The organism is Erythrobacter insulae, assembly GCF_007004095.1.
GTDB lineage: Bacteria > Pseudomonadota > Alphaproteobacteria > Sphingomonadales > Sphingomonadaceae > Erythrobacter > Erythrobacter insulae.
Genome location: NZ_VHJK01000001.1, coordinates 562501 through 675650, shown reverse-complemented (window position 1 = coordinate 675650; position 113150 = coordinate 562501). Strand labels below are relative to the sequence as shown.

Below are 113150 nucleotides of genomic sequence, written 5' to 3'. Positions count from 1 at the left end.
AGTTCCCCTGATGGCTCCCTATCCGGGGTGCCGCGCGGTGCCGGCAAGGTCAGGGTGAAGGACGAGCCTACCCCCGGCTTGCTTTCCAGTTCGATAAAACCTCCGAGCAGTTCGGTCAGTTGCCGACTGATCGTAAGCCCCAGGCCCGTGCCGCCGAACCGCCGTGCCGTGTCGCTCTCGCCTTGGGTGAAAGGCAGGAAAACCGAATCTATGCGCGATTCGCTGATCCCGATCCCGGTGTCCATCACGCGGATACTGATCTGATCCTGATCGACCCGGTAACTGACATGGATCAGGCCAGTCTCGGTGAATTTGACTGCATTTCCGACCAGATTTAGAACAATCTGGCGGAGCCGGAGCCCGTCGGTGATAACCCAGTTGCTATCAGGATCACTCGCTTCGTTGTCATGCAATTCACGCTCAAAGCGCAGTTTCAGGCCTTTCTTTTCGGCATTGGGCCGTTGCAGTGCCACACAATCAGACAAAGTCGCATGCAGATCAATCGAGCCGCGGTCGATTGAGATTTGCCCTGCTTCAACTTTGGACAGGTCAAGAATATCATTGAGCAACAACATCATGGAACGGCCCGATTGCACGATCATTTCGGTTTGCCGCCGCTGGTCTTCGTCCAGATCACCCTGCAGCATCAGCTCTGCAAAGCCGAGAACGCCGTTCATCGGGGTCCTGATTTCATGGCTCATATTGGCGAGAAATTCGGACTTCGCATTCGCCGCGTTTTCTGCTGCCCGCCGGGCCCGGGTTAATAGCATTTCCAGCTCAACCCGCTCCGTCACATCTCGTGCGGAGACTACAATTCCTTCGTGCTCTCCAGTGGCCGGATTTCTGGCAAGGGCGCAATCGGCTTCGATGAATACGGCGGTACCATCGGCAGCATCCAGGAACCGTCGATAGGTAAAGCGTTCTTTATCGGATTGGCCGGATGTCAGCCGGTTCTGGGCAAGGCTGATTGTTTCACGTGCGTCGTCATGCATGCGATCGGTGGGGAACCGTCCGATGAATGTTTCAGGTTCTTCATCCAGGACATCGCGTACCGAAGGTGAGGCGTAGGTGCAGCGGCCATCTGTGTCGAACCGCAAGACCGCATCGGTTATGTTGTCAGCCAGAAGGTCGATCTGCCGTTTGCCGGTTTCCAGATCTATCATAATCCGTTGCTGCCCCGCGAGAATCGCAGCGACGGGCAATCCCGTCAGGAAATTTGCGGCAATGAACGATTGCAGCATATGCACCTGCGATGCGAGGGAAAGCCCTGCTGCGTAGATCGGACCAGTACCTGCCCAGGTCATGAAACTGGCCACGAATGCGAGCCCCACCACACACAAGCCTGTACCCAAAGAACCCAATCGAAACGCATGGAGCAACGTGATCGGGGGAATCAGGAACAGCAGCGGATAGGCATCTTGTTTGAAGACGAGAAACACGCAGGCGACACCACCGGCCAACAGGCTCAATCTTTCAAGCCAGTTGCCCGCCGGGCGCGCATTGCGTTCTTGCCACGCATCAAACGCCAGCAAGGCTGTGGGTACGATTAAAACCATGCCCATCGCATCGGTAATCAACCACGCTATCGCACCGAGGCCGCCGGCCTGATCATCAACCAACATCGCAGTTGACGAAATAAGCGCGGATGTCGCCGGTCCGATCAACCCACCCACCCAGATAAACCTGCCAAGGTCAGGCAAGTGCGACATATCAGGCCGCAGCCCAGACCCCCGGCGCGTGAGAAATACCACAATCGCAATATCAGCAATGTTTGCGACTGAATAAATCGCCGCAGTTGCCAACGGTGTGCCTGAAAGGAAATTTGCCAATATTCCCGCGAAAAAGACAAAGGTGTAAAATGGGATTTCATTCGAAGGCCGGGCCCGCAGCAGGCACGCGACTGCCGCGGCATTCGGCACCCAGACGCTCGCGAGCATAGAATCGAATCTGAACAGCGAAAGGCTGGTCATCGCCAAGACAAAAAAGACAATGGCCCCCGCCGCGCCCCACAGAATGCAGGCGCGATTGATATCTGGCGAAGATCGTCTGATCACCGAGAGATCGTCTTTAACAGTTTTTACTCGCTCGATTATGCGCTCCATCGCAATTCACCTTTGGAATGGTATAAAGATAACCGTGCGGTTTTCGGTGCAATTGCCACCGATCTGGATCAAAAAGGCGAGTATCAAGTTCACGATGGCCCAAGGAAAAACACGGTATTCAAGCCCTTTTCGGCGACCGCGCTGGTCTTTGATATTGGCTATCGTCGTGCTGCACCTGATTGCGCTTTATGCGCTCGGCCGCGCGTTCGCCCCCGAGTTCACCGGGTCGGTCGAGCGGAGTGTTGTCTCAGCATTTACGGTTACGATTACGGCACCGCCGGACCCACCGCCGCCAGAAAACCAGCCCGAGCCTGATGAGGGTGCTCAGGGTGATCCAGGTCAGGACGCAGTGCCTGAGCCTGTAACTGCGCCAAAAGCCAAGATCGAAACGAAACCAACCCCGAAACCGCAAGCATCCTCGACAGGATCAGCAACCCGTTCTGGAGCTCGAGAAACAGGCGACGGCACGGGCGCCGCCGGCAAGGGAACAGGCACAGGCAGCGGCAATGCGGGCGGCGGCAAGGGCGGCATCGCGGTCACCAAACCGGTTCACATCTCAGGAACGATCAGCAACGCACGCGATTATCCGGTTCCACCCGGAGGGCGATCTGCGCGCAGCGGTACCGAGGTGATTGTCCGCGTAATTGTGGGCACCGATGGGCGCGCCCGGCAATGTTCGGTCTACCGGCCAAGCCCGGACCCCGAAGCCGATCGGATAACGTGCCAGCTTGTCGAAAACAGATTGGGCTTTAAGCCTGCTGTGGACACCAACGGCAACCCGGTCGCCGCCCCGTTTTACTGGCGCCAACGATGGTTTAGCGCGCAATAGCGCAAAGGCGGGACAGGCTGAAATATAGGGCTTTTATCGTTCTGCCCTGATGATATAGCCCCTGTAACCAGCACCCGCCCTTGGGTGCAACACCGCGGAGCACCATCGACGATGACCATGATCCATCCAGTAATTTTGTGCGGTGGAAGCGGAACCCGGCTTTGGCCGATCAGCCGCAAAGTCAAACCGAAACCGTTCTTGCCGTTGATCGGGGAGCAAACCCTCTTCGAACAGGCAGCAGAGCGCGTGGCCGGGGATAACAGGTTTGGTTCGCCTGTCGTCGTGGCCGGGCCGCAGCATATCGATCTGATCGAAGCACAGATTGGCGGGGCGCACCGTCTTATCGTCGAGCCGTCCGCGCGCAATACGGCTCCTGCGATTGCCCTCGCAGCGGCAATGCTTCCCTCTGAAGATATTATGTTGGTCTGTCCAAGCGATCACCATATTGCGGATTCATCCGCGTTTCGGGCTGCGGCATTGGCAGCCGCTCAGCTTGCGCAGGACGACTGGCTCGTCTCCTTCGGGATTGCGCCGACCCATGCCGAAACAGGTTACGGTTATCTCCATCGCGGTGAACCGCTGACTGGAGGGTTTGAGATCGCGCGTTTCGTCGAGAAACCTGATCGTGAACGGGCCGAGGGTTATCTGGCGAGCGGAGAATACAGCTGGAATGGCGGCATATTTGCGTTCCGCGCGGGTCATCTGCTGGATGAACTGTCGCGGCATCGACCAATTATGGCGCAGCTCGTCAAACAGGCCGTAGCCGAGGGCCGCGAAGAGGGAGCGCGGTTTTATCCCGCAGCAGAGCCATTCGCCGCAATCGAAGGCGATTCAATTGACTATGCGGTAATGGAAAATACCCGGCGGGCTGCGATGGTTCCGGCCGATATGGGATGGTCTGACATCGGTAATTGGGCGGCTTTGCAAGATGCCTTGTTGGACGAAAGTGCCGGTCAAGATAGGGCCTGCGTGACAAAAGGCGATGTTGATCTTGATGGCTGTGATAGCGTTCTGGCAATCACCGATGGTCCGCGCATTTCGGCGGTCGGCGTGAAGGACCTGTGCATCGTAGTGTCAGGGGGAGACGTGCTTGTGACCACGCGCGACGGCGCTCAGCGTGTTGGCAAATTGCCCGGAGCTAAAAACCAATGAGTGCACACGTTCCGGCCCGAAAACTTCCGACCAAAATGGTATCAAAGGTTTGGGGGCGGGATTCGCTGCCATCGCCATTTGCCGCGCCAGCAGGTGAACGGATCGGCGAAATCTGGTTCGAACCTCCTCAGGAACTGCCACAAATTCTCGTCAAATACCTTTTCACCAGTGAGAAATTGTCGGTGCAGGTGCATCCCGGCGATCACAATGCGATCGACGATGAGGCGGGCAAGGAAGAATGCTGGCTGGTTCTGAATGCTGAGCCGGGAGCGACACTGGCGATCGGTTTTGACAAAGAAATTACGCCGGATCAGATGGCAGCTGCGGCGCGCGATGGTACGATTGAAAATCTGCTTACGTGGCATGAAGTAAAGGCAGGCGATATCTATTATCTGCCAGCGGGAACGGTCCATGCGATCGGGCCCGGTCTTGCTCTGGTTGAAGTGCAGCAAAGCAGCGACACGACGTTTCGTTTGTTTGATTATGGCCGGCCCCGTGAGCTTCATCTTGATCGTGCGATCGCGGTTGCAGACGGCGTGCCGTATCCCGCGCAGCATCAAGGGACAATGGCGGAACGGGGAACCACGCTGATTGACGGACCACATTTTCGGATAGACCGCATCGCTGGCATACCCGATGCAGAGACGATTGCCGTTTATCAGAATGGTTTGTTGGTTCTGCCATTGGAGGGTGAAGTCGCACCACAGCAACGCAGCGGCGACGAGGCCGATGGAGCGGTGCGCGCAGGGGAATGCCTCTACGCGGCCTCGATCGATATGCTCGATTTCAGCGACGCCGGCGTTACCATCCTGATCCGGCCTGCGCTTTAATTCAGGCTCTGCGCGCCCAGCAGGCTCTCTATTTCGCTGCGGCCATACGGCTTGCTCAATAGCGCCTCGGCACCCAATTTCTCGATTTGGTCGGCCATTTCGGCATAGCCTGTGGCCAGCACAAAACGGATGCCGCGCTGTTTGAGTTCTATGGCAACCGGCTCGCTGGATTCGATGCCAAGATTGAAATCGACGATCGCGAAATCGGGCCTGCGCTTTTTGATGGAGGCCAATGCCCCTGAAACGCTGCTTTCGATCTGCACCGATTTCACGCCAAGCCGTTTCAGGTTCTCTTCTGTATCCAGAGCGATGATCATACTGTCTTCAACGACCAGCACATGCTCCGGCAGCTTGAGCGCCTCCAGCTCGACAGTGACAGATGCACCGGTATTAATGGCGTTCGATCGCGAGTTGTTGTCGATAGTTTCGATGTATCGTTGCGGGATAGTGAAGTCGGCCTCTAACCCTGTCAGCTTGAACCGAAGATCGGCATCGCCTTTCAATTCGTAAGGAATTGACCGCTCGATGATTGTGGATCCAAATCCGCGCCGCGATGGCGGCTTAACCGGAGGCCCGCCGCTTTCGCGCCAACGTATCTCGAGATCGCCGAAAGTGTTGAAGGACAAATTCACCGCCAACGTGCCAGAGCTGTCGCAGAGACAGCCATATTTGGCGGAGTTCGTTACGAGTTCGTGCACAACCAAAGCGAGCACGGTGTAGGCTTCAGGCTTGATCAGAACATCTGATCCGCCGAGCTCGAACCGGTTTTTCTTGTCGTTAAGATACGCGCCAAGCTCAGTTTCGAACAGAGCCGAGAGCGGGGCGGGAGCCCAATTTTCCCGCGTGATATTGTCATGCGCAGACGCCAGCGCAGTAATGCGCCCGCCAATGATGGATGCAAACCCGGCGACGGTCATCGCTTCGCTTTGCGATTGTGAAACAAGGCTGCGGATCAGGTTCAGGATGTTGCGAACGCGGTGATTAAGCTCCGCGATCAACAGCTCTTGTTGTTCCTGCGCGCGTTTGCGTTCGATCGCGACTTCATCGGTCATTCGCAAAATCACTTCGAGCAAGGTGATCCGCAAGCCTTCGGCAATGCGCAGGTCGTCCTCGCTCCATTCGGCACTTTTTGCTTTGACCGTCTGGACCCACGCGGCAAAGCTGCCGCGGGGCTGCAATCGTTCTCGAGGCTCTGCGATGGCTTTGTTCGGGTCACCCGCCCAGGTAACTTTTTGCGCTTGAGGCCTGCGCCACAGGATCAGGTAATCGCGCGGGCTTCGTGAAATCGGCAATATCAATGCGCCGGCTATCAGATCGCCGAATTCGGCGGCTGCCGGGACATGAACCGATAGTTCTGATGTAGCCAAAATGCCGGTGTTGGGTATTTGGCCCAGCGGCCCCATCAATTCGGCAAATTGTTCCTGAGTTGGTGCCGCACCGCGAGTGCGATATCCGCCCGCTGCCCATACAGAAATGCCATCATGCGCGATTAGGTTGTCCAGTGTTTCCTCAATCAGAGGCAGGCTGTCCGTCAGCGATGTGCCCCCGGCCAATCGCATCATCAATTGATCGTGCAATGCGCGTCCTCGCGCGCGCAATTTTTGCGAATTATCAATCAGCAACCGGTCCAGCATCATGGAGAACATCTGGCTGAATGTTTCAGCTACCGTCCTGAGGGAATAGGCGGGCAGTCGTGGTTCATAATGGTGACAAGAAATCATGCCCCAGAGGCGGTTTTCGCGAACAATCGCGATCGCGAGGGAGGCCTTTACTCCCATATTCTGCATATATTGAACATGCATTGCCGAATGCGACCGCAGGACGCTCATCGAAAGGTCCAGCGGCTCTCCAGTGATAGATGGTGCAGGCTCGATCGGGACAGGTTCGGCATCCATATCGGCGATGATGCGCAGTTTGTTACGCCGGAACAGATCCCGCGCCTGTTGCGGAATATCGGCCTGCGGATATCGCAGGCCCAGATAAGGTTCCAGATCATCACGGCGCTCTTCGGCGATCACTTCGCCGCTTTCATCAGGGTGAAAGCGGTAGACCATCACCCTGTCATATCCGAGCATCTGTTGGACCACTTTGGCGGCGGTCTCGCATAGGCTATCGAGGTTTTTAAGCGGCTCCAGACGCGAGAGCGCTGGCCCGATCAACCCCAGATGGTCTGCGTAATCAGCATCGGCATGGCGTTCGAATTCGATGACAATGTACCCGCGGCTGACATGAACCGCGCAATCAAACAGCTTCCCGCCCCGGACCATCCGCAGCCCGAACAAGCGTTCGACCATGTCACCGGTGCCAAGGCGGCTGACCGCTGCCTGTAGTGTTTCGATCGCATTCGGCGTGAAATGATCGGCGAGGCGTGTGCCGATCTCGGGCAAGGCGGACAATTCCAGTGTTTCGGCGCAATTGGCCGATTGCTGCGCGATGACCCAATCGCTGTTTATTGCAATCAAAGCGCCAAAGTCCTGGACCGCGCTGATGTGGTGAATTGGTTCGCGGTCACATTCGGTCAGGGTGACAGGCTTGGGATGGAAATTCATACGAGAGCCGCAGGACAAGTTTGAGCCAGATCGCCAGACTCAGATGTGTTTGCGATAAAGTGATCGAATACGGCGATTGCCGCCCCTGTTGCAGAAGCAAGTGTTTTCAGACTGGCGGGCATTTCAATGTGCGGGCGCAGCTGTTTCCAAAAGGCCAGCATTCCAGGGTCACCCAAGAAAGCCGAAGGCCAATGCCTCCTGCCATTGCGCTCCAGATCTTTAAGGATCGCCCGATTGCCAAGCGATGATCCGGCCAAAACCCATGCAGCCCCCAAAGCAGACGCGTTGTCATTCGGCAGAACGTCCAGCGTGAAGGGCGAACTTACAGACGGACGCGGCATATTCAACGTGGCAAGATCGCGGGCGATCAATTGCGATTGTTCCGGCGGTCTCAGGTCGCTCGGGGCGTTTTCGCGCAGCCATGTCTCCACCGGGATACGCGCTGCATATTGCAGGGCAAGAAACCGGCCATATGCCGCAGTGGAAGTCCATCCGCTGGCCGAGCGCATGGCGCTGTCGAGTTGTTCATGCGAATCGGCGGTGGCGAATCTAAGGTTGGCCCGCAGCGACGGACCCAATTCTTCTGTTTTAGCGGTCAGGCCGATCGTCTTTATCCTTGCCGTAAATTCGGGGCATTTGAGTGTCAGATTTCGCTGTCAGCCCAAATGTCAATCATAGATGACACTCGAGCTATTCAAATGCAAGTATTTCGGCATGAATATAGGCCGCAGCGAAAGAGGCGCTATACGGTTAAACGCTTGGTAAAGCGTGATTTTGCAGAGAAATTGCCGCCGATGGCGCCACAGGCCAGATCTATTCGAGCAGCTTGCCGCCTTGCGTGCGTACCGCATGTTCAAGCGTGCCACGCAGAAATCCAAGCATTGCTGGCAGGTTCATCTCGATCACGACGTTATCGTCTTCGACTTCGACTGATCCCTTTATCCGCTGGCCTGCGGCAGTGACCGTCAAAGCCATGGTGTCCTCGCTTGGCCATGTTGTCTCGACTGTCGCCATGCCTGCCGGGAAATAGCCTGCAATCTCATGAGATCGGGCGCGCATCCGTTTGCGCACTTCTTCTTTGCCGAGGTCATGGGGAAGGTTCACACGCATTGAAATTCCTCAGCCGGTCTTGCCGGTCATGTCCTCGATCAGATCATCGCCGCCATATCGGTATTCGAGATAGCGGTCTTTGATTGCCAGATCATCCAGCGCGCCTTCGGCCATGCGCCGGGTAACCCGGTCAACCTCGCTAGATAGTTTGCCGAGGCTGTCGGTAAGGCGCTGATCGGCGGTTTTACCGGCGTGGGATTCCCCGCGAAGATGCTCGGGCACCTTGCGGTAATTGTCGATGGTTTCGGGAATATACTCCCCCACCAGCTCGCGCACTTCGCGCACGGAGGGGTGATTGGCATCGACGGTTTCCAATTGCAGCCCGAGTGAATCGAGCTGCACGCCAAGGTCTTCGACAATCTTGGCTGCCGGGGCGGGCAAGGCGGGCCGCTGCGCCTCCAGCCAAAGCTCGGTACGGGCAACCATCTGTTTGGGATCACCTTTGGTAAGCTCTTCGCGCTTCGGAATTTTGACTTTGGGAAATTGCGAGAAAAACACGGCTGCGCACATGATTGCCATGGCAACAGCCATAATACCGACAAAGCCAATGCCGTTGATGATCGTGCCGATGACAGACGCCGCAATCATGATTGCGAACACTGCGAGGCCGAAATAGCCCCCTCGTTTGATCCATGTTTTCAGCTTGACGTTGGCAGAACCCTTGCCAATCGAAGCAGCGCGCCGATGCCGCCCGCCTTCGCGGTTATCCGCCAACAAACGCTTGCCATCCGATAGCGCACGTTCTGTTTCGAGATCGAGCTGACCCATTAGCTATCGAGCGCCAGCAAAGATGGCTCGGAAGCCACTTTGGCCTGAGCTTTGGCCTGGCCCTCTGCACGGGCGATATACCCTTTCGACTTTTCAACCTCATTGGACAGCACATTCACAGTCTGTTTCATGCTGCTGAGCGCGCGAACTTTGAAGTCGTCCACTTCATCCATCGTATCGTAGATGTTCTGGAATGCGCGTTGCAGCGTTTCCAAAGGAATAGTGCTGGCGGCCGCCTGTTCATGGATCTGGCCGGTCTGTTCACGCAGCAATGTGCTGGTCGAATCAATGATATTGCTGGTCGTTTCGTTCAGCGAGGTGATTTGTTGCAGGACCAAACGCTGATTGGTCATGGCCTGCGCAACGGTGACCGCGGTGCGCAGGGCGCCAACGGTCGTGGTGCTGGCGCGGTCTACACCTTTGACCAGCTCGACATTGTTTTTCTTCACAAGGTCGAGCGCAAGATAGCCCTGAACGCTTACGGCCATCTGGGTCAGCAAATCCTGAGTCCGCTGGCGGACATAGAACAGCGCGCTTTCGCGCAGGGCTTTAGCCTTCGCCGGATCGCTCGAATCCAGCTCCAGAGCTTTCGTCTCGAGCCGTTCATCCAGAGTCTTGGCGATGTGGATCATCTGCTCCAGCTCGCCCATCGCCTCCCACAGCTTTTGACGCTCTGTGTCGATGGCGGCATTATCCAGATGGAGTTCTTTCTTGCCGCCTTCCAGCCGCTCCAGAATGGCCTGAATATGGCCCTGAGAGCTGGTGTAGCTGTCAAAATAGTTCTTCAACTTGTTGCCGAACGGGATGATGCCAAACAGCTTGCGCGGGGCCAGAAGTTTGCTTTTGCGGCCGGGATCAAGATCTTCGACCGTCCGGCGCAATTCCGCCAGATCGGTGCCGACGCTGCTGTCTGCGTCCATCGCGCGGACGGGGCGATCCAAAAACCGATTGGAATGCGCAGCCGCAGCGCGAATCTGTTCCTGACCCATACGCGTGATCTGATCGACTTTCTCGCCGAATTCCGGTGAATTGGCATCAACCGAAATCAGATCGGTTACGAAGGCATCGACCTTTGTATCCAGCTTTGATTTTTCTTCGCTTGAAACAGGAACGAGACCAGCGGCTTTTTCCGGCGCAATCTCTGGCACGGGATCGGGCGGGGTAAGCTCGAAATCGGTGGCGGTTTTGGTCGCAGTGGCGACCTTGTTCTCCGGTGCGGCTTCGGTGCTCATTCTTACGCGTTTCCTCCGTTGGCCTAGCGGCCATGTACCTCTGCAACTGTATTAGTGATCTAAAACACACCTTTCAAGGTAGCTGTTTTAGGCGCGGTGTTCCAACGAATTGCGCGGGAGCGATCTGAACGCTTTGCGTTGCGCGCGAATGTCCGTAATTAAGGGCCAAATATAAAGGGCCGAAATACGTGTCGACTGACATTCCAAATCCAAACGAGACTTTGTCCCAAGAGGAAAAAGAGGCAACCGCCGTAAGGCCGGCGCGCTCGTCTTTCGGCTCTGTAAAGTTCAGCCTGCTGCGCTGGTGGATGCGCGATGTTGTTGGCACCGTCAATCAATCCCGCGTGATCGAAAAGCGGCGCGAAGACTGTCTGCTATCCGAACGGTATTTGTTCATGACCGCGATGAGCGCGGGGATCGCTGTGCTTGGCCTCTTGCTGTCGTCACCAGCGGTTGTGATCGGCGCGATGCTTTTGTCCCCGTTGATGGGGCCGATCATGGGGCTGGGCTTTGCCTTGGCGATTGGTGATTACCTATGGCTGAAACAATCCGCGCGCAGCCTTGCCTGGGGCAGTGTGATGGGTATCGGACTAACCGCAGGGCTAGTCTACATGTCGCCGATCCAGACGATTACCCCGGAAATCGCCGCACGGACCCAGCCTAACCTGTTCGATCTGTTTGTGGCGCTTTTCTCCGCGCTTGCCGGTGCCTACGCGATGATCCGCGGGCGTGAAGGCACAATTGTGGGCGTCGCCATCGCAACTGCATTGATGCCGCCGCTAGCGGTCGTCGGGTTTGGCCTCGCGACATGGAACTGGACCGTATTTTCGGGTGCACTGCTGCTTTATGTGACCAACCTGATCACTATCGCGCTGACCGCGTGGGGCATGGCGCGCCTATACGGGTTCAAAACCACGCTTAGCGCGCGCAACACCCTGTTTCAGAATATCGCCGTCGCGGTGGTGTTTGTCGGGCTCGCTGTGCCGCTGGCCTATTCGCTGCAACAGATCGCATGGCAAACCAATGCCCAGCGGATTGTGCGCAGCGAAATTCAGGAAAGTTTCGATAAAAATTCGATTATTGATAGCCTCAATATCGAATTTGCAACCGATCCGATTGCGGTCACGGCGGCCATGCTTACCCCCAGAATCGAGACTGATGCCGAGGTTGAGATTGAACGCGCGCTCGAAGATCGGCTTTCGCGGCCTATTGAATTGACCCTTACGCAATATCAGGTTGCAACCGGCGCTACAGCTGCGGAGCAGGCGCAGCTATCGGCGGCCCGCGCCAGTGAAGAAGCGGTCGCGGTCGAACGCGCAGATGACCTTGCAAAGCGATTGGCGCTGGTTGCGGGCGTCGATATCGAAGATGTCACGGTCGACAGGAGCCGCAGGCGGGCAACAGTGCGCTCAGAACGTCTCGATGGCGCATCGCTTGCCGCTTATCGCACGCTCGAAATGCGGATTGCCGCGACTGAGCCGGAATGGACGATTGAGCTGTTGCCGCCAGCTGTCGCGCTCGATCTGGAGATCCCGTTTGGCGATGATGGACCCACAGTCGAAGGCACCCGTGCGCTGAGTGTGGTCCAATGGGCATCATCGCGTGTCGATTTGCCGATCCAACTGGTCGGTAATGCCGCCGATGCAGCCGCAGCGGCCGAGATCCTTGGCACCCGGGGGGTTGATGTGTCGGTAGTGCGCAATGGCAGCGGCCGGGTGCGCGCAGAATGGGCCCAGCCCCGCGATTAAGCAGCGTCGGCCAGCAGGCGCGCCTATCCGTGTTGACGGAATAAAGGCGCGTTAAGCGGCCAGCTCCAGAGGGACGATTTCGCCCGATAGATACAGCTTTTTCGCTTTGGCTCGGCTGAGCTTGCCGGAACTTGTGCGGGGCAGAGTGCGCGGCGGTACCAGTTCGACCACGCAGCTCATACCGGTCACAGAGCGGACTTTGTCAGCGATCTGCTCACGCAGTTTGACGCGTTCTTCAGGATCGGAAACGCGGCAATGGACAAGCACTGCGGGGGCTTCCTCGCCGCCTTCGGTTTCAACCGAAAATGCCGCGATATCGCCGTGGTTAAAGCCGGGCAATTGCTCCACAGCCCACTCAATATCCTGCGGCCAATGGTTTTTGCCATTGATGATGATCATATCTTTGGCGCGCCCGACAATGAACAGATATCCATCGGCAAGATAACCCATGTCGCCTGTGTCCAGCCATGCCCCATGTCCGTCTTTGTCAGGGACAAGACATTCGTTGGTCGCTTCCTCGTTGCGGAAATAGGAATGCATCACGCTTGGTCCGTGGCACCAGACTTTGCCGATCTGATGGTCACCGCGTACGTCGCCGTTTTCGCCGCGAATCTCGACCTTCATATCAGGCAGCGCTTTTCCGCAATTCACAATCGCGCGGTAACGTGCGGGGCGGGTGAGATCACGCGGAGTGCCCGAAAGGCGCTCTTCTTCGACAAGTTCGACGCGGATGCCTTCGCCCGGCGGCATCACAGTCACGCCCAGCACTGCTTCTGCAAGACCATAGGAAGGTGTGAACGATGCGGCTTTAAAACCGGCTTCGGAAAATGCGTTCACAAAATTCTGCATGACATCGGGGCGGATCATATCCGCGCCATTGCCCGCAATCCGCCAGCGCGACAGATCGAACCGTTCCGCCACATTGGACTGGCTGGAAATGCGCCGCGCGCAGATGTCATAACCAAAGGTTGGCGAATAAGAGAGCGTGTTGCCGGCATTGCGGCTGATCATATCGAGCCATGCCAGCGGCCGGCGCGCAAAGGCATCGGGCTTTAGCAGGTCGACCGACACCTGATTGGCGATCAGCGACAGGAAACACCCAACCAGGCCCATGTCGTGATACCACGGCAGCCAGCTGACCGCGCGGTCATTCTCGCCCACATGCATGCTTGTCGAATGGCCGTACAGATTGTGCAGCAACGCCTTGTGCGTCACAGCAACACCGGTTGGGAAACGGGTCGAGCCGGAAGAATATTGCAGGTAGCAAATCTCTTCAGGTGATGAATCGTGCAGATCGCATTCGGGCGCCTCGCGCTGGGCAAACGTATCCCAGTCTTCCCCCGCGCAGCCCTGACGATCAGCGGCGGCCGCCGCCATTTCGCCGATTTCCGGCGGGTAAAGCAGGATTACCGGATCGGAGCTTTGCAGCTGGATCGCCAATTGATCGATATAATTGTCTTTACCGCCAAAGGTTGTGGGCAAAGGCAGCGGAACTGGCCAGGCTCCGGTGTAAATGCAGGCACAAAAAAGAGCGGCAAATTCGGCGGACGTTTCCGCAATCAGTGCAACACGATCTTGCGGCTTGATCCCGGCTGCGATCAGACGGCGGGCCATGACCCGCGCATCGCCGCGCATTTCGGAATACGGATACACCCGCTCCAATTGTCCACGCATATCGTGAAAATTGAGGCCTTTTTTACTCCGGGCGGCGTAATCGATTGCTTCATTGAATGTCGCGAATTGCGCCCGTAACCGGGGCAATTCGCAATCATTCGGCGTCGGCTTCAATGCGGCGTCGGTCATTTTTATAGCGATACCCGTTATTTGCAGCGCAGCGAAGTGCGCCCTATCATGTACCTCACGTTTCAGGCTCCCATCCCAAAACGGTCCCTCTCTCTTCCATTTGATAAGGACTGTGGCACGAATAAGGCGAAAAAGTCGCATTGAATAGGTTTTCGTCATCAAACAGTAGCAAAAAAGCGGCGTCCGAGCGCGGATCGCCGGTCCAGCGTGATGGCGAACGCAAGCGTGCGAAGCGCAAACCTCTTGATGAAACCGGGCTGCGCGATCTTGCCCTGTCCTATGCTGCGCGGTTCGCGACAACTGGCGCGAAAGTAGAGGCCTATCTGGCACGGAAAATCCGCGAACGCGGCATTGCCGAAGATGCCGATGGGCGGACTTTGGATGTCGACATACCCTCGCTGGTCTCGCGCCTGATCGAGCTGGGATATGTTAACGATGATGCCTATGCGCGGATGAAATCGCGCGATCTGACCGCGCGCGGATATGGTGCAAGGCGGGTCGAACAGGCTTTATGGGCGGCAGGCGTTGATGAGGCGGTGCGGCGAGACCATTCTCCGACGGAAGCCGCCGCACGAGAAGCAGTCGCTTCGCTGGCTAAAAAACGACGCTTTGGCCCGTACTCTAAGGCGCTGCAAACCGATGATGATGAATCGTCAACTCTCGTAAACTACCAAAAGCAGCAAGAGAAACAGGTTGCCGCAATGCTGCGCGCGGGCCACAATATGCAGCATATTCGCTTCATTATGGATATATCGAACATTGCCGACATAGAGCAATGGATAGAAGAGGCGATTGAGGAACAGAGACATGATGACGTTTGATCCAATGCCATTCCATGCCGGCCTATGCCTGCGTCTTGCGCCACTCGCACTGCTTATGGCCGGATGCACACCTGTTGGCGCGGCTGAAGATCCTCCCGCTGTTTCTGATGGCCAAGAATCAAATGAACGCCACCCGATTTCCGGCCTCGAAATTATCGATGTGACTGTGGTCAGCGGCGAGACGCGCCATACATTCAAGACGGAATTGGCCGATACCGGCGAAGCGCAGACGCGCGGATTGATGTTCCGGACAGAGCTTGCCGATGACGAGGCGATGATTTTTCCGTCTTACGTCCCGCAAACCCGCAGTTTCTGGATGCGGAACACGCCGATCTCGCTGGATATCATCTTTATTGGCACGGATGATCGCATCACCAACATAGCCGAACGGACAGAACCGTATTCGCTTGATTCGCTACCGTCCGATGGCCTTGCCTCTGCCGTGTTCGAAATTCGGGGCGGCCTGTCGGAGGAACTGGGCATTGAGCCCGGTGATGCGGTTGAGTACACCTTGCCGGAAAATCCCGCTGAATAATCTTGGCGCTGGGCCTCATTTCCGCTAATCGGCGCGTCATGGGAATCTTTGGAAAAATCTTCACTTGGTGGGACGGTGCCACGCTGGGCACAACGTGGTGGGCGATGCGCGCTGGCGGTGAGCACGTCGGAACCGATGCCGAGGGCAATAAATATTACCGCAAAGCTGCCAAAGCTAGCGGCCCATCGACCGGGTCATACACGCAGAATGAAAAACGCTGGGTGATTTACAACGGCCCCAATGATGCGAGCCGTGTGCCTTCGGAATGGCATGGCTGGCTCCATGGTGCGTTTGATGATGTGCCGGAAAGCCATCTTCCGCCAGCCAAAATCTGGGAAGTCGATTACACGCCCAATGCCACTGGCACGGCGCAGGCTTATCGTCCGCAAGGCGCGCTGGAACGCGGCGGGAAACGGGCTGCGGCCGTCGGCGATTACGAGGCATGGTCGCCCGAGGGGTGACCGAAGCGGTGATGCGGCCTTTTGCTTCAGTTGCGCTTGCCGCTTTGATGGTCGCTGCGTGCAGCGGAGAGGCTGATGCTCCTGAGACCGTTGAAGTTCCGATTGGTGAAGCGGCGCCAGCCGAAAGCGCCGGGGCAGAGGACATACCCGTTGCCACTGATGGAGCGACGCCCAACGAAGAACGCGTCGCCACGCTCGGCCTGCTGAACAAACGCAACAATCTGAGCGAAGATATTGAGATCAAACCGGGCGAAACGCGCGAAATCGGGCCGGTGAGAATCACCTTGGCCAGCTGTGAGCGCACCGCCGCGTGGGAAATGCCGCAGGAAACCGGCGCGTTCGTTCAGGTCGATATTATCGATCGCGGACAAAGCGAACATGCCCGCGTTTTTTCCGGCTGGTTATTCAAGGAATCGCCCAGCCTGAATGTGGTCGAGCACCCGATCTACGATGTCTGGGTCAAAGACTGCGCGATGAGCTGGCCGGGCGAATAATCGCCGGTCGCGGCCTGCGCCAGCACACGGGCATGAGCCTGCGGCAAGGTCAGAGCAGTTTTCCCGTTCGCTTTGGCGACCAGTTTTAGATATTCGCTCTGCGGCAGCTCCTCTGCGCCCATCGAGGCCAGGTGATCGGTCATAAACTGACAATCGAGCAGCTTGAAACCGGCGATGCGCATCAGGGCCACGAGCCAGCACAGTGCGACTTTGCTGGCATTATCGGCGCGGCTGAACATGCTTTCGCCGCAAAACACCGAATCGAACGAAACACCATACAGCCCGCCGACAAGCTTTGGCGTTTCGCTGATATTATCGGCCTGCCAGCATTCCAGTGAATGCGCATGTCCGGCACGGTGCAGCTCGGTATAGGAGCGCACGATACGGTCGCTGATCCAGCTTTCCGGATGGCCGGGGCGCGGCGCAGCGCAGGCATGGACGACCTCTTCGAACGCCTGATTAATTGTGATCGTAAAACGCTCTGAACGCAGCACTTTACGGAGCGATTTCGACACACGCAGACCGTCTAGCGGGATGATTGCGCGGTCGCGCGGTTCAACCCAGAAAACATCCTGATCCTCACGCGTGTCCGCCATCGGGAAAATCCCGCTGCGATAGGCCAGCAAAAGCGTCTCTATGGGTATCAGGTTGCGAACGGGCGAATGCATGATTGTCCGCCTTTAGCAGCCAGATCGCCCCGCGCGCCAGAGTGCACGCGACGGGACGTTTTCCGTATCAGGCAGCGATCATGTATTGCCTATGGCGCGTACCCCCGCTATTGCGCGCGGCTCCTGCAGGGGCGTAGCTCAGTTGGTAGAGCGTCGGTCTCCAAAACCGAAGGTCCAGAGTTCGAGTCTCTGTGCCCCTGCCATTTTCTTCAGATCCAACAAAAAAGCCGACTTGCATGAAGCAAGCCGGCCATTTTGCGTGTGCTGATCGAACCGATCAATATTCGTTCGGCTCTTCGGGTGTGTCTGCGATGTGGGTCGGCCCTGCATCTTTCTGGCCCTGCGCCAGTTTGAACACCACGCCCGACAGCAGCAGCAATGCGAGCAGGTTTGGCAGTGCCATGGCGGCATTGGCGATATCGCCCATGCGCCACACCAATGTCAGATCCAGCGTCGAGCCGAGATAGATCACCACGCACCAAAGAACGCGCCAGATCATGTGGAGGATTTTTTCACCGCCGCGTGTCGAGCCCGGCACGCGGTCGTAAATGAACGTGATCGCCCGCTCGCCATAATAGCTCCACGTCAGCAGAGTGGTGAACACGAACAGGATCAATGCGATCGAGGCGATCAGCGTGCCGACCGGCACACCGATAACTTCGAATGGGAACGCTGCAGCAAATGCGCCGCTGGTCATTGCGAAGCCTTCAAGGTCGGAATTCCACGCATGTTCAACGGCCTGCCCGCCTGCCGTGAAATCGCCCTGTACCGTGAGCATAACCAGCGCCGTCATGGTGCAGATCACGATCGTATCGATGAAGGTGCCGAGCATCGCCATGCGGCCCTGTGCCTGCGGGTCACTGGTCTGAGCTACAGCGTGGGCGATCGGGGTGGAGCCTTGACCTGCCTCGTTTGAGAACAGCCCGCGTGCCACACCGGCGCGGATCGCTAACATAATCGCCGCACCGGCAAAGCCGCCTGTGGCTGCTTGCGGATTGAATGCGCCATCGAAAATCAGCACAAATGTCGCCGGCAGATCGCCAAAGTTCAAAGCGAGCGCGAGGATCGCCATGACAATGTAGGCGCCTGCCATGAACGGAATGATCTTCTCCGCCACGCTACCGATCGACTTGATGCCGCCAATAATCACGATGAAGACAAGAACCGCTGTGATAGCGCCGCCGATCCATTCCTCGATGCCGAACAGTTCATTCATGCCGTCTGCAATAGCGTTGGCCTGAATCGAGTTACCGGTGACAAGCGCGGAGAACAGCGTACCGATACAAAAAACAATAGCGAGCCATGTCCATTTCTTGCCAAGGCCCATCATGATGTAAGTCATCGGACCGCCGCGATAGACACCGTCAGAGGTTTTTTCACGGTAACGAATGGCCAATGAGCCCTCGGCAAAAGCCAGCGCCATGCCAACCAGTGCGGTGATCCACATCCAGAAAATCGCGCCGGGTCCGCCGAGCGCAATCGCGGTCGCAACCCCTGCTAGATTACCCGTGCCGACCTGCCCAGAAAGCGCGGTGGAGAGCGCTGCGAACGGAGAAATCTCACCGTCGCCTTCGCCTTTACGGCTGGAGAACAATCCCTTGAACGCGCTGCCCAGCTTGACGATGGGATAGAACCGCAGGCCGAACATGATGTACATGCCGATGCCCAGCAGGATCAGCGTCATTGGCGGGATTGGTTGTTCGCCGATGGATAACCACGGAAGGGCTTCGCCATTCCATGTACCGCCCCAGATAAAGTCCGAAACATTCGTAATCGGCGCGATCCATGCTTCCGCGCCCGATGGTGCTGCAGCCATTGCGGCTTTCCCCTTTTGCGTCCCCGAATTTCAGGTGGCCCGGATGGACCGTTCGTAAGCGGCGCACGCTAGTAGGGCGGCACAAGCATGGCTAGTATTTTATCGAAGCGTTTCCCCGGTCGCGCAGAGGCCGCAAGGGCGACTGCCCCTCCGCAGCGACGCGATCTTTGATCGCATGAGCGAGGAGATCGCGCGCCGAATGGCGTGCGCAAAACAAAAACTCAGCGAACATTGCAGCGCTTGCTTTTGACGGACCTCGCGCCTATTGGCTTTTGTGTCTTTCCGACATCGCGAAATCATTGAGCCCCTCCCGGACCTTGTCCGGGGCGGCCCAGAGACCTACCTAAAAGCGTGTCGCCGGATGACAGAACGTAATTTTGAAGGACAAGGCTCCAACCATGGCCGAAGATAAAAAGCGCAAGACATCGCCTGCCGAATTTGTGAATCAGGTTCGCACGGAAACAAGCAAGGTGGTCTGGCCTACCCGCGAAGAGACGATCCGTACGTCGATTTTCGTGTTCATCTTCATGGTGATTCTGTCGCTGTTTTTCTTCGGCATTGACAGTCTGTTCAATGCTATCGTCAAATTCCTGCTGACCCTCGCCTGATCGAGCGCCAAGCACTTTCACGCATTTCGACTTTCAAGGATAATCCATGGCCCGCTGGTACATCATCCACGCTTATTCCGGTTTTGAAAACAAGGTGAAAGAGGCGATTCTGTCCGAGGCAGATCGACTTGGCCTGTCCGAAGGTGTGGAGGAAGTGGAAGTTCCAACCGAAACCATCACCGAGATTAAGCGCGGCAAGAAAGTTCAGGTCGAACGGAAGTTTATGCCGGGCTATGTGCTCGCCAAACTGAACATGACCGATGATGTGTATCACCTGGTCAAAAACACACCGAAGGTCACCGGCTTCCTTGGTTCGGGCAACAAACCCCAACCGATCAGCGAAAAAGAAGCCGCGCGCTATTTCGGCGGTGTCGAAGAAGCCAAGGCCGCACCGAAGAAAGACATCACCGTCGATTACGAAATCGGCGATCAGGTGAAAGTGCTCGACGGGCCATTCGCCAGCTTCAACGGTGTCGTCGAGGAACTCGATTTCGACAAAGCCAAGGTCAAGGTTTCGGTTTCGATCTTTGGCCGCGCCACACCGGTTGAGCTTGATTTCGAACAGGTTGAACTGGTCAAGTGATGCGGTTGGGGCGCTCGTGAAAACGCGCCCCGGCATCTGCAATCGCAAAAAACGGTTTGAAACGCGCGAAGCGGCAGAAGACGTCGCCGCCCGCGCGCCATTTACGCTTCGCGCTTACAAATGCGAGCTCTGCCGCAAATATCATCTCACAAGTCGGACCAAGGGCATGAAGACGCCGCGTTCCATGCTTTTGTGATGCAGCGCCGATGTGTCGATCAAGGGTCAGATTGGCAGTTTCAGTCGCGCGAGGATCTGCTTCACATCTTTGCTTTCAAGCCCATCGTCTCGAAAGCACGATAGCGCTGCGGCGTCCCTCACAGCGTCTGAAACGCCGATGTGCCTTAGCCTTTGGGTATACAGCGCCAGATGAGCCCGGTGCACCGTCGAATTGAGAGACACGAGCCGCGGCTCGAAGCACTTTTTGAATTCACCCACAGACATAGTGCCAATCTCAAAATAGAAGGTGTCGTGCCGGCTCATATGATGGGAGCCCCGCCAGATCATGACCCCCATTTGGCCGCTCCCACCCATCATCGCGGCGTCAGCTTGGTCGTATACCCGCTCGCTTTCGTAATTGTCCCTGATCCCGCGTCCGTAATCTTCTGTTCCTCTTTTGAAGGCAAACTCGATCTTCTCCATCTTTAGCCAACGCAGGTTAGCCCCCATGGCTTCGTCCTCTGCAGAGGGGCCTCCAGAGACGAAGTTATCGATGACATTCTGGGCGGAGAGCTTTGAACCTTGCTTTTCGTGGTCATCCAAATACCTTTCCAGGTCCTCAAATGTCGCGCCTCTCTGACGAAAAACGGCCTCTAGTTCCGCAAATCTATTCTCGAACCATTCAGGCCTGTTGGCTGGCGACAACATTTTCTGCCAAACCCGGCCTTCGGCCGTTCCCCAGTTCTTTGCGCTGCTTATCGTCGACGCGCGCGGTCCGGTCGTAGGTCGCCCAAAAGGTGGCTTCTGCAGGTGTTCTCAGCTTTCTACCAATCGCGCATTCGCGCATTTGCGCATTCGGGTCCAAAGCCGAAAGGCGGATTGCTCCCGAATCGCTTGCTTTCAGCGGGCAAATCGCTATGTGCGCTGCTTCTCGTCACATCGTCGGGAACCCGCGCGGGAGGTTGGCTATTTGGTCAACCGCTTGACCGCTCAACATGACCCCGCTTCGAAAGAGGAGGGGAACAGTGCGAAAGGAGGCCATTCATGGCCAAGAAAATCGAAGGCTATATCAAGCTGCAAGTGCCCGCGGGCACTGCCAACCCGTCGCCGCCAATCGGCCCGGCGCTGGGCCAGCGCGGCGTCAACATCATGGAATTCTGTAAGGCGTTCAACGCCGCAACACAGGACCTTGAAAAGAACGCCCCTATCCCGACCACGATCACCGTTTACGCGGACCGTTCGTTCACTTTCACCACCAAAACGCCGCCTGCGAGCTTCCTGATCAAGAAAGCTGCCAAGCTGAAATCAGGTTCTGGCGAGCCGGGCAAAGTCGTCGCTGGCTCTGTCACACAGGCGCAAGTGAAGGAAATCGCTGAGGCCAAAATGAAGGACCTCAACGCAAACGACATCGATCAGGCCATGAAGATCATCGAAGGCTCCGTGCGTTCGATGGGCCTCGAAGTGAAGGGCTGAACCAATGGCGAAACAAACCAAAAAGCAAAAAGTCGTCGCCGAGCTGGACAGTGAAAAACTGTACACGATCGACGAAGCAATCTCGACCCTGCGCACCCACAAAGCGAAATTTGACGAAACCGTCGAAGTCGCGATGAACCTGGGTGTTGATCCGCGTCACGCAGATCAGATGGTCCGCGGTATGGTCTCGCTGCCTTCGGGTACCGGCAAAGACGTCAAAGTCGCCGTGTTCGCCAAAGGCGACAACGCTGACAAGGCGATTGCTGCGGGCGCTGATAAAGTCGGCGCCGAAGACCTGATGGAAGACATGCAGGCAGGCAACCTCGACTATGACCGCGTGATCGCCACGCCGGACATGATGGGTGTGGTCGGTCGTCTCGGTAAAGTACTCGGCCCGAAAGGCCTGATGCCAAACCCGAAACTGGGTACCGTTACTCCGAACGTGGAACAGGCCGTTAAGGACGCCAAGGGCGGTCAGGTTGAATTCCGCGTTGAGAAGATGGGCATCATCCATTCCGGGATCGGCAAACTGTCATTCTCCGACGATGCTCTCAAGGCGAACTTCGAAGCGATCACGCAAGCGATTGTCAAAGCGAAGCCATCGGGTTCCAAGGGCAAATATGTGCGGAAGGTCTCCGTGACCTCGACCATGGGTCCAGGCCTCAAGATCGACATCGCAGATATCGAAGGCGCATAACGCTTTTTTACTGCAATCAGATTCGTAAAAAAGGGGCTGGAGGCTAACGCTTTCAGCCCCTTTTTCTTGCCCAATGGAACATCTGTCCAGTGATCAGGCCAAGGCTAACAATATGGGTCAGGGCCGCGTACGCCGATATCACCGGCTGACGCGCGGCATCGCAAGCTTCCCATAAAGCGCGGTTAGTCCAATCGGGCGGGGCAGGCCGCCTCAAATGCCGCCGGGCGTAAAGTCCCAGCCATTCTCGCCAAGGCCTTCGCACAAAGTATCGAAGCAGCTTTGCAGCGCCTCCCGGTCGGTTGACCGGATTACGAAATTCGAACCGACTTTGCCTTCGCGAAAGAAGGGATAGGAGCCGATTTGGCAATTTTCGTGGGCTTGCTCGACTTCGCGCAACAGATGGGCGACTTCGCTTTCGGGGATGAACCCGCCCACAGTCTCTGAAATCAGCGGCGCTCCGCCTTCCAGTTCGCCTGTTAACGCATCCAGCATCCCAGCGGTGATGTGCGGAACACCCGCCATCAGGAATACATTGCCGCGCCTGATGCCGGGCGCACCGGATTTGCGGTTGGGAATTAGGTCAGACCCTTCCGGCGCTCTCGCCATGCGAAGCCGTCCTTCATTCACGCCGCCTTTATCGGCGTAATACCGTTCAAGCAGCGCGCGCGCTTCGGGGTGGATAATAACAGGCACTCCCAACGCTTTTGCCACCGCGTCCACGGTGATGTCATCATGCGTCGGACCGATCCCGCCGGTCGTAAAAAGATAATCGTTCGCCGCGCGCAGCGCATTGACGGCTTCAACGATGCGATCTTCGATATCGGCGACCACGCGTACTTCTGTCAGGCGGATGCCTTGCACCTGAAGCCAACTGGCGATTTGCGCGATGTTTTTGTCATGGGTGCGGCCGGACAGGATCTCGTCACCAATGATGACGAGGCCTGCGGTCCAGATTTTATCGGAAGAGGTCATGAAACGGGGTCTAATCTAAGCCCGCGCCGATGACTACACCTACTACACCTGAAAGCGGCGAATTACTCCGCTGCTTCCAATTGCTCCCCTGTATCTTTCGTTCCTGTTGCGCGCGCATCAGCGCGCGAGAATGTGAGCCAGCCATCAAGCAGCGGGTCATCCGCCATCCGTTTGCGATCAATCACGTATTCCTGATTAAGCCGCCACGGATATTCGATGGAATTGCGCGGCATAATGTTTTTGCCGCGCTGGATATAGCCACTGGAGAAGTCGAAGATATCGTCTTCTTCAATCGCGGCTTCATCTGTTGGCGTCAGTACAGGGGTTGCGAGGTCCGTCCCGGTTGCGCGCATGTGATTGAGCACCCGGCAGACGTAATCGGAATTGATATCAGCCCGCAAAGTCCAGCTGGCGTTAAGATACCCGAACACAACGGCAAGGTTGGGCAAGTTGGAGAACATGCAGCCTTTGTAATAGAACCGGTCAGAAAATTTCACCGCTTCGCCGTTATGGCTGATCGCGATCTTGCCAGCGACGGCCAGTTTTAATCCAGTCGCTGTGATGACAATGTCGGCTTCCAGAAAATCGCCTGATTTCAGGCGCACGCCGCCTTTTTCAAACTTTTCGATATGGCCGGTAACGATGTCGGCTTTGCCGGCTTTCATCGCTTTGAACAGATCATCGTCAGGCACCAGGCATACGCGCTGATCCCACGGGTCATAAGGCGGGGTGAAAGTCTCGCGGTCGAAATCGGGCCCCAATGCTTTTTCGATATTCTTATGCAGAGTGTCTTTCATTTTCTGCGGCTTGTTTCGCGCGAGTTTGAAACTGAAATCCTGCATCTTGATATTCTTCCACCGGGTCAGCCGGTAGGCGAGTTTTTCAGGCAGCACTTTGCGCAAGGTGTTGGCGACCCAATCTTTCGCCGGGCGGGCAAACATCCATGTCGGTGTTCGTTGCAGCATCGTAACTTTGGCGGCCTTTTTCGCCATGGATGGGACGATGGTAACCGCAGTTGCGCCCGATCCGATCACAACGACTTTCTTGCCAGCATAATCCAGGTCTTCCGGCCAGAATTGTGGGTGAACGACTTGGCCATCGAACTCGCCGAAATCAAAACCGGGATCATAGGCCTCGTCGTAATCGTAATAGCCCGATCCGAGATACAGGAAATTCGCGGTCAAACGGGTTGTCGATCCGTCGTTTAGCTCCATCTCCACATGCCAGCGCGCTTCATCGTCGCGGAAATCGGCGGAAACAACCTTGTGGCCATATCGAATGTGCTGACGAATTCCGCGTTCATCGACAATCTGGTTGAGGTAATCCATAATCGCAGGCGCATCAGCAATCGTCTTTTCGTGCCGCCACGGTTCAAAATCGAATCCCAGCGTGTGCATGTCGCTGTCTGACCGGATGCCGGGATATTTGAACAAATCCCAAGTCCCGCCAAGATTATCGCGCCGCTCAACAATCGCATAGGAATGGTTCGGCGATTTCATTTCCATATGCGCCGCCATGCCGATGCCGGATATTCCGGCTCCAACGATCAGAACATCGAAATCAGGGGCGGTTGCAAGCATCAGGTTTCTCTCTTCCCATTTGAGCCGCAATGTAATCACACAAACCGATGAAAAGCGAGTCTTGATGGCAATTTGCAACTGACTTTGCAGCGCTGGTCGGTTAAGCGCCGCGGCATGACCTATACCCGCCGTTTCTCCGCCTCAGTTTTTGCTCTGTCGCTTTCTGTGCCGCTTGCCGCGCAAGACGAAACAGCCGCTGAAACCCCAGAAGACGAAATTGTCGTCACAGGTGAAGGGCTGCGTCAAGCGCCCTCGATCGGCGCCTATTCCGTGACGGAAATTGACCGTGAAGCGATTGTTTCCAGCGGTTCAGGCCGTCTTGAAGATGTACTGGAAAACGTCGCAGGTTTTCAGCAATTCCGGCGTTCGGACAGCCGCTCAGCCAATCCCAGCGCGCAAGGGGCCACTCTGCGCGCCTGGGGCGGCAATGCGACGAGCAGAGCGCTTGTCTTGCTCGATGGCGTTCCGATCAGCGATCCGTTCTTCGGCTATATCCCCTTCAATTCCGTCGCACCTGAAACGCTTGGAAATATCCGGGTTACGCGCGGCGGTGGGGCCGGCCCGTTCGGCGCCGGCGCATTGGCCGGGACGATTGAACTGGAAAGCGCCGACGCACGAACGCTAGGCCCTATATCGGCCAGCTTGCTCGCCAACGACCGCGAAGAGACAGAGGCCAGCGCCGCATTGGCAAGTAAACTGGGCGCTGGATTTGCCGTCGTCAGCGGGCGCTGGGACAGGGGGCAAGGGTTCTTCACCACTCCTGAAAGCGAGCGCGTACCGGCCACAGCCCGCGCCGCTTTTGAGAACTGGCAAGTCGGCCTGCGCGCCGCCGCGCCGCTTACCAGTGACATTGAATTGCAGGCGCGCGGCAATGTGTTTGAAGACACCCGAACGCTTCGGTTCGAAGGGGCGGATTCAAAGATCGAGGGTCAGGATGCTAGCCTGCGTCTGGTGAGACGCGGCGATTGGGAATTCGATGCGCTGGCCTATGTGCAGGCGCGAAATTTCTCGAACGTGATCATCAGTTCCACACGCTTTGTCAAAGTCCTCGATCAACGAAACACGCCCTCTACCGGGCTGGGCGGCAAGATCGAGGTGCGTCCACCTATCAGCGAGGCGCATACTTTGCGCATCGGGGTCGATTATCGTCAATCCGATGGCGAATTGCAGGAAGAAGCATTCAGCGCCTTTACCGGCAATCTCCGCGAACGCCGGCGTGCGGGCGGCACGAACAGCAATCTGGGTCTATTTGTCGAGGATGACTGGCAGATCGGACCGCTTTTGCTAACCGGCGGTTTGCGTGCCAATTACACCAGCATCGACAATGGTTTCTTTCGCGCGCTGGACGCGAATAACGTGCTTGTCAGCGAAACGATCGCACCTGATCGCAGCGATTGGGCGATGAGCTGGCGCGCGGGCGCTTTATTCTACGCCACGCGCAGGCTGGATATCAGAGCGGCCGCTTATACCGGGCTGCGTCTGCCGACCCTTAACGAACTTTACCGTCCATTTGTGGTCTTTCCCATTGTGACCCAAGCCAACGCCGCGCTGGAGAATGAGCGGCTCGAAGGGTTCGAGATCGGCATGACATGGCAACCGGTGGATCCGATTGTGCTATCGGTCACTGCATTCGATAACCGCGTGGAGAACGCGATAGCCAATGTCACATTGACGCCAACACTTCGCCAACGTCAAAACCTGCCGGCGATTGACGCGCAGGGCGTGGAGGCATCGCTGGCGATGAAATTTGGCGAGGTCAGCTTTGACGGATCACTGGCCTATACCGATGCCACGATTGATGGCGACGGCGGCTCCATCGCGCTTGATGGTAATCGCCCGCCGCAAACTCCAGACTTCGCCGCATCCGCCACATTGGCATGGCAGCCTTCGCCCGGTTGGCGGCTGGCCGGAACAGTGCGGCATGTCAGCGGTCAGTTCGAAGACGATCAGGAAACGGCTATCTTGCCTGCTGTAACTACCGTGGATCTGTTTGCTGAGGCGCCTTTGGTGGACCAATTTAGTCTGATCGTTCGTGGGGAGAACCTTTTCGATGAAGACATTGTTACGCGCAATTCGGGTGGGGCGATCGATTTGGGCGCGCCGCGCACGGTGTGGTTCGGGCTTCGCTACGGCTTTTAAAAAGCGCGGTGCAGCCGCCGCCGCCTCCCGATCGGTCAGCAATATAGTTGCCGAAAAATTGCACCATTTGACGCAATGCTGCGCTGCAGCATAATATGTGGCATTTTTGCTACGGTTATGAATATAGCGCGGTAGACTCTTGGCAGGACCAAACTCGCTGATATTCTACCTCCCGGAACCAATAAGGCCAAAAGGCCGTGGGGATTTGGAGAGGAAATTTTATGACACGTAAGCTTGCAGCCTACGCTGCTGGTCTGATGGCCTGCAGTTCGTTTACCGCCCCTGCGTTCGCGCAGGACGGCGGCGCAGAAGCCGCGCCGGAGCAGGATGACAATGTAATCGTCGTGACGGCAACCCGCCGCGCTGAAAATATTCAGGATGTTCCGATCGCTGTTACAGCGGTAACTGGCGGACAGCTTGATAAACAGGGCGTCGTGAACGTCCAGAACATCACTCAGGTCTCACCAAGTTTTTCAACTTCGAGCGCGCAGATCGCGTCCGGCTCGGTCGTGCTGCGTATTCGCGGCGTGGGTACCACATCGAACAACATCGGCTTTGAAAGCGCAGTCGGCATCTTCGTCGATGGCGCCTATCAGTCGCGTCCCGGCATTGCGCTTTCGGAATTTGTCGACATCGAGCGAGTCGAAGTTCTGCGCGGTCCGCAGGGTACGCTGTTCGGCCGCAACACATCGGCAGGTGCACTCAACATCACCACCAAGGCTCCCGATCTTTCTGATTTCGGCGGCTTCGTGAATGCGACCTATGGCAATTACAATTTGATGAACGTTCAGGGCGCCGTCAACGCTCCGCTGATCGAAGACACCCTCGCGCTGCGCGTGACCGGTGCCTATCGCAATCGTGACGGTTACATCGATATCCTCAATCCGGCCGGCACCAAGATCGGCGAATCCAACACGATCGACCAGTTCCTCGTAAGGAGCCAGCTTGGGTTCGAGAGCGAAGGCGGTGTCAAAGTCCGCTTGATCGGTGATTATTCCGAAAGCTCGAACGGTTGCTGCTCGCCAATCGAATTGCTGGCGGCCCGGACAGAAACCAACGGCGTGTTCGATTTGATCAGCGGTGATCCGCGTGGCGGCAATGCGCATGTCCAGCCGGCGACCAACCCGTTTGACCAGACCGCTGCGGAAGCGGCCATGGACCGCCTCACCGCGACGGCAAACCGTCCGCCGCTGGCTGATGTGAACCAATGGGGTGTCACCGGCGAAATCACGATCCCGTTCGGCGACAATGCCGATCTGATCTACATCGGTTCGTATCGCGATTTTGAATCGAGTGAGAATTACGACACCGATTTCAGCGGTCTCGATTTCTTCGATGTCGATAATCTCGACACCAACATCACCACAATGACCCACGAATTGCGCTTGCAGGGCGAGGCCTTTGGCAGCGCACTGCAATGGCTCATCGGCGGTTACTATTCGGACGAAGAGATTGAATCGGTCACCGATTTCTCCCTCGGTGCGGATACGGACCTGCTCTACGGTGCCTTTGTCGGCGGGATATTGGGTCCGGCGCCGATCCAGCTTCTGACTGGCGTGAATCCGGCTGGCACGACAGCGACCAACCGCTATTCGCAGGAAGCCGAAAGCTGGTCGATCTTCACGCACAATGTGCTTGAGGTGGCCGATGGCCTGAAATTCACCGTTGGCCTGCGCTATTCGGATGAAACCAAGACCGGCGGTTACAACCAGCTCGCCAACAACAACCCAGCCTGTCTGAGTGGCCTTGCGCGTTTGAACGCAGGGGCGCCCATCCCGGCAGCGGTTGTCATCGGGCTTGGCTGTTTCGGCTTCACCGCACCTGCAATCGGCACGGCAACCCTGCCTCTGCCGCAGCAATACAACGCGACCTTCAGCGATGAAGAGCTGATCTACACCGGCAAGGTTTCGTATGAATTCGAAGCTCCGGTTACAGCCTATGCGAGCTTCACCCACGGCTATAAAGCAGGCGGCATCAACCTTGATGTCACCGCGGCAGTTGCGGGCGCTGATCCGACCTTCCTTTCGGAAACCGTGGATGCCTACGAAGTCGGCATAAAAGCGCAATTGATCGATGATGCGGTTACGCTGAACATCGCTGGTTTCCATCAGGAATTCGCCAACCTGCAGATCCTCGAATTCACTGGTGCCGCGTTCCAGACCTTCAACGTTCCCGAGGCGATCAGCTCGGGCGTCGAGATCGAGTCGGTTATCCGTCCGGACAACAACCTGACGTTCAATCTCGGCCTCACCTACACGAATGCGCGCTATCCCGAGGATTGCGCTGGTTCGGTTACTTTCGCGCAGGTCACCGAGCTGTGCGGAAACACGCTGACCAACGCGCCTGACATCGTTGCGATTGCCGGCGTGAACTACGAACGTGAAATCGGCAGCAGCCTGCTCGGTTTCTTCAACGGTCAGGTCCGAACCGAAAGCGATCGCCGGACCTCAACCCAGGCCAGCGACCCGGGCAGCGGCGGTACAATCCTGCTTCCGTTCGATGTTCAGGACAGCAACACCAAGATCAACCTTCGCGCCGGTATCGGCTCGATTGACGAGACTTGGACGTTTGAAGTCTGGGGCGTGAACATCACGGACGAAATCACGCGCGGCGTGACCTTCAACACCACCCTGCGCGGCAACCCGGGCTATTCGGCCCGCTCTGCCTTCGTGCAGGAACCGGCGACTTACGGCGCGACGGTTCGCTTCCAGTTCTGATCCGAAAGGATTAGGCAGAAAAAGGGCGGCTCGGGAAAACCGGGCCGCCCTTTTTGTTTGCTTATTTGTGGTGTGATCACCCATCCGGGCGTTCGTCCTCGCTAGACGCGGGGTACGCCGCGCCCGCAGGTACGTGAGCGAAGCGAATAATAGCACCGAGGACGAAGGCGCGGATACGCCTTCGAAATCACATACCCCGCGCGATCACCATTTTCATGACTTCGTTTGACCCGCCAAAAATCCGCGTGATGCGGCTGTCGCGGTACATGCGCGCAATCGGGTAATCATTGATGAAGCCTGCGCCGCCGTGAAATTGCAGACATTTGTCCACCACTTCGCCCTGGAGTTCAGTTACCCAATATTTGGCCATGCACGCCGTTGGCACATCCAATTCGCCTTTGAGGTGTTTGGCAATGCAATCGTTGACGAAAATACGGGCGGCTGTGCCGCGCGCGGCCAGATCGGCCATGACAAATTGGGTGTTCTGGAAATCCCAGATCGTCTGGCCGAACGCCTTGCGATTTTTGACAAACTCCATGGTTGTCTCAAGCGCCTTTTCGATCCCGGTCATCGCGCCCATGGCGATAATCAGGCGCTCCTGCGGAAGCTCACCCATCAATTGATAGAAGCCTTTGCCTTCGACACCGCCGAGAACATTTTCAGCGGGTACAAAAACATCGTCAAAAAACAGCTCGGAAGTGTCGGCCGCATCCAGCCCGATTTTGTCGAGTTTCTTGCCGCGCTGAAAACCTTCCGCGCCTTCGGTTTCCAACAGCATCAGGGAGATACCCTTGGCGCGTTCCTTCGGATCGGTTTTGGCCACCACAATGATGAAGTCCGCGGTTTGACCATTGGAGATGTATGTTTTTGCACCGTTGATCTTGTAACCGTTGCCATCTTTCAGGGCGGTGGTTGTGATGCTCTGCAGGTCCGATCCAACGCCCGGCTCGGTCATGGCAATCGCGCTGACGAGTTCACCGGTCACGAGCTTTGGTAGATATTTCTTCTTCTGCTCTTCGGTGCCGTGGCGAACCAGATAGGGCAGGATCACGGTATTATGCAGGCTGGCAGCGAAGCCTTCGACATTGTGTTTCGATTGCTGGTCAATCACGACCATATCGTGCCGGAAATCGCCGCCATGGCCGCCATATTCCTCTGGCACGGACACGCCGAGCAAGCCTGCGCCGCCTGCTTCATTCCAGAATTCCCGTTCTACCTGGCCGTCTTCACGCCATTTGAGAACGCGTTTTTCAGGGGCGTGTTGCTGGTAGAATTTGCCCACGGCGTCGGCGAAGATCGAAATCTCCTCGTCATCCATGAATTCCGGCTGCGCTACATTAATAGCTGGCATCTTATTTACCCTTCCAATTCGGTGCACGTTTTTCGGCAAAGGCGGCTGCGCCTTCGCGGGCGTCTTCGGATACGAAGACCGGTGCGATCAGCTTGGCCTGGTTCGTGTAACGATCATCCATCGCCCAACCGCGCGATTCCTTCACGATCTGTTTGGAAACCTTCACTGCAAGCGGGCCGTTTGCCGCGATTTTCGCAGCGAGCGCCTTTGCCGCATCCAGCGCGGACCCCTCGGTCACGCTGTTGATCATCCCAAGTTCGTATGCGCGAGGCGCACCGATGAAATCACCTGTCAGGGCAAGCTCCATGGCAATCCGTTCTGGTATTTGATCTGGCAGCATCATCACGCCGCCTGCCGCAGCGACAAGCCCGCGTTTCACTTCGGGAATCCCGAATTTTGCGCTGTCTTTCGCGACGACGAGATCGCAGGCGATCATCAGTTCAAGCCCGCCGGCAAGGGCATAGCCCTCGACAGCAGCGATCAGAGGTTTGGCAGGCGGGGCCTGAACCACACCGCCGAAACCGCGACCTTCCACTGATGGTGTCTCGCCCCGCAGGAAGCCTTTTAAATCCATACCCGAGCAGAACGTACCGCCTGCGCCGGTCAGGATGCCAACGCGAAGATCATCTTCGCTGTCGAGACGGTCCATCGCCGCTGCAATACCTTCAGCCGCGGCTTTGGTCATTGCGTTCTTTGCCTCTGGCCGGTTGATGGTGACGATCAGAACGCCGTTATCAACTTCCGTCAGGACTTCTTGCGTTGATGTATCTGACACAGTGCTCTCCCTAGCTAAATTGTCATTTCGATTTGCAACTGAATTCTTGTGCAAGTGGTGCAGGCGGTTTACGGATACGTCAACTGCAAATCTGAAAGTGAGAGAGGATACCCATGGGCGAGGCATATATTATCGACGCGGTGCGCACCCCGCGCGGCATTGGCAAACAAGGCAAAGGCGCGCTGGCGGCCGAGCATCCGCAGCATTTGGCGGCAACTGTCCTGAAAGCCATCGCGGCGCGCAACGGACTTGATACCTCGACAGTGGATGACGTGATCTGGTCTGTGTCCACACAGGACGGCATGCAGGCCGGCGATCTTGGCCGGATGGCCGCCCTCGATGCGGGCTATGATGTTACCTCATCGGGCACGACCCTTGATCGGTTTTGTGGCGGCGGCATAACCTCGGTCAATCTGGCTGCGGCTCAGATTATGAGCGGCATGGAAGATTGCATCGTTGCCGGCGGTACAGAAATGATGAGCCTGACAGCGGCAATGTCGAAAGAGAAGATGCAGGCCGGGATCAAGCCGCCGATGATGGGCAGTTATAACGGGCGTCTACAGACGGTTCACCCGCAATCGCATCAGGGGATTTGTGGTGATGCCATTGCCACCATGGAAGGCTTTACCCGCGAAGATCTGGATACAGTAGGCTATCGGTCGCAGCAACGCGCCGCAGAGGCGATGAGCGAAGGCCGTTTCGATAAATCTGTGATTCCGGTGACAGATGATGCGGGCAATGTCCTGCTCGACAAGGATGAATATCCGCGCCCCCAGACGACACTCGAAGGGCTGGGCGAGCTGGAGCCTGCGTTTACCAAGATCGCTGATGTTCCGCTGGATGCGAATGGCACGACGTTCCGCAAGCTGATCAATCAGAAATATCCGGATCTCGACATTCAGCATTTCCACCATGCGGGTAATTCTTCCGGCGTGGTTGATGGTGCAGCAGCGGTATTGGTTGTCAGCAAGGAATATGCGCAGAAACACGGTCTGAAACCGCGCGCGCGCATCGTCCAGACAGCCAATATGGGCGATGATCCCACGCTGATGCTGAATGCCCCTGTTCCGGCCGCCAAAAAGGTTTTGGAGCGCGCTGGCATGAGCGTTGACGATATCGACCTGTTCGAAATCAACGAAGCCTTTGCTGTGGTTGCCGCCAAATTCGTGCGCGATCTTGGTCTTCATTGGGACAAGGTCAATGTAAACGGCGGCTCCATCGCTTTAGGCCATCCGATTGGTGCGACAGGATCGATCCTGATCGGAACTGTGCTTGATGAATTGGAACGCCGCGATCTTAAAACCGGTCTTGTGACCATGTGCGCCGCAGGCGGAATGGCCCCGGCCATCATCATAGAGCGTGTAGACGGCTTCGTCGATTAAGCGAGGCCGGGCAATGATCGCTGATAATACGCCCGTCATCATCGGGGTCGGGCAATATTCGGAGCGGGTGGGAGAGCCCGGTTACGAGGCATTGTCGTATATGGACCTTGCCGGAAGGGCTCTTACCGCAGCGATAACGGATAGCAATGCGAGCGCGCCGGTCTCGCCAGAGATCGACACGCTGGCTGCTATCCGTGCTTTTGAAATGTCGCGGCCGGATCGTAAACCGCCATTCGGCGCAGCCAGCAATGTGCCGCGCGCGATCGCGGGCAGGGTCGGGGCAAACCCGGCCCGCGCGATTCTCACGACGACCGGAGGGCAGACCAACCAGCAATTGGTGGGCGAATTTGCACGCAATATCGCCGCTGGTGAAAGTCAATGCGCGGTTATCATCGGTTCAGAGGCGATCTCGACCGTCCTAGCTCTTTCGGCCAAGGGAGAGGCGCCAGATTGGTCCGAAGAGGTCGAAGGTGATTTTGAGGATCAAGGGTTTGGCGTTGATGGCCTAATGGAACCTGCGCTGTTTGCACATGGTGCGACAGGGGCAATCCCGCTTTATGCGCTGGCAGAAAATGCGCGGCGGGCCAAATCGGGCAAAAATCTCGACGAATACCGCCGTGATATCGGCGCTTTGTTTGCCCCTTTTACCAAAGTCGCAGCCGCTAATCCCCATTCCGCCGCGCCGCTAGAGCGCAGCGCGCTAGAGCTTGCTACGGTGACAGAGCGGAACCGGATTGTCGCAGAACCCTACCCGCGAATGACAGTCGCCCGCGATCAGGTGAATCAGGCGGCAGCCATCATTATCGCCAATGCTGCCACAGCGCGCAGGCTCGGAATTCCAGAGGAAAAATGGGTGCACATTCACGCCGTTTCAGCGGCAACCGAATTGAAACTGTCCCAGCGCCCTGATCTTTCCACCAACCCCGCATCGATCGCCAGCGTTGAAGCAGCGCTTGTGCGGGCTGGCAAAACAATGGACGAAATCGCGTATCTTGATTTCTATTCGTGCTTTGCGATCCCGGTTTTCAACCAGATCGATCATTTCGGTCTGAGCGCCGATGACCCTCGGGGGCTGACGCTGACGGGCGGTTTGCCGTTTTTCGGCGGAGCGGGAAACAATTATTCCGCTCATGCTATCTGCGAGGCGGTGCAAAAAGTCAGAGCGAACCGCGGGGCCTATGCCCTGGTCGGAGCCAATGGCGGCTGGATGAGCAAATATGCGACCGGCATCTACTCGGTTGATCCAGCTGACTGGGCCGGCAATGACCGATTTGAAAAATTGCCAATGGCCAAAGACGCGGTACCGGCGGGAACGGGACCGTTTCACAGCGCTACGGTTGAGACTTATACGATCAACCACACAAAGGCCGGCAGCGCCGCGGTGTTTCTGGGCCGTAACGAAGCGGGTGAGCGCGTTTGCGGCAATGCCGATCTTGATCACGCGGCAACCCGCGCCGCATTCGAAAGCGGTGAGCCTTTCGGACTGAAATTATCTGTCACGCAAGATGATCGCGGCCGTAATATCGGGCGTCTTGCCTAACCCTTGTCGCCTAATCCTTGCGGTTTTCGCCGCCTAGAAAATCGAGTGCGGAAAAGCCCGGCGGCGCTGCGACTTCGGTGATTGGATCATCGCGGTCATCAAATTCCGTGCGAAGCGCCCGGCTCATCACGGCATGCATCAGATACATGCAGGTTGTGTAGGTCAGCTCCATAATTTCCTCGTCGGAAAACGCGGCTTTTAGCTCGTCGAAAAGGCTGTCCGGCACACGGCCCAGATGGGTCACCAAACGATCCGCATAGGCGAGCACGAGCCGTTCCTTGGGATCATAGCATGTCGCAGTTTGCCATGCCGTGATGGCGGTGATTTTTGCTTCGCTGACACCAAGCCCGCGCAGGCTTTTGCAATGCTGCGAGAACACAAACTGGCTGCCTGTGGCCCATCCGGCCCATGTCTGGCCAAGCTCCCGAAGAACGGGATCGAGTTTGCGATTTGCGCTGCGGTAATACGCGAAACCTTGCGCCGCGTGTTTGAGCGTGTCGGGTGAATTGGCAAACACAGTCCACCAATCGCCCGGTGTCCCAGTTGCTGTTCCGGGTTCGGCAACCGGATCGCGTTCTCCGAACAGCATGTGGTAAAGCGGAAGGACGGTGTCTTTGTTGGCTTCTGCTTTGGGAACTTGTCTCAGACGCGGCATTGATCAGGCCTCCGTTCGCATATCGGCGGTTGCCGGTTCGTGGGCGATATCATCTGGCCCGAATTCTTTGGTGGTCGCGGCAAATTCCAACATGATCCCATTAGGATCGGTGAAATAGACGGAGCGAACAAACACGCCATCATGCATTTCCTGCGTCATGCCGGCAGGGCTGTCATCATGGTTCACGATTGCATGGGTATGCTCGACGCCGGCATTCTGCAGGCGCTCCAATGTCGCTTCCAGTTCGTCTTCCGGCATGTCGAATGCGAGATGGTTCATGGAGCCGACTGCTGTTTTGGCATCAAAGGGGAATTTCTTCACCGATGCTATTCCGGGGGCTGCCGGGGGGCCATCGGCCCACCAGAAAAATGCGACGCTGTTTCCGCCGCCACAATCAAAAAAGAAATGCTGGCCGCCGCCAGGCAACTCGACCGTTTTGAACAGCGGCATGTTCAAGACTTCGGTGTAGAATTGAACTGTCTCTTTCATGTCGCGGCATACCAGCGCCACGTGATTGATGCCCGTCGTTTTGATCATTGTTGCTCTCCTTCACGAAGCCTGCCTGCATCCCTGCGGGTTTGCAATCGCAACTCGATACCCTGTGTTTTGACAAGCGCAGCGATTCAGCGTATTTAGTTTCAAACGTAACTACTTTAACAATTTTGAGGCTTTCCATGACCATCCACCCCGGAGATCTGTTCGAAAATCCAGCCGGCCTCGACGGCTTTGAATTTGTGGAATTCTGCGCGCCGGAAAAAGGCGTGCTTGAACCCGTATTTCAAGCGATGGGTTTCACTCGGGTTGCCAAACACCGGTCAAAAGATGTGGATCTCTGGCGTCAGGGCGGGATCAACCTCATCATCAATTACGAACCGCGCAGCGCGGCGTGGTATTTTGCCCGCGAACATGGTCCATCGGCCTGCGGCATGGCCTTCCGCGTGCGCAACGCAGCCGAGGCTTATGACCATTTGATCGCGCAAGGCGCAGAGCCCGTTGCGAATGAGCCGGGCCCGATGGAGCTTCGCATCCCTGCCATTCGCGGCATAGGCGGCGCCATTCTGTATCTCGTCGACCGGTATGCTGGCGCTGAAAACAAAAGTCTCAGCATTTATGACATTGATTTCGATTATCTGCCCGGCGTTGACCCTCATCCCGAAGGCGCGGGCTTTCACACGATCGATCACCTGACGCACAATGTCTACACAGGCCGGATGAAGTATTGGGCCGAGTATTACGAGACGCTGTTTAATTTCCGAGAGATCCGCTTTTTCGATATCAAGGGTGAATATACCGGTCTGACATCAAAGGCGCTTACCGCGCCAGACGGCAAGATTCGGATCCCGCTGAACGAAGAAGGTGAAGGCGGCAAGGGCCAGATCGAAGAGTTCCTGCGAGAATTCAACGGCGAGGGCATTCAGCACATCGCTCTGATCTGCGAAGATCTCGTTGCGTGTTGGGATCGTCTGAAAGAATACGGCGTCCCGTTTATGACCGCGCCGCCTGAAACCTATTACGAGATGCTTGATGAGCGCCTGCCCGGACATGGCGAGGATATCGCTGCGCTCAAAACGCGTGGAATCCTGCTTGATGGCACCACAGAAGGCGGGCAGCCACGCTTGTTGCTTCAGATTTTTGCCGAAGCCCAGGTCGGACCGGTATTCTTTGAATTCATCCAACGCAAAGGCGACGATGGCTTTGGCGAAGGCAATTTCAAAGCGCTGTTTGAAAGCATCGAGCGCGATCAGGTCGCGCGCGGCGTGCTTGATGCCAAAACATCGGAGCCTGCCGAATGAGCGCAGTGAAGCCATCAGGAATTCATCACGCGGCCTATCGCTGCAAAGATGCTAAAGAAACGGTCGAATGGTATGGCCGCATCCTCGGTATGGAATACACCACCGCCTTTGCCGAGGATCACGTGCCGTCCACCGGGGATTATGATCCCTACATGCATGTCTTTCTGGACGCAGGAAACGGCAATATCCTGGCATTTTTCGAATTGCCGAATCAACCCGATATGGGCCGCGACGAAAACACCCCAGCCTGGGTACAGCATCTCGCCTTCAAGGTCGCATCAGAAGCAGAGTTGCTCGAAGCCAAGAAGCATATCGAGGCCGAAGGTATCGATGTCCTTGGTCCGACCCATCACGGTATTTTCAAATCGATCTATTTCTTTGATCCAAACGGTCACCGCGTCGAACTTGCGGCGGATATTGGCACTGATGATCAATACGCCGAATTGAAGCGCGTGGCACCAATGATGCTGGATGAATGGTCTCAAACAAAAACCGCTCCGCGTCACGCCGATTGGCTGCACGAAATAGCACGGGCTGAACACGCCAATAGCTAAGCCTTGGCCGAATGGCCGGTCGCTTTGAGGATGATTGCCACTGGGCGCCAAAAGGCGCAGCACTTGGTGATCTATTCGAAAAACCACCAATAAGATTTCACCGCTCCGCCAGTGCAGCTGAGCGGCTAATGATAGGTTTCTGTATTGAAAAGGTGGCGGAGGCGGAGTCCGACCTATATCTGAAATAACGATTTGATATCAGATCGATATGGAGATTTCAGAGTTCACCAGACCCACACTCAGACCCACACTTTTGAGTGGATGCAAGCGGACATCCTGAGATCGTGGGGGCTGGCTATCAGCCGCGTCACATGTGGCTTGATGTTGGTTACCAGCCATAGCGCGAAGGGTAAAAGCCCTTATCATCGTCTGGTCCAAACACGTGTTGAGCCTCGAACAACACCTCGAATCCTTCGACACTTGAAGCGCGCTCGGCTCGCTCGACAATTGCATTGAGCCAGTCAAGAAACTCGGTGGAACGCGGCGAGGACGTGGCTTTGAGTTCCTCAGTTAGTTGTGTGGCTAGGCGGCGCAGGCGGTCGCGTTTCTCGACCCGCTCGAACACGAGATCGAGCACCTTGAGGCGCCGGTCTTCGATATAGGCTAGCCGTCTAGCCTCGTTGCGCCGACGCGCTTCTTCTTCCGCACGGATGCGGTCTTCCTCGGCTCGCCTGTCATCCTCGCGCTTCGCAGAAGCCAGTACGGCAAGACCCACTGCGATATCGTTCGCCATGTTTTCCAGGCGCTGGATCTTGGCATCCTTGAAGGAGCGGCGGAGAGATGACGAGTATCGGAGATAGAGGTCGAACTCGAACGATACCTTGCCGGTCGGTGCATAATCCCATTCTGGCCAATGGCTAAATGAGGAAAAGCTCGGGACGTAATCCCAATCGTCCCGTGCCCAGCGCCGCTCTCGCCGTTTTCGTTCCTTCTCTTCCTTCGCCAATTCCTCGGGCGTGGGCTCGTGCTGCGATCGCTTAACTGCTTCCTTTAGACTGAAGGGGACAATCACGTTTCCGTCCGTGAACGCGGCGCGTTCAGCCTTGCCGCTGAGTTCAAAGCCTTGGACCTGTGCTGCCGTGACTATTCGGTTGAGCGATAGTTCGATCCGATCAATTGAATCCGGCGCTAATTCCGCGTCGATCAAGGCGGACTGAGCGAGCCTCACCAATCCCCGTTCGTCAGGCTTTGCCTTGCGCAACTTGGCCATCGATCGCGTTACGATGGAATGTTCCTGATCGACCTTTTTGGGATCGAACGCCGAGGCCCGAACGCGGGCCTCTTCGCGGATTTGCGCGACGGAATCGGGTTCGTTGCGGAGCTCTCCGCCAGCGATGTTGATCGTGTCGGAAATGCCCGACTTCAGCCTGGGTAGCGGTGTTCGTTTGACCCTTTGGCCCGCTGCATGTTTTGCCCACCATCCAAGCGGAGGGTTGGGTACATCGTGCTTGCGGCAAATCTTGTGCAAGGCGACGTCAGAAAGACCGAATTCCTTTGCCAAGTGCGTCATTGGCTTGGACCAGACGAGCTCATAGAACTCGGAGCGGGTGAACTGACGTGCCATGAGCTAACTTCGCCTGATTGCGTCCAACTGCAAGTCAGACGTCATCTTGGGCAACGAACTCCGCCCTTGCGGGATCGTATACGTGCTGCGTGACAGTACCGTCACTGATCCGCGCCACCAATTCGTTGATGATCGAAAGCGGGACAAGGAACCACTCGCGCGGCTGGACAGTTTTGCCAAATCGATCGCCTGCAGAAAGATCAAGGCGGGCAGGCCCGAGCGCACGATGGATCAGCCGTTCGAGCTTGGTTCGATTGATGTTGAAGAGCTTGTACTCGGCCACGACTTCGACATCCGCGAGCAGGAAAGTCGGATCGTTACGCGCGTTGGCAATCCGGCTGAGGACCGGCTGCCCTGTAACGCCGATCTTATGGATCAGCTCGCGATGCTCGTCGACATAGGGATGCGACGATTTGCTACGGAGTACATAGATCGTGCCGCTCTCCAGATCGTCGGGCTCAGCGGTGTCTCCAAAAAGCGGTCCTGCGTTTTGCTCGCTCACGCGCCTAGCGGACTCGTCCCGATAGAGCGACTTCTGGAATGAGCGTGAAAGGACCGTCGCCTCGGTTGCGTTGTCGTATATGACTCGGACACGGCGATCAGCCCGCTCATACTGAGTCGTGAAGGCGTCGGTCGAGGCGGCGATGTATGCGAGTTGCCCGCCGACGATGAAGAAATTCCCTGGCTGGATTTCGGCCAGCGTGACCTCAGAATTGCCGAGCGCCTTGGCCTGTCTGCTACCGGCCTTCAGATCGACCTGCACCGCCTCGAACAGCGGCTTGAACTCTTCGAAATCCTCGCACCTCTCACGGTTGGCGATTTCTTCAGCGGCTCTCTTCTCGGCCCGAGAACTCACATGCCGCAGCTTTGTAATATCATCTTCCGACCCCGGTTGGATGCCAAGTTCTGCCAGAAGTGCAGTGTCGTCTAGTTCGTCCGATGGTTTCCCTAACGGCTCGGCTGCATCCAGAATGCCGTCCGGGTCCATGCTCGCCAAGAGTTCTTGCGCTTCGGGAAGAGCGCGAAGCCTCTCAAGACGGACAGCATAGAGTCGCTCAAAAATGTCATGATCCTCCCCATGCCTGGGGAGGCGTCCATGCTCTTTGACGAAACGCTGTATGTCCTCGAATCCCGCTATAATGCGTTCTTGAAGGGGGGTCAGCTTTCGAACCGGCTCGGGTGCTGTTTCGACACCAAGCTCGGCCAGCAGTTCGAGGTCACTCAATTCAGCCATTGCTGGCCTCTTTGGTGGCGTGGCGTTGGAGGAAAGCGATGCCCTCGGCCATCTTGCGTTCCCACGCATCTTGAGAAGTCAGCGATGGCAGCCGTCCGCGCTCCCGCTTGAATTCCAGCGCTCGCTCGGCAAGTGCGCGCGCATCTTCGTAGGTCAGCTTGTCCTTCTTTGCGTTGATGACCGCCTGAACCTGCAACAGGGTCTTTGCATCCATGGACTTGGCCAAGACCGCAATCGTTGCCTCGAACGGATTGACCCGGTCGATGAGATCGATGTCGAGCTCCGTTACGCTGAGCGCGAACCTGCGCACACCTTCGATGAAGGCGGTATTTGCCTTGATTTCGCCATCACCATCGCTTGTCAGCACAGCCTTGGCTTGCTGGGTCAAAGTCATCGCAGCAACCGCCTGTTGGCGGACCGCTTCCTGATCGTGTTCGCTCAATTCGGGGTACTTTTCCCGAATGATCTTGCCCATCTTGAGCTGGGTTAGCTCTTCTGGAACAACGTCGGGATCGAATACGCCGCGTTCGACGACTGCCTTGTCCTGCACAAAGGTCGCAATGACCTCGTTGAGATCCTCACGGCAGATACGCGTCGCCTCGACGCTCTTTGGCAGTTTGAGACCCTTGATCTCGAAATGCATCTGGCCGTGATCGTTCACGCCAAAATTCGTCTCACCTTCCTTGTATCCACCCGGCCCGTAGTCGAAGTCCGGTTTCGGCCCTGCGTCCTTTGGCGTGAAGTCGAAGCGGGGCGCGAGCACTTGCTCCATGAGCAAGCTCGCCGCAATCGCCTTGAGGTAATCGTTGATCGCGTCGACTACGAGCGGGCTGTCCGCCGCTGGTTCGGCGATCAGATTGGTAAAGCGAGCGCGGGTCTTACCCGGCGCATCTCGGGTTGCCCGGCCAATGATCTGGATGATTTCAGTTAGGCTGGAGCGATAGCCGACCGTCAACGCGTGTTCGCACCAGATCCAGTCGAAGCCTTCCTTCGCCATCCCCAGCGCGATGATGATGTCGACAAAGTCGCGATCCGATCGCGCATCGGGTGATTTCAGGGCTGCGGCGACGCGGTCGCGCTTGGCGGAATCGTCGTCGACGAGGTCGGCCACCTTGATAACGTTTCCGGCAGCCGTCTTGATAAGGTGGAACCCTGTCTCGGGATCAATGCCCTGCCAGTCGCCGAGGTGGTTCATGATGTCCTCGGCCTCGCGATGCTTGTCCTTCAGGCTCTCGCGCGAATTGACCGATGGGATGTGGACGATGGTCTTCACCGTCGGATCGAGCAGCGCCGAAATCTTCTCGGTGTAAGGCCCGGTGTAGAAGCTGTAGCCGATATCGAGCGTCTTCAGATACTCGTATCCATTGAGCTGCTGGTAGTAGGTGTAGGTAACCGTCTCGAACTTGGCTTCGTCTTCCGGCGCAAGCACAGGAATGGCATCGCCACGGAAATAGCTACCCGTCATCGCCACAACATGCGCCTTGTCGCGCCCGATCAACTGCGCGAGCTGCGCGCCGAGACGGTTGCCGGCATCGGCGGAGACGTGGTGGAATTCGTCGATTGCGACCAGACGGTTATCGAACGCTTCCGGTCCGAGCTCGTCGAAGGCGAAGCGAAACGTTGCATGAGTGCAGACGAGCACCTTTTCATCGCTCGCAAGGAACTCGCCGACCGCTTTCACTTTGGACTTCGCGACCTTGGGATCATCGGCACCCGGCGTGTTGCACAGGTTCCATTGCGGGGCGACGTTCCAGTCGGTGAAAAAACCGTACTTGCTCAGTGGTTCGGTGTTAAAGCTTGCGCCGATCGAGCGTTCGGGCACGCAGATGATGGCTTGCCGGACATTTTGGTTCGCCAGCTTGTCGAGCGCGATGAACATGAGCGCACGCGATTTGCCTGAGGCGGGCGGGGACTTGATCAGCAGATATTGCTCGCCGCGCTTCTCATAAGCTTGCGCCTGCATCGGGCGCATGCCCAGTTCGTCCGACTTGGCCGACGCGCCGGTCTGGGCAGTCGTGAACGATACGGCGGGAATGATCTGATCCTTGGCGCTCATTTGAAAAGCTCACTGTGTGTTCCGGCGCGGGTGAAGAAAATGCCGCCGCCGGGTGCCGGAATGTCTTCTACGCGGTAGATCAGCAGGAAATCGCCACCGACATGACATTCCCGGTGCCCCTGCCATTCGCCCTTGAGTGCGTGGTCTTTCCATTCGGGGCCGAGCGGCGCGTCATTGGCGATGAGCAGTAGCATCACCTGTTTGAGCTTTTTCATATCGTATCGGCCCGAACGCGACAGCCGCTCGAAGTCTTTCAGGAACGACTTCGCATAGCCAATCGTCCGGGGCAGCGCGGTGCGCTTGCTCGCAGCCGCTTTTTTCAAGACTTCTGTTTTCCGGCCTCGCGCAAGGCTTTGCTCTCTTCCTCGAGCTCGGCGAACATATCGTCAGCATTGTCGAAGCGGGGCGCGGCGCCATTCTTGAAGAATTCATCCGCCTCTTCCATCGCCGCGCGGGTTTCCGCATTGGGAACCTTGAGCTCTAGCGGGAAGGCCTGGTCGGTGGCGATGCGGTGGAACAGCAGGCGCACGGCATCGGCGGTCGACAGACCCATCGCCGCCAGCGCCTCGGTCGCGCGGTCTTTCAGATCATTGTCCATCCGGACATGAATCATTGAGCTATGGGCGTTCATACCATCTCCTGTATCTCAAATGAGATATAGGGACCATTGGACCTAAAAGTCAATCATATGATGGGGCGGATCACTGCGAACCTAGCTGGATAGGTCAGCCCACCGTTTTGCGTCGCGCATCCCAACCGCCCACGCTTCATCGACCAAATCACCGCTTGCGCGGAAGAATTCACCACCAAGCCATTTGCCATTCTTGGTCAGAAGCTTTTTCATTCCGTTTTCGCCTTCAATGGCGATCCGTGAATTCGGGAAATGTGGCTCGCCTGCAGTCTCATTCGACCTGAGCAAGCGCCATCTGAAGGCTCCATTCGGCAAGGCGCGATTGTGGTCTTCGCAGCGCGTCGGTGGACTGCCAGACATCCCGACCTTAACGACTATGTCATCGCCAGCATCTTCGCCAAGAAAGGCGCTCATATCGCCATCAAGCTTCAGCTGATAAAGGCTCTTAGGCCCCTCAGCTTCACGTACCATATGCGGGTTTTGCGATACCGGCCCTGCCTTGTTGACGCCGAACAAGTCCGAACCCTTTGCCAAGCGGGCATCGTCGACAGGAATTTCGCCAAAGACGGAGACCTCCTGAAGATCAAGGTCGAGCAACTTTCGCGCCTCTTCGCTGGTTAGAGGCATGCCCTGCGATCCGATCGTTTGTGCCCTGCCAGCGGAATAGGTTTCGTTTGCAAAATCTGCGATCAAAGGGCGGGCGTCGGCTGCGACGCGCCAAGCTCGAATGGCCTTCACACCAAGATCCCAGCGATCCTCGCGATCCGGATCGTTCTTTTTCGCCTCCCACGCCATCGGTGACATGAAGGCTTGTGCGTGGTTCACGCGGTGGGAACATTGCAGCACACCCACAACCCGGCCAAGCATGTCCGATGGCGCATTGCCCACCGCGTAGATTACGACCAATGCACCCGGCTCACTACGACGGATGAAACTGCGTCTCTGGCTGTCGGTGCTGAAGCCTAGAAAACCCCAATTGCCGGGATCGAAGCCATAGAAGCTCGTGAGCCAGACGTTCGGCGGCTCGCGCATTATCGCGTCGATGGGAGCCATAATCTGGCTCATGTGACAATCCTGCGCATAATCCTACGCCGCCTTTGTGCTGGTCATTTTGGTGTAGAGTTCGAACAGTTTTTCGAGGCGTTCGGTGTCGTTTTTGAAGCGGCGGCCGATGTAGATGCGTTCCAGCACCTCGTCGTTGCGATCGTGCGCGTGGCGGAGGTTTTCGGGCATCTTCTCCGGATCGTAGAGCTCGGCGATGGTCTTGGGGAAATGTGCCTCGCGGGCGAGGAGGATGTCCTCGGCGCAGCGAGTCAGGTCGGCTTTGTGTTGTTCGGTCAGTTTGGGGACGGGGAAAGTGTTCCAGCCGAGGGTGTTGGAATATCGATAGTCCGACCGGATACGTCCACAAACTGTTGCTATCCAAATGGTATGAAGTCTCGAGGCATAAACTGAAAGCATCTCTGGAGAGGCATTCGGGCTGAAAAATGCCGCATCTGAAACTACGACACGGAAGCTGAAAACGTCGAAAGGAAGATATTCTCGGTTTTCGGATGAATGCCTTGCGAACACAGCCAGACGACTTCGACCAGTCGCTTGGTCTCTAAAACGGAATGGTTGTTTCGCTAGCTTTAGTGCAGCGACGTCCTTTGTCTTGGAAGAACGAACCTCGGCAATTCGCTCAAACCGATCGACCAGAAACTCTTCCTTGTATGCATCCTTCGCCTGATCATCTGAAATCCAGAAGCAAAAACGCGGCCTACCATTGGTGAGTTCGGTCGTGCCAAATAACGGAAGAAGGAACCGACTGGCAGGATTGCCCTCAAGCGTTGCAGCCTCGCCTCTTTCAACAATAAGCTCGCCAGCATAATAGGGATGGTCGCCAAAGCTCATTGGTCCCAATTTGTGCAACGGACGGGTGGATTTCGAAACTGCCATAGGTGGCATATCGATCAGATAGGGACCGATCTGGGACACCTCGCGACGCTCATCACCTTCGTAAAGGTAGCAATTTGTTGATCGGCTGGTAGTCACGCCCACAATTATGCACGTAACGCCAGCATTTCGACTTGCCAAATTGGCCCATTGGAATGGACGGTGGGCGAAATAGATTCGACCTTCGCGCTTAAAAAATGGCAGCCAAAACTGAGCAGCTTGTTCGCCTTGGCAAATTGATTTCGTAGCTACAAAAGCGGCTCCCCCACTTCCGTGCTTCAAGAGATCGAGAGACTTCCAAATCCAAGCTGCAACCATATCGAGAGTTTTGTATTTCTTCAGAACGCCCGCAAAGACATGCGATAGGTCCTCTTTCTCTCTTTGCTCGGATTTCTTGCTTCCCGTATATGGCGGATTACCACATATGTAGGTTTCACCACCTTCATTCTCGAAGTCTATCTCGACTTGGTCCAAAGGTGTATTGAACAAGTCATCTCCACGAACCTTGACGCCATTACCGGTTGGTTGACAAATCCCCAGCCAATCCGTTTGCAGCGCATTCCCGCAAGTGATCCAATTCTGGCTATCGAGCGGCAGGAAGTCTGCGAGCGCTTCCTTCTGGCCACGATAGAGCACGTCGCACTGGAACTCAGCGATGATCAGCGCGAGACGCGCGATCTCTGCCGGGAAGTCGCGCAGTTCGATCCCGCGAAAGTTGGTGAGCGGGATGTCGCTGTCGCGCTCGCTCTCTCCGCGCCGCTTGTTTATCTCGGCCTCAATTTCGCGCATCTGCTTGTAAGCGATGACGAGGAAATTGCCCGATCCGCAGGCCGGATCGAACACCCTGATCTTCTCCATCCGGGTCCGCAGATTTAGCAGTTTGCGGGCGTTGTCTCCCGCCTCTTCCAACTGGTGGCGGAGATCGTCCAGAAACAGCGGGTTCAGCACCTTCAGGATGTTCGGCACGCTGGTGTAGTGCATGCCGAGCGCACCGCGCTCCTCGTCATCGGCGACCGCCTGGATCATGCTGCCGAAGATATCGGGGTTGATCTGTTTCCAGTTCAGCCCGCCGATATGCAGCAGATAGCTGCGCGCCATACGGCTGAAGCACGGCACCTCGACACTGCCTGAAAACAGCGCGCCGTTGACATAGGGGAAGGCGTCCGCGTGGGGAGGGATGTTCGCCGCCTTGCGATAGCGATCGTCCAGCCTGCCTTCGTGCCGCGTGGAGGTGTCCATCGCGCGGAAGATGTTTGAGATGATCTCGTGCGTGTTGGAGCTTTCCCGGTCGCTGAACCGCTCCACCGTGGAGGTAAACAGGCCCTCTCCGTTGAAGATATCGGTATCCTCCGCAAAGAAGCAGAAGATCAGCCGCGCCATGAAGTGGTTCATGTCGGGCCGGCGCTCCGCCGTGGCCCAGTCGGGGTTCTCTTTCAGCAGCTCGACATAGAGCTTGTTGAGCTTACTGGTGGCGCGGATGTCGAAGCTGTTCTCGCGGATTTGCTTGACGGTGGTGATGCCAGCGAGCGGCAGGAACGCGCCGAAGTGGTTCGGGAAATCGCTGTAAGTGCAGGCGACGGATTCGCCGTTGACCAGATCCTCCGCCTGCAAGTCGGTGCCGTCCGTGGCGAGGATGAACTTGGCTTTTGCTGCGCCCGTTTTGGGGCTTTCACGCAGGGCCTTGAGCGTCTCGTCGACCGTGCCCGGATCGCAAGTGGCGATATGGATATTGTTGCGCTGGAGGACACCGCCGGGAAGGTCCGAGGCATTGGTTGTCCCGGCCCGCAATTGCTTCAGCGTGTTCGCCTTGCGCCCGAACGCTTCGAGAAACGCGAATGGAAACTCGGCCCTGTCAAATGGCTGGGCGGCCAGTTCTGAAATTGCTTCTTCGATTTCGACTGCATTCATGGCGCGATACTTGGCCGACAAGCGGCAGATTCACAAGACAGGACAGGGATTTGCCGGAGGGAAACAGGTAGTGGAGGCGCTGCCTCGTGTTCGGCTTCCAGAGTTCTTCCGTATTGCAAGAACCATTCCCTTTTCATGACCTGAGCACGCCCCTGACCGAACCCGGGCAGGCGCTGCAACCCGCGCCTATTCGGACCGTGTTGCCACGCTTCGCGCGGCTGCCCGCACCACTCCGTTGGGCGAGGTTTCCCTCACATACGCTCGGTGCAGTCCTGCCCGCGCCCGGCCTCAATGGGGCTCAGTCAAAGGGATTGTCCCTTGGACGGATCGAATGCCTCGAAAGGACACGAACAATGAAGAACACCGTCATCCTGGTCGGCTTTGTCGGCAACACTCCTGAAGTCCGCGAAACTTCCGGTAGCGCCACGATAACCAGCCTATCGCTCGCCACCACGCGGAGCTTCAAGGACAGCGAAGGCAACCGCCAGACTGAGACCGAATGGCACCGGGTCACCTGTTTCAACGGCATCGGGAAAAGCGTCGCCGAGAACGTCACGAAGGGCGCCATGATCATGGTGACGGGCCGCATCCACTATAGCCGCTGGACCGACGCCGATGGGCAAACTCGCTACGGATGCGAGATCATCGCAGAAAAGGTCGATTTCCTTGCGAGGGCGAAGGAAGGAGGGGTGGCAGAGGCCGCCTGATCGCAACCGTAATCTGACACTCCTAAAGGCCTCGCTGGCACGATCCAGCGCGGCCTTTTGCCGTGCTTGGGCTTGGCCTCACTTCCGTTCGCTACTTTGCCGCGCGGGCGCGGAAATCCTTTTGGAATTGGCTGGAAAAGCCCTTCAGAACAAACCGTCGAAATGTCTGGTCACGTGGGGGAGTACGGGAAATTGGAGGGCACACCGTACCCGGAACTCCGGTGTCTGGGATGCGAGGATTTCTGCGGGTTTCGCTGAGATTTCGGCAGCTGTTGCCAAGTAGTGTCATCTGATGTCACTTCTCGATCCGCAACTCACATGTGAGTTGCTCGGCTCTAAGCTATTAATTTAAAATTGAAAATTAGCGTTTTCCTACAGGGCGGCCGCTGCCGTAGACTGATGTCAGTCCGGAGGGGTCATTGGGCCGAGGGGGGCGGCCAAACGTCAGGTGACGCCGTGCGATTTGCCCTTCAATGCTATGTCGACGAAGACCTCCATGCGCTTGTTAAAGCCGCTGCTGATGCAGCGCATATGAGCGTCAGCCAGTGGCTGAAACTCACTGTCATCGACGCGCTAGACGAACCACAGGACGAGGCGTTCCGCGATCAGGTTCTGGCCGATCTGCTGTTCACCAAGATCGCCCTCGACGGCTGGCTTCGCACCCACAAGGACAAGGAATTGCGGGACCGTGTGGTGGTCGCTTACCAACGACGCATCCGCGAATATCGCGAGCGCAAAGCCGCGAAGCGCGAGGGGCGCTGAGCGATGCTTTCGGTTGCCAATGTGCGCTCGGCTGGCGGTGCGGCCAACTACTTCGCCAACGACAATTATTACACCAAGGCGGACGCTGATCGGTCCGGCATCTGGGTCGGCAAAGGTGCCGAGCGGCTGGGTCTTTCAGGCACGGTCGATGCCACAGCGTTTGAGGCAATCTTGCGCGGCGAACTGCCCACTGGCGAACGTATCGGCCACCAGGGTCAATGCCACCGCGCCGGGACAGATCTGACCTTTTCGCTGCCCAAAAGCTGGTCGCTTCTGGCACTCGTCGGCAAGGATCAGCGGATCATTGACGCGTACCGTTCAGCGGTCGTCGTCACGCTCCAATGGGCGGAGAAAAATGCGGCCCAATATCGCACCGAGAAGGGTGGCAAAGAACGGCTGCATGCTAGCGACAACCTGACCGTCGCCGTGTTCCAGCACGACACCAACCGCAACCAGGAACCGAACCTGCACTTCCATGCGTCGTCGCCAATATGACGCAGGACAAAGACGGCAAGTGGAGGGCACTGCGCAACGACAAGTTGTGGCAGCACAATACCTTGCTCAATGCCATGACGATGGCGCGCTTCCGGATCGAGGCTGAGAAGCTTGGCTACCGCATTGGTGAATTTGGAAAACACGGCAACTTCGAAGCCAAGGGTATCGACCGTGACGCGGTGATGGCCTTCTCGACGCGGCGTCAGGAGGTGCTCGAAGCGCGGCGCGGCGGTGGGCTTGAGGCGGGTGTGGTGGCGGCGCTGGCGACCCGCCAGGCCAAGCAAAGCGGTGTCGATCGCGGTGCTCTCATGGCCCAATGGGAAGGGCAGGCATGGGATCATGGGCTCGACCTTGAAGGGATGGTGCGCGACGCGAAGCTGCGTTCGCATGAGTTAACTGTAGCGGCTGCCAAGCGAGCGAATGATCGCCCGTCAATGCTCGAACGCGGCAAGGCGATGATCCGGCATTATGTAGGAAACGCACCAATGCGTAGGCGTTTGTCTGCGCTGCTAATGGCGGCTGTCATCGTTTGTGGGGTGCTTGGAATTGTCGGTCTTTTTGAATTTAAAGGGACGCGTCCTTTCGAAATATTCAGCATTAGTAGCCCTGAAAGAATCAGATGCATGGTCGGCTTCAATGATCCTTTTTTGTCGCGTTCGTCCAATGCGCCAAAACTGGTCCGGCCAGTTTTGTTCAAAGATGTCTTGATAGGAAAATTGGCAGTCAAGCAAAACCATATCGGCTTTGTTGAGCCTTACTTTGGGCCTGTCGTTTGGCGTCACCTTACATCTGATCTCAAGCACTACTTCTTCCCCAGCTTTGATGTTTCCAAGCCAGTCTCTGCCCCGCAAAGTGCCGTATCGGACTTTGTTTTTACAAAGGTAAGTTACAAGCTTGATGGACACGCGGCTTGCGGCGGTATCTCCGATATTTCCAATTCGGACTTTGGCGACCGCGAACCAACTAGGTTGATCCGGCTCCTCGCAGGGCATCGAATACTCAAGAATTTCATAGACAAGTTTGGCGCGAGCGTTTTCACGAAAGAGATTGTTAGAGGTCCGAGCTTCTTTGGCAGTATCTTGAGCCTCACGCCAAGTCTGCCAAATCAGATAAACGCCGACCCCGCTGAGGGCGACGCCAAAGACTGCCATAGCGCCCATAACCCAAGTCCAGAGCGCCATGGTTTGCTGGCTGCTGAGATCATACTGGGCTTGTTGCTCTTGGCGGGAAGCTTGTTCAATCTCGCGCTTGCATTTGGCGTAATCGGGTCCGGGCCTGCATTCGAGCGCGATGTAATTCTCGGTGTTGCGGGCGCTGTCGGTCTGATAGGCGCGGGTATCGCCCTGATAAGCGCAAGTACGTATACTGAGCAACGCTATGAGAGTTACAGCTATCAGCGTTGCATAGTGTAATGCGTACTTCAGTTTAGTCTGATCTCGTTTACCCCTATCGCTGTCAGACATTGAACTAAGAACACCGCTGTAAATTTTCCCCGGCTGATCTTGTTCCTGATATTAGGCTCAGAGTCCATAACTCCTTGATCTGCCAATAATCCAACTAGCTGCGCATACGTTATGTCACGCCGCTTCAATTCGGCCTTCAGGAGGCCTTTAACGCGGTTCTCCCACTCCTTCTCTTTAACGTCTGCCATATCGCTTCCTTATGATGTAAATATCATCATAGGCGATACATTTGCACTTTACAAGATACGTCAATGTCACTATAAACGATGCATAAGCAACGGAAACAATGACAATGGCACAACACTTTCTTCTCTCGGCAAAAGCCCGCACTCTCTCACTGGCGAAAGTGTTTCGCATGGGTGAGGACGCGGCTTACGGTTTGTTCTGTGAGATGCGTTGGCCTGAAACCGATGGTGAGGCGGTTTGCCCGCGTTGCGGCTGTGCTGACAGCTATTTCCTAAAAACGCGCCGCAAATACAAATGCACGGCTTGCTATCACCAATGCAGCGTAACGAGCGGCACCATCTTTGCCTCGCGCAAGCTGTCGTTCACTGATCTGCTCGCTGCAATCGTGCTGTTTGTGAATGGCGCTAAGGGTGTGTCTGCACTGCAAGCCTCGCGCGATCTGGACGTTCAATACAAGACCGCTTTCGTGCTGTTCCATAAGCTGCGCGAAGCGATGCAGCGTGAATTTGCCGACACCAAATTGAACGGCACTGTCGAGATTGATGGCGGTTACTTCGGCGGCTACGTGAAACCTGAAAACAAGAAGGCCGACCGCAAAGACCGCCGCCTGTCGTTCAACCGTTCGGGCAAGCGCCAGTGCGTTGTCGTGATGCGTGAGCGCAAGGGCCGCACCCTTCCGTTTGTTGTAGCCAATGAGGGTGACGCGGTGCCGTTCGTTCGCGACCACGTTGGCACCCTCGCCACCATCCATGCCGATGAAGGCACAGGCTGGGACGCGCTTCACGCCGGATGGGATACCCGGCGCGTGAACCATAGCGTCCAATTCATGGACAAAGGCGTCTGCACCAATCAGGCCGAAAGCTATTTCTCACGCCTTCGCCGCATGGAAGTTGGAACGCACCACCATATCGCTGGTCCGTATCTGCGCAGCTACGCTGGCGAGGCCGCGTGGCGTGAGGACAACCGCCGCGTTGATAACGGTGGGCAGGCTATGAAGCTGGTGTTCGGTTCAATGGCTAGTCGCCAGAGCCGTAGCTGGGCGGGGTATTGGCAGCGCGCAGCTTGACCGAAAGCTATAGAGGTATTATATTACCTCCATGAATTCGGTATTGACGGCCCTTGATCTGTTAGCGTTGGCACTCACTGAACATAACCATCAATGGTCGGACAGTGAGCGCCAAGCCTATGAGAATGCAGTCTGGAAGGTTACTTCGGGCGGCGATTGTAAGGACTTTGGTTAGTCGGCTTAAGCGACACGCCATTGTCTGATGCGGCCCCGTAGATGGAGCTTTCGGTGCGGCCAAGCTTGAAACCAATCACACGCGTTGGTGTGTTTTCTTTCGCCAGCTTTTTAAGTTGCTTTAGGTCTGATGGTGTCCACGCTTTACCGTGGTTTTTGGGAAGTTTAGTCATAGTCACACTGCCCTTTCTTGGGCTTGTGCAACCGTCTTGACCTTCACGCCAAATCACGCCATCAAAGCGTTGCTGATTCAGCTCATGCCCGCAGACGGTTGCGTAAAAACCAAAGCGGAATGATAGGGGGTTGGGTCGGTAGCCCGCCCCCGAATCATGTCAGCGGACATAAAATCCGGAAAAGTCCAAATTTGCGAGTCACTTACGCACATCTTGCGGTGTTTTCCACGGATTCGCTAAATGCCGCTCACCACCCGCCACAGCAAATAATTCCCCGGCCCATCCATAGCCTCGGCACGTCCTTTGTCCCTCTGCACTCGCAGAGCGGCCCCTACGCGCTTAGTCATCAAGCCAAGCAACTTGGTATCCTCTGCATCTAGAGCGCGCTCTAGCATCATTTGTGCGGCGATCTCGCGGGTTGTGAGGGGTTCGCGGCTCTGGCGCAGTATGGACAACACAAGGCGGCTCATTTGCCCTCTATTGGCCCAATCCTCTGGTGGTCGAAACATCTTAGGCCGTATGGCTTCCACTTCCATATCGGGAGCCACCACTCGCAGCGCGTCATCTATAGCGCCAAGGTCTTTTACCAACTGCGATAGGGTTTCGTGGGTAGCGGCGATCTGGCCTGCTAGTTCTGCCCTGCGCTTCACAAGGCCGTTTATCATGTAGTCTGTCATCGTGTCCGATACATACGGCACTTGCAGCGATGGCGTAAGTCAGGTATTTGGTGCGGATGCTACATAATGCCGCGATGATCGCCAGCCTCGCCGAAAGAATAGGCATCAAAAAAGGCGATCCGCTCATTCCCAAGCGGCTTCATATGAAAGGCCGGGAAGAAATTGCGACGGCTCACGCGGTTGCATCGGCGGTGCGGCATTTGTCCGAACGAGAGGCGGCGTTTACGGCAACTGATCTTGCCAAGGCGTCGCTCGATTTCGGGCTGCCGACTACAATGAAGTCAGTCGAAAAACGCATTGGGCAACTCGCGCAGCAGGGCGCGCTGTTACGCGGGCGAGGCGCGCAGAAAGGGTGGCTGACCACATCCAATGCGTTGGCGCTGGAGACCCGTATGTTGGCCGAGATCGAAAAGGGAAACGGCGCAGTTCAGGCGATCCTCAACGCGGACACCGCAGGACCGTACCTGCACGCTTCAGCAGCTATCAACTACGGCATGAAGTTAAATGCTGGCCAGGAAGCAGCAGGCCGGTTGATCCTGTCTTCGACCAATCGTGTTGTAGCCGTCCAGGGTGTGGCAGGAGCAGGTAAATCAAGCGTGCTGCAGCCACTCAATCAGCTTCTGGAAGAGCATGGGAAGAGAGTCATTGGCTTGGGTGTTCAGAACACGCTGGTGCGCATGCTGGAGAAGGATACCGGCATTCCGTCGATGACCCTGCATCGATTTCTCGGGCAGAATCGCAAGCTGCTTGATGGCTCGGCAGGCAAAGGGGAGATGGCTGCTGCGCGCGACGAGTATCGCGACACTATCCTCGTCCTTGATGAAGCCTCAATGGTTTCTACCCGCGACCAGGACCGGCTGATCCGGCTTGCCAATCTGCTCAAGGTGGATCGCCTTGTGCTGATGGGTGATGAAAAGCAATTAGGTGCTGTCGAAGCGGGCAAGCCCTTCGCTTTGGCGCAGCGCGCAGGGACCGAAACGGCGCGCATGGACCACAATCTTCGCGCCCGCTCCGATACCTTGAAGAAAGCTCAGCAAGCAGCGCAGTCGGGCAAAACCAGCGATGCCCTCGATCACCTCAAGAATCATATCGTCGAGGTTCAGGAGGAGAGCGCAATCGTTGCGGCGGAACGCTGGCTGTCCCTTCCGCCTGCCGAGCGCGAGCGCACGTCGGTCTTTGCTGCGGGCCGCCGACTACGCTCTGAAATCAATACCGCAGTCCAGACCGGCCTCGCCGCGAATGAAGAAATCGGACCAGCGAGCGCAAGGCTTACGGTTCTATCCCGTGTGAACACGACCCGCGAGGAATTGCGCTACGCGCGCAACTATCAACCGGGCATGGTGCTTGAAGTGGCAAGCCGCCAATCGCGCCATAGGCTTGGGCGCGGAAGTCATGAGATCGCCGCCGTCGATACTGAGAAGGGTGTTGTTACGCTTCGCGATGAGCGAGGGCATTTGCGCCGCTTCGTGCCAGCGAGGTTGTCGGCCAAGGGCAACGACCAAACATTGCAGCTGTTCGAGCAAAAGGATCTCGACCTTTACACCGGGGACGCCATCCGTTGGACGGCGAGCGACCATAAACGCGGAATGATAAATGCAGACCGGGCAACAGTCACCGCGATCGATCAGGAAGGAATTACGGTCACGAGCTCCAGCGGCATGGAGCATAAGCTGAAGCCGAATGACGCGATGTTGAAGCGGATCGACCTCGCCTACGCGCTCAACGCCCACATGGCGCAGGGCCTCACAGCAGATAAGGGCATTGCCGTGCTCGACAGTCGCGAGCGGCGATTGCTCTCGCAGCGCAACTTCCTTGTCACGATCACGCGCCTACGAGACGAGCTCACGTTGATAGTCGACAGCCGGGACAAGGTCGGGCGAGGGATTGCGACCAACTTAGGCGAGAAGTCTTCGGCAGCTGAAACCACCGAACGGCTTGGGACTGCAGCAGCCAAAGGAGTCAGGGCGGGTCAAATTCAGTCGACCAATCATGATCGGCAGGCTGAACACGAGAAGGCAGCAGAGCTAGTCAAGGAGCGGATCAAGCCGTTCGAGATTGGCTTGTAGCGAATTGGCATGAATTGGGCTGCAAGCGGAACGTCCGCATTAAGGGTTTCCCAAAGCGTCATCGGACTAAAATGCCGGAGTGATAGGCCCCGCTGGGAACCGCTTCGCCGTACTCGAAATGCTCAAGCGGTTTCGCGAACGATCAGATGGGGAGGCAGAACCAGACTTTCTGTGTCTTCTCCTTCCAAGCGTCGCAACAGCAGGTCCACGAGGCCCTTTGCACCAGCAGCGATATCTTGCCTCACTGTTGTGAGAGGTGGCATGGTCTGACTTGAAATTGGCAGATCGTCGAAGCCGACTATCTTAATCTGGCCGGGCACTTCCATGCGGCGTTCCCGAAGTTCTTTGAGGCAGGTGACAGCGATTGTGTCGGTTGCGGCAAAGATGCCGTCGACCTTGCCTTCGATCTCCCGCAAATGCTGTGCGATTTCCTCGCCGGTCCGCTCAGGAGACAAGTGCGTCGGCAGGGCGCGGATAGGCACACCCATTTTGGCGGCGACTTCTTTTGCGCCAGCGTAGCGGGCGGCGAACTCTATAGGTTGAGTGTCGCCCAAGAATGCAAGGCTCTTTGCTCCCGACGCGATGAGCCTCTCGGTGGCGAGCTTCCCGCCTAGACGGTTGTTGGAACCGACTACACAGTGTCGCTGACCTTCTTGATGATTCCCCCAGACGACCATCGGTAGATAGCCATCTGCCACATCCTCAATCCGTTCAAACTGGTCGGACTGACCGATCACGATCACGCCGTCGATCATGCCCGAACCGATGAAGTGGTCGAGCCAATCTTCATCCCGAGCGGGAATGACACGCCTCAGCATGAGGTCATATGCTTTCTCGGTCAGCTCGTCTGCTAGATAGCCTAGCAGGGTCATAAAGAAGGTATCCGAGATCTGTTGCCTCACATCATGGCCGAGCGGGATCGCCACGCCAATAACGCCCGTTTTCTGCCTGCGGAGTTTGCTCGCCATCTGGTTGGGTCGGAAACCGTGTTCGCGCGCGATTGCTTCGATCTTCTCACGCGTTTTTGTATTGACCAAACTGTTGCCCGCTAGCGCCCGCGAAACAGTCCCCGCGGAGACGCCTGCAATTCTGGCAAGGTCCGCAAGAGTGCGAACTTTGGCCGCGCTTTCTGCGCCATTTTGATCGTCTGTGTCAGCCATCGATACTCCTTAGCCTGCTAGCGCCTTTTGTTCACGCGGAACTCTGTGTCCTGCGTCGACAAAGAGAGTTGCAATGGCACCAACAAACATGAGCGCACCCCCAAGCATCAATACATTGCGCGGATCGCCGCCCAGCACAGGATTGTAAATCAGCGGCATAGTCAGCGTTTGGAAAAGCATCGGGATCACGATGAACATGTTAAAAATGCCCATATAAATTCCGTTGCGGTCCGCCGGAATCGAATCTGCCAGCATCACGTATGTGTTGCCCATCATCCCGGCCCATCCGATGCCAATCCCCAGCATCAGGACGAACAGCGCCATCGGTGTCTCGACACCCGGGATGAGCAGCATGGCTGTGCCTGAAGCTGACAAGCAAATGGCGTGCGCGGATCTTGCGCCGATCCGCGCCACGATTGGTATGAGCAACAGAGCACCCAAAAAGGCGATGAAGTTGTACAGCGCGCCAGCCTGCTGTGTGGTCAGCGTGGCTTCACGAAACGCAGCGGTAGATGGATCGGATGTATCGTAGAGCGAGCGGCCAACTGCGAAAGTGATGTACTGCCAGTACGCGAACATCGCATACCATTGGCACAGCATAGCAAGCGCAAGCTGGCGCATCGGCTTTGGCATGTCGCGGATCGCATTGACGATCTCTGCGAACGTGTCCTTCGCGGTCAGCGGTTTCTGCTCGAGAACGGCCTTTTCATCTTCGGTCATTGGCAGTTCGGGAACACGCCATACCGACCAGACAATGGTCGAGATCGATAGGATAGCGCCTATGATGAACGCGATGCGGACGATTACAGGGATACCATTATCGTCGAGCACGTCCTGCGCGACAAACGCCGTCAGCAAAGTTGGCGCGAGATAGGACAGAGTCTGCGCCAACCCGGTAAATGCGCTCTGTGTCAGGAACCCGACTGACCGTTGTTCGGGCACAAGGCGGTCAGCGACATAGGCGCGGTAGGGCTCCATCGTGATGTTGTTGCCAGCATCAAGGATCCAGAGCAGCGATGCGGCCATCCAGAGCGTGGATGAATACGGCATCAAGAACAGGCTGATCGTGCAGATAATTGCACCGATCAGGAAGTAGGGTGTCCGCCGTCCGAAACGCGTGTTGGTGCGATCGCTCATGGCACCGACAATCGGTTGAATGATGAGACCGGTCATAGGGCCGGCCAACCAAAGGAGCGGCATGGTCGCTTCATCAGCACCGAGGAACCCATAGATCGGCCCCATATTGGCTTGCTGCAGTCCGAAACTGAATTGCAGGCCGAAGAACCCGATATTCATTTCAATGATTCGCAGCAGCGAAAGCCGTGGCTTTACGGCGGTTTGCATAATCTCAAATCCTCTCGCTCGCCGTTATGTTACCGGCGTTGTGGCATTTTCGTGACATAGATTACTCGCGATTGCAATCGTTTGCAATTTTGCTGTTGCAATCGATTGCAACAAGATTATGCATTAATGGGAATCGCGCAAAATGGTGCGAACACAAAGGAGAGTTATTCATGAAATTCCGTCACGCTTTGGCCTTTGGCGTTGCGCTAAGCGCCTTTTCGACCCCCGTTTTCGCGCAGGATCAGGAGGCCGCCTCCGATGAGGCTGCAGAGCCCGGCAACGAGATTATCGTTACTGCTGTTGCTCGCGGCCAGAACCGGCTTGAAAGCTCGGTATCGGTGAGCTCCATAGGCGCTGAGCAAATCGCCGATCTTGCGCCGCCATCGTCTGCCGACCTTATCCGTCAGATCCCCGGTATTCGCGCCGAAGCGTCCGGCGGTGAAGGCAATGCGAACATCGCTGTTCGCGGCATTCCCGTTTCAACTGGCGGCGCCCGTTACATCCAGCTCCAAGAAGACGGCCTGCCCGTTCTCGAGTTCGGTGATATTATCTTCGGTAACGCCGACAACTTCCTGCGCGCAGACCGCAACGTCGCCCGCGTCGAGGCGGTTCGCGGTGGTTCTGCATCGACCTTCGCATCCAATGCGCCGGGCGGTGTGATCAACTTTATCTCTAAGACCGGTCAACGTGAAGGCGGCGCAATCCAAGGCACCATTGGTGTCGATTTTGAGACCTATCGTCTCGACTTCGACTATGGTGCCCCGCTTGCCGACGATCTGTATTTCCACGTCGGTGGCTTTTTCCGTACCGGCGAAGGCCCGCGTGATATCGGCTATAACGGGTATGATGGCGGCCAGGTCAAAGCCAACATTACCAAGGAATTTGATGGCGGTTATATCCGGTTCCACGCCAAATTCCTCGATGACAGCACTCCTACCATTCTCCCTCAGCCAGTTGCGGTTGGCGGTACGGATGGCAATCCAGACTATACTGCCATTGCCGGTTTCGACCCGCGCACAGACTCGCTGTACAGCCCGTTCATCACAACCATCACGACCCTTGATGGCGGCAATAACCCTACGACCTACAATTTCCGTGATGGTCTCTCGGTTGAATCGCAGGCGTTCGGGGTGGAAGCAGAGATCGATGTCGGCTCTGGCTGGACACTGACCAACCGTTTCCGTTACGCCAACAATGCGGGCAGCTTCGTTTCGCCATTCCCGGCGGGCGCGGACTCGGCTCAAGCCATTGCGGACGGTATCGGTGGCGCGGGCTCGAGCCTTGTGTTCGCAAGCGGTCCGACCGCTGGTTCAGTAGCAGACGCCTCTACTATCGGCGGCAACGGCCTGCTGGCCAACATTGTGAATTTCAATGTTCGCCTGAACAGCCTCGACAACGTCACCAATGATTTCCGCATAAGCAAGGATTTTGACTTTGGCGGCGGTTCGGCAACCTTCACTTCGGGCTTCTATCTGTCGCGTCAGGACGTTGACACTGATTGGCTCTGGACCTCGCATGTCCAGACTGTTCAGGGTGACGGACAAGCCGTGCTTGTCGACGTCGTAGATGCAGGCGGAAACACAGTAACTCAGAACGGTGTGGTTGGCTTTGGTGCCAACTTCTTCGGCAATTGCTGCCGTCGTAACTACGACGTTGCTTACAGCACCTATGCACCGTTCGCGTCGCTCGCACTCGAATTCGACCGCCTGACATTGGATGCCAGCATCCGCTACGATTATGGCGATGCCAACGGAACGGTGACCGGCGATGGTCCGGTCACCAGCTTCGATTTCGACAATGACGGCAATATCAGTCCGGCCGAAGCACAAACCAGCGTCCTGCCGCTGGGTAGCCCTGCTCCGGTCAATTATGATTTTAACTATTTCTCATGGTCGATCGGTGCGAACTACCTTGTGACTGATGATCTGGGTGTCTTTGCCCGCTACAGTCAGGGTGGTCGTCACACAGCTGACCGCAGCCTGCTCTCGCCAGCGGTCAGCACCGTCGATGGCGGTCTGCCTGGCGGCGACGATGGCGTGATTGCCGATGTCAACCAACTCGAAGTGGGCTTGAAATATCAGGCAAACGGCCTTTCGCTTTTTGCCACCGGTTTCTATGCTGAGACAAGCGAGACCAACGTCGAAATCGCTCCGCTGCTGCTGACTGATACCGACTACGAGGCCTTGGGCATCGAGCTTGAAGGTGCCTATTCAGTTGGTCCGTTCTCGCTTTCTGCGGGTGTGACATGGACCGATTCCGAAATCGTCCGTTCGCTCAACGCTGGCCTAGTCGGCAACACGCCGCGCCGTCAGGCTGACTTCGTGTACCAAGCAACCGCACAATATGATGATGGCTTCTTTAAAGCAGGCGCCAACATCATCGGTACTACGGACAGCTTCACGCAGGACAACAACCAGCTGGAACTGCCAGGCTACAGCCAGGTCAATGCCTTCCTCGCCATCCGTCCGGTTGACCGGGTCGAATTGGCGCTGAACGCAACGAACCTGTTCAATCAGTTTGGCTACACTGAGGCTGAAGAAGGAGCGATCCCGGGCAACGGCCTGGTTCGTGCACGCTCCATCGCGGGCCGCACGATCGCCGCGTCGATACGTTTCGACTTCTGATGCAACGGATTAGGGCCGACCAGACACCTCCCTTTTGGTCGGCCCTTTCCTTTTCCAACCACTTGCTTAGGGTACTGGCATGACGACTGCCTGGGCAGCCGATTGTGTGCGCAAAATTAAAGCGTCACGCATTCCGCGCATTCCAATCATCAAAGAGAAAGGTTCTGCCACCCTTGAGGCCGGACGCGTCTATTGGGATATGTGGCCGATACAAGACCGCGATGGCCGCGTCGCGTCAATCCACGGGCGCGAACTATGGATGGCCTTGACTGCACCTGATCGCGGCGATCCAAGCTTACGCCATTTCGAGGCGAAAATTCGCCTGATCGAACGCAGGTCAGGAAAGTGGTTTGATCTCGGCGACGTGCTCCCTGAATTCATGGTAGACTATGAGCGTGAATGGGCGGGTTCTGCGGTCACCGATGGCGAAGGCGTTAGCTTGTACTTTACGGCGGCCGGGACAAATCAGCGTCCTGGAGGCTATCAACAGCGCCTCGTAGAAACGCATGCGATTATCGGGGCAGATGGGCTTCCGGACGCGTGGACCGCGCCCAGCGCATCAATCAGCGAATTGGCGCCGGAATACATGCTCGCAGACGCGCATGAAGGGGAGGCAGGCAAGATCAAGGCATTTCGCGATCCCGCCAATTTCCGCGATCCTGCCGACGGGCAGGAATATCTGATATTCACGGCCTCACTTGCCGGTACCGACAGCCACTACAACGGCGCAGTTGGTATCGCCCGGCGAGCCGACGATGGGTGGAAGCTGTTGCCGCCGCTGATCCATGCCGACGGCGTCAATAATGAGCTCGAGCGGGCGCACGTCGTATATCACAAAGGTTCCTACTACGCGTTTTGGGTCACGCAGAGCTCGACCTTCGCCCCTGACCTGAACCAAGCGCCCAACGGTCTGTATGGCATGGTCTCCGACAGTCTTCTGGGCGAGTACCGCCCGCTCAACGGGACAGGCCTGGTGCTCGCCAATCCTGAGGAGGAGCCTCTCCAAAGCTACAGCTGGTTTGTGACAAGCGAGCTTCTGGTTTCCAGCTTCGTCGATTTTCGCGGCTTGAAGGGCGAACCTGTTCCTACCGATCCCGCCGAAGCCAACCGACTGTTTGGCGGCGTACCCGCTCCACTTCTGAAACTTACCATTGATGGTGATCGCTGCGAACTTGCAGAAACGGTTGAGGCATGAGCTCGGCAGGCAAACCGCTACTAGGTGGTATCGAGGCTGGCGGAACCAAGTTCGTGCTTGCGGTGGGATATTCACCGACCGAGATCATCGAACGGCATGAAATTCCGACGCGCGATCCGGCGACAACACTGGCTCAGGCAAGCGAGTGGTTTGAGGGTCAAGGGGCGATCAGCACGCTTGGAATTGCGAGCTTCGGCCCTGTCGATCTTGATCCTTCATCACCGCACTGGGGTCACATTACCAACACCCCCAAGGCAGGCTGGGCAAAATGCGACTTGGCCGGTTACTTTGCCAGTCGCTTTGGAGTGCCCATTGGCTTCGACACCGATGTGAACGGAGCCGCGCTCGCTGAATATCAGCACGGCGCAGGAAAAGGAGCATCATCGCTTGCCTACATCACCGTGGGTACCGGGATTGGGGGAGGTCTCGTGCATGACGGGCGAGCCGTCCATGGAGCCGCGCATCCAGAGATGGGCCATATCTTCCCTCGTCGCCATAACGATGATCACGAGTTCGCAGGAATATGCCCTCACCATGGCGACTGCCTAGAAGGATTGACGAGCGGGCCAGCTATCAAAGCGCGCTGGGGAGCGTCGCTTTCCGAGCTACCCGCAGATCATATCGCGCATGAAATCATCGCCGATTATCTGACGCAGCTAGCGCACTCTCTCATCGCTATGACGGCAGTGGAAATAATCGTTTTTGGCGGTGGCGTCATGAAGACGGATGGCTTGCTTGAGCGTGTGGACCGGAGGGCAACGGAACTCGGTGCAGCATATTTTCCAGGTGGGTCGAAGCACAAGATCGTCTCACCAGGCCTTGGCCAGAATGCTGGCCTCGCAGGAGCGCTAATGCTCGCTGCTGATCTGTGAATCGACTTGAATTGGGCCGATTGCAGACTTTCGGCTCATGGGGCTGCCACCGCAAAGAGCTGCCGTTCCGCTAGCGACCCAATTGCGGACTTTTGTCCGCAGAGCCTGGCTCCCTGATAGCTGTCGTTAGTTCAGCTACGATACTCCGGCCAAAGCCTGAAGCCACGCATTTCAAGTGGCAGCGCAACGACGCGCGAGCGCACTCAATTCCTCGAACAGGACGTTATCGACGTTCTTGAAGTTGAAGCATGTTTTGCCCTGCTTGCGTTTGGCCAGGGCGGGCGAGATATCGTCGGCGAGGTCCGGTGCGGTGTAGAGCGGCATGAGGTGAAACGCCACATAGCTCTTCTTTGTCGTGACCGTGCCGAACCACCCGGGCTGCTTCGTCTTCGGATCAATGCCCGGCATCCGCAGTTCCAGAGCGCCTGCCTCGTCGCGGTTGATTGTCATGGCAGGAGCGGCTTCGAGCATTATCGTGCGCAACCGCGCGTAGACATCGGCAAAATCGTCAGCCATTTGTATTCCTCCCGCGTTTAGAGAAGCCATAGAGGCTCACAACCAGAACGGCACCAAGAATCAATGCGCTGACAAAGCCGTACAGCGCCTGTGCGCCAGCATCCATCGAACCGCCGTCGAGCCGGAAGCCCGGGTTGACCGCTGTGAAGTAGAGATAGATCGCTGCGCCACCGACCAATCCGCCCGCTGCGCCAAAAATCAGGCCTTCGCGCATCGCCTCGCTCCAAGACGAAAGCACGGCGTGTCGGACCACCCACCAGGCCCCGATCACCGGAAAAACAAGCGATAAAAAGCCCGTCCATCGCCCCGCACCGCCCTCTGGATCGTCGTGCAGCCCCAGCGCATATTCGCCAAACATCCACGCACCGGTCGCGGCGCCAACCGCGATGCCTGCTGTGATCGATGGTTTCATTCAGTCCTCCAATGGAATGGCGAGCGTGACGTCGAAGCGATCCCAGCCGATCTCGTTCGGTGTCTGGTTATAGATTTCCTCAGCGGCTGCTGGGCGAAGGTTGTGGCCGGAAGCCGGAAGCCAGCTTTTGAACAGCAGGTTCCAGGCGCGGTCGACGGCAGCAAAGTCCCCCTCCACGTGCGTCACGGCCCAGCGTCCTTCGTCTCGACGGGCAGCCTGGAGACCTTTTGACGCGCGCGTTCCATCCAGGACTTCGAGGCTGAAATCATATCGGCAGCGCGACAGGGGTACCAACTCGGGATCGTCCCGTGATGCGCCGGCCAATCGACCCGGCATGGCGATACCCAAGGTCTTCGAGAAGGCATCGATGCGTTCATAGGCGGCGACGATCAGCGTCGGATCGAGATAAACACCCACGGCTCGGCTGATGATCAGGTTGGCAGCAGGGCGATCGACAATCTCAACCTTGAAATCCGGTGGCAGAGGCAAGGCTGGCCGCAGGAAATAGCGCGAAACGGCCAGCGCGTCATCGCGATCGGTCCTGCCACGCCAGTATTTCTCGAGATCGAATGCGCTTGGCGTGCAGCCAAAGTGCCGCTTGAAGGCGCGGGTAAAGACATCCTGCGAACGATATCCGACCGCCCCTGCAATGGCTTTCCATTGCGGCCGTATTACCCTACGCGTCAGCGCCAGCGCGCGCTCCATCCGCATTCGGGTCGTCATCGCGTGCACGCTTTCCCCGGTCAGTGCCGAAAAAATGCGATGAAAATGAAACGGCGACAGGCAAGCCTCGTCGGCGAGTCGTTCGATCGACAGGTCCTGATCGATGTGCCGATCGATCAGCGCGAGCGCGCGGTTGATCCGAGTTTCGTAGCGTTCATTGGTCACGCTGCAGCCTTACCAGACCGCGGTCATGGGATACATCGCCGTTGTTCGACGATTCTTGCTGAACTGCGGTGATGGCGTCCGCTTGCAAGGTCCGTATCCCTCGAAGCCGCCTGTCCCCTATCGGGATCTTGAGCGCCGGAAGTCGCCATCCCGCTAACGACCCAATTGCGAGCTCTACCACGGACTTGCCCGCTCGAATTGGCCCCTGAAGCAGATTTCTGTTATTTTGTTGGAAATGGCCCGATTGCTTCACTTAGTTCTTCATGTCTTTGGTGTGACCTGCTGCGGGATTGCAACCGTTCACATGTTGCTTGGTCTTTCTTGGGTACCTGATGCCGGCAACTTCACCGCGACACTCGATAGTCAGGACAGATTCTATGCCTCCATATTCTTCGGGTTCGGCACTGCCGTGATCTGGAGCGCGCGCGATCTCAAATCTCGAAGAAAGGTTCTGGGTTTACTCCTTGGCCTCTTTTTCTTGGGCGGACTGGCACGGATCCTTTCGGTGCTGGCGATTGGATGGCCGCACCCAATGTTTATCGTTCTAGGTGCTCTCGAACTGACCATGCCACCGATTTTATGGTTTTGGAGCAGGGTAGCCACCCGTGAAACCGCGATAGTCCGCTAACCACCTTACTAACAGCCGCTCCAAATCAAACCGGTGAAGCTCTTGCAGGGACTGGCCAATCCGCCTTCTCCAACCGCATAACCAAGCAGTCGTCTTCATCGAACCTTCGTCGTCCGACTATCGTGAACCCAAGCCTCCGATAGAACCTGTGCGCGCCTGTGTTGGAGTTCAGTGGATCGATGACGATGCCGGTGACGTCGGGCGCGGCGAAGCAGCGTTCGATCATCTGAGTCATCATCTGCGTGCCCACACCCCGGCCCAGCCATTCGGGCGGCCCGATCCATATGTCGATCGCCCTTAACCCCGGTTCGATTTCGCCCCAATAATGTGTCTGTTCGGTGTGGGGATCGCAGACATGCGTCACTCCGACCGGTACACCTGCAACTTCTGCGATCACATAGTGACTGTCATCGGTCGAACCCGCGATCTCTGTGGTCCATTCAATACCACCGAAGGCCACCTCGGCTTCCGGGTCGTCGCTGGAACACGCAATTACATGCGGCTCGCGGTCCCATGACGCCAGCATGAGCGCATCGGCAATTGTTGCCGGGCGCAAGGTAACTTGGGAAGACAGGCCCATGGCCTCGGAACTAATCCTCAAATCCGTCGGAATCAATTGTTCCAATGAAGGTCCGGCCACCGGAGAATTGATCTGGGAAGCCACCATTCCGCTCCCACCTCCAATTTCGGTCATCCGGCGCAACCAGCTAGAAAATAGAAGCAGTCCGACTGCCAATGACCCAAAGGAGGACTCTCGCCTTATGGTTTTTGGGGTACCGGCATCTGTAATGAACCCATATCTGACGCACGGATTGAACGCCTCACTCTGATCCAGAAAAACTTTCGAAACTCGAATAATGCGCTATCCGCCAGCCTTCCGCCGTTTCGATAAGATTGCCGGTATCAAACCCCGAGTTGGCAAACGCCATGCCTGGGGCTGATCCGCTTGCCGTAAATTTCACAGTCACGGTTGCGCCATGCCGATGCGTCTGGGACGTAATATCGTGAATCTCAATCTGGAACGTGTCGAGGCCCTTTACGCCGCTTTGTTCGATAGTATTCAGCCAATCAGTTGCAGACTGCATTGATCGCTCGAACTCTTGAGTGCCATCCTGACGAATAATGGTGATAGTTGCTCCATCCGCCAGAAGCGAACGGCACCTCTCATAATCATAGGCAACGAAGGAGCGCAGGAACGTCTCCATAATCACTTCTGGTTTGGCATTAGACGCATTTAAGCGAGCCGGTTTCGCGGACGGCATCGCACAGCTTGTCAGCATGATGCAAAGAAGCACCCAGAGCCCAGTTTTTCCAATCATCCGACAAAGCCTTGGCTGACATCGATTGGTACGTAGATGTCAGTACGACATTCTGTTTCAACGACTTCTTCAGGGTCGTCGATATAGTGGTAGACGTTAGGTAGATCCCGGAAGGCGATGCCAGGCTTGCCGAGCGCGAACCCGTAGATTGCGTTTAGCGTATCGTTCAATCCATGATCTGGACCGATATGACGGACAAGTAAGTGTAGCCCGCCTTGAATCGTGATGCAGTCAAGGTTTTTGGGATCAGACAGTACGACCGCTGCATCGAATCCGAATCCCTCTTCTTCACATAGTTCCATATCGTTCTGCGGAAGCCCGAGGGCCGCCCGAACGTTCTGAGGACCTCCAGCTGCCTCGAACAGTTTGCCATAAGTCTCCGCGAGATCAGGATACTTGTCTTCGGTTTTGATCAGCAACACATCCAGAGGGTCAAGCGAACAAATTTGGATGCGCGCAGTTCTAGCTGCAGCTTCGCGCTCGTCGTCAGGTTCAGAGAGAGTGCGAATGGCTGAAGCCAGTCGCTCTGGATCCGCCCGCATCGCTGAAGCACTGTCCGCCAATTCTCTTCTCAATGCTTTTGCGTATGCTTGACTGGATCCGTAACCCGCGGCCATCGCCGCTTGCGTGACCGAGATTGACGGATCCTGTAATGCGGCAGTTGACTTGGCAAGGCGAAGGCGTTGAACAACTTGGGCGCATGTCTCGCCAGTCAACAGTTTAAACACTCGGTGGAAATGATACGGCGAGATTCCAGACGCCCTCGCGACGTCTCCGAGACTTGGAGCACGGTCCTCTCTCAGCTCAGACTGAATATACTCCAATGCCTGAGCGATGCTGCCCAGCATGTAATGACTAGTATTCATTCGAACCGCCTCCAGAATTGAACTCGTCCCTACTCATTAGGATCGTGAGTTAGAAAAGACGTGTCCAATCTTGCGGGAACGGATTTTTTGCGGGTGATGACCCGCCAATGCTCTCGTTCCATTCGGCCATTAACGGATGAAGTTTGCACTAGACCGGAAAGTCCGCTCTCCACCCCAAGGGCTGACTAATCTCAAGCCAGATGGACGTGCCAGTAGCGGAATGATCGCCTAAGCTCCTAGATTACTGAAAGCAGACCGCCTTATAGCGACCGATTTGCGGACGTTGGGCGATGAAACGTTGGCGGCCCAAGAGCGTCGTTCATGAGAATCTAAGAATGCCGAGCCCACCTTCACTCCGTTACAACGCCAACTTTGGCATCAGGGCATGGGCACTGAGCAGGCATCCTTCAGCAAAAGCGCGCTCGATTGCAGCAAGGCCATCAATGCATCGGGATCGTCTGCATTGACATGCCCGATCAGTGTGGCCCCATAATCCGGAATCGCGTAGGCAAACGTAAGGTATCCGAAGGTATCTCCAGTATGCCCGATCAGCCGGCGGCCTGAACGCGCAACGATCATTTCGGCTCCCGGACCCGCGAACTGGTTGCCCGTATCTGTTTCCACAGGTTCCGCGATCATTGCATCACCGATTGACCGCATCTCGTCGTGCTCAAGAAAAAGCGCTGAAAGAAGGCGGCTCAAATCCTGAGTGCTGGCGGTGATCCCGCTATCAGGGCCGGTATTTTCGGCATATTGCCATGTATCTTCATCGGGATAGAGAGGTCTTCCATATCCATGGATTGACCCGCCAGGATGCGCAGTATTGTACCGGGTTTCTAACAGCTCCAATGGAACCAGAATGTGAGCAGATATGAGCTCGCCTAAAGGCTGGCCGCTGACCGCTTCAGCAACAAGCGCGAGGATATGGTAGTTGGTATTCGAATAGGAATATGCGGCGCCTGGCCGATTGGTCGTGTCCCGCCTTCGGGCAACTGCCAGCACGCGCTCTGGCGTGAGCGGCAAGGTCCAGTCCCAGGTTAGATATGATTGCTCGTCATAATAATCGGGCACTCCGCTGGTATGGTTCAGCATTTGGCGCAGGCTAGCATTTGCGTTGGGCACTCCAGAAAGATCATCACCAACGATATAATCTGTCGCGGGCATATCGAGATCAACTAAGCCCTGCTGCGCAAGCCGATGGATGATGGCGGCTGTGTAAAGTTTCCCGATGCTGGCAATTCGTAATTGCTCGCCAGTTGGCATAGGCGTTTTTGAAACGCGGTTGGCAATTCCCTGCGCTGAAACATAGCTAATGCCGCATCCCTGAAAATCTAGGATTGCGCCTGCGTTTGCACTGTCAGCTGCAGTGGAGACAATGTCATCCAACAGCACTTGATAGTCCGGCTGCTGTTCCTGAGCTTGGATCGGAGTTGATGCGCCAGCAAGAACGAAAGCTGCAGCGAAGATGAAAGGTAGGCGCATAAGATTCTCCATGATGTTTGATGGATCTATAGCCCTGTTCCAGCAAAACGTTTTGGCGTATATCGGCGAGTATATGACGAATTTCGTCATTAATGAGTGTTTCAAGAAAGAAAATCTGCAAATGGATCTCGACAGCTTCGATTTGGCGATTCTGGATATCGTGCAGCGCGACAATCAGCGTTCGCATGGCAGCATAGGCACAGAAGTAAACCTTTCGGCATCAGCCGTTCGTCGACGCCTCTCTGCAATGCGCAATGCGGGGATAATCGTCGCCGATGTCGCTCTTATTGATCCTGCAAGGCGGGGTTTGACGTTTATCACCTCAGTCACTTTCGACCGTGAGGATATTCAAGCATATGAGAATTTCGAAAAGACCATGTTAGCCGAACCGGCAGTGGCTCAGTGTTATTCGGTGTCTGGCGATTACGACTTTATCTTGCTGGTTTTTGCGGAAACGCCAGCGGCTTATGCAGCTTGGGGAAAGCGTGTCTTGATGCCTAATCCGGCGATCGGACGTTATTCGACTGCAATTGTCTGGTCTCAGGTCAAATTCTCGACCGTCGTCCAGCCTGCCGACGAAACTTATCCTTGAAACCAAAAGCTGCCCGCATCAGCTTTTTTCATTGGCACATTCATTAAAGCACACATCCCGCTTTCCATCTCAGGACAAGACGGTCCGGGAACGATCCGTTGTGGGCTCCAAATGACGCAACTGTCAGTCGCCCAAGCGGACGGTTAACTCTCCAATAGCTCGCTAATTTCGTCCAACACGGACACTCTAATTGAGGAGTGCCGCGAGCCGACAACGATTTCCTGGCCTAGATATGCCCAGTAAATGAAGGCTGCTCGATCAAGCGCAAGCTGGTCTTCCACCCCTGCCTTGGCGAGCAATTTGGCGATATATTGAACCCTTTCAGTATCGACCGCTTCCACGACTTTCGCCACTTCATCGTCGTGCATTGCCCAAGACCTGATCGCCCGATCAAGGCTGCGGTCTCCGACAAAGGCACGCCTCATGAGATACTTCAGACGGCTCCGCTCTGCCTTCTCTGCAAGGTTTTGTATTACCTGGGTCGTCGTACTCTCTTGCCAGCTCTGCAGCAGCTGCGACCGAAAATCGGCAGCATCCTGAAAGTGCCAATAGAAGCTCCCTCGAGACACATTGAGCTGTGACGACATTGTGCCGACTTTCAGGGCGCTTTCCCCGGCGCTCGCCAATGTCTTCAGGCCGTGTTTTATCCAGTGAGATTTTTTCAGGCGATCGTTCATCAGCCAACCATACACTTGTGTATTGATCTTCGCCAAGTCCTGAGTTATCTAACCATACAGAGGTGTATGGAATATGGATTGGCAAGACATTGCTTTGATTGCTGCAGGGATGATTGGGAGCACCGTGGCCATAATCCATGGCGTGCTGGTTCGGCGTCTGATGATTAGGCCATTGCAGCACGGTTTCTTGGCGGACGAGCGCACCGCACCACCAGTCAAAAAGCTCGTCCCGCTGTTGCTCGACTTTAGTGCCTACAACTGGTTGGTTGGTGGGATTGCGCTGATCGTGGCGGCCATATGGCTCGGCCAAGAACAGAAAGCGGTGGCTGCTGTCCTCGTTGGAAGCTCATACTTATATGCTGCGATTGGGAATTTTTGGGGCACGCGTGGCCGCCATTTCGGCTGGATGCTCCATGCAGCCGCGCTAGGTTTGATCCTGTTTGGCATTCTATGAGCCGCAGCTTTGAATCGGACACCATCAATGCAATCCATTCCTCCTGCGTTCGATGCGAACCAGAGATGCCTCTCATCTTTCTTACATCGTATTGAAAATGGGCTGACCGCTGGCCACCCCATTTACGTACGTTCGAGCCGTGACTGAATCTGGGCCGAAAGGCGAATGTCTGCTTACAGGTAACTGATGCAGCTTGTCGGACAATCGGCCGGGGAGACTGAGTTCAAATTCGCAAACGACGTCTTTGCTGTCTGATGGCTAGCTCCAACCCCAGACATCGGTGCATCGCTCTAGAAATGTGGGGGCCTCACTCCTTTTGATTGACGTTGATCAATTCTCCAGTTCCGCTGTTTTCGAATGCTGATCACCCGAAAAATATCGGCAGAGGCGGAATAATCTCACCGCCACTCCGTAGTCGCCCGAGACAATTGGTCAAAAGGGGTGACACAGATGACGCAAACAATCGAAACCAAGCGTCCGCCAAAAAGCGACGCGAAAAGGACCAGCATCCGGCTCGGCCTGATGAGCGCGGTTGCATTGGTCGTCTTCACATCCTCCGCAATCGCCTTTGCTCAGGAGCCTGTGGCGGAGCAGGCCATGGCGGCAGGCGAGGCAGAGCAGGCAGTCGCCGCCTGGAGCAATGTGCTCGCCCGTGATCCGGACAATTTGAATGCGCTTGTTGGGCGCGCGACCGCACATGGCTGGCAGAAAGAATGGACCCGCGCGGAAGCGGACATCAACAGGGCGCTGGGGCTTGCGCCCAATGATCTCTCCGTTCTCAACGCTGCGGGATATATCGCCGCATGGTCCGGCAAACACGGCTTGGCCGAGCAGTACTTCGAGCGGATGCTCGCTATTGCTCCTGACAGTGAAGGGGCGAAAAAAGGTCTTGCCTACAATGCCTATTGGGCAGGCGAGAATGAGAGAGCGGCCAACGCATTTCAGCAGATCGCCTATGAGTTTCCCGAGGACGCAGAACCATGGATTGGCGTCGGCAACGCGCGCATTGCCGAAGGGCAGGCGCGCCGATCAGCCGAGGCATTCCGGCAGGCCAAAGCAATCGAGCCGGGCATTACAGAAGTGCGAAGCGGATTGCGCCGGGCCTATGACTATCCCGCAATAGCGGAACTTTCGGTCTGGGCTGGCGACACATCTGGTGGCGGCGATGCTGGCCTGAGAATGGTGGAAGCAGCGAGTTGGGTAACGCCCCAAACCCGCATCTGGGCACGCTATGACGATGGCCTTTCGCTCGACAACCCTGTGCTCGCACGCACGGGACAGAACGCCACCACCTATTTTGTCGGCGGTCTGCATCAGTTCGGTGACAGCTTCATCGGTTCGGCAGAATTCGGCTATCGCGATTTGCCGCTCGGTGAAAATCAGCAGGTGTACAAGCTTGAAGGGGTCTACCTTTCCGATCTTGGCGCCTCGAAGCTTGGCGGCCAGCTCAGCCCGCACAGCGAAGGTTTCACCGATCAGCTGATCTACGCCGGTCACAATTTCCGCGTTAGCGATCGCTTCTCGTTCGAGCCGAGTGTTTACCTCGCCCGGACCGGTGCGACCCGTGACGATGAATGGCGCGTTGTCGGGTACGGTGAATACAACACCGGAGATGTCGCACTCGGTGTCGGCATTGGCGGTGGCGATGTTTCAAGCATCAATCCGGCCGCCGATGGCGGTGTGTTCACCATCTACGGCAACGCATCAGCCCGCATCGGGGGATGGCACCGCGTGCACCTAAACGTTGCGCGTGAGGAAACTCCGCTGGTTGATTTCACTCGTGTTCTGGTTGGCGTGACCCTGCGCCTGCCTCGCAATTAACGGAGGCCCAGATGCTTCTCAGCCGCATTCAAGAATCCACGCAAAACGATGATACCGACGTCATCATAGCTGGTCCGCCAGAGCAATTCACATCGGACAAAGTCTGGTCTGCCGATGATCGCAAGCCCTGGCTTTTCCTGTTCATATTCGGCGCCTGGACAGCCAGCCTGATCTGGTTTGGCCCGCGTCTCATCGATCTCGTGCTCTCCGCCGAGACTTGGACAGCGAGATTTATCCTTGGATATTTCGCGTTCTTTACGCCGGTTGCGTGGCTGTATGGCCTCTACAATGTTGGCGTGGTGCTGTTCGCATCGATCTATCGCAACTTCGTGACGAAGCCTGATCCGATCCTTTCGACGACCCAGCCACCGGTCGCGATGCTTTACACGACCTGCAACGATTTCGTGCGAGCCAGTGCGCAAAGCTGCCTCGAAGTCGATTATCCGAACTTCACGCTCTACCTGCTCGATGATTCCAGTGATCCTGAATATCAGGCCATCGTCGATGCCTTTGCCGCGGAGAACCCGGAGAAAGTGAAAGTCATCCGGCGCGAGCATCGCACCGGCTTCAAGGCGGGCAATCTCAACCACGCGCTGACCAATCACGTTCGCGAACCATATTTCGCGGTGGTCGATGCCGACGAAATCCTGCCAGTTGGCTTCCTGCGCCAGCTTATGCCCTATCTCCAAAACGATCCCGAATGCGGCTTCGTGCAGGCCAATCACCGCTGCGAGGAGGAAACCAGCACCCAGCTTCAGGAAGACATGCGGATCGGCATCGATGTTCACTGGAAGTGGTATCAGCCGCTGCGCAACAAATTCGGCTTCGTGATGTTCCTGGGCCATGGTGCACTGCTGCGGCGCGGCTGCTGGAAAGAAGTCGGCGGATTTGACGAGATCGTCAGTGAGGACCTCGCTTACGCAATCTCCATCCGCGAGCGGGGCTATTACGGGGTATTCGCCGAGGATGTTGTGTGCACCGAGGCTTTTCCCGAGACCGTTCGCGCTTTCCGGGTGCGCCACGTCAAATGGACGCGCGGCACATGCGAATTCCTGCACAAATGGACCATGCCGCTGATCCGGTCACGTAAGATACCGTTGATTGAGAAGCTGGATATCTTGTTCCCTACGGCTAATCTTCCGCTCACCTTCTTCTTCTTTATATTCATGTTAATTGCGGGATTGGGCATGCCTTTCGTGCTTGGCCAGCAACAGGAGCTGACCTGGGTGGTTGCCGGTCAGGAAATGTCAGTGCCGGTCCGGCTCTTGCCGCCTGAACTCACCAGCATTTTTACGCCGGACTTCTTCGCGATCACAGTGCTCACGCTGTTTGCACCGATCCTCTGCTTCATTCTTGAACATTGGAAGCAGCCGCTTCGCCTGTGGAGGTTCCTGTCACGCAGCACGGCGCTGTACGCCGCGCTTAGCCCCTTGTCCGCCGTTTGCGTCGCTGGCTATGGCCTGACCGGCAAGGCGCGGTTCCTCGTGACAGGCGACGTCAAAGGGCATGCGAACACAGCAAGCAAGGAAGGGTCAGCCATCAATCGCTATCTCTCCGAAACGCACCCGGATTCGATGGCGACATGGAGCTTCGAGATCGTCGCAGGCGCGCTGTTTCTCGCCGCCGCTTTTGTCAGCTTCCAGCCCGCCTTTGCCGGACTGGCTCTGGCGTTTCTGATGCAGCCATATCTGCATGGCCTGGGATGGAACCAAAAGGTGCTCCGCTTCTGCACCATGATCCCGTTTGCGCTGATCGTGGGAAGCGTGATGTTGGGAAGCGCGAGCCTGTTTGGGCTTCAGCCAGTGCTCTTCGGTTTCGGTTTCCACTTCTGATCCGGCGATAATCGGGAAGGGCGGCGAGGCACACAGCCTTGCCGCCCTTTGCTATTCGATCAGACCGTATCCATAGACGCTGTCATAGCCTTTGGGGCCAAGGTCTTGAGCGGAGCGTCTGAGCTGACGCGCACAAGACTGCGCAGAGCGACGGGCCTGACAGCGCGCCATCCACGCAGCGACATGTGGGGTCGCAAAGCTGGTTCCGGAAAATCTGACGATTCCGCCGCGCGAACTTGCGGCGGGCTCGTCAACACCCCGCGCGGCGACCGTGATGTAGTTGCCCTGATTGGCGTAGCGATACACCCGATTGCGCTGGTCAACGGCCGTTACTGCGATGACAGGGGGAAGGGCCGCCGGATAGGCTGGAGGTGCTGACGGACCACCATTGCCCGCTGCTGCGACAATCAGGGTGCCCCGCCCCACAGACTGCTCGATCAAGCGGTCGAGGATCGCATTCCGCGGTCCAGCCAGGCTCATATTCACTACCGGAACATTCTGCGTGACCATCCAGTTAAGTGCAGCCACGATATTGTCTGCGGAGGTGTAAGGCTTCGTGCCGCGCCCTCTGAAGATATTGGCAATGTAGAGCTTGCGGGTCCCCTCACTTGCGAGGATCGATGCCACAGCTGTCCCGTGCGCTTTCGTAATTCCGCTGGCATTGGCGAAATCACGCGAGGTTATCGACACGCCGGAAAGCGCAGGATGACTCACGATCGCCGTGTCGATCATTCCGATCATGAGTCTTCCCTCTTTTCGAGGAAGAGTTGCCCCTTTCGCAGTGGCTTGATTGCCCGATGGCGCATAGTGGAGCCCGTAGTAATGGGTGTAATCAAACACTGCATCCGGTTCCGTTCGCTGCGCGACCCGCAACGCTGCGGGAGCATCCACACCTACGGGAGTCTTGAGACGGTGAAGCCAGTTGCCAAGCGCCGGCAAGTCCTGTTTAGCCAGAACCTCAAACCCTGATTGTTGAAGCCTTTCAAGCTCTGCATCGCTTAGGCTGAGGCCCACAATTTCGCCGCGTCTCACAGGAAAACCGCGCTCGTCAAACTCAGGTGCTTCATCGGCTGCCAAGCCGCGCAATTCGGCGCTGTTGCCGTATTCTGCGGCCTCTTCCGCGCGGTCTGCTGCGTCCTCGGCGGCGTCTTCCTGTGCCTTGGCGAGCTCTTCAGCGAGTTCTTCTGCGTCTTTGATTGCCTCTTCCTGGGCTTTTACAGCAGTTTCGGTGCGATCCTCTTCAAGCCGGGCAAGATCGCGCTGCTGGCGTTCTGGATCGTCTGCGCCGCGCTCCATGATTTCAGCACGATCTTCTATATAGCGCGCTTCGTCACGGGCCGCGCGTTCGGCCGCTCGTGTTGCATCCCTTTCGGCGCGTTCAAGCGCGCGTGTGGCACGGTCGGCATCGTCGCGCTCGCGATCTTGACCGCTACCGGGCTCGGCCAAAAGGACGCCCGCACTGCCAACCGCCAAGGCTGCAGCACACATCCCTCCTAGAAAGAGCCTCAAAGAACGCTTGTTTTCAGACATTTTTCTTCTGCTAGTGACCTATATCATCCGAAAACAACGCACAATCCTCGGTGCTATTCCCTGAATACCGCCTGATCTTGGGAAAATTTGTATTATGCGCGATGCTGGGGAATAAACGGCCTGCGATTGCGTAGTCGGGAGAGAAAATGACAGGGGACGGCACAACGGGACATGGCGATTTGCGTCAGCAAATTATTCATGTCTTGCCGCGCCTGCGAAGGTTCTGCCTCGCGCTCACCCGCAGGCAGGAGATCGCCGACGATCTTTGCCAGTCGACTGTCGAAAGAGCCTTGAGCCGCGCAGAGCAGTTTCTGCCGGGTTCGAAACTGGATAGTTGGATGTACAAGATCGCACAGAACATCTGGATCGATGAAGGGCGAAAAGCCCAGACACGTGGTGTCCATGTCGAAATGGACGAAGCGTTCGGCGTGGTCGGCGCTGACGGTGTTCAGGTCCTGGAGGGGCGATCCGATCTGGCACTTGCCCGCAGCGCATTGGCTGCTTTGCCAGAGGATCAGCGCGTTCTCATCACGCTCGTTGTGCTGGACGGGATGAGCTACAAGGACGCAGCCGAGATGCTCGAAATCCCTATCGGGACAGTGATGAGCAGGATAGCCCGTGCGCGGCGATCCATCGATAAGCAGGTCAACGGGGAGATGGCGCAATGAGCGGTCAGAACGAACGCGACCTGAGGATCGCTGCCTATCTTGATGGTGCGATGAGCGAGGAGGAAGCGCTCCAGTTTGAACACGAGCTTGAGGCCGATTCTGAGCTCGCCGATGTGGTCGCACGGTTCGCGTCCAACGATGATTTGTTGCGACAAGCGATGGCGACTGATGAGGGGCACGGCATCGACGACGCGTTTCTCGCCCGAATGGGATTGGCAGAGGCGGCAGCCGCTTCACCGCCAGCAAACAATCGACATGCCTCCCCGGAGCCAGCCAATGACAACCCGCCGTTCTGGAAGCGGTGGCAAGTCGGAGCCGGAGCGGCGATAGCTGCGTGCCTCGCCTTGGTCCTGACATTTGCACTACCCGGCGCCGGGCCGCCCGGATTTGGGGATGCGCTTGAAGCTACGCCATCGGGGCAACTCGCTTCGCTTGGCGATGGCGAAACGCTCAGCCCGATTTTGACCTTCGAAGCCGGCGATGGTCGGTTTTGCCGAGAGTTCACCTATGCGACTGCACAATCAGAATCTTCAGGCATTGCTTGCCGTTCAACGAGCGGTTGGAAGATCGAAGCGTGGAGCGATGATGCTGTCGACATACCCGACAGCAGCGAAATCGCGTTGGCTGGCAGCGACGGCCCGTCAAGCCTTGACGAAGCCTATGACCGACTTGATGCGGGCGATCCCTTGGCGGTGGAAAAGGAAAGCCAGATCATGCGCAATGGGTGGGCTCCGGAATAATTTTTAGCGGAGCGCGGAATAAGCTCCGCATCGCTCCGTTGTCATGCAGTTCGAGCAACGAACCCGTAAGCAACGGAGAAGAAAATGCAAAAACACAGGAGCTTGAAGCTGGCAGCATGTGCCGCAATCGGTGCCGCCATGCTCACCGGAGGCCCGGTTGTCGCCAAGCCGGACCGCGATCGTGAGATGCGCGAGTGCCGTGGATGTGAAGATCGGACTGATGACCGGGACTACCAAGATCGCGGCGTTCGCGATCGCGGTGAGGGGCGCGGATATGATGACCGTGGCCGCGGGCGCGGAGCAGATGACGCCCCCGGACACATGCGTCGTGGCCGTGGCGCTGATGACGGACCGGGCGACATGCGCCGCGGTCGAGGCGCCGATGACGGTCCGGGGGATATGCGCCGTGGTCGGGGAGCGGACGACGGCCCCGATCACATCCGTCGCGGGCGCGGACGCGATGACGCACCGGGCGATGATCGCGGTGGTCGCAGCCGGGAGCGTGATGACAAGCGCTACGATGACCGGCGCGGCGATGACCGGTCGGATAGCGGTCGCAGACGAGGAGGCAATTCAGACGATCTGGCGGATCGCGTCGATGACAGCGATTCAGCCGCCGACACCCCTGGCGAGGGTCGCGGGCGTGGGCGCGGAGGAGACAATAGTCCCTCAAGCGATTGAGCCGCCGGGTCGCGGGCCGCTCCGGTTTGGGACAACCGGACCGGGGCGGTCTTGCCACACGTGAAATGAACATGCAGATTCAAAGAAAAAGACTGTGAGGGGTGTCACGAATGAAAATTTCAGTAAGAACCGCATTATGCGTAGCTTCAGCAGGAGTATTTCTGGTTGCAACGCCGGTCAGCGCACAGGATGAAGCTCAAGCGGACCAAGAGAACAAATCCAGCAGTGCGGCAAGCTTCCGCCTGAACACCGGAATCAGCTATTCAAGCGGTGACTATGGTGAGCTTGAGGACACCGAAGTCATCGCTGTACCAATCAGCCTGACTTACAAGAACGATGGTTTGAGGGTCCGCGTTTCGGTACCTTGGGTGACTATCGACGGCCCCGGCTCGCTGCTCGCAACGCCTGAGGGACGCGACGCCTTCTTTGGCGACAGCGGATCGGGGCAGGGTCGCGGTAGAGGCCGTGGACGCGGCGGAGACGGCGATAATTCCGGCTCGGGCTCCAGCAGTTCCGGTTCTGGGTCTGGCGGAAACGATATCGAGGTGGAAGACGACCTCGATGATGATGTGATCGACGATGACGATATCGTCGATGAGGACGGCTTTGCCGGTCCCGATCAACGCCGCAGCGGTCTTGGCGATGTGAATGTCTCGGCGGTGTATTCCTTCGAACTTACCAAGGGCACATATTTCGAGCCGCAGGTGAAAGTGAAACTTCCGACGGCGTCTCGCGCTGATCGACTTGGTACAGGCGAAGTCGATGTCACGTTGAGCGCGGATCTTGTGCAGGTGGTCGGCCCGATGACCTTCTACGTCCATGGTCGTCGCAAGTTCGCCGGGAAACCGGAAGGCTCGACGATCCGGTCGACATGGGGAGCAGGCGGCGGTGCGAGTGTGCGCGCCGGAGATGGCGTCAGTGTGGGCGCAGACTATTTCTGGCAGCAATCAGCTTTCGCAGGCAGGCAAGCATCCAGCGAGGTATCGGGTTGGGCCAGTATGCGGGTAAGCCGGAACATCAGTCTCACCGTTTATGGCGGGACGGGCCTCAACGACAACAGTGCCGACCTCTTTGGCGGTGCGGGCGTGGGCTTCCGGTTCTAGAATTTCTGCCATGCTGAAGCAAAGCCGGACGCCAGCGAGCCAAGAGCTGGCGTCCGCCGGCGGTTAGATTTCGGTTTTTCTGCAAGAGTGAGTGCATCCTCAATATCTACGCCCAAGTAGCGGACCGTGTTTTCGATCTTGGAATGACCCAGCAAGATTTGGATCGCCCGAATGTTGCCGGTGGCTTTGTAGATGATCGAGACCTTGGTTCGGCGAAGGGAGTGGGTGCCGTACTCCTCCGGTCGCAGGCCGATGGCCGCAACCCACTCATCAACAAGCCGAGCGTATTGTCGCGTGCTCAAGTGGCGTGTGTGATCAACACGGCTCGGAAAGACGAAGTCCTCGACGTCCCCGCCTCTGAGTTGCAGCCAAGCGAAAAGGCTTGAACGCGCGTCTGCCGCAATCTCGAACTGGACAGGTTTGCCCGTCTTGCGCTGCGTGATTGTCGCCCGTGTCCTAATTTCTGGACCACTAACCAAATCACCGATCTTCAGCTCGACTAGGTCACAGCCTCGCAGCTTGCTATCAATCGCCAAGTCAAACAGCGCTCGATCTCGAACGCGCTCTTCTCGATCTAAGAAGAAACGGATCGCCCAGATCTGCTTCTGATTGAGTGGACGCTTTGGACCGATCTTAGCGCCAAAGTTCCAAGGCACTCGGTGTTGAGAAGCAGGATCAAACTGTGAGTATGTCATTTTCATTCTCCTCGGCCGGAATGGCCTCAGAGAATGTCCGCTTTCAGTAACTAAGATCTGGAATCGCTACGTCTTGAATTGGGGCGCAAAGCCGCCGTGCTCATGAGAGTGCTTCTTTACCTTCCAGCGCAGAAATCTGACCACTCGCGCATCAGCTCTCGCCGCTTGTCCAGATAGTTGGTACGCCGATAGGCGGCCTCCACTTTGTTGCTGACCGTATGGGCTAGTGCCGCTTCCGCCACCTCGCCGGGATAACTGGTCTTCTCTGCTACCCAATCTCGGAACGCAGATCGAAAGCCGTGAACGGTGAAGGGCAACTTCGCGTAACGCAGGACCTTGAGCAGCGTCATGTCGGACAGGGGGCGCAGGACATTGCGACCGGGAAAGACCAGATCACTGCATTCGGCATAGTAAGGTCTGGCACGTTCGAGCACGCCGATTGCCGCATCGGTCAGCGGTACCACGTGTTCCTTTCCAGCCTTCATCCGCTCCGCAGGGACAGTCCAGAGCTTTGCGTCCAGATTGATCTCCGCCCATTTAGCACCCCGCACTTCGCCCGATCGAGAGGCAGTTAGGATCAGGAATTCAAGCGCGAGCCGTGCGACACTCGTTCGCTTGTGCAGATGCTCGAGGAATTCCGGAACATCCTCGTAGGGCATCGCAGCGAAATGGCCGTCCTGCTTCGGCTGTCGTGGCAGTGCGCGGCTCAGCGAGCGCATTGGCGCTTCGGTCGCGCGCATTCCGTTTGCGTATGCCCAATCCAACACAACGCCTATCCGCTGCTTTACCCGGCGAGCCGTCTCTGGCTTCTCCAGCCAGAAATCGAGAAGCACTTCACGGATGAGCGGTCCCTCGATGTCGTTAACGAGTTTGTCGCCAAGCTTTGGGAAGGCATAGGTTTCCAGCGTGCTGATCCACTGATCCTGGTGCTTGCCGTTCTTCCAGGTTGCTTTCTGCTCGGTGTGGACCTTCTCTGCAGCAGCCTTGAACGTGAGGATTTCGATTTTCTGGCGCTTGCGCTCTTCGATCGGATCAATGCCTCGCTGAATATCGCGGCGCATGTCGATCGCGAGTTCGCGGGCTTCAGCCAAGGTAACTAAGTCTAGTGGCCCTAGGCCGATGTCCCTTCGGCGCCCGTTTATGGTCGCGCGCAGCACCCAATACCCCTTTTTTGGGGCGGTGAGCAGCAGCGATAGGCCATCGCCATCCATGTAGCGGCCCGGTTTAGTGAGAGCTCGAATCTGAGCAGCGGAAAGTTTTCCCATAGCCATCCATCCTCGTTCTCTTCCCACATCTGCTCCCACAATTGTTGGTAGAAAGTGTGGGAAGGGTTAGAACAAAATAAGAACTAGAGATTCCGATGCAAGTCCGAAAAACCTCAGAATTCTGCGGCTTTCAGGAACTTTCTGGGATCTCTTGGGATGGTATAGGTGGCGGAGACGAAGTCCGCCTAACTATACACCGCATAAGTCCGCATTCATCCCCTTAAGCCCTAAGAATGCTGGGATTTTGGGCCTTCGCATCAATCCGACTGTCCGTATGCGTCCCGTTGCGTTCCCATAAAACCGCGCTATTATCGGGGAACGGTTATGGGAACGGCTGCTAATTCCGCCACTCTGGCAAGGCGCTGGCAGGTTCGACTACCGGACAGGGAACCGAAATGCCGCGCAAACTGCACAACGCTCTCACTCCACTAGCGGTCAAGAATGCCAAGCCGGGACGCCATGGCGATGGTGGCGGGCTGCATTTGCTGGTGAAGCCGACCGGCGCGCGCTCATGGGTCTTTCGGTTTATGCTCAATGGCAAGTCGCGGGACGGTGGCTTGGGCGCGGCTGGGCAAGGCGGCATGTCGCTTGCTGATGCACGCGATGAAGCGGCGGCGCTGCGCCTCAAGGTAAAGGCGGGCATTGATCCGATTGAGGAAAGGGATAGGGAGGCCGCGCAAGCGCTTGCGGCGGCTCAGGCTGCCAAGGTGGCTGGAACCACGTTCAAGGACGTAGCATCCGCCTATATCGCTGCGAACGAGGGAAGCTGGCGTAACCCCAAGCATCGCCAGCAATGGCGCAATACGCTCGACACCTATGTTTATCCGGTGATCGGGGATTTGCCAGTTGCCGAGGTTGAAACGGCACATGTGCTCAAAATCCTCGAGCCGATCTGGAAAGAAAAGCCCGAGACTGCCAGCCGCATTCGCGGGCGCATTGAAACCGTGCTCGATAGCGCCAAGGCGCGCGGCTATCGCCAAGGGGAAAACCCAGCGCTTTGGCGCGGGCACCTTGCGCAAATCCTCCCCGCTCGCACTCGCCTATCGCGCGGGCATCACAAGGCGCTCCCCTATGAAGAGATTCCAGCATTCGTCCGTTCACTTCACGAGCGGGAAGCGGTGGCAGCGCTGGCACTGGAATATACGATTCTCACCGCTGCGCGCTCTGGTGAGGTGATTGGCGCGACTTGGGCAGAGGTGGATCTGGAAAAGGGAATCTGGACGATCCCAGCCGAGCGCATGAAGGCTGCGAAAGAGCATCGCGTTCCACTGCTTCCCCGCGCAGTTGCCATCCTCGAAAGTCTAGAGCCACTTGGCAGCCTCTATCTATTTCCCGGCCCGCAAGGCGGCAAGCTTTCCGGCATGGCCATGTCGATGCTCATGCGCCGTATGAAGGTCGATGCGACCGTGCACGGCTTTCGTTCTGGCTTTCGCGATTGGGCAGCCGAATGCACCGGCTATGCCCATGAGGTTGCCGAAATGGCGTTGGCCCACACTATCGAAAACAAGGTCGAGAGGGCCTATCGACGCGGCGACCTATTCGACAAACGGCGGCGGCTTATGGCGGATTGGGCAATCTATTGCGCCAGTGACGGCGCGGCTCGTGGTGAAGTCATACCTATCGGAACACGCTCCAAAGCTTAAATTGAGGAGCGACTAGAATTTGCGCTCGCTTACATCTGCTACCTCACAGCTTGCCAAAAACCCGTTTCCTGAAGTGAGGATGCCGGTTCGCCGGTCAATTTCAAAGCGCGAGCTTTGCATGAAATTGAAAACGACTTTGCCTCGAATGAAGTCATCTTTCATTTCGAGGTCTTTTACTCGATACCAGCCCCCCTTAGAACTAGCGACCTGAGGAGCCAAGAAACGAGGCAAATTCACTCTTGGATCATCGCCATTGAGCCGAAGTTGAATGACCGCGCTAATTTCGCGTACTTCAGTGTCTACGGAGCGGCCCGTGAGAACACTCCCGTCTGAATCTGTCACAACGGCGCTGGACCCACCTGTTTCCACAGAAGCGACGCTTGACGCTCGGCAAACGAGTAAGTCGGGAACTGAACCAGAATGAATTGAAATAGCTAAGATAGCACTGGTCAAAAGCGTCAAAATGTTCCCCTCTGATTGTGGTGGTCGCGATAGAAGCGCATGGCAGACTGTCAGTAAAAAACCGCGAAATAATAACAAGACATCGCTTTGCTTGTGCCTAAATCATTTGCTGCCCTTAACCGTTGTTCTGCTTCTTGTTAAGTAGCTTAAAGGGGATAGGCAGGCCAGCCGACAAGCGCGCATCCCACGCGCTTCCCCGCTTGACCTTGGGAACTGCGAAGGGAAGCGGCTTGCCCGATCCAATAAAACATGTGGCTACATGGAGGCCAGTGAAAGCGCCTGAACCGGCAGACCCTGAATACACAAGCGAGCCGAAAACCATCTGGGCATTGCCCGAGGATCAACGGTGCGATGCGGTGAAGGACATATTCCGGCAGGCATCCGAGAAATATCTAGAGGCCGTGAAAAACGACAATGCTAAATCGGCTCAGCAATGGTCAGTTACTGCAATTAACGCAATTTCTGGCCTATTCCCAGATACCAAAGACCCCTCGCACAGGCTGATAATCTCACTTGTTGCCGCAAGCGTTGCTGCCCGATCAGGGTCGAAAGATCATATTCTATTGCGTCCCGGTGCTAGGGTGCCTGGAACAAAGGGCGGTTTCAACATAGCAGCGATAGCAGCGGCTGGTGTCGCGGCTGTGTGGTTCCTCGAAAACAAGGGAATGTCGAAGAACGCCGCAAGAAAGAAGGTCGCCAGCATCCTCGCCTATCATGGAGTTAGCAGGCGGCGGGGCGATCATGGCGAACCTAAGTCGGTAACCGCCAGTGCAATTCGAGGTTGGGAAGAGAGGCCCGACGATTATCCTGTCGTGGCGGCCATAGCGCCCGGCTATCACGAGACATTGGAGCGTGAAGGGCTAGATCGCGGTCTGCAAACAATTGATGAGGCCTTGGCGTTCCTGCGCGAACAGGCAAATGAGCACTTGCCAACCATCTTTGCATTTTAAAGGCTTCGTTTCAGCAAACCCGGTCATGTCAATCCATCCTCGTTCAATCGCTAACGAGGAAGACCGATGCAAACCGAAGAGCACAATCCCCCCAAGATCGCATATTCCATCAAGGAAGCCTGCAAGGCATCCAGCTTGGGGCGCACGACCATTTATTCGCACATTGCGGCTGGGCGCTTGGTCGCACGGCGCATTGGAGGACGCACTGTCATTCCGGCAGAAAGCCTGCGCGCGCTTATCACTGGGGAGGTTTGAGCCATGCCCCAGAAAAGCGAAACCCCGCAACTAGGCGGGGCATCGCGGAATAGCTTGGTCGGCACATTCCGTGATTGTCTTAGCCTTTGCGAGCCACACTCGCAAGCAGTCCCTCCTCTAATCGTAACGCATATTGGCGAGGAAAACCTCACCAGCCGCGAGGAAGGGGGGCAGCATAATAATCCTTATCCGAACACACCCGGCGCAAAGGGCACAGACGGCACCAGCCAAGAGGCAGCGGCTGCTATCGCGCCAAGCGCAAAGCGGCTCCGGCGGCTAGCAATGCAATGTCTTGCGATCTTGGGCGAGGCGACTCCGCTAGAGGCCGTGGCCGTGGCCAAGGTTTGCCGCGAAAGTCTCCAGCCGCGATTTTCCGAGTTGCGGGCTTTGGGCCTTGTCGAGCCAACCGGCGAACGGCGGCGCAACCCTTCAGGCAAATTTGCAGCCGTTCTCAGGCTCACCGACAAAGGGAGGGCGGCGCTATGATTGATATTCACGCAATCGCCCGATTTTACGGCGGCACAGTTTGCCGAGACAACGCGCTCATTCCCACACCCGGCCATTCCAGCCGGGACAGGGGAACCGCGATCAGCGCGTGCCCTGAGGCACCAGACGGCGCATTGGTTTTCTGCTTTAACGGCGATCAGACAACGGCGCTGGCAGTGAAAGCAATATTGCGAGACGACGGCTTCCTGCCAACCGCTGGCAGGCGGGCGCTATCGGAGCGCGAACGGCAAAAGCTCAAGGAAGCCAGATTTGCGCAGGCAGCAAAAAGGCGAGCGATAGAAGAGGCAGTAGCGAGCAAGGCCACCGAGCAGTGGGACAAAGCAGAGCCAGCCGAACAGTCGCACCCTTATTTGCTGAAAAAGAGAGTGCCTCCGATTGGTGTAAGGCAACAGGATTTTGATTTGCTGGTGCCAATGCTGGATGAAAACTTCCGGCTTTGGAACCTGCAAGGCATTGCTCACGATGGCTTCAAACGGTTTGGCGTGAACGCGCGGACGGCTGGTCTATTCTGGCCTCACGCGATCCACGTGGCAAACGGCAAGCCTTCGCCGGGGCCGCTAGTGATTGGCGAGGGTTTCGCCACAATGGCGGCGATCCATGATGCAACCGGCTTTGGCGTTGTCGCTGCAATGACAGCGCACAACCTTGCGGCCGTGGCAAAAACGATGCGTGCGCTCTTTCCTAAACGGCGAATTATCCTTGCGGCGGACGATGACCGACACCTTGCGGAAAATATTGGCATGAGAGCCGCTCAGAAGGCCGCTGAGTCCATTGGGGGGCTTGTCGCACTGCCATGCCAGAAAACTCGCCAGAGGCCTCAGGGACCGATTTTGCGGACATTGAGCGGAGCGCGGTTGCCGAACGTATTGCAGCGGCGCGGAAAGTGGGGGCTGGCTAATGGATGCGCAAAACAGCGAACCAATCGACTTTGCAAAGGCCGAGCTTGGCGACACGGCGGACGCAATCGCGGCGGCGGCAATCGAAACGCTGGACTGGGAGCGACTGGCCAAGATTGAGCCTTCCCCAAAGACTTTTGTCATCCCGAAACTCGCACCAGCCGGTGAGCTAACCCTATTCACCGGGGCAGGCAGTGCCGGAAAGTCTTTGCTTGCCCAGCAATTTGCGACAGCGCTGGCGGGCGGAGTGCAAACCCTCGGCTTGGACATGGGGCAAGCGCCAGCAATCTATATCACTTGTGAGGATGACGAAGGGCAATTGCATTGGCGGCAAAAGCACCTTTGCAAGGCGCTTGGCGTTTCAATGGAAAACCTCGCCGGAAAGCTTGAGATCGCGAGCCTAAGAGGCGATCTGGACAATGCGCTTGGGACCGAGGGAGCAAATGGCCAATTCAATCCAGCGCCAGCCTATAACCGGATAGCCGCGCTTCTGAGGCGATCTGGAGCGAAGCTGCTTTGCCTAGATAACGTGGCGCACCTTTTTACCGGCAACGAGAATGACCGGGGCGAGGTGACGCGATTTGTAAACGCGCTCAACCGTCTGGCAGGGGAAAGCGGCGCTGCAATCCTGCTGTTGGCGCACCCCAACAAAGCAGGCGATTCATGGTCAGGCTCAACCGCTTGGCTAAATGCCGTACGCTCCCAGATCACAATCACGCATGATCTGGAAAGCGATATGCGTAAGCTGACGGTGGGCAAGGCAAACTACGCTCGAAAGGGCAGTCAGATGCGCTTTGCATGGATTGACTGGGCTTTCGTGCTTGAGGATGATTTACCACCAGATACTGCACGCAAGCTCGCTGAAACGGCACATGCTCACGCTGGCAATGAGACTTTCCTGAAATGTCTTACGCTTTGCACGGAGCGAAAGCGGAACGTTTCTCACCAGCCGGGCAGCAATTACGCGCCTAAGATTTTCGCGGGAATGCCTGAAGCCAAGGGCTTTGGCAAAGCAGACTTTGCCGCCGCAATGGAGCGTTTGCTGACAATCGGAGCCATCGAACTGGATGCCGAGTTGTGGCGCGATGAGCACCGCAAACCCCGGCGCGGCATCCGGCTGGTGGAGAGCGGCGCATGAGTGCGGCGACCCCTTTGCTACAACCCCTCGCGGCGAACGCGGCAACCCTCTCGCTAGCTTGTTCGGCAAAACGTGCGGCGACCCTGCGGCGTAGGTGCGGCAACCTCCCCCCTTACTAACGTAACGCGGGCGCGGCCTGTTGGGCCGCCGCGTCCCGCTAGAAAGGCTTGATGATGGCAAAGGCTAAAAATGGATCAGGACCAGCGAAGGCAAGAGGTGCCAACAAACAACAACGGACAATCACGCTGCCACTTACCGATTCGGACGACGAAGCCGAGGCCTATCGCGTTTTGGCGAAGGATGTTCCCGGCTGGGACAAGCTCGACAAGGACGAGCGAGCCGAACTTTTGCGGCTGATCCGCGATTATCGCAAGCGCGGCGCACCGGCCAAGGTCAAGATGGCCCGCAAGCCCGATGGCGGCTGGAGCATCGAACCGACCGGGAAAAGCGAAATGCTGGCGTTGCTCAAGCTGCACGAAACCTTTTCGGCCAATTCGATTGACCCGGTGAATGCGCGGGCAAATGAATTGCTCAACTATCTTGGCTCAGTCGGTGCGGACAATGAAGCGCGCTACAATGCTGCGCTGTCATTCATCGAGAGCATGAAGCCCCAGGATCAGGCCGAGGCGCTGTTGCTGGTGCAGATGTATTGCACCCATGACGCCGCAATCCGGGCGTTGAGCCAGCTAGGAAAAGCCGAATGGGTCGATAACGCCCGTATGTTCGGAAACCTCGCCACGAAGCTGTTGGGCACCTCTCAGCGGCAAATGGAGACGCTGGCCCGGATGCGCCGGGGCGGCGAACAGGTGATAAAGCATATCCATGTCGATAACCGGGGCGGACAAGCAGTCATCGCGGAGAACGTCAATCAGGGGGGAGGAAAAGCGAAAAATGAGGAACAATGCCATGGAGCCGGAAATACTGGCAGCGGCCCCGCGATGCTTGGCCAAGACGCGCAAGGCAACGGCGTGCCAATCTCCAGCCGTGAAAGGGCGGAAGCGGTGCAGGATGCACGGCGGGACGAATCCCGGCGCGCCTAAGGGCAATCAGAATGCCCGCAAGCATGGCGGCTATTCTGCTCAAACAAAAGAGGCTATGCGATACGTGAAGGCGATTGCGCGACTGGTGCGGGATGCACCTTAGCTCTCTTCGTCTTTCTTATGGGCATTCCGAAAGTCCTGCCCCGTTGGAACCCCGGCAAAACCGCGGATGATCCACCCCATGGCCGCCGTAAAGAGCCAAAGAAAAGCGCAGATCCCTCCAATCCATGGGAAAACCTCGCCAAACATTCTGCGTCGCTCATCCCAAAGAGCGCCGGATTGCCGCTCTCGCGCCTTAGCTTTCAATTCTTCGGTGACTTTAAACTCGGACCGCCTTTGATCCACATACTCAGCGAATCTCTCTGAATATTTCTCCGCCGTGTAAAACCAACTTGGAAGCGGAGGAGGAATCATCGGCGGTTCGCCTCTCTCTACCCTCGCACGATTTTCCTCTTGAAAGCGACGCGAGGCTTCCTCTTGCCGCTTGATCTCCTCCGGGGGTGTATCAGCTCTTTGAATTGGAAAGGTGCCATCGCGCCAAGCTATGAAACATAGCTTTACGCCTCTTTCGTTCCCGCCCCAATCGTAGTCCCAAAGGTATTCTGTGTGGCCGCTTTTTGGGCAAGGTTCACTGGCGACAATCCAAGGAGCGTCTGGACCGTAAGTGGTAAACTCGGGATCGGGTTGATCAGCAAAAGCGACAATCGCAAGTCCACCAGCCGCGACTAGCCCGATAAATAGTTGGCTTATCCTGCGGCCACCTTCAAACCAATTTATTCCCACCGCCACCCCCTTAAGGCTATGATTTGAGGAAGGCTTTAGCTCATTGAAAGGCGAGTTAGAAACGAGGAGTTTAAAAAGCGTGAGAGGCGGTTATTGATTTGTTGGGAATCGGTGGATATATGAGGCGCAACAAAGCCCGCCACGCCTCTCAACGATGCGCACCATGGCGGGCTGCTTTGTTTTTGGGCTTGGTTCGCGCATAGGTCGAAAATGCGCCATTTCAACAAACTTTCCAAATCGATCCCAGACCAGATCGCGTTGCTACAAGAATGCGGAATGGTAATTGAAGACGGCGAGCAAGCAACTTGGGCGCTCAGCCAAATCAGTTATTATCGATTACGCGCCTATTGGCTCTATTACGAAGCTGAACCCGAATCTGGGAATCATTCGTTTCGAGAGGGAACCACTTTAGAAGCGGTGCTCGCCCTTTATGAGTTTGATCGCCATCTTCGGCTGTTGCTCATGGATGCTTTGGAGCGAATAGAGGTTGCTGCGCGCGGCGCGTGGGCGCACCAGATGGCAATGGTCTATGGGCCACACGGATACCTTAATGCAGCCCTGTATCCGCGCACGGACCGCTTTCAGGCCAACTTGGATCAGCTGCAATCTGAATATGATCGCTCGCATGACGTCTTTGTCGATCACTACAAGCGCACCTATAATAATCCACCGTTGCCGCCTGTCTGGATGGCCGCCGAGTTCATTTCTTTCGGTCTGCTTTCCAAGTTCTTCTCTGCATTGGGAGGGCGTGCCGACCGCAAGGCAATTGCTCGAAAAATCGGCTTCGATGACCGAGTATTTCAGGGCTTGATGCATCACCTCGCCACAGTGAGAAACATTTGCGCGCACCACAGCCGCCTCTGGAACCGGCGCTTCACGGTGACTTTCCCAATCGCACAAAACCCAGCCAATCTTGCAAACACCATAGCCCCTCAAGCTGATCGCAAACTCTACAACACACTTTCGATGCTATTGCACACGATGGGGACGGTGGCCCCTGAGTCGGATTTGCCAAGCCGTCTGACGTGTTTGATCGAAGAAAACCCCACGGGCGATTTTGCGGCCATGGGCTTCCCAACTGATTGGCGGGAACGTCCGCTCTGGGCGGACCTTTGCACAAATTAGTTCGCCGCTAGGGGCGGGGCTATCGGGGAGCGGTTTTGGTAACCGATGCCCAATCTTGAGAAAATATCAATTAAATCAGGGTGAACTGGCGGAGACGGAGGGATTCGAACCCTCGATACCCATATTAGGTATGGTTCCTTAGCAGGGAACTGGTTTCAGCCACTCACCCACGTCTCCGCACTCGTTTGGCTTGGATTAGCGTAGTGCGAAGGGCGCGCTATAATCGGGCATTGTCGCAGCGGCAAGCTTAGATCCGACAAATTTTGCAAGAATGCCGCGTTATCGGAGCATTCCTGAATTGCCGGTTCGCGGAAGGTTCATGCTCTGCGCCGCACAATTCTCATCATCACTCAGATTCGCCTCACCGCGTTTTCGATTCGCCTTGCCGCTCGCGTCCTTGCGGGTTGCTGCATTAGCGAGTCTTCTGGGCGGTGCAGTATTGGGGGCATGAAAAGGCCATCAGGCTGAACGAAAGAGCTATCATGGATACACAAGCGATCACAAAACGCCCGTCTCTTTTGACCAGAATGCTCGCCGCGATGATCGGGGCGGCGGTCCTCGTCAGCGCGCCGGTGCATGCGCAGGGTGTAGAGACATTTGACCCCGATGACGCGTTTGAAACCGCAGGGGATGCAGTATCCGGTCAAACGGGGCAGGCGGATGGCGCGATTGATGCCGATCTTGCTGCGCCACGTGCGCCCGGTGTCAATACCTCTCCAACGGTCGCCCCGCCTTTGCCCGCTCCCGGGCCTGCGCCTGTGGGCCAAGGTGTTGATGACGAAGCTGGCGTTTCGGAGCCAACCGAATTTGACGAAGAATTTTCCGACTATGGCAAAACAGAAAGCCCGGTTGCCGATGGCGCGGCGGGCGATCCTGCCATCGCCGCAGCAGGCGGCAGCTCTCAGACCTACGGCGAAGATGACCTGATCGGGGCAGCTGAGGGCGTATTTGGCAAAGGCGCCGAAGGCGTCGCTCGCATGATCGAAGATTTGCTGCGCGATCAAGGCGAACCGAATGGCTACATCGTTGGCCGTGAGGCTGGCGGCGCGTTTATTCTTGGCGCTCGGTACGGTTCGGGCACACTCTTTCACAAGATCGAAGGCGAGCAAAAGGTATATTGGACCGGGCCATCAATCGGGTTTGATGCAGGTGCCAACGCTGCTAAAACTTTCGTATTGGTCTACAATCTGTTTGACACAGAAGACCTCTACAAACGCTATCCTGCCGGGGAAGGCCAAGCCTATTTGATTGGCGGCATGCATGCGAGTTACATGCGCAGGGGCGACATAGTTCTTATTCCGATCCGTCTTGGTGCGGGTGTCCGGCTGGGCGTGAATGCCGGCTATATGAAATTTTCCAAGAAGCAGCGCTGGCTGCCCTTCTAGGTCGCATTTCGACCCTCAAAACGGGGGCGAATACGAATGATTGTGAAAAGGCGGTTGCGGCGCATGCGATGGCGCGGCATGCGTCTTTCATGATGTTAAACCGACTCGATGAACAATCGCCTGATGCGTTGCTTGCTCTGATTAAGATGCATGCGGCCGATACCCGCTCTGATAAAATCGACCTTGGTGTTGGTGTTTACCGCACCGATGACGGCGGCACTCCGGTGTTTGCTGCGATCAAGCGTGCAGAACAGCAGCTGGTGGATGAGCAGGATTCCAAAAGCTATCTCGGACCGGAAGGCGATATGGGCTTCGTCAATGCTCTGATGCCCTATGTTTTCGGCGAGGATGCGACGATGGGCGGGCGGATTGCCGGGATGCAAACCCCCGGCGGTACCGGCGCGGTCCGGCTTGCTCTGGCGCTTGGTCAAAAAGCGGGCATGACCAAATTGCATATGGGCACGCCCAGCTGGCCCAACCACGCGCAAATCATCAATGACCTCGCGCTGGAACTCGTCCCGTTCGATCACGCAAAGCCTGATGGCACAGCCGATCTCGACGCGGTGCTCGCGGCTATTCGCGGCGCGGGTCCGAACGAAGGCATCCTGCTGCATGGATGCTGCCACAATCCAACCGGCGTCGATTATTCGGACGAAGACTGGGCCGCGATCGGCGATGCGATTGCCGAAACCGGTATCTTCCCGATTATCGACACCGCGTATCACGGGCTGGGCCACGGGCTCGACGAAGACGTCGTTGGCCTGCGCAGCGTCCTTGCGAAGGTGCCCGAAGCCTTCATCGCCTATAGCTGCGACAAGAATTTCGGCATGTACCGTGACAGGGTCGGGGCATTTTATATCCTTTCCGATGGCCAGGAGACGCTGAATAAGGCGTTTTCAAACGCAAACGCTTTGGCACGGGCCAGCTGGTCCATGCCGCCAGACCACGGCGCGGCCGCCGTTCGGCTTATCCTGCGCGATAGTGAGCTTACGCAAGTATGGCAGGACGAGCTTGAGCAGATGCGCGACCGAATGCGCCTGGTCCGTGAAAAGCTGGCGGATGCCGGTGTTCAGGGCAGCGTTGATATGACCCCGCTGGGCGGACAGAACGGGCTGTTTTCGGTTTTGCCAGTTTCCAAAGAACAGGTCGCGCAGCTGCGTGATGATCATGGCATCTACATGGCCGGTTCCGGCCGCATCAACATTGCCGGCCTGACCATGGGCAATATCGACAAGTTCATCGGTGCGATCGCCGAAGTGACAGCCGAAAGCAAAGCGGCCGAGTGAATCGCCAGCCCATTCTCGAAAACGAACGGCTGCTGCTGCGGCCGCTTGAGCTTGGGGATTGGGACGGTCTGTTTGCAGTTGCCAGTGATCCTGCGGTCTGGGAGCAACACCCCATGCATGACCGCTGGCGTGAGGATGTCTTTCGCGCATTTTTTGACGATGCTTTGGCAAAAGGCGGCGCGCTCGCGATTGTTGACAAGAAAACCGATCAGATCATCGGGTCATCGCGGTTTCAGGAATTCGAACCCGACGAAGGCGGCTCGCTGGAGATTGGATGGACTTTTCTGGCCTGCAAATATTGGGGCAAGGGCATCAATCGTCAGGTCAAACAGATGATGCTGGCCCATGCTTTTGAATTTGTGGAACGGGTCGATTTCCGGGTGGGAGAGACCAATTACCGGTCCCAGATCGCGCTGGAAAATATCGGCGCAGAGCGGACGCGGCGCACCGAATTGACCCGGTATCAAGGATCGCGGGTGCTGCACAAAATTTTCGAGATAACCCGCGAAAATTTTGCGGCAGGGCCGCTTAGCCAGCCTGACGCAGAGTAGGATACGCATGACACATTTTCCAACATGTCATGCGGTGCCTACAGGGTTAAATATATGAAATTGTGAAACAAAGGTGATGTAGGGCACAGGTGACAAATGTCCAAACCTGACCTGCCTGTTGGCGGCGTTTGAAAGATGCGACGATGTGAAAGAGCCGCGTTTGGGATAGCGACGCGGAGGCATGTAGGAAATGTCGGCTTTGGGGTGGAAGGCGGACATCAGTTCACCGCCGTCAAGGGTACTCGCGCATTGTGGTCGCGAAAGCCGTCATCGGCATCTCACCGGGATAGAGGCTTCGAAGCGCGATTTGAAACAAAGTTTCATCAGGCTAAATAACCTGTTCGTCGACCTCTGCGATAATTTCAAATTTTCGGCGCTAGTCATGATGCGACTGATACGAGCCGCCGAGCGGCCATATGAACAGAGAGGTTTGTGATGAGAATTGCAGCTATACTTACCGCAGTGGCGGGCGTGATGCTTGCTTGCGCAACGCCGGCCATGGCCGAACCGAACAGGGCTGAACCGAGCATAGCTGAACCGAACAAGGCCGACCTCAACGAGCTGCTCGATAAATACGCTAGCGACGATGGTTTCAACGGAACGGTCTTGATTGCACGCAACGGCAAGATCATCATTCGCAAATCTTATGGTCTCGCAAATGTAGAACTGGGTGTTCCTAACAATCCGTCTCTGACTTATCGGGTGGGGTCCGTCACAAAGCCCTTTACTGCCACGCTCACATTCGCGTTGATTGAAAAAGGGCAGCTTCGTTTAGACGGAACGCTCGGTGAATATTTGCCAGACCTCTATGCGGGGACTGTGGTTGCCGACGTAACATTAGCGCAATTGCTGTCGCATATTTCGGGGATCACTGATGTACCCCAACGATTTGAAGATCCATTTTACCAGACCACTGCTCGAATGACTTTCGAACCGAAGCAATATGCGAAAGAATGGATCAAGCCCGAGCTGGTTGAGCAGCCCGGAACCAGGTGGCGCTATAACAACAACGCGTTCCTGCTGGTGGGCGCGATCATTAGTGAAGTTACAGGCAAGAGTTACGCCGCAAACATGCAAGAACACGTTTTCGGCCCAGCCGGAATGACGTCCAGCGGGGTCGCGAATAAGGACGATGTCGTTCCCGGTCTCGCCAACGGATACGCGCGCGACGAAGATGAAAACCCTGTAAAACCGCTCTACATGGATCCGGGCGTGTTTTACGCCGCAGCCGGTATCTATTCGACTGCGGAAGACATGCTTCGCTTCGATCAAGCGCTGTACGGCAATAAGATTATGAGCGAAGCGCAACGCAAACTGATGCATTCGCCACAAGTCCCCTTTTACGCGTATGGTTGGGGGGTCGGCAGTTACGACTTGCCCGATGGCTCGAAGTTGCCGGTGGTGGAACATACTGGCAGCGTACCAGGCTACCAAAGCAATTACGTTCATTCAGAGCGCAATCGTGATTTTGTGTTTGTGGTCAGCAATTATTGGCAGGGTTCGCTCGTTCAGGGGATGGGGCGTGACCTCATGGAAGTCCTGAACGGCAAACCGCCAAAAAAGATCGCAGATCTACTTTTGCCGGCGCTAGAAAGCGACGGCTTGTCAGCGATGATCGCAGCTTATGAAGGTCTTGGTGAAACTGCCGCTGACTATGACCTGGGCGAGAGCGCAATGAATAAATTCGGCTACACGCTGGTTGGTGACAAAAACCTAGCCGCGGCGATTACTGTCTTTGAATGGAATGTCGCGGCTTACCCGGCTTCGGCAAACGCCCATGATAGCTTGGGCGAAGCCTACCGCGCGACCGGCCGCAATGCTGAGGCACTGGCAAGTTACCGCAGAGCATTGGAATTGGACCCGGAAAGCGAGAGCGCAAAGACAAATATCGCGGAGTTAGAGGCTGGCTCAAAATAGCAGCGGAACCAGCACGTCGTTACGAGTCAATGGAATTGCCCCGGCAATCTGTATGCGCGTGTGAGATGGTTTCCACTTGATCGGTCGGGTATCTCCCACCGGCCGCAATCGGGTCGTAAGAGGCCGCTTGCCCTCTAATCTATCCGACCGCAGCCAGACCCTGCATCCGCTTGAGATAGCGCGCCAGAACGTCAATCTCCAGATTGACTTTATCGCCTTTGGTAAGCCCGCCCAATGTCGTAACCTCGGCGGTGTGCGGGATGATATTGAGCGCAAAATCGCAGGTTTTGTCGGGCCGGTCGCGCACGTCATTGACGGTCAAAGAAACGCCATTCACCGTGATCGATCCCTTTTCGGCGATGAAAGGCGACATTTCGGCGCGGGCGCGAATGGCGAGTTTCCAACTGTCGCCCACTCGTTCTGCCAGAACCACTTCGCCAATCGAATCGACATGGCCTGTCACAATGTGGCCGCCCAATTCGTCGCCTACGCGCAGCGACGGTTCAATGTTGAGTTTGCTGCCCGCGGTCCACATGCCGCCGACTGTACGCGCAACGGATTCGCCCGATATATCGACGTCAAACCACGCATCGCCTGCCTCGCCCCCGCGATCCACCACCGTCAGGCACACGCCCGAACAGGCGATCGAAGCGCCGATATCGATACGGGCCGGGTCAAGCGGCGCGCCGATGCGCGCGCGCAGGTCGCCGCGCTGTTCCGTTGATAGGATGGTGCCGATGGCAGTGACAATTCCGGTAAACATTCGCGCTGGCTCCTAATTTCGAGTCCGCAGATAGGCGGTGAATTCATCGCTGCCAAGCCGCCGGCTCTGCGCCAGCGTCCATCGGCCATGCGCCGCCGCCAGATCGTTCAAACCGAGCGCGCCGATCCCGCGCAATCCATCACCGATAATGATCGGGGCGCGGTAGATGTGCAGCTCATCGATTAAATCGTCGCGCAGGAAACTGGCGGCGGTTTCGCCTCCGCCTTCGACATAGAGATATTGCACACCGTCCAGAGTGGAGACTTGGTTGGGGCGATTGATTACGGTCACATTATCGGGCGGGACCCTGCGTGACAGCAAGACCCGCCTCGGGCTGCGATGTTCAAGCCCGGGCAGCCGGACATCGAGGCGGGGCTTGTCATCGCGCCAGGTTCCGCCGCCGACAAGGATCGCGTCATTCCGGGCGCGCTCGGCATGGACATGTGCGCGGGCATCCTCGCCGGTGATCCATTGACTGGAGCGATCCGCCAGCGCGATACACCCGTCGAGCGACATGGCCAGTTTAAGCGTGACATAAGGGCGACCGAAGCGGCGCACACTCATATATCCCGCAAGGCTTCTGGCCGACGCAGGATCATCCAGCAAAGTGGTCTCGATACCGGCGCGTTTCAGCCGCGCGATCCCTTGGCCTGCGGTGCGCGGATCGGGGTCGTGCTGGCCAATCACGACGCGCGCGGGGCGGGCTGCGGTGATGATATCTGCGCAGGCTGGTCCGCGCTCGGATGTGTGCGCGCACGGTTCTAACGTGACATACAGCGCCGCGCCTTTGGCTGTCCCATCCAGATTATCGAACACAATTGCTTCTGCATGGGGTCTTCCGCCCGCTTGGGTCCATCCGCGCGCAATAATTGTGCCGCCACGAACCAGCAGCGCGGCGACGCCCGGATTGGGGGCGCTGCCGGGGCGCGCGCGCGCGGCGAGCCGTGCGGCGGCCGCCATCCAGTCCCGGTCCGTGGCGGGCTGAGCGGTTATGGGTTTGTGTCCTCGTTGGGATCTGCCTCGGCGGCGGCGTCTGTTTGCGGCTCTGTTCCTGCGGCGGCTTGTTCTGCCCGCCGCTGGGTCAAGGCGGCTTCTTCTTCGGCGCGGCGCGCGTCGGCTTCGGCAGCGATCTGATCGACATCCATGCCCGCTGCCGCGCCCAACGCTTTATACAGTTCGCGTTTGCGCTCTGCGATGCGCCGTGCGCGCTCTTCTTTCAGGTCTTGGACTTCCTGATTTTCCGCATTGCTCGCCGCGATTTCTGCATCGCTGCGATCGGGGTCATAGGTGGTGATGTAGGTCACATCAGGCCGGTCCGGTGTTTTGTACGCCGTCTCTGACGTGACCCAGTAATACATCAGCACAAGCGGCATCGTTGACAGCGCAAGGATGGGCCAGCGAAGCGGATTGGGCTTGCGGAATTCGTGCCAGAAATCGACGAATCCGGTCTTGGGATTGAAACGCGAAACAAATGACATGGCGGCAATATAGGGGCGTGATACCGATGACGCCAGATGTCAGACGCGCGCAATGTGAACCGGGTGCCTATCCAAAGCTGGAATAGAGGGTGCGGCCATGGCGTTTTAACCAACCATCCGCCTCGCTGATGTCGCCTTCATAAAGACTGGCGAGCAATGCGTTAAAGGCGGGGCTGTGATCGAAATGGACCAGATGCGCGACTTCGTGGGCGACGACGGAACGGCGCACAAAATCAGGGGCCTGAATCAACCGCCAATTGAGCCGGATGCGACTTTTTTCCGAACAGCTGCCCCACCGTTTTTGAGCGCGGGACAGGCCGACCGGCACCGGATCAAGGCGGGCGCGGCTGCAATAATGCTGCGTTTCGGTTTCAAACAGATCGAGCGCTTGGCGTTCCATCCAGCGGCGTATGCGCGTCTCCAACCCTTCGATCGGCCCGCCGACCCGCAATTGGCCTGCGATGAGAGCGGGGCGGCGCGGGGCGTTTTCATCCCATGCAAGCGATACAAGGCTGCCGCGAAAGGTCACTTCGCTGCCGGGTTGAACCGCCGTTCTCGGAGGGACTTTGGCGCGCTGCGTGCTGAGCCATTGGGTGCGGGCGCGGGCAAAGGCAATCGCTTCATTCGGATCGGCCCAGCGCGGCAAGGTAAGCCGGACTTCGCTGCCATCGGGGGCAAGCCGCATGGTCATCCGTTTTGCGGTGCGGTGGCGGCGCAGAACAATCGGCAGCGTCTCGCCGTCGATCTCGATCTCGGGCCGGGCCGAGCTGCGTTTTAGCCAGTCAATCACCGCAGCGCGCCTGTATCCTGCCCGTCCCAATCAACGATGTGATGCTCCAGAGGTCCGGCATCGTTTTCGTTTATCACGCGGCCTGCAACCGACACGCCGGTATGCTTCACCGCCTCGCGGTCTCCGCTGATAAGGTAATGCCAATCAAACAGCGGGCGTCCCTCCGCGCGCAGGCGATAAGCGCAGGTTTTCGGAAGCCACGGGACATCTTCCACAATCGCCAGCGTCAGCCGCAAACAATCCGGCACAAACGCTTTACGATTGCGATAATCGCTGCACTGCGCCGTGCCGGTATCCAACAGCTTGCACGCAACATTGGTGTCTTCGATTTCGCCGGTATCAGCGTCTTCGATCTTGTGAAGACAACAGCGCCCGCATCCGTCGCACAGGGCCTCCCATTCTGCCCGGTTCAAATCGGGCAGTGGGAGCTCCCAGAACTGATCTCTCAATTCACCCATTTTTCGATTTCAGCTGCTACCGCGTCGGCGCCCTGATCCGTCGGCAAGGTCGCCAGTGGTTCTCCCGAAGGCCCGAAAAGATACGCGATGTTGGAATGGTTCATCAGATACTGGCCATTGTTCAGATCCTCACCGCGCTCGTAATAGACGCGGAACGTATCTGCCGCCGCCTTTACCTGCTCCGGCGTTCCGGTCAGCCCGATAAAATCGTCTGAAAAGGCCGCCACAAATTCGCCCACGACTTCGGGCGTATCGCGCTCTGGATCGATCGATATAAACATCGGCTGGATTTTTGCGGCTATAGCGCTGCTGCTTTCGCCGACTTTCTTCAATCCGCGGGCAAGCTGGCTCATGTCGTTCGGGCAGATATCTGGGCAATAGGCAAAGCCGAAATAGACGATCCGGTATTGGCCATCAAAATCGCTCCAGCGCACTGTTTCGCCTGTGCTGCCGGTCAATTCGAATTCTCCGCCGATAGTTGCCCCGGCTAGCGGCGGTTCTTCTGGCGGCGATTCCGGCGCTGTTTGACCGCAGGCTGAAACGGCAAAGGCCGCCGCGAGCGCCATCGCGGAAAAAATTCGGGTTTGAGAAGGCTTGGCGTAGTGGTTCATGCTCTGCTAACTGGCGAAGGCCCAAGAGGGCTGTTGATACGGGGCTTGCGAGACAAGGTCTCTGACAGACAAACCAAGAGGATCAAAGCGCGTTGGCTTATATTTTGCGCAAATTGGAACGTATGGTGGCAATTACCAGTGCCCATACACGAGCGATTGCAGCGGCACTGATCGCCGGTCTAATAGCGGCTGCGGCGTTTTCGCCTGCGGCCGCTCAGCTATATTCGCCCGGCTATCAGTTTCTGCAAGCGGTGGAAGAGAGCGACGGCGACAAAGCGACCGAGATGTTGAATGAACCGGGCGCGGGTAAGACGCTGATCAATACCCGCGACATCACGACCGGGGATACGGGTCTGCACGTGGTGACGCGGCGGCGCGACGCGCTTTGGATCCGCTTTCTGATCCAGCGCGGGGCAAACCCGAACATCCGCAACAATGCAGGCGAAGCTCCGATTCAGATCGCGACCCGCCTTGGCATGATCGACGGGGTCGAGGAATTGATCAAGGGCGGGGCACAGGTCAGCGTGGCTGACCGGCAAGGCGAAACCCCGCTGATCGCGGCGGTGCATCAACGCAATCACCAATTGGTTGCCCAATTGCTCGAAAAAGGTGCCGATCCCGACCGCAATGACAATTCAGGCCGGTCGGCACGCGATTATGTCGAGCTGATGAATCAAAACACGCTTTTGATGCTGGAACTGGAAAAAGCGGACAAAGACCGCAGCGAAAAGGGAACCCAAAAGCAATACGGGCCTTCTTTCTGATATGACCGTATCAAACGCCTCTGGCCCAGCCGACTTTTCCGATATGACGCTTGACGAGCTGCGGATCGCGCTTGCGCCTGATATCGCGGCTTCCGCCATTTTCGATGGCTGGAATGAAACCGCATTGGTGGCTGCCGCGGAAATGGCAGGCGCGGATGTCGATGTCGCAAAGCTCGCATTTAAAGGCGGCGCGATGGAAATGATCGAGGCATGGGTGACCAGCGTCGATCAGGCGATGGAAGCGGAATGGCCGCAGGAACGGCTGGCCGAATTGAAAATCCGTGAGCGCATCCGCGCCCTCGTCGCTTTCCGTTTGGAAGCGGTGGCGGACATTGATGAAGCGGTCCGCCGCGCAATGGCGATTATGGCGATGCCGCAAAATGTGCGCCGTTCGCTGAAGCTGGGCTGGCGCTCGGCCGATATCATGTGGCGACTGGCTGGCGACACGGCGACCGATTACAATCATTATACCAAGCGTACGATCCTTGCCGGGATTTACAGCGCGACTTTGGCCGTGTTCGTTAACGATGACAGCGAAGGCAAAGCCAAGACATACGAATTTCTGGATCGCCGCATTGACGGGGTGATGAAATTTGAAAAGGCAAAGGCCAAATTCACGAATTCCGACCGTGAAATGCCCAGCCTGACCCGGTTTCTGGGCCGGCTGCGTTACCCCAGCCGGTAATTAATCGAACACCGGTTCTTCGAACTGACGTGGAAAACGTCGGCAGCGCCTTACCAGCAAAGGCGCGCTTCCCTATGACATTCACGGAATCGCGAGTCTCCATACTTGAGTCGCGCGGGTAGATTGTATTTGGAAAGGGTGTTTCGATGGCGGGTTCGCTTAATAAGGTCATGCTGATCGGTAATCTCGGGGCTGATCCCGAAATCCGCAGCTTTCAGAATGGCGGAAAGGTCGCCAATCTGCGCATCGCCACCAGCGAGACATGGAAAGACCGCAACACCGGTGAGCGTCAGGAACGCACCGAATGGCACACAGTCGCGATCTTTTCCGAAGGTCTGGTCGGCGTGGTCGAGCGGTTTCTGAAAAAAGGCTCCAAGGTTTATATCGAAGGCCAACTGCAAACCCGCAAATGGCAGGATCAGCAAGGCAATGATCGCTATTCAACCGAAGTGGTTATTCGCGGTCTGAATGGCTCGCTCACTATGCTGGACGGTGCGCAAGGCGGCGGCGGAATGGGCGGCGGCGCGCGGTCCGGCGGCGGCGGCGGCGGCGGCGGCGGCGGCGGTGGCTATGGCGGCGGCGGAAGCGGCGGCGGCTCAGGTGGTGGCGGCTGGAACCAAGGCGGCGGAAGCGGCGGCTCTTCTGGCGGCGGTGCGGGCGGCAGTTCAGGCGGCGGCGCGGGCGGCTATGACGATCTGGACGATGACATCCCGTTTTGATCCGCCGGATAGGCAACAGGATTCAGCAAAAGCCTCGCAGGGAAACTTGCGGGGCTTTTTTTCGTCCGACTGCAATGTAAATAGTTTTTGACATTCTTGAGAATGTATATATCTTTTTACATCATGGTTTCGACAAGAGGGTTTGAGCAATGACGTTTCAAGGAAAATTCTGGTTGTGGGCAGCTATCGCATTCGGTGCCGCAGCGATCGCGGGCGTGGTGATCGGAAAGACGGTCCCAGCCAGTGGCGGCGTTGAAAATCCAGCCCTCGTCTTGCCGATGTTGTTGATGGTAGTCGCATTGGTCAGCGCCGCAACTTGGGTCTGGTGGCAAAAAACCGACGACATTCAGCAACAGGGTCAGCTGATTAGTTGGTGGTGGGGCGGAACATTCGGCGCTTTAGCCATGCTTGTGGTTTTGGTGGTCATGACTGGCCGACATAGCGAGATAAGCCTCGGAGCGACGTATCTGTTCCTCGCGGAGTTTGCCGGTTTTGCTGTTGTCTGGTGCGTCTGGAAATTGCGCGGTCGCGGGCCAGCAGAATGAAAAACCGGCTACGCGAAGTGCGCCGGGAACGCGGGCTTAATCAGGCCGATCTTGCCGAAACAATCGAAGTGTCACGCCAGACGATCATCGCGATTGAGGCGGATAAATATGATCCGTCGATGCCGATCGCCTACCGATTGGCGGCCTATTTCGATCTCGCGGTGGAGGATCTGTTTTTCAATCCGTGGAAAGGGCATTAGCCCTTTTTAAGCGCCGCCAACGCCTCGGCCAGGGGGCCGTCCTGTTGGCCTTCTTCCGCGATACCTGCGGTCTTTCGCGCTTCTTCGGCGTTTGGACCTTCGGCATAGGGATCAATCGCGAGGCCAAGCGTTTGCGCCACCGCTTCACCCAGATCAAAGGTGTCGCCCGAATACTCGATCTCGTCGCAATCATCCGCTTCAAGCTCGATTTCTTCGTCATGTTCCTGCGCCAATGTGCCTTCGGGGACAAACCGCAGGTCGAAGGGTTCGGATATTGTGACGGGGAAATCCTCGGCTGAAACCGCGCATAATTGCATGATTTTGGCATTCAGATGCCCGCGAGCCCGGATCGCTTTGCCTTTTTCTTCCACTTCGGCCGACGCGCGCAGGCTATTGATTGCTGATAAGGAGAATCGCCCTGACAGCCGTCTGCGCTCTGCCTCGTCGGCTTCAATGGTGATCGTCCCGCCGGGCAAGGGCCGGGCCTTGATCGGGCGTGAGAGTTCGGGATCGCTCACCGGATACCGCTCGCGTCCAGCATTTCCTGATCGCTATATTGCGCCAGCCGGTCCGACAGGCTCAGCAGTTTTTCCGCGACGCAAGCCGCGCCCGCAGTTTCGTCTGCGCCTTCTTTGAAATTGACATTCCGCCCGATCGCGCTCGTCAACTTTTCGCGGTCCTTGGCAACCAAAGCGCTGCGATACGTCCCAAGCCTGCCGCCGAGCACGCTCATCAATTTGCCGACATGTTTGCCAACCACCACATCATTGATGCCAAGCTCGCGCAGTTGAGCGTCCATGTCCTCGACGAAAAGTTCTGCCAAAAGAGCGCTTTCCGAGCGCATGTCGGTTGCCTCTATCCGCACCATGACAGTGCAAAGGATCGCTGTGATCAGATCAAACCGGCCATTGACCGTATCCGCAACACCGCATTCGGAATAGAATGATGGTTCACGCGCAAGCTCGATGACGCGGTGCCACAATGGGCGCACGCCTTCGCGCGGATCAGGGGCGGTGCCGAGAAGCTTGGATAGGAATGACATGGGTTTTATACTGCTTTCTTGCCGGAATTGTATCTATACAACCGGCCATCGCGAGCGGCGTTCCGCGTGAAATGCAGACATTCATCCGCAATTCAACCGGTTCACCCCATTTCGTGCATGCAGCGGCGTTGCATGGCCGCTGGCTTCGCCGTAAGGCCGTATGCACCATATAAGAATGCCGCGTGATTGCGGCAACGTAAGATCAGACGGGAATAGACGGGCACTATGAGCCAGAGACCACAAGTTTTGGGTTTTGCCGGTAAGGCGATAATTCTTGCAAGCGCGCTGTTTGCGCTCGGTGCGTGTGCATCGATCCAAGAATCGCGCGGCTATGTCGTCGATAGATTGCTGCTCGATTCGGTCCAGCCGGGGATCGATAATGAGCGTTCTGTACAGGCTACCCTGGGCCGCCCGACATTCGCCAGCCAATATGGCGAGCCAACCTGGTATTACGTGTCGAGCGTGACCGGACGCCGCCCGTTTGTCCGCCCTCGGATTGCGGCGCACACGGTTGTTGCTGTGAAATTTGACGAAGCCGGCAACGTGGCCTCTGTTGATCGCAGCGGTGTCGAAAAAGTCGTTTATCTCCAGCCTGACGGGGACAAGACCCCGACTTTGGGCCGTGAGCGCGGCTTCCTCGAAGATCTGTTTGGCAATATCGGCCAAGTCGGCGGTGCCGGGCCTGCACCTGGCCGTTAAGGCTTTTGCGGCCCCGCGCCGCGCTTGATCCGCACAATTCCAATCCCATATCGCCGTGTATGAGCAATGACACGGCGAGCCACGGCCTGATCCAGTGGCACGGAACGACGATTGTCGGTGTGAAACGCGGCACAAAAACCGTTATCGCTGGCGATGGTCAGGTTTCGATGGGCAACACCGTGATGAAGCCGAACGCGCGCAAGGTGCGCCGGATCGGCGAAGGCGGCAAAGTTGTGGCCGGTTTTGCGGGCGCTACCGCCGATGCTTTCACTCTGTTTGAACGGCTGGAGGCCAAGCTGGAGCAATATTCCGGCCAGCTGATGCGCGCTTCTGTTGAGCTCGCCAAGGATTGGCGCACCGATAAATATCTCCGCAACCTCGAAGCTTTGATGATTGTCGCTGATGAAGAAAGCCTGCTGGTGTTGACGGGCAATGGTGATGTGCTTGAACCCGAAGGCGGGATCGCAGCGATTGGATCAGGCGGCAATTATGCGCTCGCCGCGGCACGCGCGCTGTCTGATTACGAAGACGATGCCGAACAGATTGCGCGCAAAGCCATGGCCGTCGCAGCGGAGATCTGCGTTTTCACCAATGGCAATGTGACGGTTGAAACCGTCTAGTTTCCGCGAACTCGAATTTCAGGACATTATGACCGACACTCTCACCCCTCAGGCGCTTACGCCGAAACAAATCGTTGCAGCGCTGGATGATCACATCATCGGCCAGCAAGACGCCAAGCGCGCCGTTGCAGTGGCGCTCCGCAATCGCTGGCGGCGTCAGCGGCTGGGCGCGGATCTGCGCGATGAAGTCACGCCGAAAAATATCCTGATGATCGGTCCGACAGGCTGCGGCAAAACCGAAATCAGCCGGCGTCTGGCGAAATTGGCCGAAGCTCCGTTCGTCAAGATCGAAGCGACCAAATTTACCGAAGTTGGCTATGTCGGCCGCGATGTCGAACAGATTGCCCGCGATCTTGTCGAAGAGGCGATCCGGCTGGAAAAAGACCGCCGCCGCGAAGCTGTGCGCGAAACGGCGAGCAAGGCGGCGATGGACCGCTTGCTCGATGCGCTGGTCGGCCAGAACGCTTCCGAGGCCACCCGTGAAAGTTTTCGTCAGCGGATAGTCGACAATTCGATGAACGATACCGAGGTCGAAATCGACGTGACAGAGGCGCCCGCCATGCCATTCGATATGGGCGGCGCCGGCGGCAATATGGGCATGATCGACCTTAGCGATATGCTCGGCAAGGCGATGGGCAAGGCCCCGACCAAAAAGCGCAAGATGCGCGTGCCCGATGCATGGGACAAACTGGTCGAAGAAGAAGCCGAAAAGCGCATGGATCAAGATGACGTGGCGCGTGTCGCCCTGCAAAATGCAGAGACCAACGGCATCGTCTTTCTCGATGAGATCGACAAGATCGCCGTATCCGATGTGCGCGGCGGATCTGTCAGCCGCGAGGGCGTGCAACGTGATCTGCTGCCGCTTATCGAAGGCACCACCGTCTCGACCAAATACGGTCCGATGAAAACAGACCACGTGCTGTTCATTGCCAGCGGCGCGTTTCACGTTGCCAAGCCATCGGACATGCTGCCCGAATTGCAGGGCCGCTTGCCCATTCGGGTCGAATTGCGGGCGCTGACGGAAGCGGACTTTGTCCGTATTCTTTCGGAGACCCGCGCTAACCTGGTGGAACAATATCGCGCGCTACTCGGAACTGAGAAAGTGGAGCTCGATTTTGGCGAAGACGCGGTTCAGGAAGTTGCCAAAATCGCTGCGACGGTAAACGAGAATGTCGAGAATATCGGAGCGCGCAGGTTGCAGACAGTCATGGAAAAACTGCTCGAAGAAATCAGTTTCGAAGCCGAGGATCACGCTGGCGAGACGATTACCGTCGATGCCGCCTATGTGCGTGACCGGCTGGAAGGGCTGGCGGGCAACACCGATCTGTCGAAATATATTCTGTGATGTCCGAACCGGTCAGCGATCTTTCCGCGATGCTCGCAGGTATGGAGCCGCAGCTTCATCCTTCGCCTTACCGGTTTATCATGCAGAACCGCGCTGACGGGGCGATTGCGAAGTTTGACCACACCTTTGCGGTGATCCGCGAAACCGAAGGCACGACCTTCATCGTCAAAAGCGAAGAGGCCAGCGAAGCGGGCGATGAAAGCCCCGATTTTGCCCGTATAACATTGGCGGTCCATTCGGCTCTGGATGGTGTCGGGTTGACTGCTGCTGTGGCCAGAGGCCTCGCTGATCAAGGCATCCCCTGCAATGTGATCGCGGCATTCCATCATGATCATCTGTTTGTGCCATGGGACCGGCGCGAACAGGCGCTGGCGACGCTCACCGCCATTGCCCAAGACGCGCGTCGATAAGATTCGGCATTTCGTAGCGGCAAACCCGTTGACCACTTGAATGCGCCATGCGCGCACGCTCTAACACGGCGTGAAAGTTCAACGGAGACTGATTGTATGACAAAGACTTGGATGCTTGCGAGTGCTGCGGCGGCAGCTTTATTCGCAGGGGCGCCTGCCATTGCCGACGATCATTCAACCGACCCAGCTGCCCAGCTGACTGCACCGAAGATCGAATACACGATGTGGACCCTCGACAACGGGCTGCGGGTGATTGCGATTCCCGATACCGCAACCAGCACAGTAACCACCTCTTTATGGTATGATATCGGGTCAAAACTCGATCCCGAAGGTCGCAGCGGCTTTGCCCATTTGTTTGAGCATATCCTGAGCCGAAAGACCGAGAATATGCCGTATAATATGATTTACGGCCTGACCGCAGATATCGGCGGAACACGCAACGCATCCAACTGGGTCGATCGGACCAATTATTACGAGCAGGTTCCCGCTGCCTATCTCGAAACGATGCTGTGGACCCACCGCGAACGGATGGCCAAAGTGGTGGTCGATACCGAAGTGTTCGAAACAGAACGCGGCGTTGTAAAAGAGGAACTGCGCCAACGTGTGCTCGCGCCTCCCTATGGCCGTTTGCAGCGTTTTGTGATTCCGGAAAATGCCTATGACACGATGCCGCATCGCCGCCCGGGCATTGGCTCGATTGATGATCTGGACAGTGCAACACTGGATGACGCGCGGGCCTTTTACGAGGCGTATTACGGGCCTGATACCGCGACGTTGATCGTGGCGGGCAATTTTGACATGGCGCGGCTGCGCGGTCTTGTTGATGAATATTTTGCGGACATCGCGCCGCGCGCCAACCCGGTCGATCTCGCGATCACCGAACGCGATCCCGACATTACCGAGCCGCGCACTGTGAATGCGACTGCGCCGAATGTGCCGTTGCCGGTGGTGGGCGCGCTGTGGAAAGCGCCGCCTGTCACTCACCCCGATGCTGCCGCGCTCGAATTGCTGGAAGCGGTCCTTGTTCGCGGTGACAACAGCCGGCTGAACAATGCACTGGTGCGCAGCGGACAGGCGGTGCAAGCAGCCGCCAGCATTTCCATGTTCCGCGAAGCCGGACAGATTGCCGCCTATGCCGTTGTGCCGAACGAAGCGGCTATGGAACGGGCAAGCGCCACTCTTGATGCTGAAATCGAGCGGATTCGGACAGAGCCTGTCACCGCTGCAGAGCTTGCCGAAGCCAAAAGCGAAATCGTATCCAGCACACTGCGCCGCCGCGAAACTGCGCGCGGACAGGCTTTCGAACTGGGCGAAGCGCTGGTTTCGACTGGTGATCCGGAATTTGCCGACCGGCGGCTGGGTGAAATCACCGCAGTAACCGCCGAGGATATCATGCGCGTTGCCGCGACATATCTCGATCCGCAAAAACGCATTTCGATGACTTATATGCAGGGCGAGGATGACGCGTCAAAATATGCCAACCCTGTCGCCATGCCCGAATTTCGAACCCTGCCTCCTGCGCAGGGCGTAATCCGGCAAGTTGCGCCCGAAGCCGAACGCATGGCGCCTCCCGGACCGGGCCCGTCTCCCGAAGTTTCAGCACCTGAAATTGTCGAAGGGGCTTTGTCGAACGGTATCAAGGTGGTGGCCGTGCAGACCGGCGACGTGCCGATTGCCACCATTTCGATGATCGTGCCGGGCGGCTCCAAGACCGATCCGCGCGCGAAGGCCGGGATTGCCAATATGGCGGCCGCTCTTGCGGATAAAGGCGTGGAAGGGATGGATGCGTCGCAAATCGCTGCGAAGTTTGAAAGCCTTGGCGCGACATTTGGCGGCGGCGCAGGAAATGATGGCACCAGCTTTAGCCTGACTGCACCCGTTGCCAATCTGGGTGAAGCAGGGGCGCTGGCCGCAAAAATCCTGCGCGGTGCCAACTATCCCGCCGAAGAATTTGAACGCGAACGCAAACGCGCGATTTCGGGCCTTCAGGTTTCGATGAAAGAGCCGGGCGGTCTGTCGCAGTTTGTCGCCCGCGTCGCGATGTATGGCGATGCGCCGTATGGGTCCCAACCCGACGGAACGGCGGAAAGCCTTTCTGCAATCACCCGTGAAGATTTGATCGCGCACCGCGCATCCTATTTCCATCCTGATGCTCTGCAAATTGTCGTCAGCGGCGGGATCGCGCCTGAAATGGCAATGAAAATGGCAGAGGACATGTTTGGCGACTGGCAGGTTGCAACAGCGGCGGCGAAAGTTCCGGTTGAGGCCGCGGGCGCCGCGCAGCCTGTGCGCACGATTGTGGTCGATATGCCGGATGCGGGGCAGGCGTCGGTAATCGCCGCCGTTCGTGCACCGTCGCGCAAGGATGCGGATTTCTATTCGCTTGAATTGGCCAACAGTGTGCTTGGCGGCGGATCAAGCGGGCGATTGTTTGAGGAAGTTCGCACGAAACGTTCGCTCAGCTACGGCGCGTATTCCGGCTTTGCGGACCGGATGGACGAATCGATTTTGACCGCGAGCGCGCAAACGAAAAACGAAAGCGCCGACGAAGTGACCCAGATATTCCTCAACGAATTTGAGCGTCTGGGCAATGAACAACTGCCCGAAGACCTGCTCGCCAAACGCCGGCTTTATATGTCCGGCGGACATGCCCGCACTTTAGAAACCAGCGGCGGTTTCAACCGCATCGTTGCGACGTTGCTGGAACAGGGGCTGGAGCCAGCCGAAGCGGTGCGATTCGCGGCAAAGCTGGATGCCGTTGACGCAGATGAGGCCAGCGCCGCAGCGCGGACCTATATCGATCCGGCAAAGGCGACCATCGTGATCGTTGGCGATGCGAAACAGTTCATCGATGATCTGAGCGCGGTCCGCGATAACATTGAAGTGATCCCGGCAAGCGAGCTTGATCTGGCGTCTGCTTCACTGCGGAAACCAGCGGCAACCGCTGATGCGGCTGGCGGGCAATAAGGCAGTTGGCCGGAGCCGTTATTTAACCGCTTCGGCCGCTTCGGCCGCTTCGTTCTCGGGGTTCTCTGGGTTCTCTGGGCCCTCTGGGCTCTGATCCTCGCTTGAAACGGCATCGTCTTCATTGCTTTCGGCGGCCTGCTGCGCCCACATTTCTGTGTAAAGGCCATTGCGGGCTAGCAATTCGGCATGGGTGCCGCTTTCCGCCAGCTCGCCGCCATCCAGAACCAGGATCCGGTCCGCATCGGCCACCGTTGAAAGCCGGTGCGCAATCGCAAGCGTCGTGCGGCCTTCCTCAAGCCGTTTCAGAGTGCCGAGAATCTCGCGCTCTGTCCGTGTGTCCAGCGCACTGGTGGCTTCATCAAGCAACAGGATCGGCGGGTTTTTCACCAAAGTTCGCGCAATCGCGACGCGCTGTTTTTCACCGCCCGATAGTTTTAGCCCGCGCTCGCCCACTGTCGTCGCGAACCCATTGGGCAGCCGGTCGATCAAAGGCATCAGCGCGGCATCGCCCGCGGCTTTCGTAACCTGTTCATCGCTCGCATCGTGCGCGCCATAGGCAATATTGTAGGCAAGCGTATCGTTGAACAGAACACTGTCCTGCGGGACGATCCCGATCGCGCCGCGCACACTGTCCTGCTGAACTTTTGCGATATCTTGGCCGTCAATCAGAATGCGGCCCTGTTGCGGATCATAAAACCGGAATAACAGCCGCCCGATGGTGCTTTTACCCGCGCCCGATGGACCAACGATCGCGACAGAGGAACCGGCAGGCACTTCAAAGCTGAGGTTTTTCAGGATGGTCCGGCCATCTTCGTATTCAAAAGTTACATTGTCGAATGTGACATGGGGTTGGCGCACGATCAGTTCGGGGGCACCGGCTATGTCTTTCACTTCGACATCGGTATCCATCAGGCGGAACATCTCTGCCATATCGACCAGACCCTGGCGGATTGTACGGTAAACCCATCCCAGCAGATCAAGCGGGCGAAACAGTTGCATCAGATAGGTGTTCACAAACACCAGATCGCCAACGGTAAGCTCGCCTTTGCTCCATCCCCAAACGGTGTACGCCATCGCCGCTGCCATCAGGGAATTCGTGATCAAGGACTGCGTGATATTAAGCAGGCCAAGCGAATTTTCCGATTTCACAGCGGCTTCGGCATAGGCTTTCGCCGCGCCGGAATAGCGCGCTTCTTCGCGGTCTTCGGCGTTGAAGTATTTGACCGTTTCGAAATTCAGCAACGAATCAACAGCGCGGTGCAAAGCCTGACCATCAAGATCATTCATCTCGCGCCGCAGTTTGGTTCGCCATTCGGTGATCCAGCGGGTGACCGCGATGTAGAGAACAACAGTAAGAGCGGTCGCCGCGACCAATTCCCATCCAAAGTTGATATAGAAAATCACGCCGACCGCGATCAGCTCAAGAGCGGTCGGGGCAATGTTGAACAGCAGAAAATACAGCATCGAATCGATGCTTTTGGTGCCGCGTTCGATGATTTTGGTCACTTCGCCCGTGCGGCGATTGAGGTGGAACCTCAGGCTGAGCCGGTGCAACCGGTGAAACACGTCTTGGGCCAGGCTGAGCGTGGCGGCCTGACCCACGCGTTCAAATGCAATATTGCGCAGATTATCGAACAGCACCGAAGTAAACCGGCCCAATCCATAGGCCGCCACCAGCGCCAAAGCGACGGTTGCGCCGTCGCCGACCGGTCCCGCCATGGCATCGGCGGCGCCTTTATAGGCAAAAGGCAAAGCCAGCGTGACGCCTTTTGCGCCCAAGACAAAGATCAAGGCAAAGACAATTCGCCGGCGCAAGGACCAGTTATCTTTTGGCCAAAGATAAGGAAGAAACCGTTTAAGCGTCGCCCAGCCTTCGGCATCGGGCGGCGAGGTCGGTCGATCGGAAGAGGCTGTATCAGGCGGCATTACTTGCGCTCATGTGGGCGCGGCTCAGCCTATAAGCAAGCGCACAGGTGTAATGCCGTGCCGCGTATCAGGGGCGGAAGCGGCGCGAATACTCCGATAGCCTGCTGCGGCGCAGGGCGTGAGCGACATCACGCGGCACATCGAACAAGATCCGCTGATTGGCAAAATCGATCGCCACCCGGTCAAAGATTTTCAAATGCTGCATACCCAGAGATAATACCGGCTTGTCCTTCAGGCCGAGCTCTTCAAACGCTGGCGTATCGGCAAATGTGAGCGGCACATTCTCCAGCGCGAGACCCGCGATTTCAAGCGAACGGACATTGGCGAGATCGCCGGTCATGCTCACTCCGTTGACATCCATCGTCGTGACTTCCTGCAAACGCTTTGCCCTGATGCGGTCGCGCAGCGCATTATTCGCGATGCTGGCCTGCGCGCCTGTATCAATGATGACAGTCGCACGAACGCCTTCGACAACGGCATCTGTGATCAGCAACTGGCCAAGCTTTTGACGTGCCTTCACCACGATCTCAAAACCTGAACTCGATTGTTTCGTGGTCATGTCTTGCAAGGCGATTGTCTCCTCGCGGAAATCAATCATCACGCGAAAATCCTGAAGACTGTCGAGACCGATGATCCCGTCGGCACCCAGATGAGTGCGGCTTAGAACAGGAGCCGATAGGTTATGAATGGTGTGCGTACCCACCATCAGATTGTTCACTTCGACGATGTTGACCAGACGCCGGCTGGCCATGCCGACCAGAGTTGCGGTGCCGATCAGGGAAAGCGAAAGGCTGTCATTGATGCCATGCGTCACGGCCGTGGCCTGGCTGCCGGTGTCGATCATGAAATCGTACGGGCCCTCGCCATCAATTGTGACGGGGATGGTCAGGCGGCGATTGCGCCCTTCTTCGAGCGCCAAAATATCGGTGTTGTTGCTGGCCAAATCCGGGGCAACGGCTTCCTGTGTCACCGCTTTCGGCTGTGCGGGCGGCTCAACCGAATTCGCATTTGCAGCTGATACCGCAAATATCAGCGGTAATGCCGCATACGTCAGTGATCTGGCCATATCTCAATTCCTCTCCCAAGATTGAAGAGAGCATAACAGAGTAACGCGCCCCTCCCAAATGAGGCAGGGTCATTTTCGACGAACGGCCTAGATCCCGATATGACTTGGCGCAGTCGGGGTCGCAGTTTCACGCTGGCGCAGCATTTCCCAAGTCTCGCGAACGAGAGGGCGAAATCCGAACCAGAATGTCGCTATATATGTAAGCGCGCCGACAGCAGCGCTTGCGAACAGATCGGCCCAGGGCAATTCGAAAGCGGCGAAATGCTGCACCGTCACAACGGCTGCGGCCATCGCAGCGCAGGCGAGCGCAATCGGCGTAAGCTCTTTGACAAGAGCGATCGGTGACACACCGATCCGGGGCAGGGTCATTGCGAGTGTGACGGTCAGCAAGGCAGGCGCCGCAACCCACCACGCATGGACCAGCCCGATTGCGCCGGCATCACCTTCGAAAAAGCCGCCATTGACGCCCCATATATATGCAGTGGGCATTATGATCGCGCCGCAGATCGCCGTGAACAGGTAAACCCGCGGGCGGCCCATGGCATTTGTGACAGGGGAACAGATCAATTGCAGCGCAAAGGCCGGCATCACTAAAGCAAGCCCGCCGACTATCGGAACCATGCCTGCCCATTTCGCGCCAAACAAAGTAAGGATCGCCGCTTCGCTGGTAAGGGCAAGGCCGACATATATCGGTGCGCTGACAGTCATCACCATCCGCGCGGTTTTAAGGAAATATGGCCCGAGCGGTTTTTTGGCGCGGTGCAATTCAGAATAGGCTGCCAAAGCCACTTCATTGATCGGCGGTATAAACCGGCCAGTAACAATAAGGGTCAGGAACAGGGCCTCTGAATACAGGCCGAGATCGTGGGTGGACAGCAATCGGCCCGCAATCACGATGTCGCTCTGGCTTTGGATGATCCAGAACAGCTGGCATAGGGTCAGTGTCCCGCCAAATGTCACCATGTCCCACGCGCCATTGGGGTTGAAGATCGGTTTGATCCGAAGACCAGAGGCAATCGTCAGGCCGACAGCGCGGGTCACAAACATCGCAATGGGCGCGTAGACAAGGGCCCACACACCAAAGCCGAGCCATGCAAGCAGCAGCGCAAGGCAAGCGCCGATAATGGCGGCGGTTATGTTGACCGTTCCTTGCTTGCGAAACTGGAGTTGCCGCGCGAGCCATTCAGAGGGCAGGGCGATAAAGGGTATGGTGAGGAAGATGACCGCCTGAACGCGCAAGAGATCAGCCACCAATGGCTCGCCGAAATAAACAGCGGCATACGGCGCAAACAGAAACTGGGTGATCGCGAGCGAGCCATTGGCCAGCAGCAACATTCCGAACACCTGACTGACCCGGCGCTCATCGATTCGATCGGTTTGCACAATCGAGGTCGCGAAACTTTGACCATTGAGGAATGCGAGCGCGGTCAAAACAACCTGGCTCATCGCGAACAAGCCATAATCGCTCGGGTCGAGCAGGCGCACAACCATAATGGTGGAAGTCCACGTTATGATTTGCGCTGCGACCTGAGTTCCCCAACGCCACGCGACAGCAGACCGGACGCGCGATGCGAATCCGCTGTCACCGTCCGTATGATGCACATCGGTATTATATGCGCTTGTATGATGTGGGCGAACGCCATCGGCGCCGCTCGAATCACGAGCAGGGTGCGACTCACCGTCCTTAAGAGGGGTGTGAGAATCAGAATCAGGCATGTGTGCACTCATTAAGAGGCGCCCTAGGCTTAAAAGATGAAGATTTGGTCGGTT

109 protein-coding genes, 2 tRNA genes and 1 pseudogene (1 of these 112 running past the window's edge) are annotated in these 113150 nt (G+C 57.0%); 59 read left to right on the top strand and 53 right to left on the bottom strand.

The features are described from left to right. Positions 1–2102, bottom strand: the 5' portion of a protein-coding gene (locus FGU71_RS03295) for an ATP-binding protein (protein WP_142787240.1). It extends 907 nt beyond the left edge of the window; 2102 of the gene's 3009 nt are visible here — the first part of the coding sequence; it begins with the start codon at positions 2100–2102; its stop codon lies off the left edge, out of view. A 46-nt stretch (positions 2103–2148) separates the two neighbouring features. Here FGU71_RS03295 and FGU71_RS03290 point away from each other — a divergent pair, with 46 nt between their 5' ends. The 3 genes from FGU71_RS03290 (at position 2149) to FGU71_RS03280 (ending at position 4913) form a co-directional block, all read left to right on the top strand. Further along, a complete protein-coding gene (locus FGU71_RS03290; RefSeq protein ID WP_234035620.1) occupies positions 2149–2931 on the top strand; it encodes an energy transducer TonB in 783 nt (260 codons plus the stop codon). Between the two features lie 111 nt (positions 2932–3042). Next, a complete protein-coding gene (locus FGU71_RS03285; RefSeq protein WP_142787239.1) occupies positions 3043–4083 on the top strand; it encodes a mannose-1-phosphate guanylyltransferase in 1041 nt (346 codons plus the stop codon). Continuing rightward, positions 4080–4913 (top strand): class I mannose-6-phosphate isomerase, encoded by an 834-nt coding sequence (locus FGU71_RS03280; RefSeq protein WP_142787238.1) that lies wholly within the window; start codon positions 4080–4082, stop codon positions 4911–4913. The genes FGU71_RS03285 and FGU71_RS03280 overlap by 4 nt, the downstream gene beginning before the upstream one ends. On the opposite strand, the gene FGU71_RS03275 is transcribed toward FGU71_RS03280, so the two are convergent. The 5 genes from FGU71_RS03275 to FGU71_RS03255 form a co-directional block, all read right to left on the bottom strand. After that, positions 4910–7462, bottom strand: a complete 2553-nt coding sequence (locus tag FGU71_RS03275; RefSeq protein WP_142787237.1) for an HWE histidine kinase domain-containing protein — start codon at positions 7460–7462, stop codon at positions 4910–4912. The two genes, FGU71_RS03280 and FGU71_RS03275, sit on opposite strands and share 4 nt — an antisense overlap. After that, positions 7459–7971, bottom strand: coding sequence for a biliverdin-producing heme oxygenase (locus FGU71_RS03270; protein WP_142787236.1), 513 nt, complete (start codon positions 7969–7971; stop codon positions 7459–7461). The genes FGU71_RS03275 and FGU71_RS03270 overlap by 4 nt, the downstream gene beginning before the upstream one ends. 304 nt (positions 7972–8275) lie before the next feature. Beyond that, positions 8276–8572: a polyhydroxyalkanoic acid system family protein gene (locus FGU71_RS03265; RefSeq protein WP_142787235.1), complete on the bottom strand. Its 297-nt coding sequence runs from the start codon at positions 8570–8572 to the stop codon at positions 8276–8278. A 9-nt stretch (positions 8573–8581) separates the two neighbouring features. Further along, the gene (locus tag FGU71_RS03260; protein ID WP_142787234.1) at positions 8582–9340 is read right to left on the bottom strand and encodes a hypothetical protein; all 759 of its coding nucleotides are present in this window, start codon (positions 9338–9340) and stop codon (positions 8582–8584) included. Further along, positions 9340–10572 (bottom strand): toxic anion resistance protein, encoded by a 1233-nt coding sequence (locus tag FGU71_RS03255; protein WP_142787233.1) that lies wholly within the window; start codon positions 10570–10572, stop codon positions 9340–9342. Before FGU71_RS03255 ends, FGU71_RS03260 begins: the two co-directional genes overlap by 1 nt. Positions 10573–10760: 188 nt before the next feature. On the opposite strand from FGU71_RS03255, the gene FGU71_RS03250 reads away from it, so the two are divergent. Further along, the gene (locus FGU71_RS03250) at positions 10761–12320 is read left to right on the top strand and encodes a DUF389 domain-containing protein (RefSeq protein ID WP_234035619.1); all 1560 of its coding nucleotides are present in this window, start codon (positions 10761–10763) and stop codon (positions 12318–12320) included. Positions 12321–12371: 51 nt separating this feature from the next. Here FGU71_RS03250 and FGU71_RS03245 read toward each other — a convergent pair whose 3' ends face one another. Further along, a complete protein-coding gene (locus FGU71_RS03245; RefSeq protein WP_142787232.1) occupies positions 12372–14123 on the bottom strand; it encodes a fatty acyl-AMP ligase in 1752 nt (583 codons plus the stop codon). 140 nt (positions 14124–14263) lie between these two features. Here FGU71_RS03245 and FGU71_RS03240 point away from each other — a divergent pair, with 140 nt between their 5' ends. From FGU71_RS03240 to FGU71_RS03225, 4 genes are read left to right on the top strand one after another with little or no spacing between them, the layout of a single operon-like run. After that, positions 14264–14944: a regulatory protein RecX gene (locus tag FGU71_RS03240; RefSeq protein ID WP_142787231.1), complete on the top strand. Its 681-nt coding sequence runs from the start codon at positions 14264–14266 to the stop codon at positions 14942–14944. Then, a complete protein-coding gene (locus FGU71_RS03235; protein ID WP_234035618.1) occupies positions 14931–15479 on the top strand; it encodes a DUF192 domain-containing protein in 549 nt (182 codons plus the stop codon). Before FGU71_RS03240 ends, FGU71_RS03235 begins: the two co-directional genes overlap by 14 nt. A 38-nt stretch (positions 15480–15517) precedes the next feature. Next, complete coding sequence (locus FGU71_RS03230) at positions 15518–15940, top strand: NADH:ubiquinone oxidoreductase subunit NDUFA12 (RefSeq protein ID WP_142787230.1); 423 nt, start codon at positions 15518–15520, stop codon at positions 15938–15940. Further along, positions 15922–16434, top strand: coding sequence for a DUF2155 domain-containing protein (locus tag FGU71_RS03225; protein WP_234035617.1), 513 nt, complete (start codon positions 15922–15924; stop codon positions 16432–16434). Before FGU71_RS03230 ends, FGU71_RS03225 begins: the two co-directional genes overlap by 19 nt. Here the strand turns inward: FGU71_RS03225 and aat are convergent. Next, positions 16386–17102, bottom strand: coding sequence for a leucyl/phenylalanyl-tRNA--protein transferase (gene aat / locus FGU71_RS03220; RefSeq protein ID WP_142787228.1), 717 nt, complete (start codon positions 17100–17102; stop codon positions 16386–16388). The two genes, FGU71_RS03225 and aat, sit on opposite strands and share 49 nt — an antisense overlap. Positions 17103–17229: 127 nt before the next feature. On the opposite strand from aat, the gene FGU71_RS03215 reads away from it, so the two are divergent. Beyond that, positions 17230–17305: transfer RNA gene (locus FGU71_RS03215), tRNA-Trp, on the top strand. Between the two features lie 74 nt (positions 17306–17379). On the opposite strand, the gene FGU71_RS03210 is transcribed toward FGU71_RS03215, so the two are convergent. Further along, positions 17380–18918 (bottom strand): alanine/glycine:cation symporter family protein, encoded by a 1539-nt coding sequence (locus FGU71_RS03210; RefSeq protein ID WP_142787227.1) that lies wholly within the window; start codon positions 18916–18918, stop codon positions 17380–17382. A 398-nt stretch (positions 18919–19316) separates the two neighbouring features. Between FGU71_RS03210 and secE the strand changes: the two genes are divergently transcribed. Then, positions 19317–19526 (top strand): preprotein translocase subunit SecE, encoded by a 210-nt coding sequence (gene secE / locus FGU71_RS03205; RefSeq protein WP_142787226.1) that lies wholly within the window; start codon positions 19317–19319, stop codon positions 19524–19526. A 46-nt stretch (positions 19527–19572) separates the two neighbouring features. Continuing rightward, positions 19573–20109, top strand: coding sequence for a transcription termination/antitermination protein NusG (nusG, locus tag FGU71_RS03200; RefSeq protein ID WP_142787225.1), 537 nt, complete (start codon positions 19573–19575; stop codon positions 20107–20109). Between the two features lie 222 nt (positions 20110–20331). On the opposite strand, the gene FGU71_RS03190 is transcribed toward nusG, so the two are convergent. Then, the gene (locus FGU71_RS03190; RefSeq protein ID WP_142787223.1) at positions 20332–20868 is read right to left on the bottom strand and encodes a hypothetical protein; all 537 of its coding nucleotides are present in this window, start codon (positions 20866–20868) and stop codon (positions 20332–20334) included. Positions 20869–21309: 441 nt separating this feature from the next. Between FGU71_RS03190 and rplK the strand changes: the two genes are divergently transcribed. Continuing rightward, the gene (rplK, locus tag FGU71_RS03185) at positions 21310–21738 is read left to right on the top strand and encodes a 50S ribosomal protein L11 (protein WP_142787222.1); all 429 of its coding nucleotides are present in this window, start codon (positions 21310–21312) and stop codon (positions 21736–21738) included. 4 nt (positions 21739–21742) lie between these two features. Next, positions 21743–22435 carry a 50S ribosomal protein L1 gene (gene rplA, locus FGU71_RS03180; RefSeq protein ID WP_142787221.1) on the top strand — a complete coding sequence of 231 codons (693 nt, stop codon included), beginning with the start codon at positions 21743–21745 and terminating at the stop codon, positions 22433–22435. Between the two features lie 210 nt (positions 22436–22645). Here rplA and FGU71_RS03175 read toward each other — a convergent pair whose 3' ends face one another. Next, entirely contained in the window at positions 22646–23407 is a 762-nt protein-coding gene (locus tag FGU71_RS03175) for a competence/damage-inducible protein A (RefSeq protein ID WP_142787220.1), read from the bottom strand. 62 nt (positions 23408–23469) lie between these two features. Next, entirely contained in the window at positions 23470–24987 is a 1518-nt protein-coding gene (locus FGU71_RS03170; protein ID WP_142787219.1) for a flavin-containing monooxygenase, read from the bottom strand. 114 nt (positions 24988–25101) lie between these two features. Here FGU71_RS03170 and FGU71_RS03165 point away from each other — a divergent pair, with 114 nt between their 5' ends. Both FGU71_RS03165 and FGU71_RS03160 read left to right on the top strand, forming a co-directional pair. Then, positions 25102–27126 (top strand): TonB-dependent receptor plug domain-containing protein, encoded by a 2025-nt coding sequence (locus FGU71_RS03165; RefSeq protein WP_142787218.1) that lies wholly within the window; start codon positions 25102–25104, stop codon positions 27124–27126. A gap of 221 nt (positions 27127–27347) precedes the next feature. Further along, on the top strand, positions 27348–29843 hold the full coding sequence (locus FGU71_RS03160) for a TonB-dependent receptor (RefSeq protein ID WP_142787217.1): 2496 nt from the start codon (positions 27348–27350) through the stop codon (positions 29841–29843). A 187-nt stretch (positions 29844–30030) separates the two neighbouring features. On the opposite strand, the gene FGU71_RS03155 is transcribed toward FGU71_RS03160, so the two are convergent. Further along, positions 30031–31194, bottom strand: a complete 1164-nt coding sequence (locus tag FGU71_RS03155; protein ID WP_142787216.1) for an acyl-CoA dehydrogenase family protein — start codon at positions 31192–31194, stop codon at positions 30031–30033. 1 nt (position 31195) lies between these two features. Continuing rightward, positions 31196–31969: a crotonase/enoyl-CoA hydratase family protein gene (locus FGU71_RS03150; RefSeq protein WP_142787215.1), complete on the bottom strand. Its 774-nt coding sequence runs from the start codon at positions 31967–31969 to the stop codon at positions 31196–31198. A 113-nt stretch (positions 31970–32082) separates the two neighbouring features. On the opposite strand from FGU71_RS03150, the gene FGU71_RS03145 reads away from it, so the two are divergent. Both FGU71_RS03145 and FGU71_RS03140 read left to right on the top strand, forming a co-directional pair. Then, the gene (locus FGU71_RS03145; RefSeq protein ID WP_142787214.1) at positions 32083–33351 is read left to right on the top strand and encodes an acetyl-CoA C-acetyltransferase; all 1269 of its coding nucleotides are present in this window, start codon (positions 32083–32085) and stop codon (positions 33349–33351) included. Positions 33352–33364: 13 nt separating this feature from the next. Next, entirely contained in the window at positions 33365–34891 is a 1527-nt protein-coding gene (locus FGU71_RS03140) for an acetyl-CoA acetyltransferase (RefSeq protein ID WP_142787213.1), read from the top strand. A 10-nt stretch (positions 34892–34901) separates the two neighbouring features. Here FGU71_RS03140 and FGU71_RS03135 read toward each other — a convergent pair whose 3' ends face one another. Together FGU71_RS03135 and FGU71_RS03130 are read right to left on the bottom strand one after the other, a co-directional pair. After that, positions 34902–35546, bottom strand: coding sequence for a carboxymuconolactone decarboxylase family protein (locus FGU71_RS03135; RefSeq protein ID WP_142787212.1), 645 nt, complete (start codon positions 35544–35546; stop codon positions 34902–34904). 3 nt (positions 35547–35549) lie between these two features. Further along, positions 35550–36083 (bottom strand): VOC family protein, encoded by a 534-nt coding sequence (locus tag FGU71_RS03130; protein WP_142787211.1) that lies wholly within the window; start codon positions 36081–36083, stop codon positions 35550–35552. A gap of 137 nt (positions 36084–36220) precedes the next feature. Between FGU71_RS03130 and hppD the strand changes: the two genes are divergently transcribed. Continuing rightward, the gene (gene hppD / locus FGU71_RS03125) at positions 36221–37339 is read left to right on the top strand and encodes a 4-hydroxyphenylpyruvate dioxygenase (protein WP_142787210.1); all 1119 of its coding nucleotides are present in this window, start codon (positions 36221–36223) and stop codon (positions 37337–37339) included. Continuing rightward, the gene (locus FGU71_RS03120; protein ID WP_142787209.1) at positions 37336–37893 is read left to right on the top strand and encodes a VOC family protein; all 558 of its coding nucleotides are present in this window, start codon (positions 37336–37338) and stop codon (positions 37891–37893) included. Before hppD ends, FGU71_RS03120 begins: the two co-directional genes overlap by 4 nt. A gap of 328 nt (positions 37894–38221) precedes the next feature. On the opposite strand, the gene FGU71_RS03115 is transcribed toward FGU71_RS03120, so the two are convergent. The 7 genes from FGU71_RS03115 to FGU71_RS03085 form a co-directional block, all read right to left on the bottom strand. After that, the gene (locus FGU71_RS03115) at positions 38222–39457 is read right to left on the bottom strand and encodes a hypothetical protein (RefSeq protein WP_142787208.1); all 1236 of its coding nucleotides are present in this window, start codon (positions 39455–39457) and stop codon (positions 38222–38224) included. Between the two features lie 34 nt (positions 39458–39491). After that, on the bottom strand, positions 39492–40691 hold the full coding sequence (locus tag FGU71_RS03110) for a GIY-YIG nuclease family protein (RefSeq protein ID WP_142787207.1): 1200 nt from the start codon (positions 40689–40691) through the stop codon (positions 39492–39494). Next, positions 40684–42747, bottom strand: a complete 2064-nt coding sequence (locus tag FGU71_RS03105; RefSeq protein ID WP_142787206.1) for a DEAD/DEAH box helicase — start codon at positions 42745–42747, stop codon at positions 40684–40686. Before FGU71_RS03105 ends, FGU71_RS03110 begins: the two co-directional genes overlap by 8 nt. Next, on the bottom strand, positions 42744–43070 hold the full coding sequence (locus FGU71_RS03100) for a type II toxin-antitoxin system YafQ family toxin (RefSeq protein WP_142787205.1): 327 nt from the start codon (positions 43068–43070) through the stop codon (positions 42744–42746). The genes FGU71_RS03105 and FGU71_RS03100 overlap by 4 nt, the downstream gene beginning before the upstream one ends. Then, positions 43067–43378 carry a type II toxin-antitoxin system RelB/DinJ family antitoxin gene (locus FGU71_RS03095; protein WP_234035616.1) on the bottom strand — a complete coding sequence of 104 codons (312 nt, stop codon included), beginning with the start codon at positions 43376–43378 and terminating at the stop codon, positions 43067–43069. The genes FGU71_RS03100 and FGU71_RS03095 overlap by 4 nt, the downstream gene beginning before the upstream one ends. Positions 43379–43459: 81 nt before the next feature. Continuing rightward, entirely contained in the window at positions 43460–44443 is a 984-nt protein-coding gene (locus FGU71_RS03090; RefSeq protein WP_142787204.1) for a hypothetical protein, read from the bottom strand. 21 nt (positions 44444–44464) lie between these two features. After that, positions 44465–47221 carry a class I SAM-dependent DNA methyltransferase gene (locus FGU71_RS03085; RefSeq protein ID WP_142787203.1) on the bottom strand — a complete coding sequence of 919 codons (2757 nt, stop codon included), beginning with the start codon at positions 47219–47221 and terminating at the stop codon, positions 44465–44467. Positions 47222–47574: 353 nt separating this feature from the next. On the opposite strand from FGU71_RS03085, the gene FGU71_RS03080 reads away from it, so the two are divergent. The 3 genes and pseudogenes from FGU71_RS03080 (at position 47575) to mobF (ending at position 50597) form a co-directional block, all read left to right on the top strand. Continuing rightward, positions 47575–47928, top strand: a complete 354-nt coding sequence (locus tag FGU71_RS03080) for a single-stranded DNA-binding protein (RefSeq protein ID WP_142787202.1) — start codon at positions 47575–47577, stop codon at positions 47926–47928. 456 nt (positions 47929–48384) lie between these two features. Then, the gene (locus FGU71_RS03075; protein WP_142787201.1) at positions 48385–48690 is read left to right on the top strand and encodes a hypothetical protein; all 306 of its coding nucleotides are present in this window, start codon (positions 48385–48387) and stop codon (positions 48688–48690) included. A 3-nt stretch (positions 48691–48693) separates the two neighbouring features. Then, a pseudogene (mobF, locus tag FGU71_RS03070) lies at positions 48694–50597 on the top strand (MobF family relaxase). An 8-nt stretch (positions 50598–50605) separates the two neighbouring features. On the opposite strand, the gene FGU71_RS14310 reads toward mobF, so the two are convergent. Further along, the gene (locus tag FGU71_RS14310) at positions 50606–50836 is read right to left on the bottom strand and encodes a DUF6471 domain-containing protein (RefSeq protein WP_142787200.1); all 231 of its coding nucleotides are present in this window, start codon (positions 50834–50836) and stop codon (positions 50606–50608) included. A gap of 104 nt (positions 50837–50940) precedes the next feature. Between FGU71_RS14310 and FGU71_RS03060 the strand changes: the two genes are divergently transcribed. After that, the gene (locus FGU71_RS03060) at positions 50941–51900 is read left to right on the top strand and encodes an IS1595 family transposase (RefSeq protein WP_142787199.1); all 960 of its coding nucleotides are present in this window, start codon (positions 50941–50943) and stop codon (positions 51898–51900) included. A 140-nt stretch (positions 51901–52040) separates the two neighbouring features. Here FGU71_RS03060 and FGU71_RS03055 read toward each other — a convergent pair whose 3' ends face one another. After that, positions 52041–52247 (bottom strand): hypothetical protein, encoded by a 207-nt coding sequence (locus tag FGU71_RS03055; protein WP_142787198.1) that lies wholly within the window; start codon positions 52245–52247, stop codon positions 52041–52043. A gap of 236 nt (positions 52248–52483) precedes the next feature. Then, the gene (locus tag FGU71_RS03050; protein ID WP_142787197.1) at positions 52484–52924 is read right to left on the bottom strand and encodes a hypothetical protein; all 441 of its coding nucleotides are present in this window, start codon (positions 52922–52924) and stop codon (positions 52484–52486) included. A gap of 56 nt (positions 52925–52980) precedes the next feature. Here FGU71_RS03050 and FGU71_RS03045 point away from each other — a divergent pair, with 56 nt between their 5' ends. Beyond that, positions 52981–54990 carry an AAA family ATPase gene (locus FGU71_RS03045; protein WP_142787196.1) on the top strand — a complete coding sequence of 670 codons (2010 nt, stop codon included), beginning with the start codon at positions 52981–52983 and terminating at the stop codon, positions 54988–54990. A gap of 122 nt (positions 54991–55112) precedes the next feature. On the opposite strand, the gene FGU71_RS03040 is transcribed toward FGU71_RS03045, so the two are convergent. Both FGU71_RS03040 and FGU71_RS03035 read right to left on the bottom strand, forming a co-directional pair. Next, positions 55113–56150: a LacI family DNA-binding transcriptional regulator gene (locus FGU71_RS03040; protein ID WP_142787195.1), complete on the bottom strand. Its 1038-nt coding sequence runs from the start codon at positions 56148–56150 to the stop codon at positions 55113–55115. A 9-nt stretch (positions 56151–56159) separates the two neighbouring features. Beyond that, complete coding sequence (locus FGU71_RS03035; protein ID WP_142787194.1) at positions 56160–57494, bottom strand: MFS transporter; 1335 nt, start codon at positions 57492–57494, stop codon at positions 56160–56162. Positions 57495–57664: 170 nt separating this feature from the next. Here FGU71_RS03035 and FGU71_RS03030 point away from each other — a divergent pair, with 170 nt between their 5' ends. The 3 genes from FGU71_RS03030 to FGU71_RS03020 all read left to right on the top strand — a co-directional run bounded on the left by FGU71_RS03030 (position 57665) and on the right by FGU71_RS03020 (position 62185). After that, the gene (locus tag FGU71_RS03030; protein ID WP_142787193.1) at positions 57665–60118 is read left to right on the top strand and encodes a TonB-dependent receptor; all 2454 of its coding nucleotides are present in this window, start codon (positions 57665–57667) and stop codon (positions 60116–60118) included. Between the two features lie 79 nt (positions 60119–60197). Further along, positions 60198–61313, top strand: coding sequence for a glycoside hydrolase family 68 protein (locus tag FGU71_RS03025; protein WP_234035613.1), 1116 nt, complete (start codon positions 60198–60200; stop codon positions 61311–61313). Next, a complete protein-coding gene (locus tag FGU71_RS03020; RefSeq protein WP_142787192.1) occupies positions 61310–62185 on the top strand; it encodes an ROK family protein in 876 nt (291 codons plus the stop codon). Before FGU71_RS03025 ends, FGU71_RS03020 begins: the two co-directional genes overlap by 4 nt. Positions 62186–62356: 171 nt before the next feature. Here the strand turns inward: FGU71_RS03020 and FGU71_RS03015 are convergent, their stop codons facing one another. Genes FGU71_RS03015 through FGU71_RS03005 form a run of 3 tightly spaced genes read right to left on the bottom strand, consistent with a single transcriptional unit; the run spans position 62357 to position 64001 of the window. Beyond that, positions 62357–62701 carry a hypothetical protein gene (locus tag FGU71_RS03015; RefSeq protein WP_142787191.1) on the bottom strand — a complete coding sequence of 115 codons (345 nt, stop codon included), beginning with the start codon at positions 62699–62701 and terminating at the stop codon, positions 62357–62359. Continuing rightward, entirely contained in the window at positions 62694–63113 is a 420-nt protein-coding gene (locus FGU71_RS03010) for a DUF4199 family protein (protein WP_142787190.1), read from the bottom strand. The genes FGU71_RS03015 and FGU71_RS03010 overlap by 8 nt, the downstream gene beginning before the upstream one ends. Further along, complete coding sequence (locus tag FGU71_RS03005) at positions 63114–64001, bottom strand: AraC family transcriptional regulator (RefSeq protein WP_142787189.1); 888 nt, start codon at positions 63999–64001, stop codon at positions 63114–63116. A gap of 235 nt (positions 64002–64236) precedes the next feature. Here FGU71_RS03005 and FGU71_RS03000 point away from each other — a divergent pair, with 235 nt between their 5' ends. Further along, positions 64237–64629 carry a DUF4345 domain-containing protein gene (locus FGU71_RS03000; protein ID WP_142787188.1) on the top strand — a complete coding sequence of 131 codons (393 nt, stop codon included), beginning with the start codon at positions 64237–64239 and terminating at the stop codon, positions 64627–64629. Positions 64630–64654: 25 nt separating this feature from the next. Here FGU71_RS03000 and FGU71_RS02995 read toward each other — a convergent pair whose 3' ends face one another. The 4 genes from FGU71_RS02995 to FGU71_RS02980 form a co-directional block, all read right to left on the bottom strand. After that, on the bottom strand, positions 64655–65323 hold the full coding sequence (locus FGU71_RS02995; protein WP_199799158.1) for a GNAT family N-acetyltransferase: 669 nt from the start codon (positions 65321–65323) through the stop codon (positions 64655–64657). A 127-nt stretch (positions 65324–65450) separates the two neighbouring features. Further along, positions 65451–65948, bottom strand: coding sequence for a nuclear transport factor 2 family protein (locus FGU71_RS02990; protein ID WP_142787187.1), 498 nt, complete (start codon positions 65946–65948; stop codon positions 65451–65453). Then, positions 65945–66814, bottom strand: coding sequence for an AraC family transcriptional regulator (locus tag FGU71_RS02985; protein WP_142787186.1), 870 nt, complete (start codon positions 66812–66814; stop codon positions 65945–65947). The genes FGU71_RS02990 and FGU71_RS02985 overlap by 4 nt, the downstream gene beginning before the upstream one ends. 378 nt (positions 66815–67192) lie before the next feature. Further along, on the bottom strand, positions 67193–68296 hold the full coding sequence (locus FGU71_RS02980) for a serine hydrolase domain-containing protein (RefSeq protein WP_185960186.1): 1104 nt from the start codon (positions 68294–68296) through the stop codon (positions 67193–67195). Positions 68297–68306: 10 nt separating this feature from the next. Between FGU71_RS02980 and FGU71_RS02975 the strand changes: the two genes are divergently transcribed. Continuing rightward, complete coding sequence (locus FGU71_RS02975; protein WP_185960185.1) at positions 68307–68888, top strand: Lrp/AsnC family transcriptional regulator; 582 nt, start codon at positions 68307–68309, stop codon at positions 68886–68888. Positions 68889–69031: 143 nt separating this feature from the next. Here the strand turns inward: FGU71_RS02975 and FGU71_RS02970 are convergent, their stop codons facing one another. Next, positions 69032–69565, bottom strand: coding sequence for a TetR/AcrR family transcriptional regulator (locus FGU71_RS02970; RefSeq protein WP_142787183.1), 534 nt, complete (start codon positions 69563–69565; stop codon positions 69032–69034). A gap of 73 nt (positions 69566–69638) precedes the next feature. On the opposite strand from FGU71_RS02970, the gene FGU71_RS02965 reads away from it, so the two are divergent. From FGU71_RS02965 to FGU71_RS02955, 3 genes are all read left to right on the top strand, one after another. Beyond that, entirely contained in the window at positions 69639–70019 is a 381-nt protein-coding gene (locus FGU71_RS02965) for a hypothetical protein (protein ID WP_142787182.1), read from the top strand. A 450-nt stretch (positions 70020–70469) separates the two neighbouring features. Then, on the top strand, positions 70470–71840 hold the full coding sequence (locus tag FGU71_RS02960; RefSeq protein ID WP_142787181.1) for a tetratricopeptide repeat protein: 1371 nt from the start codon (positions 70470–70472) through the stop codon (positions 71838–71840). 11 nt (positions 71841–71851) lie between these two features. After that, positions 71852–73672, top strand: a complete 1821-nt coding sequence (locus FGU71_RS02955; protein WP_142787180.1) for a glycosyltransferase — start codon at positions 71852–71854, stop codon at positions 73670–73672. A gap of 51 nt (positions 73673–73723) precedes the next feature. Here FGU71_RS02955 and FGU71_RS02950 read toward each other — a convergent pair whose 3' ends face one another. Continuing rightward, positions 73724–75160, bottom strand: coding sequence for a S8 family serine peptidase (locus FGU71_RS02950; protein ID WP_234035612.1), 1437 nt, complete (start codon positions 75158–75160; stop codon positions 73724–73726). A 188-nt stretch (positions 75161–75348) separates the two neighbouring features. Between FGU71_RS02950 and FGU71_RS02945 the strand changes: the two genes are divergently transcribed. The 4 genes from FGU71_RS02945 (at position 75349) to FGU71_RS02930 (ending at position 78394) form a co-directional block, all read left to right on the top strand. Then, entirely contained in the window at positions 75349–75870 is a 522-nt protein-coding gene (locus tag FGU71_RS02945; RefSeq protein ID WP_142787179.1) for an RNA polymerase sigma factor, read from the top strand. Beyond that, positions 75867–76610 (top strand): anti-sigma factor family protein, encoded by a 744-nt coding sequence (locus FGU71_RS02940; protein ID WP_142787178.1) that lies wholly within the window; start codon positions 75867–75869, stop codon positions 76608–76610. Before FGU71_RS02945 ends, FGU71_RS02940 begins: the two co-directional genes overlap by 4 nt. A gap of 84 nt (positions 76611–76694) precedes the next feature. Further along, positions 76695–77291: a hypothetical protein gene (locus FGU71_RS02935; RefSeq protein ID WP_142787177.1), complete on the top strand. Its 597-nt coding sequence runs from the start codon at positions 76695–76697 to the stop codon at positions 77289–77291. A 110-nt stretch (positions 77292–77401) separates the two neighbouring features. After that, the gene (locus tag FGU71_RS02930; protein WP_142787176.1) at positions 77402–78394 is read left to right on the top strand and encodes a transporter; all 993 of its coding nucleotides are present in this window, start codon (positions 77402–77404) and stop codon (positions 78392–78394) included. Here the strand turns inward: FGU71_RS02930 and FGU71_RS02925 are convergent. Then, positions 78391–79089, bottom strand: coding sequence for a tyrosine-type recombinase/integrase (locus tag FGU71_RS02925; protein WP_234035611.1), 699 nt, complete (start codon positions 79087–79089; stop codon positions 78391–78393). The two genes, FGU71_RS02930 and FGU71_RS02925, sit on opposite strands and share 4 nt — an antisense overlap. A gap of 116 nt (positions 79090–79205) precedes the next feature. Then, on the bottom strand, positions 79206–80354 hold the full coding sequence (locus FGU71_RS02920) for a tyrosine-type recombinase/integrase (RefSeq protein WP_142787175.1): 1149 nt from the start codon (positions 80352–80354) through the stop codon (positions 79206–79208). A gap of 395 nt (positions 80355–80749) precedes the next feature. On the opposite strand from FGU71_RS02920, the gene FGU71_RS02915 reads away from it, so the two are divergent. Next, on the top strand, positions 80750–81997 hold the full coding sequence (locus FGU71_RS02915) for a tyrosine-type recombinase/integrase (protein ID WP_142787174.1): 1248 nt from the start codon (positions 80750–80752) through the stop codon (positions 81995–81997). Between the two features lie 12 nt (positions 81998–82009). Here the strand turns inward: FGU71_RS02915 and FGU71_RS02910 are convergent, their stop codons facing one another. Continuing rightward, entirely contained in the window at positions 82010–82459 is a 450-nt protein-coding gene (locus tag FGU71_RS02910; protein ID WP_142787173.1) for a hypothetical protein, read from the bottom strand. A 581-nt stretch (positions 82460–83040) separates the two neighbouring features. On the opposite strand from FGU71_RS02910, the gene FGU71_RS14050 reads away from it, so the two are divergent. The 7 genes from FGU71_RS14050 (at position 83041) to FGU71_RS14305 (ending at position 87348) form a co-directional block, all read left to right on the top strand. Next, a complete protein-coding gene (locus tag FGU71_RS14050) occupies positions 83041–83409 on the top strand; it encodes a hypothetical protein (RefSeq protein WP_185960184.1) in 369 nt (122 codons plus the stop codon). Positions 83410–83475: 66 nt separating this feature from the next. After that, entirely contained in the window at positions 83476–83664 is a 189-nt protein-coding gene (locus FGU71_RS02900) for a helix-turn-helix domain-containing protein (RefSeq protein ID WP_142787171.1), read from the top strand. A 3-nt stretch (positions 83665–83667) separates the two neighbouring features. Beyond that, positions 83668–84150 carry a hypothetical protein gene (locus tag FGU71_RS02895; RefSeq protein ID WP_234035610.1) on the top strand — a complete coding sequence of 161 codons (483 nt, stop codon included), beginning with the start codon at positions 83668–83670 and terminating at the stop codon, positions 84148–84150. Beyond that, a complete protein-coding gene (locus tag FGU71_RS02890) occupies positions 84147–85187 on the top strand; it encodes a toprim domain-containing protein (protein WP_142787170.1) in 1041 nt (346 codons plus the stop codon). Before FGU71_RS02895 ends, FGU71_RS02890 begins: the two co-directional genes overlap by 4 nt. Then, positions 85069–86205, top strand: a complete 1137-nt coding sequence (locus FGU71_RS02885; RefSeq protein WP_142787169.1) for an AAA family ATPase — start codon at positions 85069–85071, stop codon at positions 86203–86205. Before FGU71_RS02890 ends, FGU71_RS02885 begins: the two co-directional genes overlap by 119 nt. A 170-nt stretch (positions 86206–86375) precedes the next feature. After that, positions 86376–87245, top strand: a complete 870-nt coding sequence (locus FGU71_RS14045; protein WP_185960183.1) for a hypothetical protein — start codon at positions 86376–86378, stop codon at positions 87243–87245. Beyond that, positions 87190–87348 (top strand): hypothetical protein, encoded by a 159-nt coding sequence (locus tag FGU71_RS14305; protein ID WP_407644392.1) that lies wholly within the window; start codon positions 87190–87192, stop codon positions 87346–87348. Before FGU71_RS14045 ends, FGU71_RS14305 begins: the two co-directional genes overlap by 56 nt. Here FGU71_RS14305 and FGU71_RS02875 read toward each other — a convergent pair. Continuing rightward, positions 87345–88028, bottom strand: coding sequence for a hypothetical protein (locus tag FGU71_RS02875; protein WP_142787167.1), 684 nt, complete (start codon positions 88026–88028; stop codon positions 87345–87347). The two genes, FGU71_RS14305 and FGU71_RS02875, sit on opposite strands and share 4 nt — an antisense overlap. A gap of 210 nt (positions 88029–88238) precedes the next feature. On the opposite strand from FGU71_RS02875, the gene FGU71_RS02870 reads away from it, so the two are divergent. Next, the gene (locus tag FGU71_RS02870) at positions 88239–89153 is read left to right on the top strand and encodes an Abi family protein (RefSeq protein WP_142787166.1); all 915 of its coding nucleotides are present in this window, start codon (positions 88239–88241) and stop codon (positions 89151–89153) included. An 86-nt stretch (positions 89154–89239) separates the two neighbouring features. Here the strand turns inward: FGU71_RS02870 and FGU71_RS02865 are convergent. Next, positions 89240–89330: transfer RNA gene (locus tag FGU71_RS02865), tRNA-Ser, on the bottom strand. Between the two features lie 305 nt (positions 89331–89635). Here FGU71_RS02865 and FGU71_RS02860 point away from each other — a divergent pair. From FGU71_RS02860 to FGU71_RS02845, 4 genes are all read left to right on the top strand, one after another. Beyond that, positions 89636–90538, top strand: coding sequence for a DUF1134 domain-containing protein (locus FGU71_RS02860; RefSeq protein ID WP_407644391.1), 903 nt, complete (start codon positions 89636–89638; stop codon positions 90536–90538). A 92-nt stretch (positions 90539–90630) separates the two neighbouring features. Beyond that, positions 90631–91824 (top strand): amino acid aminotransferase, encoded by a 1194-nt coding sequence (locus tag FGU71_RS02855; RefSeq protein ID WP_142788944.1) that lies wholly within the window; start codon positions 90631–90633, stop codon positions 91822–91824. Continuing rightward, entirely contained in the window at positions 91821–92375 is a 555-nt protein-coding gene (locus tag FGU71_RS02850; RefSeq protein WP_142787165.1) for a GNAT family N-acetyltransferase, read from the top strand. The genes FGU71_RS02855 and FGU71_RS02850 overlap by 4 nt, the downstream gene beginning before the upstream one ends. 498 nt (positions 92376–92873) lie before the next feature. Continuing rightward, on the top strand, positions 92874–94292 hold the full coding sequence (locus FGU71_RS02845) for a serine hydrolase (protein ID WP_185960182.1): 1419 nt from the start codon (positions 92874–92876) through the stop codon (positions 94290–94292). Between the two features lie 139 nt (positions 94293–94431). On the opposite strand, the gene FGU71_RS02840 is transcribed toward FGU71_RS02845, so the two are convergent. The 6 genes from FGU71_RS02840 to FGU71_RS02815 form a co-directional block, all read right to left on the bottom strand. Then, positions 94432–95055, bottom strand: coding sequence for a riboflavin synthase (locus FGU71_RS02840; RefSeq protein WP_142787163.1), 624 nt, complete (start codon positions 95053–95055; stop codon positions 94432–94434). A gap of 12 nt (positions 95056–95067) precedes the next feature. Beyond that, entirely contained in the window at positions 95068–96015 is a 948-nt protein-coding gene (gene ribD / locus FGU71_RS02835; protein ID WP_142787162.1) for a bifunctional diaminohydroxyphosphoribosylaminopyrimidine deaminase/5-amino-6-(5-phosphoribosylamino)uracil reductase RibD, read from the bottom strand. A 29-nt stretch (positions 96016–96044) separates the two neighbouring features. Then, on the bottom strand, positions 96045–96533 hold the full coding sequence (locus FGU71_RS02830) for a hypothetical protein (RefSeq protein ID WP_185960181.1): 489 nt from the start codon (positions 96531–96533) through the stop codon (positions 96045–96047). Positions 96534–96600: 67 nt separating this feature from the next. After that, positions 96601–97323, bottom strand: a complete 723-nt coding sequence (locus FGU71_RS02825; RefSeq protein ID WP_142787161.1) for a M48 family metallopeptidase — start codon at positions 97321–97323, stop codon at positions 96601–96603. Further along, positions 97320–97781, bottom strand: coding sequence for a YcgN family cysteine cluster protein (locus tag FGU71_RS02820; protein ID WP_142787160.1), 462 nt, complete (start codon positions 97779–97781; stop codon positions 97320–97322). The genes FGU71_RS02825 and FGU71_RS02820 overlap by 4 nt, the downstream gene beginning before the upstream one ends. Then, the gene (locus tag FGU71_RS02815) at positions 97769–98392 is read right to left on the bottom strand and encodes an SCO family protein (RefSeq protein ID WP_142787159.1); all 624 of its coding nucleotides are present in this window, start codon (positions 98390–98392) and stop codon (positions 97769–97771) included. The genes FGU71_RS02820 and FGU71_RS02815 overlap by 13 nt, the downstream gene beginning before the upstream one ends. 92 nt (positions 98393–98484) lie before the next feature. On the opposite strand from FGU71_RS02815, the gene FGU71_RS02810 reads away from it, so the two are divergent. From FGU71_RS02810 to FGU71_RS02790, 5 genes are all read left to right on the top strand, one after another. Next, positions 98485–99156 (top strand): ankyrin repeat domain-containing protein, encoded by a 672-nt coding sequence (locus FGU71_RS02810; RefSeq protein WP_234035609.1) that lies wholly within the window; start codon positions 98485–98487, stop codon positions 99154–99156. A gap of 1 nt (position 99157) precedes the next feature. Beyond that, the gene (locus tag FGU71_RS02805) at positions 99158–99841 is read left to right on the top strand and encodes a COQ9 family protein (RefSeq protein WP_142787158.1); all 684 of its coding nucleotides are present in this window, start codon (positions 99158–99160) and stop codon (positions 99839–99841) included. Positions 99842–99987: 146 nt separating this feature from the next. Continuing rightward, complete coding sequence (ssb, locus tag FGU71_RS02800) at positions 99988–100560, top strand: single-stranded DNA-binding protein (protein ID WP_142787157.1); 573 nt, start codon at positions 99988–99990, stop codon at positions 100558–100560. Between the two features lie 149 nt (positions 100561–100709). Next, on the top strand, positions 100710–101105 hold the full coding sequence (locus FGU71_RS02795; protein ID WP_142787156.1) for a hypothetical protein: 396 nt from the start codon (positions 100710–100712) through the stop codon (positions 101103–101105). Next, positions 101102–101305: a helix-turn-helix transcriptional regulator gene (locus tag FGU71_RS02790; RefSeq protein ID WP_142787155.1), complete on the top strand. Its 204-nt coding sequence runs from the start codon at positions 101102–101104 to the stop codon at positions 101303–101305. Before FGU71_RS02795 ends, FGU71_RS02790 begins: the two co-directional genes overlap by 4 nt. Here FGU71_RS02790 and FGU71_RS02785 read toward each other — a convergent pair. Both FGU71_RS02785 and FGU71_RS02780 read right to left on the bottom strand, forming a co-directional pair. Then, on the bottom strand, positions 101302–101823 hold the full coding sequence (locus FGU71_RS02785; RefSeq protein ID WP_142787154.1) for a YceD family protein: 522 nt from the start codon (positions 101821–101823) through the stop codon (positions 101302–101304). The genes FGU71_RS02790 and FGU71_RS02785 overlap by 4 nt on opposite strands. Further along, positions 101820–102347, bottom strand: a complete 528-nt coding sequence (locus tag FGU71_RS02780; protein WP_142787153.1) for a ubiquinol-cytochrome C chaperone family protein — start codon at positions 102345–102347, stop codon at positions 101820–101822. The genes FGU71_RS02785 and FGU71_RS02780 overlap by 4 nt, the downstream gene beginning before the upstream one ends. A gap of 225 nt (positions 102348–102572) precedes the next feature. Here FGU71_RS02780 and FGU71_RS02775 point away from each other — a divergent pair, with 225 nt between their 5' ends. The 5 genes from FGU71_RS02775 to FGU71_RS02755 all read left to right on the top strand — a co-directional run bounded on the left by FGU71_RS02775 (position 102573) and on the right by FGU71_RS02755 (position 108388). Next, positions 102573–103046, top strand: a complete 474-nt coding sequence (locus tag FGU71_RS02775) for an outer membrane protein assembly factor BamE (protein ID WP_142787152.1) — start codon at positions 102573–102575, stop codon at positions 103044–103046. A gap of 59 nt (positions 103047–103105) precedes the next feature. Then, the gene (hslV, locus tag FGU71_RS02770; RefSeq protein WP_142787151.1) at positions 103106–103666 is read left to right on the top strand and encodes an ATP-dependent protease subunit HslV; all 561 of its coding nucleotides are present in this window, start codon (positions 103106–103108) and stop codon (positions 103664–103666) included. A 28-nt stretch (positions 103667–103694) separates the two neighbouring features. Further along, positions 103695–105011, top strand: coding sequence for an ATP-dependent protease ATPase subunit HslU (hslU, locus tag FGU71_RS02765; RefSeq protein WP_142787150.1), 1317 nt, complete (start codon positions 103695–103697; stop codon positions 105009–105011). Further along, on the top strand, positions 105011–105421 hold the full coding sequence (locus tag FGU71_RS02760; RefSeq protein ID WP_142787149.1) for an ACT domain-containing protein: 411 nt from the start codon (positions 105011–105013) through the stop codon (positions 105419–105421). The genes hslU and FGU71_RS02760 overlap by 1 nt, the downstream gene beginning before the upstream one ends. Positions 105422–105517: 96 nt before the next feature. Beyond that, positions 105518–108388, top strand: coding sequence for a M16 family metallopeptidase (locus tag FGU71_RS02755; RefSeq protein ID WP_142787148.1), 2871 nt, complete (start codon positions 105518–105520; stop codon positions 108386–108388). Positions 108389–108406: 18 nt separating this feature from the next. On the opposite strand, the gene FGU71_RS02750 is transcribed toward FGU71_RS02755, so the two are convergent. From FGU71_RS02750 to FGU71_RS02740, 3 genes are all read right to left on the bottom strand, one after another. Continuing rightward, a complete protein-coding gene (locus tag FGU71_RS02750; protein ID WP_142787147.1) occupies positions 108407–110314 on the bottom strand; it encodes an ABCB family ABC transporter ATP-binding protein/permease in 1908 nt (635 codons plus the stop codon). A gap of 67 nt (positions 110315–110381) precedes the next feature. Next, positions 110382–111380 carry a retroviral-like aspartic protease family protein gene (locus tag FGU71_RS02745; protein ID WP_142787146.1) on the bottom strand — a complete coding sequence of 333 codons (999 nt, stop codon included), beginning with the start codon at positions 111378–111380 and terminating at the stop codon, positions 110382–110384. Between the two features lie 87 nt (positions 111381–111467). Beyond that, complete coding sequence (locus FGU71_RS02740) at positions 111468–113096, bottom strand: lipopolysaccharide biosynthesis protein (RefSeq protein WP_142787145.1); 1629 nt, start codon at positions 113094–113096, stop codon at positions 111468–111470. Positions 113097–113150: the final 54 nt, after the last annotated feature.

What these genes read in the sequence shown, in the direction of transcription:
- FGU71_RS03285 (WP_142787239.1), top strand. Translation starts at nt 3,043, where the DNA reads ATGACCATGATCCATCCAGTAATTTTGTGCGGTGGAAGCGGAACCCGG.
- FGU71_RS03280 (WP_142787238.1), top strand. Translation starts at nt 4,080, where the DNA reads ATGAGTGCACACGTTCCGGCCCGAAAACTTCCGACCAAAATGGTATCA.
- FGU71_RS03275 (WP_142787237.1), bottom strand. Translation starts at nt 7,462, where the DNA reads ATGAATTTCCATCCCAAGCCTGTCACCCTGACCGAATGTGACCGCGAA.
- FGU71_RS03270 (WP_142787236.1), bottom strand. Translation starts at nt 7,971, where the DNA reads ATGCGCTCGGCCAGCGGATGGACTTCCACTGCGGCATATGGCCGGTTT.
- FGU71_RS03265 (WP_142787235.1), bottom strand. Translation starts at nt 8,572, where the DNA reads ATGCGTGTGAACCTTCCCCATGACCTCGGCAAAGAAGAAGTGCGCAAA.
- FGU71_RS03260 (WP_142787234.1), bottom strand. Translation starts at nt 9,340, where the DNA reads ATGGGTCAGCTCGATCTCGAAACAGAACGTGCGCTATCGGATGGCAAG.
- FGU71_RS03255 (WP_142787233.1), bottom strand. Translation starts at nt 10,572, where the DNA reads ATGAGCACCGAAGCCGCACCGGAGAACAAGGTCGCCACTGCGACCAAA.
- FGU71_RS03245 (WP_142787232.1), bottom strand. Translation starts at nt 14,123, where the DNA reads ATGACCGACGCCGCATTGAAGCCGACGCCGAATGATTGCGAATTGCCC.
- FGU71_RS03235 (WP_234035618.1), top strand. Translation starts at nt 14,931, where the DNA reads ATGATGACGTTTGATCCAATGCCATTCCATGCCGGCCTATGCCTGCGT.
- FGU71_RS03230 (WP_142787230.1), top strand. Translation starts at nt 15,518, where the DNA reads ATGGGAATCTTTGGAAAAATCTTCACTTGGTGGGACGGTGCCACGCTG.
- FGU71_RS03225 (WP_234035617.1), top strand. Translation starts at nt 15,922, where the DNA reads ATGGTCGCCCGAGGGGTGACCGAAGCGGTGATGCGGCCTTTTGCTTCA.
- aat (WP_142787228.1), bottom strand. Translation starts at nt 17,102, where the DNA reads ATGCATTCGCCCGTTCGCAACCTGATACCCATAGAGACGCTTTTGCTG.
- FGU71_RS03210 (WP_142787227.1), bottom strand. Translation starts at nt 18,918, where the DNA reads ATGGCTGCAGCACCATCGGGCGCGGAAGCATGGATCGCGCCGATTACG.
- secE (WP_142787226.1), top strand. Translation starts at nt 19,317, where the DNA reads ATGGCCGAAGATAAAAAGCGCAAGACATCGCCTGCCGAATTTGTGAAT.
- nusG (WP_142787225.1), top strand. Translation starts at nt 19,573, where the DNA reads ATGGCCCGCTGGTACATCATCCACGCTTATTCCGGTTTTGAAAACAAG.
- rplK (WP_142787222.1), top strand. Translation starts at nt 21,310, where the DNA reads ATGGCCAAGAAAATCGAAGGCTATATCAAGCTGCAAGTGCCCGCGGGC.
- rplA (WP_142787221.1), top strand. Translation starts at nt 21,743, where the DNA reads ATGGCGAAACAAACCAAAAAGCAAAAAGTCGTCGCCGAGCTGGACAGT.
- FGU71_RS03175 (WP_142787220.1), bottom strand. Translation starts at nt 23,407, where the DNA reads ATGACCTCTTCCGATAAAATCTGGACCGCAGGCCTCGTCATCATTGGT.
- FGU71_RS03170 (WP_142787219.1), bottom strand. Translation starts at nt 24,987, where the DNA reads ATGCTTGCAACCGCCCCTGATTTCGATGTTCTGATCGTTGGAGCCGGA.
- FGU71_RS03165 (WP_142787218.1), top strand. Translation starts at nt 25,102, where the DNA reads ATGACCTATACCCGCCGTTTCTCCGCCTCAGTTTTTGCTCTGTCGCTT.
- FGU71_RS03160 (WP_142787217.1), top strand. Translation starts at nt 27,348, where the DNA reads ATGACACGTAAGCTTGCAGCCTACGCTGCTGGTCTGATGGCCTGCAGT.
- FGU71_RS03155 (WP_142787216.1), bottom strand. Translation starts at nt 31,194, where the DNA reads ATGCCAGCTATTAATGTAGCGCAGCCGGAATTCATGGATGACGAGGAG.
- FGU71_RS03145 (WP_142787214.1), top strand. Translation starts at nt 32,083, where the DNA reads ATGGGCGAGGCATATATTATCGACGCGGTGCGCACCCCGCGCGGCATT.
- FGU71_RS03140 (WP_142787213.1), top strand. Translation starts at nt 33,365, where the DNA reads ATGATCGCTGATAATACGCCCGTCATCATCGGGGTCGGGCAATATTCG.
- FGU71_RS03135 (WP_142787212.1), bottom strand. Translation starts at nt 35,546, where the DNA reads ATGCCGCGTCTGAGACAAGTTCCCAAAGCAGAAGCCAACAAAGACACC.
- FGU71_RS03130 (WP_142787211.1), bottom strand. Translation starts at nt 36,083, where the DNA reads ATGATCAAAACGACGGGCATCAATCACGTGGCGCTGGTATGCCGCGAC.
- hppD (WP_142787210.1), top strand. Translation starts at nt 36,221, where the DNA reads ATGACCATCCACCCCGGAGATCTGTTCGAAAATCCAGCCGGCCTCGAC.
- FGU71_RS03120 (WP_142787209.1), top strand. Translation starts at nt 37,336, where the DNA reads ATGAGCGCAGTGAAGCCATCAGGAATTCATCACGCGGCCTATCGCTGC.
- FGU71_RS03115 (WP_142787208.1), bottom strand. Translation starts at nt 39,457, where the DNA reads ATGGCACGTCAGTTCACCCGCTCCGAGTTCTATGAGCTCGTCTGGTCC.
- FGU71_RS03110 (WP_142787207.1), bottom strand. Translation starts at nt 40,691, where the DNA reads ATGGCTGAATTGAGTGACCTCGAACTGCTGGCCGAGCTTGGTGTCGAA.
- FGU71_RS03105 (WP_142787206.1), bottom strand. Translation starts at nt 42,747, where the DNA reads ATGAGCGCCAAGGATCAGATCATTCCCGCCGTATCGTTCACGACTGCC.
- FGU71_RS03095 (WP_234035616.1), bottom strand. Translation starts at nt 43,378, where the DNA reads ATGAACGCCCATAGCTCAATGATTCATGTCCGGATGGACAATGATCTG.
- FGU71_RS03090 (WP_142787204.1), bottom strand. Translation starts at nt 44,443, where the DNA reads ATGAGCCAGATTATGGCTCCCATCGACGCGATAATGCGCGAGCCGCCG.
- FGU71_RS03085 (WP_142787203.1), bottom strand. Translation starts at nt 47,221, where the DNA reads ATGAATGCAGTCGAAATCGAAGAAGCAATTTCAGAACTGGCCGCCCAG.
- FGU71_RS03080 (WP_142787202.1), top strand. Translation starts at nt 47,575, where the DNA reads ATGAAGAACACCGTCATCCTGGTCGGCTTTGTCGGCAACACTCCTGAA.
- FGU71_RS14310 (WP_142787200.1), bottom strand. Translation starts at nt 50,836, where the DNA reads ATGGCAGACGTTAAAGAGAAGGAGTGGGAGAACCGCGTTAAAGGCCTC.
- FGU71_RS03060 (WP_142787199.1), top strand. Translation starts at nt 50,941, where the DNA reads ATGGCACAACACTTTCTTCTCTCGGCAAAAGCCCGCACTCTCTCACTG.
- FGU71_RS03055 (WP_142787198.1), bottom strand. Translation starts at nt 52,247, where the DNA reads ATGACTAAACTTCCCAAAAACCACGGTAAAGCGTGGACACCATCAGAC.
- FGU71_RS03050 (WP_142787197.1), bottom strand. Translation starts at nt 52,924, where the DNA reads ATGACAGACTACATGATAAACGGCCTTGTGAAGCGCAGGGCAGAACTA.
- FGU71_RS03045 (WP_142787196.1), top strand. Translation starts at nt 52,981, where the DNA reads ATGCTACATAATGCCGCGATGATCGCCAGCCTCGCCGAAAGAATAGGC.
- FGU71_RS03040 (WP_142787195.1), bottom strand. Translation starts at nt 56,150, where the DNA reads ATGGCTGACACAGACGATCAAAATGGCGCAGAAAGCGCGGCCAAAGTT.
- FGU71_RS03035 (WP_142787194.1), bottom strand. Translation starts at nt 57,494, where the DNA reads ATGCAAACCGCCGTAAAGCCACGGCTTTCGCTGCTGCGAATCATTGAA.
- FGU71_RS03030 (WP_142787193.1), top strand. Translation starts at nt 57,665, where the DNA reads ATGAAATTCCGTCACGCTTTGGCCTTTGGCGTTGCGCTAAGCGCCTTT.
- FGU71_RS03025 (WP_234035613.1), top strand. Translation starts at nt 60,198, where the DNA reads ATGACGACTGCCTGGGCAGCCGATTGTGTGCGCAAAATTAAAGCGTCA.
- FGU71_RS03020 (WP_142787192.1), top strand. Translation starts at nt 61,310, where the DNA reads ATGAGCTCGGCAGGCAAACCGCTACTAGGTGGTATCGAGGCTGGCGGA.
- FGU71_RS03015 (WP_142787191.1), bottom strand. Translation starts at nt 62,701, where the DNA reads ATGGCTGACGATTTTGCCGATGTCTACGCGCGGTTGCGCACGATAATG.
- FGU71_RS03010 (WP_142787190.1), bottom strand. Translation starts at nt 63,113, where the DNA reads ATGAAACCATCGATCACAGCAGGCATCGCGGTTGGCGCCGCGACCGGT.
- FGU71_RS03000 (WP_142787188.1), top strand. Translation starts at nt 64,237, where the DNA reads ATGGCCCGATTGCTTCACTTAGTTCTTCATGTCTTTGGTGTGACCTGC.
- FGU71_RS02995 (WP_199799158.1), bottom strand. Translation starts at nt 65,323, where the DNA reads ATGACCGAAATTGGAGGTGGGAGCGGAATGGTGGCTTCCCAGATCAAT.
- FGU71_RS02990 (WP_142787187.1), bottom strand. Translation starts at nt 65,948, where the DNA reads ATGATTGGAAAAACTGGGCTCTGGGTGCTTCTTTGCATCATGCTGACA.
- FGU71_RS02985 (WP_142787186.1), bottom strand. Translation starts at nt 66,814, where the DNA reads ATGAATACTAGTCATTACATGCTGGGCAGCATCGCTCAGGCATTGGAG.
- FGU71_RS02980 (WP_185960186.1), bottom strand. Translation starts at nt 68,296, where the DNA reads ATGCGCCTACCTTTCATCTTCGCTGCAGCTTTCGTTCTTGCTGGCGCA.
- FGU71_RS02975 (WP_185960185.1), top strand. Translation starts at nt 68,307, where the DNA reads ATGATGTTTGATGGATCTATAGCCCTGTTCCAGCAAAACGTTTTGGCG.
- FGU71_RS02970 (WP_142787183.1), bottom strand. Translation starts at nt 69,565, where the DNA reads ATGAACGATCGCCTGAAAAAATCTCACTGGATAAAACACGGCCTGAAG.
- FGU71_RS02965 (WP_142787182.1), top strand. Translation starts at nt 69,639, where the DNA reads ATGGATTGGCAAGACATTGCTTTGATTGCTGCAGGGATGATTGGGAGC.
- FGU71_RS02960 (WP_142787181.1), top strand. Translation starts at nt 70,470, where the DNA reads ATGACGCAAACAATCGAAACCAAGCGTCCGCCAAAAAGCGACGCGAAA.
- FGU71_RS02955 (WP_142787180.1), top strand. Translation starts at nt 71,852, where the DNA reads ATGCTTCTCAGCCGCATTCAAGAATCCACGCAAAACGATGATACCGAC.
- FGU71_RS02950 (WP_234035612.1), bottom strand. Translation starts at nt 75,160, where the DNA reads ATGTGTGCTGCAGCCTTGGCGGTTGGCAGTGCGGGCGTCCTTTTGGCC.
- FGU71_RS02945 (WP_142787179.1), top strand. Translation starts at nt 75,349, where the DNA reads ATGACAGGGGACGGCACAACGGGACATGGCGATTTGCGTCAGCAAATT.
- FGU71_RS02940 (WP_142787178.1), top strand. Translation starts at nt 75,867, where the DNA reads ATGAGCGGTCAGAACGAACGCGACCTGAGGATCGCTGCCTATCTTGAT.
- FGU71_RS02935 (WP_142787177.1), top strand. Translation starts at nt 76,695, where the DNA reads ATGCAAAAACACAGGAGCTTGAAGCTGGCAGCATGTGCCGCAATCGGT.
- FGU71_RS02930 (WP_142787176.1), top strand. Translation starts at nt 77,402, where the DNA reads ATGAAAATTTCAGTAAGAACCGCATTATGCGTAGCTTCAGCAGGAGTA.
- FGU71_RS02925 (WP_234035611.1), bottom strand. Translation starts at nt 79,089, where the DNA reads ATGACATACTCACAGTTTGATCCTGCTTCTCAACACCGAGTGCCTTGG.
- FGU71_RS02920 (WP_142787175.1), bottom strand. Translation starts at nt 80,354, where the DNA reads ATGGGAAAACTTTCCGCTGCTCAGATTCGAGCTCTCACTAAACCGGGC.
- FGU71_RS02915 (WP_142787174.1), top strand. Translation starts at nt 80,750, where the DNA reads ATGCCGCGCAAACTGCACAACGCTCTCACTCCACTAGCGGTCAAGAAT.
- FGU71_RS02900 (WP_142787171.1), top strand. Translation starts at nt 83,476, where the DNA reads ATGCAAACCGAAGAGCACAATCCCCCCAAGATCGCATATTCCATCAAG.
- FGU71_RS02895 (WP_234035610.1), top strand. Translation starts at nt 83,668, where the DNA reads ATGCCCCAGAAAAGCGAAACCCCGCAACTAGGCGGGGCATCGCGGAAT.
- FGU71_RS02890 (WP_142787170.1), top strand. Translation starts at nt 84,147, where the DNA reads ATGATTGATATTCACGCAATCGCCCGATTTTACGGCGGCACAGTTTGC.
- FGU71_RS02885 (WP_142787169.1), top strand. Translation starts at nt 85,069, where the DNA reads ATGGATGCGCAAAACAGCGAACCAATCGACTTTGCAAAGGCCGAGCTT.
- FGU71_RS14045 (WP_185960183.1), top strand. Translation starts at nt 86,376, where the DNA reads ATGATGGCAAAGGCTAAAAATGGATCAGGACCAGCGAAGGCAAGAGGT.
- FGU71_RS02870 (WP_142787166.1), top strand. Translation starts at nt 88,239, where the DNA reads ATGCGCCATTTCAACAAACTTTCCAAATCGATCCCAGACCAGATCGCG.
- FGU71_RS02860 (WP_407644391.1), top strand. Translation starts at nt 89,636, where the DNA reads ATGGATACACAAGCGATCACAAAACGCCCGTCTCTTTTGACCAGAATG.
- FGU71_RS02855 (WP_142788944.1), top strand. Translation starts at nt 90,631, where the DNA reads ATGTTAAACCGACTCGATGAACAATCGCCTGATGCGTTGCTTGCTCTG.
- FGU71_RS02845 (WP_185960182.1), top strand. Translation starts at nt 92,874, where the DNA reads ATGGCCGAACCGAACAGGGCTGAACCGAGCATAGCTGAACCGAACAAG.
- FGU71_RS02840 (WP_142787163.1), bottom strand. Translation starts at nt 95,055, where the DNA reads ATGTTTACCGGAATTGTCACTGCCATCGGCACCATCCTATCAACGGAA.
- ribD (WP_142787162.1), bottom strand. Translation starts at nt 96,015, where the DNA reads ATGGCGGCCGCCGCACGGCTCGCCGCGCGCGCGCGCCCCGGCAGCGCC.
- FGU71_RS02830 (WP_185960181.1), bottom strand. Translation starts at nt 96,533, where the DNA reads ATGTCATTTGTTTCGCGTTTCAATCCCAAGACCGGATTCGTCGATTTC.
- FGU71_RS02820 (WP_142787160.1), bottom strand. Translation starts at nt 97,781, where the DNA reads ATGGGTGAATTGAGAGATCAGTTCTGGGAGCTCCCACTGCCCGATTTG.
- FGU71_RS02815 (WP_142787159.1), bottom strand. Translation starts at nt 98,392, where the DNA reads ATGAACCACTACGCCAAGCCTTCTCAAACCCGAATTTTTTCCGCGATG.
- FGU71_RS02805 (WP_142787158.1), top strand. Translation starts at nt 99,158, where the DNA reads ATGACCGTATCAAACGCCTCTGGCCCAGCCGACTTTTCCGATATGACG.
- ssb (WP_142787157.1), top strand. Translation starts at nt 99,988, where the DNA reads ATGGCGGGTTCGCTTAATAAGGTCATGCTGATCGGTAATCTCGGGGCT.
- FGU71_RS02795 (WP_142787156.1), top strand. Translation starts at nt 100,710, where the DNA reads ATGACGTTTCAAGGAAAATTCTGGTTGTGGGCAGCTATCGCATTCGGT.
- FGU71_RS02790 (WP_142787155.1), top strand. Translation starts at nt 101,102, where the DNA reads ATGAAAAACCGGCTACGCGAAGTGCGCCGGGAACGCGGGCTTAATCAG.
- FGU71_RS02780 (WP_142787153.1), bottom strand. Translation starts at nt 102,347, where the DNA reads ATGTCATTCCTATCCAAGCTTCTCGGCACCGCCCCTGATCCGCGCGAA.
- FGU71_RS02775 (WP_142787152.1), top strand. Translation starts at nt 102,573, where the DNA reads ATGAGCCAGAGACCACAAGTTTTGGGTTTTGCCGGTAAGGCGATAATT.
- hslV (WP_142787151.1), top strand. Translation starts at nt 103,106, where the DNA reads ATGAGCAATGACACGGCGAGCCACGGCCTGATCCAGTGGCACGGAACG.
- hslU (WP_142787150.1), top strand. Translation starts at nt 103,695, where the DNA reads ATGACCGACACTCTCACCCCTCAGGCGCTTACGCCGAAACAAATCGTT.
- FGU71_RS02760 (WP_142787149.1), top strand. Translation starts at nt 105,011, where the DNA reads ATGTCCGAACCGGTCAGCGATCTTTCCGCGATGCTCGCAGGTATGGAG.
- FGU71_RS02755 (WP_142787148.1), top strand. Translation starts at nt 105,518, where the DNA reads ATGACAAAGACTTGGATGCTTGCGAGTGCTGCGGCGGCAGCTTTATTC.
- FGU71_RS02750 (WP_142787147.1), bottom strand. Translation starts at nt 110,314, where the DNA reads ATGCCGCCTGATACAGCCTCTTCCGATCGACCGACCTCGCCGCCCGAT.
- FGU71_RS02745 (WP_142787146.1), bottom strand. Translation starts at nt 111,380, where the DNA reads ATGGCCAGATCACTGACGTATGCGGCATTACCGCTGATATTTGCGGTA.
- FGU71_RS02740 (WP_142787145.1), bottom strand. Translation starts at nt 113,096, where the DNA reads ATGCCTGATTCTGATTCTCACACCCCTCTTAAGGACGGTGAGTCGCAC.